Genomic DNA, 111,290 nt, shown 5'->3' with positions numbered 1-111,290 from the left:
AGGCCAGCAGGAACTTGAACGAGAAGATGTTGGCGGCGATCGGCTGGGCGATGATCACCTCCTGGATGCCTCTGACGTCGCCGACCTTCCAGTCTTTCTTCGGGCTCTCGGGGTGGCTGTTGTGGCAGCTTACGCAAGCCGGGCCCATGGTAACAGGCGCGATCAAGCGGACCTTGTCGGAGAACAGCGAGGTCTCGGTGTCGAGGATCTTCTGCTCGGGATCGGCGCGTAGCGCGGCGAGCGCATCCTTCTCGAACTTGTCGAGCTGATGCGGGGCGCGGTTCTGGAACGGGAAGTCGGAGACGAACCGGTAAGTGATGTTCTCCTGTTGCGCGCCGATGACGCGGCCAAGCTCCAGCGACAGCGTCGCCGGGATCGGGATCGCGCCGGGGACGGATTCGTAGTTGTGAACGACCTTGGTCGTGCCGTTGGGGTTGGCCAGGATTCGCCCGACCACATTGGACGCATAATAGCTGCGCACGCTTGTGATGACTGAATTGAGATCGGCGGTCTGCCGGCGGAGCGCGGTCTTGTTCAGTTCGGTCAGGTCCAGCCAGACCGCCAGCGGCAGGGCCAGCAGGAGAAAGGCAATCACGGCCCCGATCAGGATGCCGCTCTTGTGCTGCTCTTCGGCGATCGCTTGTTTCACTCTGTGGCTCCGTGATGTGCGTTTTTGCCGCAAGAACGGGATTTGCGGCACAACATGCCGGCTTGCACAGAGCCAACAAACGCAGCGCAGCGCAACCCCATTTTATGGTGGGTCGCAGCAGGCGCCTTTTCGTTTCATGACGAATGTTTAAGATCAGGATCAACCTGCATTGATCAATCCGGAACCACCGCCCATGACCGAGACAATCCGCATCATCAGCTTCAATGCGCGCCCCGTGATCGTGCCGATGAACCTGCCGCTGCAGACCTCGACCGGTGCGGTTGCCAGGGCGCCCCTGGTGCTGATCGACTGCGAGACCGACCAGGGCGTAACAGGGCATGCCTATCTGTTTGCGATCACGCCCTCGGCCCTCAAGCCGCTGACCGCGATGGTCGCGGAGATGTCGGAGCTGCTCAAAGGCGACGAGCTGCTGCCGTTCGAGATCGAGCGCAAGCTGACCCAGCGTTTCACGCTGCTCGGCCTCGCCGGCCTGCAACGGCTGGCGCAATCCGGCATCGACATGGCGGCATGGGATGCGCTGGCGCGCAGCAGAGGCCTGCCGCTGGCGCGCCTGCTCGGCGGCGCGCCGAAGCCGGTGAGGGCCTATAACTCGAAGGGCCTCGGCATCATGTCTGCTGGCGCCGCGGTGGAAGAAGCCCACAAGCTGCTGGCCGAGGGTTTTCGCGCCGCCAAGATCCGGGTCGGCCGGCCCGAGGCACGGGACGATCTCGCCGTGGTACGCGCGGTGCGCAAGGCCGTCGGCGACGAGGTGACGCTGATGTGCGACTACAACCAGGCGCTGACGGTCACCGAGGCGATCCGCCGTGGCGAGATGCTCGACGACGAAGGCTTGAGCTGGATCGAGGAGCCGATCCGCCACGATAATTATGACGGCTGCGCCCGCATCGCCGACGCGCTGCGCACGCCGGTGCAGATCGGCGAGAATTTCGACAGCGCGTTTGCGATGCAGGCGGCGCTGTCGCGAGAGGCCTGTGACTACGTGATGCCCGACGTGCAGCGCATCGGCGGCGTCACCGGCTGGCTCCGCGCCGCGTCACTGGCACACGCCGCCGGCATCGAGATGTCGACGCATCTGTTCCCGGAGGTCAGCGCGCATCTGCTCTGCGTCACGCCGACGGCGCACTGGCTGGAATATGTCGACTGGGCCGATGCGGTGCTGGCGAGCCGGCTCAGGATCAAGGACGGCTTTGCACTGCCGGGCGAGGAGCCGGGTAACGGGATTGAATGGGATGAGGCGGCGGTGAGGAAATATCTGGTGGCGTGAGCAGGCGCGACTGACAGTCGCCGCTACCACGTCTCCGCGCCGGGGACTTTCTTGCGCACCGCCATGCGCTGAATCCAGATGCAGCGACGGACGGATCGGTTGGAGCGGCCGACGGCAGAAATGCCCTCGCCGGCCTGAAGCAGCGGCGCCACGCTCGCGCGCAGCTCGCGGCAGCGCTGGAGCTCGGCCTGCCAGTCGATGATTGCGGCATTCGCGCTCGATGCCGTCAGCGCCGTCACCGCGACGGCAAGACAAATCGTCCGCGTCATTCACCCGCCCTTCCCTTTGATACGTCCGCAATGCGCCGGTAGCGGAAGTCGCAATGATCGGCGCCCTGCATGATGGTCTGTGTGCGCGTCAGCTTGATGTCCGGACCGAAGCCGTCCGCGGTCGCAAAGTCCGCGGTGCAGACCATGAGGAAGCCGAGCTCCGGCTCACCCAGCGCCTTGTAGAACTCGGCATAGGCGCATCGCTTCACGTTGAAGGCGAACGCATCCCGCGTCTGCTCGATCACGTCGTAGCTGAGCGCATCGTCGCGCGCGTACGTCGCAAAGGCGGAGCCGACGGCCTTGCCGAGATCGCTCTCGTTCCTGGCTTTCCAGAACGCCTCGCCGAAGCCGCGATAGAGGTCGCCAAGCGCCTTGCGTACGATGGCGTTGGCACGCGCCTCGCCGAGCTCGGCCTGGAGCGCCTTGACCAGCGGCACCAGCACCTGTGCCTGGATTTTGGCCTGTTCGATGACGGAAACGCTCATGGCATGCTCGCGTCTCGGAGGGAAGGCGCGGCTCGAAAGAAGCCAGCGCGCATTCAAAACAGCAGCCGCGAGACTATATCTCCCTATTGCGCTTCAAGACAGGGCGTGGCGCGAGCCGTCCTCGAGCCCGACGATGCGACTTTCCGAATGGAAGCGTTCATCCGACGCGCCCCTGACGCCCGCGCCGGCGGCCGCTACTTCTGGCCCGACGGCGCCTGGGCATTGGAGTCGTTCGGGTTCTTTTGCTTGTTGGCCTCATGATGCCCGATCACGCATCCTGCGGCCGCGCCGAGCTTGCCGTGTCCTGCCATATGGCCGGCAACACCGCCGACGATGGCGCCCTTGATGCACCCCTTGGCCTCCGCCGGCGAAATCGATGCCAGAGTCAGCAGACACGCGGCGGCAAGGATCGGTTTCATGATCGTCTCCTCTCAGGTTGACCTCTGGGCCATCAATTCCCCCAGACGAGACGCGTTCCGGAAAGCCGCACTCCGGCGACCCATCCCGTCAAGCAGCGTCGCGACCGCGACCGCCGGGATACGGCCCCGCGGCATGGCGCAGGCGACCGATTTCCTCGCTGCCACAGCGCGAGCAGCGGAAGGAAACCTCGGGCTGCGCAACCATGCTTCTCTGAGCGCTCACGGCCATCGGCCAGGCCCCGCACCGGGGACACTTCACCAGCAGATCGTTCGTTTCCAGCATCGCGACGACTCCTCGACCCTGCGTCCATGATCCGACAACGACGCGAAAATGGCGGCGTTCCGTATCTTCACGCAGGCCTGCCTTAGGTGTCCGGAATAGTCTCCGACCAGACGAGGCGAGCCTTCACCCAAGCCGTTCCGCGCTGGGTCGCCGGGCTGAAAGAGTTAAAGGCGCGTCCTGTTCATTTTCAGCATCACGCGCCAGCGTTCCGTCACCACCATCCGCCAGCAAATGGGCCGGGCCGCTCGAAGGCGAGACGTCGGTCGGGTGCCCTTTTCTGTAGTTTTGCCCAGCGCTTCGGATGCGGACGGGGGCCTGAGGAGACGCGGGCGGTCGCCTCTTTCTTGACCTCGACGGCAGGCGCTGCAGGCATTGCGGCCAGGGTTTCTCGCATTTGGGTTTCTCGCACTTGGGCTTCTCGCACTTGGGCTTCTCGCACTTGCTGCTTGGGTTCTTCGGAGAGCGGATCGGCCTGCGCCATTGTCGGCCAATCGGCGCGCGCAGACGTGTCGAACACGATCTTCTCCGGAAGGCTCCTCGCCGAGGCGATCCGGATGATGCTCCGGTCCGGATCGGATGGGCCCGCGCGCTCGGCGGGGGCCGGCAGGTACCGTTCAACAGCGAAAAGCAGCGCCAGCAGCAGCCCGCCGACGAAGACGAAATAACGAATGATCGGCATGAATGGCCGCTCGCAAATGGGACATCAGGTATCGCCGGGGGGCCGGACCGGAGTGGCGGGTCGCTTCGTTCGGCGACCCCGCCACTGGAGGGATTAGTCGATCTCCTGGACGACCGTACGGGTCGACGGATCGACCAGCATCACGCGCTCGCCCGAATAGACATAGCGGTACTTGGTGAGCGAGGGACCCCAGTCGGCGGGCACCGCCTCGAGCTCGACTTCGCGCGGCACTGGCTGGCCGACGACGATCTTTTCGCGGGTCTCCACTGGACGGACCTTGTGCTCGGTGACGTAGGTGCGGATCTTCGTGCGGTATTCGGGCTCGATCTGTACGGCGGCGGCATGTCCCGTGCCGGTGGTGGTGACGACGGTGGACTGCGCCATCGCGCCCGTCGAGATCATCACCGCCATCGCGGCGCTCAGCAGAAGCTTATTCATCTTTCTCTCCTCGCCGCCATATGCGGCATGCGAGAACCCACGAATGATGCCAAGGTTCCCGCTCGTCCGCAGAGGTCCTCGCATGCGACGGAACATTCGGGTCGGACGGCCGTTCGCCCCAAGCTCCCAGGCGCTTGCTCACGGAGAGCCCGCTGATGCCACCGTCCGATGCAGTCAGGAGAGCCCCCGATCGACGCCAGCGAAGGCTCCTGATCCTGTTGGCGTTAGGATTCGTCGTCTTCGGCGCCGCTGCCGCGACGCTCTTCTACGTCCTGCAGCCCGAGACTCTTCGGATCGCCGTCGGTCCCTCGGGCAGCGAAGACCACCAGGTGGTCCAAGCAATGGCGGAGGCCTTCGAAGAGGAAAGCAGGACGGTTAGACTGTTCCCTATCGCCACCGCCGGAGCGGCCGAATCCCTTGCCCTCCTGGGTGCCGGCAAAACCGACCTGGCAATCGGTCGCGGCGACCTTGGCATGCCGGCTGATGCGCAGACACTGGCCGTCCTGCGGAAGAACTATGTCGTCATATGGTCGCAGTCTGGACGCGCAGGCAAGGACTCCAAGAAGAAGGCCGCCGCGAAGATCGGAGAGATCGCCGATCTTGCGGGGCATAAGGTCGGCATCATCGGAAAGACCGACGCCAACGTCGCGGTCCTGCGGACAATTCTAGAGGGTTCAGGCGTGCAGCCCGACAAGGTTGCCACGGCTCAATTCGGGACCGACGAAATCGAAAAGCTCGCGCAGGACGCCACTCTCGACGCCTATCTTGCGGTCGGTCCGCTCGACAGCAAGATCACCGCCGCCGCGATCGCCGCGACTTCCCGGTCGCGCGGAGCTCCGAAGTTTCTTGCCGTCGAAGCCTCCGAGGCGATTGCCCTGCGGCATCCCCGCTACGAGGCCGAGGAGATCCCCGGCAGCGTTTTCAACGCTAACCCGGCCTGGCCCGAGGACAAGATCGACACCATCAGTGTCAACCATCTCATCCTGGCCAGAAAAGAACTGTCGGAAGCCAAGGCGGCGGCCTTCTACCGGCAGCTTTTCGCCTTGCGCGACACGATTACGCAGCGTGTCGCCAGCGGGGCGCACATCACGAAGCCGGATACCGAGAAGGAGACTGAGCCTTCCGTGCACAGGGGCGCCGCGGCGGTCATCAACGGGACCGAGCGGACCTTTCTGGACAAGTACAGCGACTACTTCTGGTTCGCCCTGCTCCTCCTGTCCGGGATCGGTTCGGCCGCCGCATGGCTGCGTCGCTATCTGAACCGGGACGAGCGGGACGACAACACCGGCTATCGCAACCGTATTCTTGCCGTGGTGTCGGAGGTTCGCGGTGCCGAGTCCGAACAGGATCTGCTGGCATCGCAACGGGAGGTCGATGCGATCATCGGCGAGACTCTCAAGTGCTACGACGAGGGAGCCATCGAACAAGAGGACATGGCCGCATTCGGTCTCGTCCTTGAGCTGTTCAATCATGCGGTCGCGGAAAGGCGGGCGGCGCTGCAGGGCGGCGCGATCGAAGCAAAGGCTCCGGGTCCAAGCCTTGCCTCTCGCCGATAGGCGCGCCGGCAGACCAAACCTTCATCGCTTCACGACTAAAGCTTTTCAATTGCGCTGGCGCGGATAAGGATCTCGTCCTGATCGAGCATCTCTTCGAGCTGTTTGCGGCGGTTCGCCCACCATGCGCGATCGAGCTCTTCGGTCATAACCTCTAGGATGATGATCTCATCCCGGACGACCTGTGACCCTTCTTTGTTCTCGCCAGAGGCTGGCGCGCGTTTGAAAGCAGTGACCCCGCCAAAGCGTTCGGTCAGCTCGTGCTCAAGGGACTGATAGAGCTTCGGATCAAACCGCTTGCCGTTGTTGTTGCTGAGAGGCAGGAAGATTTCGATCAAATGCATGAGGATCAGGCCGCGAGCTTGGCGCTCTCCCCCGCCTTGCGGGTCGCCCTCAGCCGCTTCTTCAGGAACGCCAGGACCATCACTTCGTCCGCGCTCAATTTGCTATACTGACGCTTGAACCTCTCTGTGATCTTGTCCTCGATCATTTTTGCCAGGTCGCCAGACATATAGGCGCCCAGAATTTCCGGATGCACGTAGCATTTGCGGCAAATGGCTGGCGTGTTGCCAAGTTGTCTGGCGACTTTATCGATGGCGGCCACGACGTTCCGTTTTGCTTCAGCCTGAGAGTCATACTTCTTGAACCCGGCCAATGCGAGCGCAGCCAGCACGGTACCGGCCCAGGTTCGGAAATCCTTGGCCGTAAAATCCTGCCGGGTGATTTCCTTGATGTAGGCATTCACGTCGCCGGAATCGATCGTACGCGGTTCGCCGTTGTCGTCGAGATATTTGAAGAGCTCATGCCCCGGCAAGTCGGCGCAGTGCTTGACGATCGCCGCAATGCGCCTGTCCTCTACCGAAAGCTTCCATTGCTTGCCGGACTTCCCGGTAAACTCGAACTTCAAGGTCGAACCTTTGACCGCCACATGCCTGCGGCGCATGGTCGTCAGTCCGTAGGAGTTGTTTGTATTGGCATATTCGGCATTGCCGACACGAATGAGGGTCTTCTCGAGAAGGCTGACGACGGTCGCGAGAATCTTTTCCCGAGGCAAGCCTTCGCGCTTCATGTCGGCGGCGACACGGAACCGCAATCCAGGAAGCGCGGCTGCGAACTGCATGATGTGCTCGTATTTGTTTTGATCACGCAATTCACGCCATTTAGCGTGGTAGCGATATTGCTTGCGGCCGCGTGCATCATAGCCCGTGGCCTGGATATGGCCGTTGGCAACAGGACAGATCCACACCCTCTCATAGGCCGGCGGGATGCCGATCGACTTGATACGACGGACGATGTCCTTGTTCGTGATGCGGGCGCCGCTCTGGTCGTAGTAGGAGAAGGTGGTGCCGGTGCGCTTGCGGGTGTAGCCCGGCTTTGCGTCACTGACGTATCGCAAGCCTTCTTCGGCGATGATCGCCGCCACTTCAGCGGTCCTCTCGGGAATTCTCTCATCGGCCTTCGTTTCGCGGAACATGGCGGCGTCATTTTGACAGCGCTTGTGAAAGCACTTCGCCGCTGTCCCAATGCGTCAAGAAGATCTACAGGGTTTTGTTCCCCTTCAACGTTAACAGGGCCGTCGCGGGCGGCATATCACCCAAAGTCGATCGCGGCCTGCTCCCCCGGACCAACCGAGCCTGCGGTCGTTCGCTCCTATCGATGCTCCCGAAGCTGCCGCTCCAGATCGATCGCCTGGTCTGCATTGTAAGCTCGCTTCAGAAACCCATCTCGCTGATCCCCCGGTGGCTTCTGATCAGCCCGCCTACGCATATCCCGCGCGAACTGCGTGAGCCTGGTCTCAAGGGAATCCTTCTGTTAAAGCGCTTGCGTTTCAATCCCATGGTCATTCCTTCCACGACGCCATGGATTGTACAACCGCTTGCCAATGCCCGCATGAACATAGGTTAGTTCTCGGACGTCCTGCCGTTTGCAGGTCTTTGAGTTGCTTACTCAATTCACGCCTGGCGTGACGGCTCGAGGATTCGTGCGCAGGAACTATCATTGCGTGACCCTCGTTTTTTAGGGGTGCAAGAACATCGCGCAGAGCTAGCCGAAATCCCCTCGGCCCCGCGGCGCGCGGAAGGTCGATACTGTAGGTGCAGCACAGGGTGCGTGAGATGACCAAGCTTCTCAAACTGCCGACATGGGCTGACGACGGACAAATTTTCGCGGTTGTCGAGACGCCTCGCGGGAGCTCCTGCAAACTGGATTTCGATCCCGAGCTCGGGGTCTTTACGCTGGCAAAGCCTCTGATGGCAGGGCTGAGCTATCCCTATGACTGGGGCTTTATTCCTTCCACCAAGGCTCCTGATGGCGATCCCCTCGACGTACTGATCATCCATGATGCGAAGACATATCCCGGCGTCGTGCTCAAATGCAGGCCGGTCGGCGTTCTCGAAGTCGAGCAGAAGATCGGGAGCAAGAGAGAACGGAACGATCGTGTGTTCGCGGTGCCGGACCGATCGCCCCTCGAGACTGATCTTAAGGATATACGACACCTCCCCTCGCGCGCGTGCGACGAGCTGGAGGAGTTCTTCCGCGCGACAAACGCGCTTGAGAACAAGGAGCTCAAATTTCTGGGGTGGCGCGGGCCTAACCACGCGGCCAAGACCATCAAGCGGCTTTCCAAGTAGAATATCCTGACATCGTGGCGGGGTTGATCGGCCGGAATTCGCCGAGTTTGGCCTTACGACATCTGTCCTGCGCCAGTCTCCGAGCACGAGCGGCGAGGAACGGATCGTCCTCAGGCGGCTTGGAACGGAAGTCCCTGCCTTCGGCGAGCGCCGCGTTGAACAAGTCGAGCGAAACAGCCTCATTCAATGCAGCATCCGAGCTCGATGGCGTGTCGCCGCGACAGACCGAGGAAATCGAATCTCAGAGCAGGCCTAGCGCCGCGCTGATTCACGAAACGATACGAGCTGAGGGAGAGCAGGAACTCGAGCGGCGCTGGTGGGCCATCCTCCTGTCCGGCCTTGCCGCAGGCTTGTCGATGGGACTGTCTCTCGTGGTCCAGGGCGAGTTTCAGGCTGCGATCTCCGATGAGGGGACCCGGCAGCTCGTCGCGCCGCTCGGCTATACCGTCGGCTTTCTGGTGGTCGTGTTGGGACGGCAGCAGCTCTTCACCGAGAATACCCTCACACCCATCCTTCCCCTGCTGCATCACCGCAATCTCGCGACGCTGGCCAAGGTGCTGAAATTGTGGGGACTCGTACTGGCCTCCAATATCGCCGGCACGTGGGCGGTCAGCTACGTGCTCGCACACACCGACATCTTTGGACCGAAAATCAACGATGCATTTCTCGAGCTTGCTCGGCACACTGTCGAAGGCACCTTCTCGGCCACCGTGGTCCGGGCCGTATTCGCCGGCTGGCTGATCGCGCTGATGATGTGGCTGCTGCCGACGACCAAGGGATCAGGTGCCCATATTGTCCTGATCATGACTTACGTGGTGGCGCTCGGGCAGTTTGCCCACATCATCGCAGGCTCGGTCGAGTGTGCTTACCTGGTGCTGCTTCGGGAAGCTTCGTTTGGACAATACGTTTTTGAATTCTTCTTCCCGACCCTGCTCGGCAATATCCTGGGCGGAACGACGTTGGTCGCCCTGTTGAATTACGGACAAGTCGCCGCCGAGCTCGACAAGGCCAAGGATTAGTCGGAACACCTGCTTCTGACGGCAAGGCCTTGTCGAGAGCTGAAGGGCCCGGCTCTTCGCCGGGCCGTTGTCATCACCAGTAGCCGTATGGCCGATAATATGGCCGGTAATAGCGCGCACGGTAGTAGCGTGGGCCGTAATAGGCGTAGGGCCCGCCATAATAGGCGTATGGACCTGGATAGTATCCTGGTCCGTAATAGTAGGGCGAGGCCGCTGCGGCAGCGCCGAACGCCAAGGCACCGGCAGCAAGGCCGAAGCCTAGTCCAGGCCCGCCCCACCCTCCGTGCCATCCGCCACCGTGCCAGTGCGCCTCGGCAGGCGCCGCAGTTGCAGCCGAAATCGCTCCGACCGCCAAAGCTACAAGAGCAAGCCTTCGCATCGCTGTTCTCCTCCTGGGTTGTGCGTGCCGATAATGCAAAAGTTGACGGCCACGTTCCAAAAGGGGCGCTGCTACCTGGGCGATTTCAACACCGATGCCTGATCGATGCACGGTCATCCTCACAAAGCCGCGTCGGACCTTACGCTAGGAACTAACGTCAGCGTCCGCCGGTTCGTGGAGCGTCTTACCTCTCATCTCAAGGGCAATCCATGTACCACCACGTCAAGAAACTGATGTTCACCGTCCGCGTCGACGAGCCGGATCCCAGGTTCGGCAACATGCTTCTCGAGCAGTTCGGCGGCGCCAACGGCGAGCTTGCCGCCGCCATGCAATATTCGATACAGGGGCTCAACTGCGAGGATCCGGATCGCAAGGATCTTCTCATGGATATCGGCACCGAGGAACTCAGCCATCTCGAGGTGGTCGGCACCCTCGCCCGCATGCATCTGAAGCCGTCGAAATTCGATCGCCAGGCCGCCGAGGCGGACCCCCTGATTGCGATTGCAGGCGGCGGCGGCGTGAACCTGTTCAACTCCCAAGGCAACGCTTGGACCGCGGATTACCTCAAGATCACCGGCGAGCTCGACGTCGACCTGCGCAGCAACATCGCCGCCGAGGCGAGAGCCAAGATCGTCTACGAACGGCTGATCAATTTCTGCGACGACGCGGGCACGAAGGACGCGCTTCAATTCCTGATGACCCGCGAGATCACGCATATGAAGGCGTTCGCGATGGCTCTTGAGAGCATGGCCAAACCGGCCTTCAGCATCGGCCGGATTGCGCCCACGCCCGGTCTGGTCGACCAGTTCTTCAACGATTCGACCGGAACCGGCGACCACGGCGAGATCGACACCCGCGGGCCCTGGAACGAGGGCGGCGAGTGGGTCTTTACGGAATCCCCGGCTATCCAGGCCGGCGACCCTGGTCCGGCGACGGCGCTTGTCACCGAGAGTTCCCCGCCGGTCGACGAGGCCGGTCTTGGCGATCTCCTGACCGACGAGCTACGCGACATCCTGCATGCGGAAAAGCAGCTGACAAAAGCCCTGCCGAAAATGGCGCAGGCGGCGCGTTTCGATCAGCTGCGCGAGCTGTTCGAGCAGCACCTGAACGAAACCGAGGCCCAGATCGAGCGCATCAATGAGTGCTTCGAGATGCTCGGCAAGACCCCGCGGGCCAAGCCCTGCAAGGGAATGATGGGCCTGGTCGAAGAAGGGCAGGAAATCATCGCCGAAGGCGAAGAGAAGGAGGATGCCGCGGCCGATCTGGCGCTGATCGGCGCAGCCCAGCGGGTCGAGCATTACGAGATCGCCGGGTACACCACCGCACGTAATCTCGCCCAGCAACTGCGCCATAGCGCCATCGTCAGTCTGCTCTCGAAATCGCTTGCTGAAGAAGAGAATGCCGATCAGCTGCTCAACCAGGTAGCCCGCTCGCTGATGTCGGTGGCAAAGATGCCTGCAGCGGTCGAACAGACTGAATGAACCGGCGGCCTCATTTCGTGGCTGAAGGGTTTGTCAAAGACAAATCCTTCAGCTGGCCTTTTCTAGAGCGCGATGAGACTGGGTTGAATCGTCATCGCGCTTTAGCTCCTTGTTTGAGCATGATCTCCGCGCAAACGCGTTCCGCTGATGTCGCGAGGGAAACCGCTTCAAACGCGGCAGGCGAACAGGAACGGCCCTTCCCGGGGTGTCGTTTTCGCGGGCGTCGCTTGGGCTACGAGCAAATCAGGTCCCTCCGACATCCGATCGTCCCAGGATCCGATACAACGCTTAGCGTATCCCATAGCCGTCTCTAACATTTGTTGACGCGGGGCTGGTCACTCGCTATTCCGCGCGCGACGCAGCGCCGTCGTCAGCTTGGCCTTTTGCCCGGCCCACCGCTCATCCTCCGCAGCCGCCCGCGCGTCCACCGCGGCCCGCTCGGCTTCAATGGCTTCAAGCCTGGCGCCATGCTCCCGCGCGGCGTGGTCGAGCGCGGCCTGCGCTTTTGCGATAGCCCGCTCCTGGCGCTCCCTGACCTTCGCTCGGGCGGCTTCTTCGCGCCGGCTTTGCGCCTCGCGCCGCCGCTGCTCTTTCTCGTAGTTTGCAGCCGCTTGTCGCGCGGCCTTGCTGCTGACTTGGGTCGGTTGCCGCCTGTGCGGCTTCGATCGGCGCGGCGCGGGCTGCTCATGCGCACGATCCGCAGCCGCTTGCGAGGGTATGCTGGAGTGCTCGGAAAATCGTCCCGTCGATCCGACTGCCCGTCTGAGGACCACGCCGGGCTTTGCCATGGTCGCCGCAACGACCTCGGGGTCATCGGTCTCCGTGGCCAAACCCTGGTGAAAGAGGTTGCTTCCGGCGCCCCATGCCTCGAGCGCGGCCTTCATCGACGGCGCCGCGACCGCGAGATCGTGGAAGCCAAGGGACGTCTGATATGTCTTGAGCTTGCGCGCCATTCCCTCTGGATAGCGCCGATCTTCGCCGTCGGCTATCCCGTCTAGCGTCGCCGTGCGATCAGCACGCCGACGACGAACGCCGCCGCGAGCGACCGGAGGGGGGCGGCCGTGACGATCTCCCGAAGCTGGTCGGCAAGCCGCGCTGCCGACGCCTGCGACGACGACAGGGACGGCGATGATTGCGCATCTTCGGTTCCCGATTTGGCTGCGGACGTGCCTGCGGGATCATCTGTCAGACCGGAAGCTTCGGTCATTGCAGAGGCATCTGTCAGGTCCATCGGTCCCTCCCGTGAGTGGTCCGGGGCAACCTTGCGCTCACCATCCGGTTCCAATCGGCATCCGGCGCCCCGCCTTACGCGAGATTGAGCGGGGGCCAAGTCCGTGCGGCTCGCCAAGTCGATGGCGCGCCAATTGTCATGAGCCGAAGCTGGTTGGAACTGGAATGCGGGCGTTCTATTGACTCGGCCGTGTCAGCCATTGCGCGGCCGCATGCAGCCGGAACATTGCAGCGAGATCGGACGTTCTGGCGAGATGCCACGCTACTATTTCAACATTCACAACGGTCATCCCTTCGAGGATCTGGGCGGCGAGGATCTGCCCGACGAGGCCGCAGCTTGGAAAAACGCGCTCCTGCTCACCCGCGACATCGAAGATGTGCTCGCGCCCGGCGGCGTCTGGAAGCTGGAGGTTATGGAGCCAGATAGAAACCCGTTGTTTCGCATCGAGATCAAGACGGAACGTCTCAAATGAACGGCTTTCCGCCGGTGACGGCCAGTGTCGCTCCCGAGGTGTAGCTCGACAACGGATCGGCAAGCATGACGTAGGCTGTCGCGAGTTCGGCCGGCTGCCCTGCGCGCTGCATCGGCACTTGCTTGCCAAAATTCTTGACCGTTTCCTCCGGCATGGTCGATGGGATAAGCGGCGTCCAGATCGGGCCAGGCGCAACCGCATTGACCCGAATGCCCTTGGACGCCAACATCTGCGCGAGCCCGCCGGTAAAATTCTGAATGGCGCCCTTGGTCGTTGCGTAGGCGAGCAGGCTGGGATTCGGCATGTCGGAGTTGACCGAGGCCGTATTCACGATCGCAGCACCGGGCCGCATATGCGGCACGGCCGCCTTGGTCAAATAGAACATCGCATGGATGTTCACCTCGAACGTGAGCTGCCACTCGTCATCGCTGATATCGCCGATGTCCTTGAACGTGGCCTGATGCGCGGCGTTGTTGACCAGGATGTCCAGTCCGCCGAGCTCCTCGACGGCGCGCCGCACGATCGCGCGGCAATGGCCGGGGTCGCGGATGTCTCCTGCAATCAGGATGGCCTTCCGTCCCTCCCGCTCCACCAGCGCTTTGACGTCCGCGGCATCCTCATCCTCATTCAAATAGGCGATGGCGAGGTCTGCGCCTTCGCGGGCATACGCAATCGCGACCGCACGGCCGATGCCGCTGTCTCCGCCGGTGATGATGGCCTTTTTGCCGGCCAGGCGACCGGCGCCCTTATAACTCTCTTCGCCGTGGTCGGGCCGCGGGTTCATCGCGCGGGTCGCGCCAGGCATGGACTGATGCTGAGGGGGATATGGCGGCTTTGGATATTCGGTCATGGAGCGCCTCCGAGATTCGCTGCGCTAACAGAACCCGAGCGAAAGTGTTCCTAAAGCGCGATGAGGTTGGGTTGAACCGTCATCGCGCTTTAGCTCCTTGTTTGAGCATGATCTTTTCGGAAAACCGCTTCACATTTTTCCGGATCATGCTCTAGCTCCCCATCAGACGGCCGAGCTATCGAGAACATTCATCAAGGGTGCGTACGTTCACCCGAACTTCGCCATGCTCGTCGATGTCGATCGTTGCCAGCGTGATCGGCAGATTGAAGCGCCGGGGCCCGGCGCTTCCCGGGTTCAGATAGATGATACCATCCGTGGTCCTGAGGCTTGCCCGATGCGAATGGCCAGAGATCACGGCGTCGACATCTGCGGGGGCGGGCCTGCTCTTCAGCTCGTTGATATCATGCAAGACATAGAAGGCCCGCCCGGCGAGATGAACGGTCGTCGTCTCGGGATAGAAGCGGGCCCAATCGCCGACATCGACATTGCCCCGGATGGCAGTGACAGGGGCAATCCGGCGTAGCCCTTCCATGACATGCCCGGCACCGATATCGCCGGCGTGAATGATGTGCGCGGTCCCGCGGAAGCATTGTTCCACTTCCGGCCGCAGCAGACCGTGTGTGTCTGAGATGATGCCGATCCTGAACATTGCCTCACATCTCCCCATGACAGCCGCCTTGACCCGCGTTTAGGAACGACAATGCCGCGCTCGAATTGCCCGCCTATCTAACGGGAGCACAGACATGGGCGACACCGGCGTAGGAATGCTTCTTGGAGACCTCTCTGTCAAAACGGTTTGGTTGCTGTGTCTTGGCGTTTTGGTCCTTGGCGGAGCGATCTGGTACGGTGTCTGGCGGTCAGGGCATCTGCGCCGCAGCGAGCGCGCCCAGCTCGATCGGAACACCAAAGCAGCGCAACGCCGGGACGATCCGCAGAAGCCTGTCACACGATAGCTCACGCAATCGATTGATGGATCCGTCATATGCTCGAGGATTTGCGCGCAATTCTTCAGCCTGGGGCGCTGCTTGCCGTGGTCATCATCCTGCTGCTGATGGCCGCCGCCGACGCGGCCATCTTTATCGCGACCAAGGGATGGCCGCTCTAGGTCGGGACTCCCAACAACTTGCGCAGTTCGACCTGGATGCGTTTGACGGCGTTCTCGCCTTTGGCGAGGTCCTCCGTCAAATCTACATGAAACTGGGTTGGGGCAACCGCGCCTATACCTGGCACGAGGCGGCGGATGTCGCCCTGTATCATCCCATTCCCAATGTTGACCGCGTCGAAGATTTGGTCTGGATCGGGAATTGGGGCGATGGAGAACGCAGCGCCGAACTCAACGAATTTCTGGTCGATCCCGTCGCCGAGCTGAGCCTGCAGGCAAGCGTCTATGGCGTGCGCTATTCGGACGGCGCCATCCACACGATCCGGACCGCCGGCATCCGGTATGGCGGCTGGCTCCCCGCCCACCGGGCTCCCGTCGCCTTCGCCGGCGCACGCGCCACCATCCACGTGCCGCGCGGCCCGTATGTCCGATTGCTTCCGGGCATCCCAACCATCCGTGTGTTCGAGGCGCTGGCCTGCGGCATCCCACTGGTTTCGGCACCCTGGTCTGACGCAGAGGAGCTGTTTCCCGACGGCGCATATCTCACAGCGGCGCATGACGCTGACATGGGCCGCAAGCTTCGTGCCGTCCTCGATGATCGCGAGCTGTCTTCGGCGTTGGTAGCGACAGGCCTCCGCGCCATCCTGGAGCGGCATACTTGCCGGCATCGCGCGCAACAACTCGTCGGCATCGTTGAGGCGATCCGTGCTTCCGATACCTCGTCACAGCCATTGCGATTTATCGGAGCCTCCGCATGAAGATCAGCTTCTTCGGATCAAGCCTTGTCTCCTCGTACTGGAACGGCGCCGCCACCTATTACCGTGGCATGCTGAAGGAGATTGCAGCGCTCGGGCACGAGATCACTTTCTTCGAGCCTGACGCCTTCGAGCGGCAGGCTCATCGCGACATCGACGATCCACACTGGGCCCAGGTCGTCGTCTATCCGGCGACGACCGACGGCTGGCGCACGTCGCTCGATAAGGCCGCCCGATCGGCCGACATGGTTATCAAGGCGAGCGGCGTCGGTGTGTTCGATCAAGAGCTGGAAACCGCGGTCGCCGGCCTGCCCTCCCGGATCATGCGTGTCTATTGGGATGTCGATGCGCCGGCCACGTTGGAAGCGATCGCAAGCGATCCGCATCATCATCTGCGCCGCGCTATTCCATCCTACGACATCGTCCTGACCTACGGCGGCGGCGATGGTGTCGTGGCTGCCTATCGCGCCATGGGCGCGCAGGACTGCGTGCCAATCTACAACGCGCTTGACCCCCGCACCCATTTTCCGTCGCCAGCGGAGCCGGGCTTCACCTGCGATCTCAGCCTTTTGGCCAATCGCCTGCCCGATCGCGAACAGAGGGTCGAGCATTTCTTTCTCGATGTCGCGCGTGACCTGCCAAGCAAGACGTTCGTGCTTGGCGGCTCCGGCTGGGAGACCAAGAACACCTCCAGCAACCTTCGCAAGGTGGGCCACGTCGGCACCGGTGCGCACAATGCCTTTTTCGGCTCCGCTCTCGCCACCCTGAACGTCAATCGCGACAGCATGGCACGCTTCGGCTTCTCGCCGCCGACCCGGGTGTTCGAGGCGATCGGCGCAGGCGCCTGCCTGATCACAGACTGCTGGAACGGCATCGATCACTTCCTAGAGCCAGGTTTGGAAGTCCTGGTCGCGGCGACCGGCGCCGAAGTTGCGAGCCACCTCGCGGCGCTCAGCCCCAACCGCGCCCGCGCCATTGCCGATCGCGCCCGCGCCCGCATCCTCAGTCTACACACCTATCGCCATCGCGCGCGCCAGTTCAACGAACTCTTCACAGGAAGCAGCTCGCAAATCGAGGCAGCAGAATGAACCTCAACATCGTCGTCATCGGTCTCTCGGTCACTTCGTCATGGGGCAATGGTCACGCCACGACCTATCGCGCCCTGATCGAGGCCTTGGCGCGACGCGGTCATCACGTCACGTTCCTCGAGCGCGACGCTCCCTGGTATCGCGATCACCGCGATGTGACGAACCCTGCGTCGTGGCGGGTCGAGCTCTATCAATCCCTGAAGGACATTCCACGGCGCTTTGGCGGCCTGGTCCGGAACGCCGATCTGGTCGTCATCGGCTCCTATGTCCCTGATGGCATTGCCATCAGCGAATGGGTCACGACCCATGCGCGCGGGATCACCGCCTTCTACGACATCGACACTCCGGTCACGCTGGCACGCCTCGAGCACGGCCTGGAATATCTCTCGGCTGCGATGATTCCTCGCTTCCACCTCTATCTTTCCTTCGCTGGCGGACCGGTGCCGCAAACGATCGAGAAACGCTATGGCAGCCCGCTCGCCCGGGCCCTCTATTGCAGCGCAGATACCGATATCTACATGCCGCAAGTCGCCAGGCATCGCTGGACGCTTGGCTATCTCGGCACCTATAGCGACGACCGACAGCCGGTACTCGAGCAATTGCTGATCACCCCGGCTCGCAAGCTTAGCTCGGAACAATTCGTCGTTGCCGGCGCGCAATACCCCGAGGGGACCGTGTGGCCCGATAATGTCAGCCGCATCGAGCACCTTTCGCCAGATCGGCATCCCGCGTTCTATGCCGAGCAGCGGTTTACCCTGAACGCCACCCGCGCTGATATGAAGGCGCTGGGCTTCTCGCCGAGCGTTCGGTTGTTCGAAGCAGCGGCCTGCGGCACCCCGGTCATTTCGGACCGATGGCCGGGACTCGAGACCATCTTTGAGCCGTCGCGCGAAATCTTGCTGGCATCAGGCCCGCGCGAGGTCCTCGAAATCCTCCGCGAGATGCCCGAGGACCGACGGCGGAGCATCGCGGAACAGGCGCGCCGTCGCGTGCTTCGCGATCACACGTCCGATCACCGCGCTCGGCAGCTGGAAGGCTATTACGCCGAGGCTTTGGCGCACCGGCGTCGAAAGACCACCCAATTTCCCGCCTCCCGTCCGATGCAGGTTGCAGAGATTTGAAAGGCCCGTCATGACATTCAATGCCATCATTCCCTCCGGCGAGCGCGCGACGACCGTCCTGGTCGCGGGCGGAGCCGGCTTCATCGGGTCGCATCTTTGCGATGCTCTCCTGCAACGTGGCAAGACCGTCATCTGCCTCGACAACCTCGTCACCGGCAGCATCGACAATATCAGGCCGTTGCTGAACCACCCGAACTTTCGCTTCATCGAGCATGACGTGCGTGATCCCATCGCGATCGAAGACAGGGTTGACCGGATCTACAGTCTTGCCTGCCCGGCCTCGCCGCGGCACTATCAGAAGGATCCGATCGGCACGATGAAAACGTGCGTGCTCGGAGCAATCAACCTGCTCGAGCTTGCGCGCCTGAAGGACGCCCGGATTCTCCAGGCTTCGACCAGTGAGGTGTATGGCGACCCGGAAATTCATCCGCAACCCGAATCCTATCTCGGCAACGTCAACCCGATCGGGCCACGCGCGTGTTACGACGAGGGCAAGCGGGCAGCGGAGACGCTGATGTTCGACTACCAGCGCGCTCACGGCCTCGAAATCAAGGTCGCGCGAATCTTCAACACCTATGGCCCGCGCATGCTGGAGAACGACGGACGCGTCGTTTCCAACTTCATCGTGCAGGCGCTCCGTGGCGAGCCGATCACGATTTACGGAAGCGGCAGTCAGACCAGGAGCTTCTGTTTCATCGACGACCTCGTTCGTGGCCTTCAGCTCCTGATGGAGAGCCCGTCGTCCATCACCGGGCCGTGCAATCTGGGCAATCCCCATGAAATCAGCATCGAGACCATAGCGCGCGAGGTGCTCGCCTACACCGCATCCAACTCGCCACTCCGCTTCGAGGCGCTTCCAAAGGACGATCCGAAGCGCCGCAAGCCGGTGATCGATACCGCGACGCGGATCCTCGGATGGCGACCGCGCGTCGCGCTCCAGGACGGCCTCAAGGCAACGATTGCCTATTTCGCACTTCGGATCGCGGGAGACTCGCCCACGCTCGTTCCCGTTGTCGCAACGCGCCGGCCAGGACGTGGAGCACGCACTCGCATGACCATCGCCGAATAGCGGCGAAGGCTCGCCGCTATTCGAGGTATTGTCCCGGCGCTCGCAACAACATTGGAACTCGATCGCGATTGTTCCATCGCAACATATGTTAATCCGAAATGCGTTCACATGTGTGGTCGCGCAGCTACAGCCACCGCGCTGATTGCCCGGTACGGTCCTCGCAGGGTGGGGATTGCTCAAGACCTGATGGAACAAATGAAAATGAACAAGCTTTTGGCTTCGGCCGCATTCGGCGCTTTGATCATCGCAGCGTCGTCGGCTTCCGCCGCGGACCTCGCTGCGCGACCCTACACCAAGGCGCCACCCGCGGCCGTTGCCGCGGTCTACGACTGGAGTGGTTTCTACATCGGCATCAACGGCGGTTGGGGACAAAGCCATGACCGCCGCGTGTTCGACCCGACGGCAACGCTGCTCGGCAGCTACAACGCGAACGGCGGCACGGTCGGCGGCCAAGTGGGCTATCGCTGGCAATCCGCGGGCTGGGTGTTCGGACTTGAGGCCCAGGGCAATTGGGCCGACATCTCCGGCAGCACCGGCAACCTCGTCGTCCCCGGCGGCACGGTCCGCTCGAAGATGGACGCATTCGGCCTGTTCACCGGCCAGGTCGGCTACGCCTGGAACAACGTGCTGCTCTACGTGAAGGGCGGCGCTTCGATCACCGACCGGAACTATCAGTTCCTTGCGGCTGGCGGCGCACTCGCTTCGGAAACCGGCTACGGCACCCGTCTCGGCGGCACGGTCGGCGCCGGCCTCGAGTTCTCGTTCGCGCAGAACTGGTCGCTGGGCGTCGAGTACGACCACATCTTCGAGAACCGTCATGGTGCGACGTTCACCATCCCGGGCGGCGGCAGCGTGACCGGCTTCTCGACCGGCGGTGACACCGATCTGATCCTGGGTCGTCTGAACTACCGCTTCGGGGGTCCGGTCCTCGCCAGATACTGAGCGAAGACGTCCCATTCCAATCAACTCAAAGCCCCGCTCACGCGGGGCTTTTTCTGTCAAACACCTGCTGCTGAAGAACATCAAGGCCATCAACCCGCAGCCGATCACCAGCGAAAAGAACGAGCCGAGACCGAGTGCGATCCAGCCGTTCTCGTCCATGGCGACGTCGCTGGTCGCATCCCACGCCCAAGCGATGCCAAGCGCAGCAAGGCCGAGCATGTGCTGCGCTCGATTAGGCACTTTTGGCGTTCGCAACCGTTGCAGTTCCAAGATCAGCCGCACCGGCTCGTGCTTCAGCGACGAAGGCCTGCGCGCGGCTTCCATCCTGTCCTTTCACCGGAGTAACGAGATGAGAATCCCAGCAATCGCCGCGCTCGTCGCGGTCCTGATCACGACATCTTCAGCCGGCGCGCAAAGTGGATCGGGAGCATCGCGCACCGGATCGAGCATCAATTCGTCCGGTACTGGCGGTGCGACCGGCGCCGGTGCCTCGAGCCTGAACACACCGGCGGACAACAACGGCGGCGGATCGAGCGCTCCGGTGAGGTCCGCGCCAGCGTCACCCAACACGGCAGGCAGCGGCACGACGCAGGGAAGCGCGGCTCCCCCCGCCGGCGCCTCGGGGCCTGGTCAGAAGTAGCAAGGCCTCGGATGATTGCGCAAATCCATCCCACTGCGGCAGAAGAGGCACGGCCTGATCATAGCGTATCCGGCGTCCGCAGCGTGTTGGATCGATCCTCATTACGCAGCTCCTGCTCGGCCGCGTGCCAGAACTCGTCGTCGCGGCCTTCAGGCTTGCCGGCATGCTCCCACAATTGGTGGGCGCGCTCTCTGATCTCTTGCTCGCTCGGCTCGGACAATTGCATCTCCTGTCGTGAAGCGCGGCCCCACCCTTGGGGGTTTCGGGGACTTTGAGGCGGGGCCGCGCAGGCCAGCCATCGGCGGCGACGCTGACCCGCGGATTCAAGCTTCCATCATGAGCCAGAGTTCCTGGGACTGCGATGATGCCAAGCCGATTCCATTCTGCAGTCGCTCGAAAGAGTGGGATACGATCCCCAGCTTACACATAGGCTTGCCGCCGCGCGGGTTGCGGGGATCGTCATCAGCGCGGGGGTGTTCAAATACGGCTCCCGGGGTGAAGAATGGTGTTGAGATCGACTACATTGTCGTCGGAGGCGGTCGTCAGCCGCATGGGGGCCTCTGAAATCGGGACGGGGTGAGGACGGCCGCGCGGATGCCCGCGCGGCCTTGATCTTCCCGAAACGCCCGATAGGTCCACGTAGCCTCGATACGCTCACGCGGCCTTGGCTTCGAGCTGGGTCACGTTGCCCGGCGAGGCACCATTGATGGCGATGCGGCGCGGCTTCATTGCTTCTGGGATCTCCCGCTGCAAGTCGATAAGCAGCAGACCGTTCTCGAAGCGAGCGCTCTTGACCTCGACATAGTCGGCCAGGGTGAATTGGCGCTTGAAGTTGCGGGTCGAGATGCCACGGTGCAGGAAGGTCTTGCCCTCCTTGTCCGCCTTGCGGCCTTCCAGCGTCAGGACGTTCTGTTCGCTGGTCAGCAATACCTCGTCCGGCGAGAAGCCGGCGAGCGCCACCGTGATCTGGAAGTGGTTTTCGTCGAGACGTTCGATGTTGTAGGGGGGATAGGTCTCCTCGGCGGTCCGCTGGACCTCGTCGAGAGCGTCAAAAAGGCGGTCGAACCCGATGGTCGACCTCCAGAGAGGAGTCCAATCATACCTCATATCCAAGTCCTCCTAAGAGCAAGATGGGTACGAGCAGGCTCCGGACACCGCCGGCGCCCGTCTCAATTCGCGGGACCCAGAAGGCATCCCGGCCGCCAGAATGACGACGACCAAGGAATTTAGGAGCGCGAAAAAAGTTTCAAGGGCAGCTTCAAATTTATTTTCACAGCAACCGAGTTGGTTAAGATAAACCCTGAGCCGCAGAGCGTGTCGCCCGGCGGGCTGTTCAGGAGGCGTTCTGTCAGGTCGCCGGATCAGGCTAACCGAGACGTCGTCAACGGCAGCATCTGTGGCGCCAGCAAAGATCCGGCTTATATGTGGCCAGCTTCTCCGCAGCACCACGTGAAAAAAATCTTGCTTGTCTTCCTTGTTCTCATCTTCGTGCCGCTCGCCGCATCGGCTGCGCGGTATCTTTGGCTTGGCGATGGCCGGGGCAACTGGCAAACCGCCGATCGCTCCAGCGCCGGCTTGTTGCCGGCCGCAGCGACCCATCCGGATGCGGTGGTCCGCGTCTTCGCTGCGCGAACCGTTCGCTGGCGCAGCATATTCGCGGTACATACCTGGATCGTGGTGAAGGAAAAGGGCGCGGCAACGTACAGCCGATACGACTATACCGCGTGGGGCGAGCCGATCCGCGCGAACGGTTTCGCCCCCGACGGGCGATGGTTCGGCGCCATGCCCGAGACCATCGTCGCGCTCGATGGGGACCGGGCTGCGGCACTCATTCCCAAGATCCGGTACGTGATCGAGAACTACAGGTTTCGAGCCTATGGCGACTACAGCGCTTGGCCCGGCCCCAACTCGAATACCTTCGTGCAGGCCGCGCTCGATGCCGTACCGGAGCTTCGGGCCGTCCTGCCGCCGACTGCTATCGGCAAGGACTTCCCTTATGACGGCCATTGGATCGGCATGACGCCATCGGGCACCGGCGTCTTCGCTTCGCTTGGCGGATACGCGGGGCTCACGGTCGGATGGGTCGAAGGCCTGGAGATAAACGTCTTCGGCGCCGTTCTCGGATTTGACATCCGGCGTCCCGCGCTCAAGCTGCCGGGCCTCGGACGCCTCGGCGTGCCTGTCGGGCTCTGACCAATCGGCTCCACTGATGTGCACGACCTCGGCCGCTACGTTATCGATCGGCTAGATCTTCCGAACGACCAGATAGTCGCGATGCGGCTGTCGTAGGATCAGGAGTGGAGACAGCGGCGCAGATCGTCAATCCATCTCCACGATCTCCGCCAGTTCAGCCACAGCCCGCCTTGCTGCCTCCGTCATTCCCCCGAACGTCTGTGTATGCCGAGCGGCACATTCGACGATCTTTTCGGCGACATATCTCCGCGCTGGATGTCCTTCGAACGTCAACGGCATCAGCCTGCAAGCCCGCTCCAATGCGACGTCCATGTTGGAGACGGTTCGCTCACTAAATCTTTCGGAAAGCAACATGACCTGCCCCACGAACAAGCCGGCAATAAAGAATGTCCATGGAAGCAGCCGCCTCGCGTCAGCAGCATCCCCCCAAGCAATTCAAGCACCCAAGTCATCGGCTAAGCTAGCAGAGTGTTTGCCTGATCCACATTCACAAACGTTAGGCGCAGCACAATCCAGTTGCCGCCGGCACCCAGGCTGCAGGAACTATTGCATCGGGACGAGATTGGCTCCGCAGATGTGCAAGAGTCTAACAGCATTGGCTTGTTGATGCCCCAAGCAGAGCGCGCCGAGGAGCCATCAGAGCCAACCACGGGAAGTTCAGGTCACCGCCGCTTTGCACGTGCAGTTGGTCTGGGGGTGGTGACCGGCGCAGCAGACGACGACTGTTCTGCGATTGGGACTTACGCGAGCGCAGGCGCTCAATTCGGCACGGCGCTTCTATGGACCGCGCCGGTGACCTTCCCCATGATGTTCGCGGTCGTGTATCTCTCGTCCAAGCTGGGGCAGGTCAGCGGGAAAGGTCTGTTTCATGTCATCCGGGAGATCTATCCGCGCTGGATCCTGTGGCCCACGTTGATCGGAGTCCTGATCGGAAACACCATCGAGGCTGCGGCAGACCTCGGCGGAATGGCAGCGGCCCTCCAGCTGTTCATTCCAATTGCAACACCCGTTATCGTTGTCATCGTTGCCGCGATGATCGTAGCGCTCCAGCTATGTGGCTCCTACGAACTCATCCGGAACATATTCCGATGGCTTGCGCTCGCTCTCTTTGCTTACGTGGCCTCGGCGTTGCTTGCGAGGCCGGATCCCTGGGAAGTTCTGCGTGGAACGCTTGTACCGATGATCCACTTCTCACGTGATTTCCTATCCATTCTCGTCGCGATCATCGGCACGAGCCTCTCGGCTTATCTTTACACCTGGCAGTCCAACGTTGAAGTCGAGGAGAAGATTGCCCAGGGGCGCGTCAAAGTGAGGGAGCGCCAAGGCTCCAGCGAGTCCGACCTGCACAAATCCCGGATGGATATCCTGACGGGGATGCTGTTCTCCAACGTCATCATGTACTTCATCATCCTTGCGACCGGAGCCACGTTGTTCAAGGCCGGCCAGACCAACATAGATTCCGCAACGCAAGCCGCCGAGGCCTTGCGTCCACTCGCGGGTGACGCTGCAGGCATCCTGTTTGCCGTCGGCATCATCGCGGTCGGCTTTCTCGCTATTCCGGTCATGACAACGGGGGCAGCCTATGACCTGTGTCAAGTGTTGGGCTGGAAGAGCAGCCTTCATGACAAGCCCAGCGAAGCGCCGGCATTTTACCTCGTCATCACCGGCTTTACGGCCGCGGCCGCCTGTTTGAACTTCCTGGGCCTCAACCCGATGCGAGCCTTGATCTATTCCGGCATCGTGCAGGGGTTTTCGACGCCACCACTCCTTCTGTTCATCCTGCTGATAACGAACAACCGCCGTATCATGGGCGACAAGGTCAATAGCCTGCCGCTCAATATCCTGTCTTGTGCGACAGTGATTGTGATCTTTGCCGCCAGCACCGGATTGGTCGTGACGTGGTTCATATGAGGATGCGATGTCCCTCGATTGCGTGATCGTCGGCGGCGGGCCCGCAGGATTGATGACCGCCATCTACCTGGCCCGCTTCCGCCGCAGCGTATGCGTGATTGATGCCGGAGCAAGTCGGGCCGCCCTCATCCCCCGCAGCCACAATCTACCGGGTTTTGCCGGCGGGTTACCCGGAACGGAGCTTCTGGCGCGCATGACCGCGCAACTCGCGGAGCTAAAGGTGCCGCTGTTCCGTGCCGAGGTCACGTCGCTCGAAAAGGCACAGGATGGATTTCAGGCAACCTGGACCGGTGGGGTCGCCGATGCCGCGACGGTCGTGCTCGCTTGCGGGATAGTTGACATCCATCCGACATGTGAGCAATGGCGCCTTGCGGTCGCTGAGGGACTGTTGCGGTATTGCCCCGTATGTGACGCCTATGAAGCGACGGGCCGTCGTGTCGCGGTGGTGGGACCGCTGGACCAAGCGACGCCCAAGGCACTATTTCTGCGCGGCTTCTCTACAGACGTGACCGTGCTCGCGACCCGCATGAACGGAGACGATATGGCATCCGCGCTTGCCGAAACCGATATTTCCCTCATCCATGCGCCAGACGTGAGCTTGAGACGCTCCGGTGACAAGCTAGAGGCCGCGCTTGCCGACAAGGCAGTCGAGTTCGATGTCATATACCCGGCCATGGGCGCCGAGGTTCGCTCGCAACTCGCACTATCGCTTGGCGCAGCGCATACCGATGGAGGCTATCTCACGGTCGACGATCGCCAGCGGACATCAATCGCCGGTCTCTACGGTGTTGGAGATCTTGTCGTCGATCTGCACCAAATCTCTGTCGCCTTTGGTCACGCCGCAGTAGCGGCCTGCACCATTCACAACAGTCTACCTCGACGACTTGCCTAGCCAGCAAAATCAAGAGCGTCCGAGAACTTGTCTTTAGGAACTGATCTCCGGAGCGGGCATTCATTCGACGGGCAGACCACGCATCTCCTCATAGCAGGGAAAGCCCGCTTCGCCTCCGTCGCGGGGTTTTCTCCGAGGAACTAGAACATGAGGGATGACCGCACAGGCAACGAGCCGTCGCCCATCGTATTGTTCGGCGTGGCGCTTATCCCGATATTTGCCGTGCTGGCATGGTTCGCGTTCGGATGAGTCTCGCCAGACGAGTGATTGATCCCCGGCCCCGCCACGGAAAGCCAGGTTATGCTTCGGCATCCTTCTCCAGGGGTCTGGAAATCAAGCGACCGCGTTGGGGCGGCCAGCTTCATCTGGGCGGGGCGGCTCGCGGTAAAATGGGCCTTCTTGGAAATTTCGCGGAAACCACCCCTTCAGGCCTCGGGCGCCGAACGCCTAAGTCATTGAGAGGATGGTGGGCACGACAGGGATCGAACCTGTGACCCCTACCATGTCAAGGTAGTGCTCTCCCGCTGAGCTACGTGCCCTAATAGTCCGGATAGGTCGGGTGGGGGTCCCTATAACGGCTCAGGGGAGCCGGCGCAAGGACGGAACGCGGCCGATTTAGGCCGCCAGCATCTTGTTCACTTCGCTCACCAATTCTCTGAGGTGAACGGGCTTCGACAGCACCTTGGCGTTCTTGGGGGCGTCCGAATCCGAGTTCAGGGCCACTGCGGCAAAGCCGGTGATGAACATGATCTTGATGTCGGGGTCGAGTTCCGAGGCCCGGCGGGCGAGCTCGATACCGTCCATCTCCGGCATCACGATGTCGGTCAGCAGCATCTCGAACGGCTCTTCCCGCAAGCGCTGATAGGCGGCCATGCCGTTGTCATGGGACGAGACCTGAAAACCGGCGTTTTCCAGCGCCTTGACCAGGAAACGGCGCATGTCGTTGTCGTCTTCGGCGAGCAGGATTTTTGGCATGGGCGGAACGTCGATCCCCAGAGGATATGCAGAGGTCACTAAGCCCGACAGAGGGTAAATTTGGGGTGAAAATCTTAACCCTCTGGGCTCGCGCTGCGAGGGGTGTTGTGAACCGGAACGGGCGACGAATCAATTCCGGTGCGCCCACGCATCCACGCCTGCCTGCCCACACAGTTAAGACATGTTCCAGCGCGGATCACGCTTTTTCGCTTGGCAGAATGGTTGCGATTCCGGACAATGACGACACATAAGAGCCGCTCGATCGGCCGAATCACCCGATCTGGACCCATGCTGGATCGTGCGGCGTGAAGGGACGAAGCCTGAGAAGATGACCCGGTTTGACGGCGAGGTGTCGCCAGCCTTCGAGATCGTGGAGCCCGCCGAGTGGCGCGCGCCTGTTATCTTCAACTCGCCCCATTCCGGCTCGACATACCCGGACGAATTCCTGAACGCATCCCGGATCGACTTGCCGACGCTGCGGCGCTCGGAAGACTCCTTCATGGACGAGCTGATCGGCCATTTGAGCGCACGCGGCTTTCCGACCGTGCGGGTCAACTTTCCCCGCTCCTATGTCGACGTCAACAGAGAGCCCTATGAGCTCGACCCCCGCATGTTCACCGGCCGCCTGCCGAGCTTCGCCAACACCCGCTCGATGCGGGTCGCCGGCGGATTAGGCACGATTCCGCGCGTGGTCGGCGACGGCCAGGAGATCTATCGCGACCGCATCGCTGTCGACGACGCGCTGGCGCGGATCGAGACGCTGTACAAGCCCTACCACCGCGCGCTGCGCCGGCTGATCAACAAGGTGCACCAGATGTTCGGCACCGTGGTGCTGGTCGACTGCCACTCGATGCCCTCGGTCGGCGTCAGCAGGGACGAGCCGCGCCGGCCGGACGTCGTGATCGGCGACCGCTACGGCACGAGCTGCACGCCGCTGCTGCCCGACCGCGTCGAGGAGACCATGACGGGGCTCGGCTATTCGATCGGCCGCAACAAGCCCTATGCCGGCGGGTTCATCACCGAGCACTACGGCAACCCCGCGAGCGGCCTGCATGCCGTGCAGCTCGAGTTCAACCGCGCGATCTACATGGATGAGCGCCGCCGCGAGCGCAGCCCGCGCTTTGCGCAAGTGGCGAGTGATTTCGGCGTTCTCGCCGACGTGCTGGCGACCACGATCCCGTTCGGCGATCTCGGCCCGTTCCAGGCCGCGGCGGAATAGACGCGCCGGCTCGAACGATCATCTTTCCTGCGATTGGCGCGAAGGCGTTTGCGTTTGGCCCGGGATCGCGCGCCAAACTGAAAACAGACAGACAAGAAAAAAGGGCCGCTCGCGAATGACGCAAGCGGCCCAAGTCTAGGGAGGAAACGCCCAAGGAGGGCAGCGGTAACGCGAGAAGCGCTACCGCACCGCAACAATATGCGGCCGCGTCGCACAAAGTGCAAGGGCTTTTGAGCCGTTTCCCATGCAAAAACACATGGCTCAGTTGCTCCCAGAGAAACCCAGATTCAGTTTCTTTGATAAGGAAATTCAATGGGTTGATAGTCATTTGCATACGAACAAGGCATGTTCGGAACTAAGTTTTCAACTCAATGATCGATATTTGGCCAGCAGATGGCTCGCCAATCGTCTGACTATTTAGCTTGCTGGAGCAACCGGTCGCCGGGCCCAAAATACCAGGGTGCAAATCAAGACAGCGCTGCACGCACGCGGCGAATTGAGCTAGGCAGATGCGAGCTTCAGCCAACTTTCGTTTTGAGGATGTGCCGTGACGGTGATCGATTTCTCAGCCTTCATCGGACGGCTCGCCACCGCCTCCGGCGAGACCATCCTGCCGTTCTTCCGCACCTCGCTGTCGATCGACGACAAGAGCAAAACCAAGGATTTCGATCCGGTGACCGAGGCCGATCGCGCCGCCGAGGCGGTGATGCGACGGCTGATCAAGGCGAGCTTCCCCCAGCACGGCATTGTCGGCGAGGAATTCGGCAATGAGCGCGAGGACGCCGACTATGTCTGGGTGCTCGACCCTATCGACGGCACCAAATCCTTCATCGGCGGCTTTCCGATCTGGGGCACGCTGATCGCGCTTCTGCACAAGGGCACGCCGGTTTACGGCATGATGCACCAGCCCTTCATCGGCGAGCGCTTTTCCGGCGACAACGGCTCGGCCAACTATAAAGGGCCCACCAGTGAACGCCGGCTGCAGGTCCGCCGCTGCGCCTCGCTGTCGGAGGCGACGACCTACACCACCTCTCCCTTGCTGATGAACGAGCGCGACCGCGCCATTTTCGGCCGCATTGAGCAGGGTGCGCGGCTGTCACGCTATGGCGGCGATTGCTATTCCTATTGCATGCTCGCGGCCGGCCATGTCGATCTCGTGGTCGAGACCGAGCTGAAGCCTTATGACATCGCCGCGCTGATCCCGATCGTGACCGGCGCCGGCGGCGTGGTCACCACCTGGGAAGGCAAGCCGGCCCAGGGCGGCGGCCGCATCGTCGCGGCGGGTGATCCACGCGTCCACGAAGAGGCACTGAAGCTGCTCAATGCCTAGGCGGCTTATTGTTTAGCGCATGATCCTTTCGGAAAACCGCAGCACACTTTTCCGGATCATGCGCGGGGAGCTTGCATGAAAAAACGCCGCACGCTCCTTCTCGCCATCCTGCTGCTGCTTCCCGCGCTCGCCTCCGCCCAGAATTTTCCGGCGAGACCAATCAAGCTGATCGTGCCGTTCCCGGCCGGCGGTCCCAACGACATCATCGCCCGCGTGATCGGCCAGCGCATGTCGGAGCTGTCGGGCCAGCCGGTGCTGATCGACAATCGCGGCGGCCAGGGCGGCGTGCTCGGGACCGATACGGTGGCCAAAGCCGCGCCCGACGGCTACACCATCGCGATCACCAGCGCCGGCGCGCTCGCGATCAGCCCGAGCATGGAAAGGGTCGCCTACGACACGCTCAATGATCTGACGCCGGTGACCCTGGTTGCGACCGTGCCGGAAATGCTTGTCGTAGCCACCAATGTGCCTGCCAACGACATCGGCGAATTGATAGCGCTCGCGAAAGCGCAGCCGGGAAAACTCAACTTCGCCTCGACCGGACCCGGCAGCCTGCCGCACCTCGCCGGCGAATTGTTCAAGCTGACGGCCAGGATCGACATCGTGCACGTGCCCTATCGCGGCGCCGCGCCGGCGGTGAACGATCTCTTGGGCCAACAGGTGCAGATGACATTCCTCGATCTCCCGGCGCTGCTGCCGCAGGTCAAGGCCGGCGCGCTGCGGCCGATGGCGGTCGGCTCCGCCGAGCGCACACCCACGGCGCCGGAGGTGCCGACCACGGCGGAGGCCGGCTTTCCCGATCTGCGCATCGAGAATTGGTACGGCATGGTCGCGCCCAAGGGCACGCCGAAAGAGATCGTCACCGCGCTGCATGACCTCGCGACCAAGGCGATGGCGGATCCCGCAGTGAAGGAGAAGCTCGCCCAGCAGGGCGCAGCGCTTGTTGGCGACGAGCCGGAGCATTTTCGCGCCTTCATCGCGGTTGAGACCAAGAAGTGGGCGAAGGTGATCAAGGACGCAGGCGTGGAGACGGCGAAGTAGGAGGCCCTCACAACGCGACAGGTGCGTTCCCTCCCCCCTTGTGGGGGAGGGAGCGCAGCGGGACCCGCGGCGACGGCGGAAGCTCACATTGGCGCGCATTCGTCCTCACACCGCCTCTGCCCGCAAATGCTCCACCAGCATCTTGGCCGGGCGCGGCAGCGCCTTGAAGCTGCGCGCGCAGATCACGAGCTTGCGGTTGGCGAAGCCGTCGCGCAGGCGGACCATGGCGAGCGGCATCAGCCTGGCGCAACGGCGGGCGGCGGCTTCGGGCACAAGGGCGACGCCGACATCGGCTGAGACCAGCTGGCAGATCGCATCGAAGTCGCGCAGGCGCGCGCGGAAATGCAGGCGCATGCCGAGCCGCGCGGCGTGCTTTGAGATGTGCATCTGAAGCGCGGTGGCACTGGTAAGGCCGACGAACTCGCAAGAGCCCGCCTCCTGGAAATCGATCTGGCGGCGGCCGGCGAACGGGCCGCGCTTCGACGTCACCAGCGTCAGGCGATCCTCGCTGAACACGAAGCGCTCGATATGATCCGGCAGCGCGTGCTCGGCGGCGAAACCGAGATCGGCAGCGCCGGCGGTGATCGCGGCCGCGATGTCGGTGCTCTCGCGCTCCTCGATGTCGATCGCGACGTCACGATGCTCGCGCAGGAAGCCGGCGAGCGCCTTCGGCAGATGCTCTGACAGGCCCGACGTGTTGGCGAGGAAGTGCACGCTGGCACGCACGCCGCTGGCAAAGCCGGCGAGATCGCCGCGCATGGCCTCGACCTGGTGGATCACGAGCCGGGCATGATCGAGCAGGCTCTCGCCGGCCGCGGTCAGCTCGACGCCGCGCCGACCGCGCTTGAGCAGAGCGACGCCGAGGGCGTCCTCGAGACCCTTGATGCGCGCGCTGGCCGAAGCCAAGGCCAGATGCGATCGCTCGGCGCCGCGAGTGATGCTGCGCTGGTCGGCGACGGCGATGAAGAGCTGGAGATCCACGAGGTCGAAACGCACGGATGATTTTCTCCAAGTCCAGCCTTCGTTGGCGACGAAGGCTATCTCCGTAACCTCCAGATTGTGCCCGCGCGCCGCTTCGGTCAATGTGGCCCTATGATTGACCCACTCCTCATTCTCATCGCCGCCGTCTTCCTGGTTGCCGGATTCGTCAAGGGCGTCGTCGGGCTCGGCCTGCCGACGGTGTCGATGGGCCTGCTTGCGGTGAACATGGCGCCGAGCCGCGCGATCGCACTCGTGATTGTGCCCGCCATCGTCACCAACATCTGGCAGACCTTTGTCGGCCCCTATTTGCGCGACATCCTCAGGCGCCTGTGGCCGCTGATGATCGGCACCGTGATCGGATGCTGGCTCAACGCCGGTGCGCTGACCGGCCCCCATGCGCGCTACGGCACCGTGGTGCTCGGCGTCCTGCTGGTGATCTATGCCCTTATTGGCCTCAGCAAACTCAAGTTCCACGTCGCCCCGCGGAACGAGAAATGGGTCGGCGGCGTGGTCGGTGTCGTCACCGGCGTGATCTCGGCCTCGACGGGTGTGCAGGTGATCCCCTCGATGCCGTTCATGCAGGCGATCGGGATGGAGAAGGACGAGCTGGTGCAGGCGCTCGGCGTGTTCTTCACCACGGCGACGTTGGCGCTCGCCTTCAACCTCACCGCGGGCGGATTGCTGACGCCAGCCAATGCCGTGCCGGGCACTGTGGCCATGGCGATGGCCTTTGCCGGCATGTATGTCGGCCAGTCAGTGCGGCAGCGGATGCCGGCGGAGGCATTTCGCCGCTGGTTCATGATCGCGATGATCCTGCTCGGCGTTTACCTCGCCGGCAGCGCGCTGCTGAAGGAGTTGGCGTAAGACGCAAATCTGTAGGGTGGGCAAAGCTTTCGCCGCAGCTCGAAGAGCGAAGGCGGAAGCGTGCCCACGCATTTTTCGCGATCGAGAGCGATGGTGGGCACGGCGCTGGCACGCCTTTGCCCACCCTACATGGTCCGTGCTGGTCGTTGGCAGCGAAAGCTACCGCGTCTCCAGCATGGCGACGCGGATGCCGAGATAGATGAAGAGGCCGCCGAGTGCACGGTTGACCCAGGCGATCACACCCTCGGACTGCCGCAGCCGGTGAGCGGCCTTCGCCGCGAACGCCGCCAGCACCAGGCACCATAATGTGCCCGTGAAGATGAAGATCAGGCCGAGCGTCAGGAAAGCGAGCGGCTTGTGCGGCGCGTCGGCTGCGACGAATTGAGGCAGGAAGGCCAGGAAGAACAGCGCGACCTTGGGATTGAGCGCGTTGGTGAAGACGCCCTGGAGGAAGACCCGCCGCAGCGAGCTGCGCTCCGCCTCGTCCTTGACCGCCAAAAGCCGCGGCCGCGACCACAGCATCTGAAGACCGGTCAGAACCAGATAGGCCGCGCCGACCAGCTTCAGCACCCCGAACGCGGTCGATGAGGCCATCAAAAGCGCGGAAAGGCCGATCGCCGCGCCCGCAACATGGAAAAAGCAGCCACAACTGATGCCGAAGGCGGCGGCCGCGCCGCCGCGCCAGCCCATCTGCATGCTGCGGCCGATCACATAGACCGTATCGGGCCCCGGCGTGATGTTGAGCAGCACGCCCGACAGGACAAAGAGCCAGATTTCGTGAATGCCCAGCATCAAAAGGTCCTCGCCGCCCGGCAGGGCCGTCCCAAGGGACTGGCCTTAGTCGGTTCGCACCCCGCCGTCCACCATCGGAAATGGTCAGGATTTGCATCAATTTGCAATGCGGATCATACTTTCGCTGGGCATCATCTGCTCTATAAAGGCCCAGTTCTTGAAATGCGGGATTCGCGGGCTGCCGCCACGCAAGTGGGCTGCGCCCTTTGCCTTGGAGCTCCGAGGATATGGAAAGACGTCTGGCTGCCATCGTCTGCGCCGATGTCGCCGGCTATTCCCGGATGATGGGCAGTGACGAGGCCGGCACCCATGCCGCCTTCAAGGCCCATCGCAACGCGATTCATCCCATCATCCTCAACCACGGCGGCCGCGTCGTGAAAAACACCGGCGACGGCTTCCTGCTGGAATTCCCCTCCATCGTCGGCGCCACCGAGGCTGCGATCGCGATGCAGGTGCTGATGGCGGAGCGCAACCGTCATCTGCCTGCCGACCGCGCCATGCAGTTCCGTCTCGGCATCCACATGGGTGATGTCATCGCCGACGAGGACGAGGTGTTCGGCGACGACGTCAACATCGCCGTCCGCCTCGAATCGGTGGCGAGCCCCGGCGGGTTCGCGATCTCGGCCAAGGCCTACAGCGAGGCGAGCAAGCATCTCACCGTGCCGCTGGTCGATGGCGGCAGCCACCGCTTCAAGAACATCAAGGATCCGGTCGGGGTCTGGACCTGGACGCCTGACGGCGCCGCCGCGCTCGCGCCGGAGCTGAAGGAAGGCTCGGCGCTGTCGCAAGCCTACCGCACCGCGATCGTCGGCGTGCTGCCGTTTGCCAATCTCAGCGACTCCCAGGACGAATATTTCTCCGACGGCTTGACCGAGGACTTGATCCACGCGCTGTCGCTGCAGTCCTTCTACCGCGTGCTGAGCCGCAACTCGACGTTTGCCTTCAAAGGCAAGAACGCGAGCACCCGCGTGATCGCGCGCGAGATCGATGCCACCTATCTGATCCAGGGCTCGGTGCGGCGCGCCGGCGCCAAGATCCGCGTCACCGCCGAGCTGATCGCGCCCGAGACCGGCGAGCAGCTCTGGACCGGCCGCTACGACCGCGACATCGGCGACCTCTTCGCCATGCAGGACGAGATCACGACCAATCTGTCCGCGGCCATCGCCACCGAGATCGTCCGCGCCGAGGCCTCGGCACCGGCGCGCCCGACCAACGACGTCACGGCCTGGGACCGCTTCCTGAAAGGGCTGTCGCATTACTACCGGCAGACCAAGGAAGACCTGGCCACCGCGGTCGCGCTATTCCGGGAGGCGATCGCGCTCGATCCCAAGCTGTCGATCGCGCATGCCTATCTCGCCACGATCCAGATCCAGAGCATCCAGTTCGGCTGGGTCAAGGGTACGCGCGAGATGTGGGCCGAGGCGATGAGCCTCGCCGAGACCAGCGTGCGGCTCGACCCGCGCTCCTCCTTTGCATTCTCGATCCTGACCTGGGCGCACGCGTTGGAGGGTCATCACGAAGCGGCAATGGACGCCGCCAGGCGCGCGGTCGCGCTCAACCCTTATGACATGGGCGCGCGCGGCGTGCTCGGCATCTGCCATTTCATGATCGGCGAGCACCGCCAGGCGATCGAGCTGTTCTCGATGGCCGCCCAGCGCGACAACAGCGATCCGCGTTATCAATGGGCGGCGCTGAACGCCTTCAGCCATTATCTCCTCCGCCAATATGACGCGACGCTGTCCTGGGCCCGCGAGCAGCTCTACATCAACCCGAACCATATGCAGGCTCTGGCGATCAGCGCCGCGGCGCTGGCGCAGATGGGCCGGACCGCTGATGCGAGCGAGGCGACAGGCGTGCTGATGCGCAACTATCCGTCTCTCAATGTCGATCGCCATTTGCGGAATTTTCACTGGAAGCGGCCCGAGGACATCGCGCATTACCGCGACGGGCTGCTGAAGGCGGGCGTCCCCGCCACCAAGCTGACGCTGGTCCAGAGCGACGTCAGACGCGCCGCCGAATCCTGAGGCCGAGCTGCGACCGCGCCTCCGGCTTTTTTGACATGACAGTGAATTCGGCCACACTTCCCCACACGTTGAGGTAGTATAGGTTGCTGTCGGTTTGTTAGGACTTTTCCGCGCTGTATCGGCACGTCCCCATTTCGCGATTCGCTGTTTTCAGGATCTTGGGCCATGAACGACCCCGTCTCGAAGCCCCCCTTCGACCCCTCGATTCAGGTCTCGCCAAACAATCCCTGCCCTTTCCTGCGCGGCCTCGTCGGCGAGGGCTTTGTCGACGGCGGCACCGTACCTCTGCGGACGCTGTCGCAGACCATCGCAAATGCAAGCGGCGAGACCGGGCTGAAGAAGAGTTCGGCCCGCGTCCAGGTCCGCGGCGTCGCGCTGATCGCCAACGGCGCCTGTCACATCCTGCAAAGCATCTTCTGGGGCGTGCAGCTCAACCGCTTGCGCGGCGGTCCGCTCGACAAGCTCGGCGCCGGCTCGCGCATCCTCGGCGTCGACGGGACGGTCAACGAGGACCAGATCGCGCGGCTCGCCGGGTTCGGCAGCACGTATGCCGATCCCGCTGGCGGCAGCGAGACCGGCCTCAACGCCTCGCAGATCCAGACCTTCATGAACGACAATCTCAAGCGCGCCGGCAATCAGGCGCGCTGGTATTACCCGCTCCTGATGAAGTTCGAATGGCCGATCCTGCTCAGGATCATGGGCAAGGGTCAGGGCGACGACCGCTATCTCAGCGTGGCCGAGGTAAGGACATTGTTCAACGAGCGCAAATTCCCTGAGAGGGTCACCCAGCGGATGGTCAGCCAGCCGGTCCGCCCGCCTTCACTGATCTTGCGTGCCGTCGGCGGCCTCGTCGCCGCGCTCCTGGTCTTTGGCATCGTGGCGCTGCGCTTTCCCGATCAATTCCAGCCGATGCTGCCCGGCATCCTCGGCAATCTGGTGGCGCCGCCATTACCCCGGCACGTCGAACCCCGCGCCGCATACTGGCTCGAGCAAAACTGGGCGCTGGAGGACCGGCACTGGTTTCATCATGCCAGCCAGGGCACCGCGACCTTCCCGGTGCCCTATAGCTGGTTCATGGCACTGGAGCAGCCGCGGCTGCATTTCTTCGCAAAGCCCGGCATGCTGCACGACAGCGACCATCTGCAGCGCTTCGGCTTCATCCCGAGCCCGCAGACCATCAACACCGATGAGGCGACGCTGCGCCGCTTCGGCTATGCCAATGTCTATGACAAGACCAAGCCGGTGCCGGCGCGGCTGTGGGATCCGCCGGTCAATTGGGGCAAGCAGGCTGAAAACGTCGACGGCCTGCCCGTCGGCTTTGCGCGCATGACCGGCGTGCCTGATCCTGCGACCGGCAAGATCGGCGAGGACCGGATCGGCCTCACCTGCGCCGCCTGCCACACCGGACAGATTCACTACAAGGGCATCGACATCCGCTTCGACGGCGGCCCGGCGATGACCGACCTCAGGAAGCTCGAGGTCACGACCGGCCTGTCGATCGCCTACACGCTCTATGTCCCGGGTCGCTTCAAGCGCTTTGCCGACCGCGTGCTCGGCCCCTCCGCCAGCGATGCCGACCGCGATGCGCTGAAGCAGAAGCTGAGCGCGATCGGCACCTTCCTGGTCGACTGGGAGAAGACCTACGCCAAAACCATCGAAGGCAAGACGAGGTTCAACGAGAAGACGAAGCGGGACGAGCCACAGCAGGACACCGAGGAAGGCTATGGCCGCCTCGATGCGCTCAATCGCATCGGCAATCAGGTCTTCTCCCAGGACATGACGCTCAGCGGCCTCAGCGGCTTCGAGAAGAATCTGCACGCCAGGGACGCACCGGTGAGCTTCCCGCCGATCTGGACCGTGCCCTGGCTCAAATATGCCCAGTATGACGCCTCCATCGAGCAGCCGCTGATCCGCAACGCCGGCGAAGCACTGGGCGTGACCGCGCTGTTGAATCTTTCCGACGCCACGCCCAAGGAGGCGCTGTTCCGCTCGTCGATCGACATCAAGAATCTGAACTGGATCGAGGATCTGCTGAAAGGATCGGCGCCCTATCCCAAGAAGCAGCTCTCCGGACTGACATCGCCGAAATGGCCCTCGGACATCTTCGGCGACGAGACCTGGAAGATCGATGGCGAACGCGTCAAACGCGGCCGCAAGCTCTATGCGGACATCTGCGTCGAATGCCATCTCGGTCCGGTCAACGATCCCGTGTTCGACACCGAATTTCCGCAGCAGAGCATCTGGTCGTCGGACCGCTGGCAGAGCATCGGCGACGACAAATTCCTGAACGAGGTGCAGAAGAGCGCCAAAGGCATGGGAACCGATCCGTCTCAGGCCAGTGTGTTGGCTACCCGCACGGTTCAGGTGCCAGGCTTTCTCAAGCTCGATCCCACGCAGAATCTCAATGGCTGGTGGAGCTGCAATCTGCCGGACGTCTCCTCGACCGACATGCCGTACGCGCTTGGCCTGATGGTGCTCGTCGACATTGTCGGCCGCAAGGCAATGGACGACGCCAAGATCGACCCGAAGGTCCAGAATATCTGGTGGGGTGCGCGAAAGAACTGCCCCAATCCCGGTCCGCAGCCTGCCGAGAAGAATGAGCCGGGGCCGTGGTATCGCGCGCGACCGCTCAACGGCGTGTGGGCCACCGCGCCTTACCTGCACAACGGATCGGTGCCGTCGCTCTACTGGATGCTGAGCCCTGCGGCCGAACGTCCCAAGTCGTTCTGCATGGGCGGTGGCCGCGACTACGATCCGAAGCAGGTCGGCTTCGCGGTCACCGACGGCGAGAGCTGCAAGACCGGGCAGTCGCGCTTCTCGACGCGAGCTGCCGACGGCACCGACCTGGTCGGCAACAGCAATGCCGGTCACTCGTTCGATGGCACGCCGGGTCCCGGCAAGGATGGCACCATCGGCCGCATGCTCAAGGAACAAGAGCGCTACGATCTGATCGAGTATCTGAAGACGCTGTGAGTGTCTCACCTCTCCCCGCTCTTGTCCGCCGAAGCTTCAGCGAAGGCGGCTGCGGGAGAGGCAAAATGCCTCCACACCGTCATTGCGAGCGCAGCGAAGCAATCCAGAGTCTCTCCGAGGAGGCAGTCTGGATTGCTTCGTCGCAAGGGCTCCTCGCAATGACGGAGAATACGGCTACTTGAACAGCGGCGTGCCCGGCACGAAGGCATCGAACGCGGCCCAGAACTGGGAGCGGTAGCGGTCCTGCTCCTGGAGGATCTCGTGCTTGGATCCGGCGATCACCAGATGCGAGCCGGCGCGCAAATGGTAGGCGAACTCCTCGATCGCGGCGGTCGAGACCACGGCGTCATTGGAGGCCGCCAACATCAGGATCGGCTGGCGGATCTCGGAGGGGTAGTTGATGCCCTTGAAGGTGTGCATGGCGCGGAAGGCGGTATCGGCCCAGGCGACCGTCGGTGACGCCAGGCCCAGCGTCGGATCCTCCTCGAGGATCGCGGCATTGCGCGCATAGCGCACGGGATCGCTGGTCAGCGGATTGTTGATGAAAGGCGACAGCCCGGTGAGCTGATCGCTGCCGCCGGGAACGTAGGCGCCGCCGCGGCCCATCATCCGCATCGCCTTCAAAAGCATCCGCACCGGCAGTGAGGTAGCGCGACCGGGCAGGTCTATCATGGGCGCCGAAAGCACCATACGATCGAACCAGCGCTTGCCCGCATGCGCCAGCCGCAGCAGCACCGCGCCGCCCATGGAATGGGCCAGCGCGAAGAAGGGCGGCGGACAGTCCGGCAGCACCACCTGCTGCACGAAGGCTTCGACGTCGATCTCGTAGTCGGAGAAGTTGCGCACATAGCCCTTGCGCGGATCGCGCAGGCGCCGCGCGGAATGCCCCTGCCCGCGCCAGTCGATCATCGCCACCGCAAAGCCGCGGTCGCGCAGATCGCGCACGGTCTCGAAATATTTCTCGATCTGCTCGCTGCGCCCGGTGAAGACGCAGACCGTGCCCTTGCGGTTGGCCGGCGGCGCCCAGCGCGCAAAGCGCAGCTCGACGCCATCCGAGGTCTTGATGGTGCCGCTGACGACGTCTTCGGGAACGGGGTTGGACGGAATCGAAATCAGCGTCATGATCGGGAGTGCGTAGGCGCCAAGTGCTGTACTCAAGTGCTTGAGATCAAGGGGCGGGAGCGCCGAAAAGGCGCTGATTCCGCCCTCTTGAACGCCGTCTAGGACCCACCCATATCATCTCAGTGCAGGCCGCTACCAGTGTTTCGGAACCGGAACATCAGGCTGCACACAGACTAAGCCCGGCCCGATTGGCGGGCGGGTTACCAACAGTCGCTCAATGGAGGACTTGACCATGCGTACCTACGATCTCACCCCGTTCTATCGTTCCACTGTCGGCTTCGACCGCCTCTTCAACCTGCTCGACCAGGCAGGCACTGACGGCAGCCCCGGTTATCCTCCCTACAACATCGAGCGCACCGGCGAGAACGCCTACCGCATCAGCGTTGCGGTCTCCGGCTTTGCCAAGGATGAGCTCTCCATCGTCGCGAAGGAAAACACGCTGACGATCAAGGGCGAGAAAGTCGCCAACGAGAACTCGAAGTCCGAAGTGCTCTATCGCGGCATCGCCGCCCGCGCCTTCGAGCGCGCCTTCCAGCTTGCCGACTTCGTGCAGGTGAAGGACGCCTCGCTCGAGAACGGCCTGCTTCACGTCGACCTCGTGCGCGAGATCCCCGAAGCCAAGAAGCCGCGCCAGATCGCGATCAACACCGGCGCTGCCAAGGCGCAGGTGATCGAGAGCTCGGTCGCCGCGTAAGCACCCCTCACTTCCAGGTTGCGGAACGCCCCGGTGCCCCCGGGGCGTTTTTTTGCATCGCATCACAGACTGGTGAGCAGCGTAACGCCATCGTCCTTCGCTCCGTCCTTTGGACATCGCAACCAAAACAAGACGGAGAACGAACATGACTTTCTGGCGCAGCCTTTTCGTCGCTGCGAGCCTGCTGGCGGCCCCCATCAGCCTCGCTCATGCGCAGACGCCACAGACCGTGAAAGCCAACAACGTCGTGCTGGTGCACGGCGCCTGGGCCGATGGTTCGAGCTGGTCGGAGGTGATCCCGATCCTGCAGGCAGCCGGCCTTCACGTGACGGCCGTGCAGAATCCGCTGTCGTCGCTTGCGGACTCCGTCGAGGCGACCAAGCGGGTGCTGGCCGAGCAGGACGGCCCGACCGTTCTGGTTGCGCATTCCTGGGGCGGCACCGTGATCAGCCAGGTCGGCACCGATCCGAAAGTCACCGGCCTCGTCTACATCGCCGCGCGCGCCCCCGATGCGAACGAAGATTTCGTCGCCCTGTCGAAGCAATTCCCGACGGGACCTGCACGCGCCGGCATCGTCGAGCGCGATGGCTTCACAAAACTCTCGGAAGACGCCTTCCTGAAATATTTCGCCAATGGCGTGAAGCCGGAGCAAGCGAGGGAGCTCTACGCCGTGCAGTGGCCGACCGCCGCCTCGATCTTCGCCGGCCGCACCACGGAAGCCGCCTGGCACACGAAGCCGAGCTGGTACGCGGTCTCGAAGAACGACGGCACCATCAATCCCGATTTCGAACGCTTCCTCGCCAAGCGCATGAATGCCACCACGATCGAGCTCGATGCGGGCCACCTCTCGCTGGTGTCGCATCCGAAGGAGGTGGCGAACTTGATCCTGGAGGCGGCGGGGTACCCGCGGAGTTGAGCGGCGAGTTGCCTCTCCAATCCAAAGGCGCCTGAATGCTCAGGCGCCTCTTGTTTTGCTCGGACGTCGTCCTGGCGAAAGCCAGGACGACACTGAGGGTGTTGCCCTCGCTCGCGTCTCACTACCCGCAGCAAATCAATCCAGGCCCTGCGCGGCCGGCATCTCCTGGGTCGGCAGGATCGTCGGAGCCGGTGTGACCTGGCCGACGGTCGGCGCCGCCTCCGCGGGTTTTGCTTGCACGGCCGCGGTCTGCTGTGCGGATTGGACCAGCGTCGCCTGCTCTGCCGGTTTGGCTGCCGCAACCGGCGTCTCGGCACGCCGCGGAGCCGCCTTCGGCAGCGGCACGGCGCGGCTGGCGACATGCGGGATCGAGGCAGGCGGGCGCGGCGGGCCGCCGCGGACCATGGTCGGCGGCGGCAGTGCGCTTTGCGGCCGGTAAGGTGCCACCTGCGGCCCCTCATCGGCCGGCGCCATGCCATAGGCGTCAGCGGCCGGCATGAAGTGGATGATCCGGCCATCGCGCGCGTCGATCACGAGCCGGCCGTCGTCGCCGCGACGGTCGATCACCGCGATGGTGTAGACCGCGCCGCGCAGGTGGGGGATGCCTGTTGGCGAGAAGCCGTTGTCGCGCAGCACGGCATAGACCTCGGTGGCCGGCAGCAGCGCCGGGCCCTCGCCGCGCTGCTCATAGCCATAGCCATAACCGTAACGCGGTGGCGGCGCGGCCACCGGCGGCCCGTAGGGTCCGTCGAAATCCGAGACTGCGATATAGGCCCCGCTCGCGGCTCCATTCGCCGAAACCTGGGCCTCCGCGGCATTTGCCACCAGCCCCAGCGCGGCGGCGGCCACGCATCCTGTGAAAAACTTCATGGTCGGCACGCTCCTGTCAGGCCCCCGAATGGCCAGCGCTCTTTCGCTTCTTGCGGCGTGGCGCGCCTCTCGAAGGGCTGAGGTGAAGCTTCATTGGGGATTTCGGCGCCGCTTGGGCCGGATCGGGGCGGGTTTGCTTCAAATCCGGGGCAGCGCAACTTTTGGAAAGCGATCGATTGACTTATGAGGAATCGGGACTTCCGCGCGCTTGTGTGATAGACAAAAATTTGGCAAGGTGACGTTTAGGACAGGAAGACTGTCTCAATTTTGCTTGCACTCCCGGCACAGGGATTGCAACGAAAGTCGGTGCTTCCGAGCACCATAAGGCAACAGGAAAAGCCGTTCTCGGGGACGAAGAACGCCTTGGCCTGAATTTAAGAAAATGCGGCTCGCAGCGGACGAGCGGTGACCCAGGCGGGTGCCGCGGAACGCCGAAGGTGCGCCGAAGATGGCGGTGAGGCAGCTTGCCGCATGGAGAGGATTGGAACAATGAACGGGTCGCAATTCGAGCGCGGAAACATCGTGGCAGAAGAGCTGTCGGCGACGGTCGCCTCGAAAACGACCGATCCGATTCAGGAGCACAATTCACGGCCCAAAGCCGAAGGCCTGTACGATCCAAGCCTGGAGAAGGACTCCTGCGGCGTCGGATTCATCGCCAATATCAAGGGCAAGAAGTCGCACGAGATCGTCTCGGACGCGCTGAGCATCCTCTGCAACCTCGAGCATCGCGGCGCGGTCGGCGCCGACCCGCGCGCCGGTGACGGCGCCGGCATCCTGGTGCAGATCCCGCATGCCTTCTTCAGCCGCAAGGCCAAGGAGAACAAGTTCGAGCTGCCTGCGCCCGGTGAATACGCCATCGGTGCGCTGTTCATGCCGCGCGACACGGCCTGGCGCAATGTCATCAAGAGCATCATCGCCGACCAGATCAAGGCGGAAGGCCTGACCCTGCTCGGCTGGCGCGACGTGCCGACCGACAATTCCTCGCTCGGCGTCACCGTGAAGCCGACCGAGCCCGCCTGCATGCAGGTGTTCATCGGCCGCAACGGCGTCGCCAAGACCGAGGACGAGTTCGAGCGCCGGCTCTACATCCTGCGCAAGTCGATCTCGCAGGCGATCTACCAGCGCCGCGACCGCGGCCTCGCCGGCTATTACCCCTGCTCCATGTCCTGCCGCACCGTGATCTACAAGGGCATGTTCCTCGCCGACCAGCTCGGCAAGTACTATCCCGATTTGCACGAGAAGGATTTCGAGAGCGCGCTCGCGCTGGTTCACCAGCGTTTCTCGACCAACACCTTCCCGGCATGGTCGCTGGCGCATCCCTATCGCATGATCGCGCATAACGGCGAGATCAACACGCTGCGCGGCAACACCAACTGGATGGCGGCGCGCCAGGCCTCGGTGAGCTCGGAGCTGTACGGCAAGGACATCAACCGGCTCTGGCCCATCTCTTACGAAGGCCAGTCGGACACTGCCTGCTTCGACAACGCGCTCGAATTCCTGGTGCAGGGCGGCTACTCGCTGCCGCATGCCGTCATGATGATGATTCCGGAGGCGTGGGCCGGCAATCCGCTGATGGATGAGAAGCGCCGCGCCTTCTACGAATATCACGCTGCCCTGATGGAGCCGTGGGACGGCCCCGCCGCGATCGCCTTCACCGACGGCCGCCAGATCGGCGCCACGCTCGACCGCAACGGCCTGCGGCCGGCGCGCTATCTCGTCACCAAGGACGACCGCATCGTGATGGCGTCCGAAATGGGCGTGCTGACGATCCCCGAGGACCAGATCATCACCAAGTGGCGCCTGCAGCCCGGCAAGATGCTGCTGGTCGACCTCGAGCAGGGTCGTCTCATTCCTGACGACGAGATCAAGGCCGAGCTCGCCAAGAGCCATCCCTACAAGGAGTGGCTGGAGCGGACCCAGATCGTGCTGGAAGACCTGCCGAAGGTGCCGACCACGGGCGTGCGCTCGAACCTGTCGCTGCTCGATCGCCAGCAGGCGTTCGGCTACAGCCAGGAAGACATTTCCATCCTGATGACGCCGATGGCGGCCACGGGTGAGGAAGCCGCGGGCTCGATGGGCAACGACACGCCGATCTCGGCGCTGTCGGACAAGGCCAAGCCGCTGTTCACCTACTTCAAGCAGAATTTTGCGCAGGTCACCAACCCGCCGATCGACCCGATCCGCGAGGAGCTGGTGATGAGCCTCGTCTCCATCATCGGACCGCGGCCGAACCTGTTCGATCTGCAGGGCCTTGCCACCACCAAGCGCCTGGAAGCGCGCCAGCCGATCCTGACCGACGCGGATCTCGAAAAGATCCGCTCGATCTCCGACGTGGCCGACACGCACTTCAAGTCGCGCACGCTGGATACTACCTTCCATGCCGGTCTCGGCGCGGCCGGGATGGACCAGGTGCTCGACGAGCTCTGCGCGCGCGCGGAAGCCGCCGTACGCGAGGGCGTCAACATCATCATCCTGTCCGACCGCATGGTCGGCACGGACCGGGTTCCGATCCCGTCGCTGCTGGCCTGCGCCTCCGTGCATCATCATTTGATCCGCACGGGCCTGCGCACCTCGGTCGGTCTGGTCGTCGAATCCGGCGAGCCGCGCGAGGTGCATCACTTCGCGTGCCTTGCCGGCTACGGCGCCGAAGCCATCAATCCTTACCTCGCGTTCGAAACGATCATCGCGATGAAGGACCGCCTGCCCGGCTCGCTCGACGACTACGAGATCGTCAAGCGCTACATCAAGTCGATCGGCAAGGGCCTCTTGAAGGTGATGTCCAAGATGGGCATCTCGACCTACCAGTCCTATTGCGGCGCGCAGATTTTTGACGCGGTCGGCCTCAAGGCCGATTTCGTCGCAAAATTCTTCGCGGGCACGCATACCCGCGTCGAAGGCGTTGGCCTTGCCGAGATCGCCGAAGAAGCCGTGCGCCGTCATGCCGACGCCTTCGGCGAGGCGCTGGTCTACAAGAACGCGCTCGATGTCGGCGGCGAATATGCCTACCGCAGCCGCGGCGAGGACCATGCCTGGACCGCCGAGTCGGTGTCGCTGCTCCAGCACGCCGCGCGCGGCAATTCGCAGGAGCGCTATCGCGCCTTCGCCAAGATCCTGAACGAGCAGTCGGAGCGCCTGCTCACGCTGCGCGGCCTGTTCCGGATCAAGAACGCGGAGGAAGAGAAGCGCAAGCCGATCCCGATCGAGCAGGTCGAGCCGGCCAAGGACATCGTCAGGCGGTTTGCCACGGGCGCGATGAGCTTCGGCTCGATCTCGCGCGAGGCGCACACGACGCTCGCGATCGCCATGAACCGGATCGGCGGCAAGTCGAACACCGGTGAAGGCGGCGAGGAAGCCGACCGCTTCAAGCCGATGCCGAACGGCGATTCCATGCGTTCGGCGATCAAGCAGGTCGCCTCGGGCCGCTTCGGCGTCACCACGGAGTATCTCGTCAACTCCGACATGATGCAGATCAAGATGGCGCAGGGCGCCAAGCCCGGCGAAGGCGGCCAGCTGCCCGGCCACAAGGTCGACGCGACCATCGCCAAAGTGCGTCACTCGACCCCGGGCGTCGGCCTGATCTCGCCGCCGCCGCACCACGACATCTACTCGATCGAGGATCTGGCGCAGCTGATCTATGACCTCAAGAACGTCAATCCGACGGGTGACGTTTCGGTCAAGCTGGTCTCCGAGATCGGCGTCGGCACGGTGGCCGCAGGCGTTGCCAAGGCGCGCGCCGACCATGTCACCATCGCGGGCTTCGAGGGCGGCACCGGCGCATCGCCGCTGACCTCGATCAAGCACGCCGGCTCGCCTTGGGAAATCGGCCTTGCCGAAACCCACCAGACGCTGGTGCGCGAACGGCTGCGCAGCCGCATCGTGGTCCAGGTCGACGGCGGCTTCCGCACCGGGCGTGACGTCGTGATCGGCGCGCTGTTAGGCGCCGACGAGTTCGGCTTCGCCACCGCACCCTTGATCGCGGCCGGCTGCATCATGATGCGCAAGTGCCATCTCAACACCTGCCCGGTCGGCGTCGCGACGCAGGATCCCGTCCTGCGCAAACGCTTCACCGGCCAGCCCGAGCACGTGATCAACTACTTCTTCTTCGTCGCGGAGGAAGTCCGCGAGATCATGGCCTCGCTCGGCTTCCGCACCTTCAACGAGATGGTCGGCCAGGTTCAGCTGCTCGACCAGACCAGGCTGGTGGCGCACTGGAAGGCCAAGGGCCTCGACTTCTCCAAGCTGTTCGTCAAGCAGAAGGAAGAGAAGGGCCAGAAGATCTATCACTCCGAGCGCCAGAACCATCATCTGGAGGCGGTGCTCGACCGCTCGCTGATCGCGCAGGCGCAGCCTTCGCTCGACCGCGGCGCGCCGGTCAGAATCGAGGCTGCGATCAACAGCACCAACCGCTCCGCGGGTGCGATGCTGTCGGGCGCGGTCGCCAAGATCTACGGCCATGCCGGCCTGCCGCATGACACCATCCATGTCAGCCTCAAGGGCACCGCCGGCCAGGCGTTCGGCGCCTGGCTCGCCCATGGCGTCACCTTCGAGCTCGAAGGCGAGGCCAACGACTATGTCGGCAAGGGCCTCTCGGGCGGCAAGATCATCGTCAAGCCGCCGAAGAACTCCGCCATCGTGCCGGAGGAGAGCATCATCGTCGGCAACACCGTGATGTACGGCGCGATCGAAGGCGAGTGCTACTTCCGCGGCGTCGCCGGCGAACGCTTTGCCGTGCGCAACTCGGGTGCGGTCGCCGTGGTCGAAGGCGCGGGCGATCATTGCTGCGAATACATGACCGGCGGCATCGTGGTCGTGCTCGGCAAGACCGGGCGCAACTTTGCGGCGGGTATGTCCGGCGGCATCGCCTACGTGCTCGACGAGACCGGCGAGTTCGACAAGCTGTGCAATCTCAGCATGGTCGAGCTCGAGCCGGTGCTGTCGGAAGAGCTGATCAACGCCGGCACCTATCACCACGCCGGGGACCTCGAAGCACACGGCCGGGTCGACGTGTTCCAGAACCTGCTCGCCTCCGACGTCGAGAGGCTGCACGTCCTGATCACGCGCCATGCCAAGGCGACCGGCTCCGAGCGCGCGGCCGACATCCTTGCCAATTGGAAGGAATGGCTGCCGAAATTCCGCAAGGTGATGCCGGTCGAGTACCGGCGCGCGCTGCGCGAAATGGCGGCCAACGCGGACGCCGAGCCGAAAATCGCGATCGGGGCGTAGGCATCACACCCCGTCATTGCGAGCGCAGCGAAGCAATCCAGAAACTCTCCGCGGAAACAGACTGGATTGCTTTGTCGCAACAGCTCCTCGCAATGACGACGAGCAAGAAACAAAACGAATTTAAGCGGCAGGGACTTCGGGTTTAATGGGCAAGATCACGGGTTTTCTCGAAATCGAACGGCACGATCGCAAGTACACCCCGGTCGTCGAGCGCGTGAAGCATTACAAAGAATTCGTCGTTCCCTTGACCGAAAAGGAAACGCGCGACCAGGCCGCGCGCTGCATGAATTGCGGCATTCCCTATTGCCACGGCACCGGCTCGGTCGCGCCGGGCACGCCCGGCTGTCCGGTCAACAACCAGATCCCTGACTTCAACGACCTCGTCTATCAGGGCAGCTGGGAAGAAGCCTCGCGCAACCTGCACTCGACCAACAATTTTCCGGAGTTCACCGGCCGCATTTGTCCTGCGCCGTGCGAGGCGTCCTGCACACTCAACATCGACGACAACCCTGTCACCATCAAGACCATCGAATGCGCGATCGTCGACCGCGCCTGGGACAATGGTTGGCTCAAGCCGGAGGTCGCCGCTCACAAGACCGGCAAGAAGGTCGCGGTGATCGGCTCCGGCCCGGCCGGCATGGCCTGCGCCCAGCAGCTCGCGCGCGCCGGCCACGACGTGCATGTCTACGAGAAGTACGCCAAGGCCGGCGGGCTGCTTCGCTATGGCATCCCCGACTTCAAGATGGAGAAGGGCATCATCGACCGTCGCGTCAAGCAGATGGAAGCCGAAGGCGTCACCTTCCACTACAACAGCCATGTCGGCGCGGCCGGCAATGTCGATCCACGCGAGATGCTCAACGAGTATGACGCGGTGGCGCTGACCGGCGGCGCCGAAGCGCCGCGCGATCTGCCGATTCCGGGCCGCGAGCTCGACGGCATCCACTACGCGATGGACTTCCTGCCGCAGCAGAACCGCCGCGTCTCCGAGGAGCCGCTGAACGGCGTCAAGGAGATCTTGGCCGGCGGCAGGCATGTCGTCGTCATCGGCGGCGGCGACACCGGCAGCGACTGCATCGGCACCTCGCTGCGCCAGGGCGCGCTGTCGGTGACCCAGCTCGAGATCATGCCCGCCCCGCCCGAGCGCGAGAACAAGGCCCTGACCTGGCCGAACTGGCCGCTGAAGATGCGCACGTCCTCGAGCCAGGCCGAAGGCGCGATCCGCGAATACGCCGTGCTGACGCAGAAGTTTTCCGGCGAGAACGGCAAGGTCAAGAAGCTGCACTGCGTCCGCGTCGACGACAAGTTCAAGCCGATCGAAGGCACCGAGTTCGAACTCGACGCCGAGCTGGTGCTGCTCGCGATGGGCTTCGTCCATCCCGTGCACGAGGGCCTCTTGAAGCAGCTCGCAGTCGATCTCGACCCGCGCGGCAACGTCAAGGCCAACACGCTCGACTACCAGACCTCGCGCCCGAACGTGTTCTCCGCCGGCGACATGAGGCGTGGGCAATCGCTGGTGGTGTGGGCGATCCGTGAGGGTCGACTTTGTGCCAGGTCGATCGATACGTTCCTGATGGGGAAGACGGATCTGCCGCGGTAGGTTTCGTCATTCCGGGGCGCGCGAAGCGCGAGCCCGGAATCCATTTATCCGCGAACACTGAGGCCTGATGGATTCCGGGTTCGCGCCAAGTGGCGCGCCCCGGAATGACGAGCGGAGCTAATTCTGCAGCCTCACCCCCAGCATCACCACCGTCCCCTGCGAGCTCGACCCCGGCTGGTTTGAATCCAGGATGTCGTGGCGCAGCGTGCCCTTGATCCAGATGTTGCGGTTGAGCTTGTAGATCAAATTGCCTTCGAGCGAGTAGGTCTTGTCGTTGCGATTCTGGCCCTGGTAGTCGTAGGTGCCGTAGGTGAACTTGCCGATCGCGGTGAGCCAGCGGCGGAAATCGTGGTCGACTTCGGCGGCATAGGTGTGCACCAGCACGCCGGAGGAGCCGGGGATGGTGGTCTCCGCGATCTGCGTGTCGGTGTTGAACTTCACCGTCGTCAGCCCGCTGGCGTTCCAGATCAGCGATCCCGAGGTGAGGAAGCCCGAGAGCTGGCTCAGGCGCGGGTCGACATAGTTGCGCGCGGAATAGCCGACCGAGACTTCGCCGGTGAGGATGCGCGAGAATTCGAAGGACGAGCCGACCTTGGCATAACCGCCGTTTGAATTGCGCAAGTAACCGTTGCGGTCAGCCGCCTGGTCGTGGACGCGGTTGTCCCCCTCGATCTCGACGAACGGCTTCAGGCCCGGCTTGAGCTCGTAGGAGAAGCGCCCGACGCCGCCATACTGGTTGAAGTCGCGGTCGTCATTGCTGAAGGTCGAGCCGTCGGTGAGCTTTGAATCGGTGTAGGCGGTGCGATCGATCGTGGCGCCGGCGGCGACCTGGAAACGATTGAAGGTCTGGTCGAAGCCGAAGGTGCCGCCATAGGTGGCGTAGACAGGATATTTCTGCAAGCCGGCCTGCACGTTCGGGCTGCCGGGATTGTCGGTGGCGAGCCGCAGCCGCAGCTGCGAGGTCAGCTTGAGATCGCGGTCGACGTCGTAGCGGCCGTCGACATGGCCGGTGAAATCGGGGCGGTTGATCTCGACCGGCGAGGGCGAAGGAAGCCCGTCGATCGTCGCCGGCATGTTGTTGGTGTAGCCGGAGAACGAGCCGCGCAAATCGGCGACCAGCGCATGGCGCTCCCAGTCGGACATGACAAGAAGATCCGGCGCGACGACATAAACAGGCGAGCCGACCGGCTTGCTGAGACGCGCGGGATTGGTGTCGTAGCCGGTGGAGAGCTCGAGCCCGCCCTTGATCAGAAAACTGCCGGCGTAGTCGCCGACCGCGCCGAACGCATCGTCGTCGACCTTGAGGCGGCGGCGCAGCGGCTGGCCGGGCACGACGCCGGCCATCGCCGGCGGCAGCGGCGTCTTGTGCGCGGTCTCCGACGGCGGCGGCGCAATGCGCGGCGGTCCCAGCGTCGAGACCGCCGGCGTTGCAGCTGACACCGGCGAGCCGGGGCCGGCGGGCTTCTTCGGCTTCAGCTGGCCCGGATAGAGTTTTGGCTGCTGGCGCTTGCGATTGAGCGAGTCGTAGCCCGAGCTGCTCGCGCCGTTCGCGGCGGGCAGGCCGTAGCTGGGCACCTGACCGACGCGCGACGTCGCCGGCGCATCGCTTTTCTTGCGCGGACCGTCGTTGGGATCCGGCGGTTGCGGAACCGCGTCCGACGGTGCCTGCAGGACGCCCGCCGTGCGGCGCATCGGCAGCGTGTCAGGCGAGACGAAGCCGCCGCGGCTGGGATTGAACAGGTCGGGCGTGAGGCTCTGGGCGGCCACTGGTGAGCTCTCCAGCGCTGATAGCAGCAGGCACGGCAAGGCAGCGCGGAAAGCGCACGCGCTGCGGCTCCGGCCCCTGCCTGGAGGCGACCCCACGATAAAATTAACCCCAACAAAATCAAATACTTCAACGACGGCTTTCCGCCGGTGCGGGGGAACCATCGTTAATGGAGTTAAAACAATTATGGTTAATGACCCGTTGAGGGCTTTGGCGCCCGCGTCGCCTGATCGGCCGGGGCGTGCTAAGGAGGCGACCACCGGGCCGACGCCCCTCCGTGGACCTTGTCTATGCCGAGTTCGAAACCGCTGATGACCTCCTCATCCGGCCTCACCCCTACATCAGTTGAATCCGCGCTCCGCACGCTGGAGACCGAGAGCGGCGGCATCAACGCGCTTGCGGCCGCGCTGCGCGGCCCGCTCGGCGAGCCGTTCGCCAAAGCGGTCGACCTGATCCGCAATGCCAAGGGCCGCGTCATCGTCACCGGCCTTGGCAAGTCAGGCCACATGGCGCGCAAGATCGCGGCGACGCTGGCCTCGACAGGCACGCCGGCCTTCTTCGTCCACACTGCGGAAGCCGCCCATGGCGACCTCGGCATGATCACCGCCGACGACGTCATCATGGCGATGTCCTGGTCCGGCGAGCAGCCGGAGATGAAGACGCTGGTGAACTACTCGGCGCGCTTTGCGATCCCGATGATCGCGGTGACGTCGAACGCAGCGTCCTCGCTCGGCCAGGCCGCCGACATCGTCATCGAGCTGCCGAAGGCGCGCGAGGCCTGCCCGCATAATCTGGCGCCGACCACCTCGACCATGATGCAGGTCGCGATCGGCGATGCCATCGCAATTGCGCTGCTCGAGGGCCGCGGCTTCACCGCGCTGGAATTCGCGCATTTCCATCCCGGCGGCAAGCTGGGCGCGATGCTGAAATTCGTCCGCGACTACATGCGCACCGGCGCGGAAATCCCGGTCAAGCCGCTCGGCACCAAAATGTCGGACGCGGTGATGGAGATGTCGGCCAAGGGCTTGGGCTGTGTCTGCATCGTCAACGACGCCAACGAGGCTATCGGCATCATCACCGACGGCGATCTGCGCCGCCACATGCGGCCGGATCTTTTGACTATGACGGTCGATGAGATCATGACCAGGCAGCCCAAGACCGTGCCGCCCTCGATGCTGGCGACGGAGATGATCGAGGTGCTGAACACGCGCAAGATCACGACGCTTGTGGTGACCGAGGCAGACAAGGTCGTCGGCATCGTGCATCTGCACGATCTGCTGCGCGCGGGCGTGGCGTAAGGCACCGCTCTATCCACTCGTCATTCCGGTGCGCGCCCCCTTGGGCGCGAGCCCGGAATCCATCATGCCGCGCAGTTTGTCGCTCTATGGATTCCGGGCTCGCGCTTCGCGCGCCCCGGAATGACAACTACCCCGGAAACCGCGCCGCCTTTTCCTCGAGCGGCAGCTTCAGCCCATTGGCCAGATACGAGACGGTACGATAGAAACCGCACAGCAGCATGATCTCCAGCATCTGCGCCTCGTCGTAATGCGCCGACAGTGCCGCGAATTCGGCGTCGGTGAACGTCGCGCTTGTGTGCAGCGCATCCACGGCAGCGATCAGGGCCCGCTCGGCGGGTGACCAGCAGGATGAGCTCGCATCGCCCTCGACCGTCGCACGGACCTCATCCTCGGTGAGTTTTGCCGGCGCGGCGAAGACCGCGACATGGACGCCCCATTCATATTCGCATCTGTTCAGCGCGCAGGTGCGGTCGATGACGATCTCGCGCTCTCGCAACGATAACGGGCCGGGATCGAGCAGGCCGCCGGCGCGAAACTTGTCCCAGGCGCGACCATGGCCCGCCATCACCCGAAACAACATCAGCGGCGGCGCGCCGCGCATGATGCGATCGAACTGCGCCTGGATCTCCGGTGGATAAGGCGGCGTGAGCGGGGCGATCCGCGGAGCCGGAGATGACATGGGCGTCATCTTTGCTACAATTAATGTAGCAATACGCTACATTATCTGTAGCAAGTGGCAAGAGGGTTTGATGGCGAAACAGACGGGCTCGGGGGACCGCCGCGTGCGCGGCTCGCGCACCGGGCGGCCGATCATGGTGCTGCTCGATCTGCTGGGGCGGCGCTGGGCTTTGCGGATCTTGTGGGAGTTGCGCGAAAAACCCCTCACCTCGCGTGCGTTGCGCACGGCCTGCAACGAGGCTTCGCCGACAGTGCTGCAGGCGCGGCTGACGGAACTGCGCGAGGCGGGGTTCGTCGAGCTCGGTGACGGCGGCGGTTATGGATTGACGGCGCTCGGACGCGAGCTGGGCGACATGGTCATGCCGCTGCACCGGTTTGCGGAGCGGTGGCGAAGCAAGAGCGGTGTCTGAGTCCGGCTGCGCTCCATCCGCAAGCTCGTCATTGCGAGCGCAGCGAAGCAATCCAGAGTCTTTCCGCGGGGCGATCCTGGATTGCTTCGCTACGCTCGCAATGACGGCAACTCACGCCGCCGCCACCGTCAGGTTGGCACCATCCACCTGCACCACCTTCACCCGCGTGCCTGCCGGCGTATCCGGGCCTGCGACGCGCCACACCGTGTCGCCGATGCGGACGGTGCCGTTTCCGTCGATGATCGGCTTCTCCAGCGTGAACTCACGGCCGAGCAGCGCCTCGGTTCGCTTGTTGAGGAAGGGACTGGCACTTTCATCCGGCTTCGGCCGCGCGAGCCGGCGCCATACCGGCACGGCGGCGGCTGCGAACACCGCGAACATCACCAGCTGGATCTGCCAGGAGATGACTGTAACGAACGAGATCAGGCCGACCAAAAGCGCGGCAAGCCCGAGCCAGAACAGAAACACGCCCGGCGCGACCACCTCCAGCGCCATCAGGATGAAGCCGAAGATCAGCCAGTTCCAGGTGCCGAGCGATACGAACATGTCGGTCATGACACGACCTCTCTCAATGGTGCCTTCACGGCACCGCCGGTGGAGTCGGCGGCGTCGGACCTGACGGCGGCACCGAACCGCCGCGACGGGCCGCAGCGACCGCCGACGCAGCACTTTCTCCGAACGTTGCCTTGGCGATCTCGCCGATGCCGGCGAGCGAGCCAAGCATGCTGGTCGCCTCCATCGGCAGCATGATGATCTTCTGGTTCGGGGCGTCCGCGAACTGGCCGAACGCCTTGATGTATTTATCGGCGATAAAGTAGTTCAGCGCCGCGACGTCACCCTTGGCGATGGCCTCACTGACCATTTGCGTCGCCTTGGCCTCGGCCTCGGCGGACCGCTCACGCGCCTCGGCGTCGCGAAACGCCGCTTCCTTGCGGCCTTCGGCCTGGAGAATCTGGCCCTGCTTGGCGCCCTCGGCGCGCAGGATCTCGGACTGGCGCTGGCCTTCGGCGGCGAGAATGTCGGCGCGCTTGACGCGCTCGGCCTTCATCTGCCGGCCCATGGCCTCGACGAGGTCGGCGGGCGGCACGATGTCCTTGATCTCGATGCGGTTGACCTTGACGCCCCAGGGCGAGACCGCGGCGTCGACGACGCGCAAGAGGCGCTCGTTGATCTCGTCGCGATGCGACAGCACCTGGTCGAGATCCATCGAGCCCATCACCGAGCGGATGTTGGTCATGGTGAGCACCGTGATGGCCTGGTTGAGGTTGGCGACCTCGTAGCTGGCCTTCGCCGCGTCGAACACCTGATAGAAGGCGACGCCGTCCACCGTCACGGTGGCGTTGTCCTTGGTGATGACCTCCTGCTCGGGAATGTCTATCACCTGCTCCATCATGTTGATCTTGCGCCCGACACGATCGAAATAGGGCACGATCAAATTGAGCCCGGGGCTCAGCGTCTGCGTGTATTTGCCGAACCGCTCGATGGTCCAGTCATAGCCCTGTGGCACCGTCTTCACGCCGGCAATCAGCGTGATGATGACGAGCAACACCAGAACAATCGCAAAAATATCGAAACCGCTCATATCTCCTCCAAGGTGGGAAAGAAGCCGGAAAACAGGCCCTTCCCGCGCTGTCATTGGTCGGGATCAGCACCCTACCGGTTCAGCGGCCGCCTTTCACGTCAGCATCCGTGCCTTTCCGCACAAGACGCGGCGAGCACGAACCGTCACGATTATGTATTTTCGAAGGACCCTTGAAAGCGCCACGGCGCAGACCTACCGGCAAAGGTTAAGAAATGCGGTCCTACTCGATGACCTCGTTCGCGATTGCGAGCAGGCCCGGGGAAAGCGTGACCCCGATTGCCTTGGCTGTCTTCAGATTGATCGCCAGCTCGAACTTGGTGGGGTTCTGGACCGGAAGGTCGGCAGGTCGCGCGCCCTTCAGGATGCGATCGATGTAGCTCGCTGCGCGGCGGAGCTGCTCAGCGCCGTCGGTGCTGTAGGACATCAGCCCGCCTTCGTCGACGAAGGCGCGGATACAGAACACAGCGGGCAGACGCGCCTGCTCAATTGCCGTCAGCAACTGCGAGCGATTGGCCATGGCGAAGAAGTCGGGCAGGACCAGAAAGCCACCGTCCTTGCGCGAGGTCAGCGCGGCGATCGAAGCAACATCATGCACCGGCGCGGGCTCGATCGTCACATGCAGCATCCTCGCGGCGTCCTCGAGCGTGCGCAGCATCAGCGCCGCGAACGGCGCGGTGGCGGGATTGTAGATCACGAAGACGCGGGAGACTTTTGGCGTGACCTGCGTCAGCATCTCCAGCCATTTGCTCGCCAACGGACCGTCGTAATCGGTGAATCCGGTGATATTGCCGCCGGGATGGGCGAGGTTCTGGACAAGGCCCTGGCCGACCGGATCGGTGACCACCGCAAACACGATGGGAATCGTCGTGGTGCGCCGGTGCAGTTCCTCCACCGAGGGCGTGCCGAGCGCAAGCAGGACGTCGGGCTTGAGCCCGATCAGCTCGTCGGCAAGTTGGGCAAGGCGGGCGCGATCGCCGGCGCCGCTCCGCCAGTCGATGCCAAGATTGTCCTGCTCCTTCCAGCCATGGGTCGCGAGCGCTTCGGCGAGGCGGGGCTGGCCGATCACGTCATCGGCTGATGTGACCGAGAGCACCCCGAGCCGGCGTTGCGCGGTCGGCTGCTGGGCCGGCGCGGAAGCCGGCCATGCCGCGATCGTTCCCAGAAGCGCCAGACAGTCGCGGCGGTTCATGAAACGCTCCCTAGACCCAGGCATATTAGATCCAGCCCTGCAGCTCGCGCAGCACCAGCGTTCGGATCACGTCCATTCCAGGATCGCTGTCGTTCAGGCAAGGGATCGCGGAAAACTGCTCGCCGCCATTGTGCTTGAAGATCTCGGCATTCTCCTGCGCGATCTCCTCCAGTGTCTCCAGGCAGTCGGCGGAGAAACCCGGCGTCACGACCGCGATGCGGCGCACGCCTTCTTTCGCCAACCGCTCCATCGTCTTGTCGGTGTAGGGCTGCAGCCACTCGTCATTGCCGAAGCGCGACTGGAAGGTCAGCAGCAGCCTTGTCTCATCCATGCCGAGCCGGCGGCGCAGCGCCTGCGTCGTCGCGATGCAGTGGCTTTGATAGGGATCGCCCTTGTCGACATAGGCCTTCGGCATGCCGTGAAAGGACGCGACGATCAGCTCGGGCCTGAAGGATAAATTCGCCAGATGCGTCTCGATCGAGACGGCGAGCGCCTCGATATAGGCCTCGTCCTCGTAGTAAGGCGGCGTCACCCGCAATGTCGGCTGGTTGCGCAGGCTCGCGAGCACACGGAACACTTCGTCGCAGACGGTCGCCGAGGTCGAAGCGGAATATTGCGGATAGAGCGGCACGGCGAGAATGCGCTCACATCCCTTTGCGATCAGCGCATCGATCCCCGCCTTGATCGAGGGATTGCCGTAGCGCATCGCCCAATCCACCACGACATGCGCGCGATCCGACAGCGCGGCGGCGAGCTTGTCGGCTTGCGACCGCGTGATCGTCTTCAGCGGCGACTCGTTCTTCTCGACGTTCCAGATCTTCTGGTAGTCGAGCGCCTTGGTGCGGGGGCGGCTGCGCAGGATGATGCCGTTCAGCACGGCTTTCCAGATCAGGCCCTGGTCCTCGATGACGCGGGCGTCCGACAGGAATTCCTTCAGATACACCCTCACGCCGGCGGCGTCGGCCGTATCGGGCGTGCCGAGATTGATCAGCAGCACACCGACGCGCGGGTGGCTGGGCTGAACGGTCGGCTTCGCGGTTGAGATAGGGGCCAGGGTCGTCATGTCAGCTGCGTCGCGCGTTGCTCCGAACTTGTCAAGATGAGCTCGTTTTCGCTAGGGTCCGCCACAAGCGGGGGAGGGAAGATGACGCTCGCGGAATGGTGCGTTCTCGGAGCGCTGCTGCTCTATCTCTTAACGATCGTCTCGATCAAATGGATCAGGTTTCGCGGCTTCGACAATTCACGGCCGCGCGACCCCGCCTTTTACCAAGACGCCATCTCGCAGCGGGCGCTCGGCGCGCACCAGAACGGCATCGAGACCTTCCCGTTCTTCGCCTTCGCGGTCCTGCTCGCGGAATTTCGCGATTCGCCGCAGCGCCTGATCGACGAGCTCGCAGCGCTGTTCCTGATCGTGCGGGTCGCCTATGTGCTGACCTATCTCGGCAACCGGCCGACCCTCCGCTCCATCCTCTGGAGCATCGGTTTTGCACTCAATCTGGCGATCTTCCTCATGCCGATGTTGAAGCGGTTTTTGCCGGGGTGAGGTGCACGGCCCGGCGCAACGGGGAAGCCGTTGTCGCTGGAGGCGCGAGCCCCGCGGTGCAACGCACCGTGGGGTGAGCCTCGAAGGATGAACGGCCCCGATGCAGCCGGGCCGTCGCCCTTCGAGGGCCGCTGAAGATGCGGCCACCTCAGGGTGACGGGATTAAGTGATCGCGGCTTGGCTCAAAAACACGTCGTGCGTTCGGCCGCGATGTAGCCGAACAGCAGCCCCGCCCCGAACAGCAGCACCAAGGCCGCGGCGCCGAATTCGATGCCGCGCATGAACAGCGCGCCTCCACCGTCGCGGCCCGCGCTGAGGCGGCCGGCGATGTCCTTGGCCGAGACGGCGACCACGGCGATGGCCGCGACCGTGATCGCGGTGCCCAGCCCCATCAGCAAGGTCGCGGCGATGCCGGCCCAGAACAGACCCTGGGCGAGTGCGAACACCAGCACAAGGATCGCGCCCGAGCAGGGGCGGATGCCGACGGTCAGGATCGCGGCGAACCCGCGCCGCCAGCCGCCGGGGCCGGCGAGCTCGCTCGGGGTCGGGCCATGGGAATGGCCGCAATGCTCGTCGTGAACGTGGTCATGCCCGTGATGGTGATGGCGGTGCGTATGATCGTGGTGATGGTGATCATGGTCATGCGGCACGCCCGCGATCGCCGGCACGGGCTGCGTCGCCTGCAGCGCGCGGATGAAGGTGCGGCCCTTGGTCCAGACCAGGCGCAGGCCGAACAGCGCGATCAAGGCGTAGCTTGCAATCTCGATCGCGCCTTCCGCCTTGCACATGGTCCTGGCGGTGGCATTCAGGATCCAGGCCGAGATGCCGACGATCAGGATCGCCACCAGCGACTGCATCAGCGCCGAGGCGAACGACAGCGCTATGCCGCGCCGCGCGGTCTCGCGGTTGGCGACGAGATAGGAGGCGATCACCGCCTTGCCGTGGCCAGGGCCGGCAGCATGGAAGATGCCGTAGGCAAAGGAGATGAAGAGCAGCGTCCACACCGCCGAGCCGTCGGATTTGGCAGCGCGGATGGTCGACGACATCTGGCGATAGAATTCCGACTGCTTGGCCAGCAGCCAGCCGATCAGGCCACTGGCCTCGGGCTCGGCCGCTGCTGCCTGCCTCGGTGCGCCGAACGGATCTTGCGCCAGGACATGGTGAAGCGCGGCATCCGCCACGCCAACGGCGAGGAGAACGGCGGCGCAAGCGATGAGCCCGCGCGCAACGGACGAAAGTTTCGGCTTCAAGGGCAATCCACCGTGATCTTGTTGGCGAACATCATGCCGAAATTGGCATTCGGGCCGTCCATGAAGGTCTGCTCGTTGAGCTTCTGCGCGGTCGCGGTGCCGTCGCTCGGACGATCGAGCTTTATCTGGCAGCCTGATGGCGCGCCGACCAGCTTGACCGGATTATCCTTGGCCATCTGGAAATCGATGAAGAAGGAGCGGTCGAACACTTCCAGCACGAGCTGTTTGGGCTTGAGCGGCGTCTTCAGCGGCAGCGTGAAGTGCAGGGTCAGCACGGTGTCCTTGTAGTCGAGAAAATAGTCGACCGGCTCGCCAAAGCGCTCCTTCTTGCCGTCGGCCTTCGCAAAGGTGAAGTAGGCGTATTCCTTCAGCGACTCGACGTTGGTCTGCGCCAGGGGCCCGAGCTCCTCGCGCGTATAGGCGCCCTTCTTCTTGCTCTCGAGCCCTTGCACCGCATAGGCCGAGAACATGTCGTCGAACGTCCAGGCGTGGCGCACACCGGTGATGCTGCCGTCCTCGGCATAGAGCAGCTCGCTTGAAGCGGTGATCCAGACATGCGGATGCGCGCTCGCCGCGCCCGATGCGAGCATCATTGCGACGGCGAGCAGCCATCCCAGCAGCACGCGCATGTCGATCAAGCCGCCTTGTCGTCGAGCAGGCCGCGGCGGCGGAGCAGCGCGTCGGGCTCAGGCGGGCGACCGCGGAACGCCTCGTAGGCCGCTTCCGGATCGACCGATCCGCCGCTCGAATAGATGTTGTCGTGCAGGCGCTTGGCGACATCACGATCGAAGATGTTGCCGGCTTCCTCGAAGGCCCCGAAGGCATCGGCGTCCATCACCTCCGACCACATGTAGCTATAATAGCCGGCGGCGTAGTGGTCGCCGGTGAAGATGTGGCCGAACTGGGTCGGCCGGTGCCGCATCGATATTTCCTCGGGCATGCCGATCTTCTCCAGCTCGCGTTTCTCGAAGGCGCGGACATCCTGCGCGGCGGCGGCTGGCTGGGAGTGGAACTCGAGATCGACCAGCGCCGAGGAGACGAACTCGACCGTGGCAAAGCCCTGGTTGAATTTTCGCGCGGCGAGGAAGCGCTTGAGCAAATCGTCCGGCAGCGGCTCACCGGTCTGGTAGTGCCGGGCGAACTGCTGCAGCACCTCGGGCCGCTCCTGCCAGTGCTCATAGAGCTGCGACGGCAGCTCGACGAAGTCGGTGAAGACCGACGTGCCCGACAGCGAGGGATAGGTCACGTTGGAGAGCATGCCGTGCAGGCCGTGGCCGAACTCGTGGAACAGGGTGCGGGCATCGTCGGGCGACAGCAGGGAGGGCTCGCCGCCGGTGCCCTTGGCAAAATTGCAGACATTGATGACGAGCGGCGCGACCTCGCCGTCGAGCTTCTGCTGGTCGCGCAGCGAAGTCATCCAGGCGCCGGAGCGCTTGGACGGCCGGGCGAAGTAGTCGCCGTAGAACAGCGCCTTGTGCTTGCCGTCGGGACCCCTGACCTCCCAGACCCGGACGTCGGGGTGCCAGACCGGCACATCCTTGCGCTCCTCGAAGGTGACGCCGAACAGGCGCGTGGCGCAGTCGAAGGCGGCGGCGATCATGTGGTCGAGCGTCAGATAGGGCTTGATCGCGGCGTCGTCGAAATTGGCGCGCTGGAGGCGGAGCTTCTCGGCATAGAAACGCCAATCCCAGGGCGCGAGCTTGAAATTGCCGCCCTCCTCCGTGATCAGCGCCTGCATCTCGTCGCGGTCGGCGAGTGCCCGGGCACGGGCCGGCTTCCAGACCCGCTCCAGGAGGCCGCGCACCGCGTCCGGGGTCTTGGCCATGGAATCCTCGAGCCGGTAGGCGGCGTAGGTCGGGTAGCCCAGGAGCCTGGCGGTCTCCTCCCGCAGCTTCAGGATCTCGCCGATGATCGCGTTGTTGTCGTTGGAATTGCCGTTGTCGCCGCGCGCGATAAAGGCCTTGTAGACCTTCTCGCGCAGGTCACGCCGGCCTGAGCTCTTCAGGAACGATTCGACCGAGGAGCGCGACAGCGTGACGATGGCCTTGCCTGCCATGCCGCGATCTTCCGCCGCCGCCTTGGCGCCGGCGATAAAGCTCTCGGGCAGGCCCTCGCGGTCGGCCTCACCCAGCTCCATGAACCAGTCCTGCTCGTCGCCGAGCAGGTGATGGCTGAAGCCGGTCGCGAGCTGGGCCAGCTTCTCGTTGATCTCGGCCATGCGCGTCTTGGCCTCGTCGGACAGGCCGGCGCCGGACCGGTGGAAGCGGGTATAGGTGCGCTCCAAGAGGCGGAGCTGCTCCGGTGTCAGACCGAGACTGGCGCGGTTCTCGTGCAGCTGGGCGATGCGGCCAAACAGCACGGCGTTCATCATGATCGGATTCCAGTGTCGCGCCATCCGCAAGGAGACCTCCTTGTCGATCTCGAGGATGGCTGGGTTGGAATGCGCCGAGACCAGGTCGTAGAAGACGGAGGCGACCTTGTTGAGCAGCTTGCCGGAGCGTTCCAGCGCGGTGATGGTGTTGGCGAAGTCGGGCGCAGCCGGATCATTGGTGATGGCGCCGATCTCGGCAGCGTGATCGGCGAAGGCCTGCTCGAAGGCCGGCAGGAAGTGTTCCGGCACGATCTCATTGAAGGGCGGGGTCGCAAACGGCGTCACCCAGGCCTTCAGTAGCGGATTGGTCTCGGCGTTCGTAGTTTGGCGGGGGTCTGACATCGCAAGTCCGTTTTTTGAGGCGATTTGTTGGGGCCAGCTATAGCACGCGATGGGGCTTTTTTGGGCTATTTGGCCTTGCTCCCGCCCGGCTTTTCGGGGAGATTGCGGCCCTCGAAACCACGGACCTCAACGCCCATGAACGCGCCCTCCTCGTCGTCCCGTCAGATCGTCTGGCCGAGCGTCATCACCGTCATCAGCGCCGCCATCCTGATCGGCGCCGAGGTGTTCGGCGCGGCGTTTGCCGGCGGCTGGGCGCTCGCCATTCTGATCGGGCTCGGTGACCAGGGCGCCCACATCCTTCAGGCGGTGCTGTTCGCACTCGGCGTGCTGGTCATGACCGCCTTCATCCGCGCAGCTCAGCGCGTCGAGCCGTTCTTCAAGCGCCGCTGAGTCGTCTTGCGCGACGCAGTCACGCGCGCGACACCAAAAACTTAACGCACGTTCATCTTCCGCGTCGCTCGCGCAACACCGCGCAAGCGGATGTTAGGCAATTCTGTTCTCAGCCTAAAAAAATTCTTGCGAAGCTGAGTCAAAACCCTTATGTGCGTTTTTGCCCAATTTCGCACGTGCCTGTGGTCGTGTGTCAGTCGGTAGGTATCCGGACAAGAGGCCGGACAGCCGCCAAGGGGTGAAGAAGCCGAGGGGCTCTTCGGAAGTGCAGAAGTCGAGGACTGAAAAGTCGAACGACTGACGGCAAACCCGGAGCGCCCAGCATCTCTCTCAAAGAGATGCCTTGTCGAAGGTGACTTCGCTCTTTGCAACCGTGACTGGCAGCCGGAGGCGAACCGGCGCACCCCGCTCTCAACGGGGGACGCGACTTAAAGCAACGACGGATCGGGCTTTTTTGGTCTCTACCGGCATTCCACCGCCGGCGCGGGCTACTGAAAAGGCTTGTCCTTCATTGCCAGGTGAGCGGGCGGGAGACTCTCCCAACCAATCCACGGCAGCACAGTCTGGTTTGAGTCTTTTGGCTTCAGCGCGCCTCCATCGCGCGATGTGGCCGAAGCACTCTTATCCGACGTCACGTTGATGCGGATCCTGTCGCTGGGACCGTTGGAGAGTGCCATGACCGAACGAATCCAGGAATTCCTGCGTAACCGCCGCAAGGAAGGTCTCGACACCGAGCCGTGCCTCGTCGTCGACCTCGAGGTCGTGCGCGACAACTACCAGAGCTTCGCCAAGGCGCTGCCCGACAGCCGCGTGTTCTACGCCGTCAAGGCGAACCCGGCGCCGGAAGTGCTGTCGCTGCTGGCCTCCATGGGCTCCTGCTTCGACACCGCGACCGTCGCCGAGATCGAGATGGCGCTGGCCGCCGGCGCGACGCCCGACCGCATCTCCTTCGGCAACACGATCAAGAAGGAGCGCGACATCGCCCGCGCCTTCGCGCTCGGCATTCGCCTGTTCGCGGTGGACTGCGTTCCCGAGGTCGAGAAGATTGCCCGCGCCGCTCCCGGCGCCAAGGTGTTCTGCCGCATCCTCTATGACTGCGCCGGCGCCGAATGGCCGCTGTCGCGCAAGTTCGGCTGCGACCCGGAGATGGCGGTCGAGGTGCTCGACGCCGCCAAGCGTCTGGGCCTCGAGCCGTGCGGCATCTCGTTCCATGTCGGATCGCAGCAGCGCAAGGTGAAGGCGTGGGACCGTGCGCTGGCGATGGCCTCGCAGGTGTTCCGCGACTGCGCCGAGCGCGGCATCAACCTCTCCATGGTCAACATGGGGGGCGGCTTTCCGACCAAGTACCTGAAGGACGTGCCGCCGGTCGTCACCTACGGCCGCTCGATCTTCCGCGCGCTGCGCAAGCACTTCGGCAACCAGATTCCGGAGACCATCATCGAGCCGGGCCGCGGCATGGTGGGCAACGCCGGCATCATCGAATCCGAAGTCGTGCTCATCTCGAAGAAGAGCGACGAGGACGAGGTGCGCTGGGTGTACCTGGACATCGGCAAGTTCGGCGGTCTCGCCGAGACCATGGACGAGTCGATCCGCTACGCCATCCGCACCCCGCATGACGGCGCGGACATGACCCCGTGCGTGCTCGCGGGCCCTACCTGCGACAGCGCCGACGTGCTGTACGAGAAGACCCCGTATCCGCTTCCCGTCACGCTCGAGATCGGCGACAAGCTGCTGATCGAAGGCACCGGGGCCTATACGTCGACCTACTCGGCGGTGGCGTTCAACGGCATCCCGCCGCTGAAGACGTACCACATCTGAGCGCCTCGCTTCTCCGAGGCACCACGAACCCGGGAGCCGGCTTGCCGGCTCCTCCCAGACATCTCGATTTCTGACGACGCCTTGAGCCGGCGTGCTGCACGCACGTCTGTTCAAGCGGGGACTGACGCGCCATGACTGCTTTTCGGAAGCCACAAGTCGCCCTCACCTCGAAAGCCGCTCCGCTCGCGATCCGCAGCGAGCGTGCCGTCGACGTCGCCGCCCGTGAAGCGCTGCTGGATGCCTGCTTTGGCGAAGATCGCCATGACCGCACCTGCCAGCGCCTGCGTGACGGACGCGCACCTGCCGCCGGCCTCGCGCTGGCCGCCGTGCGTGAGGGAAAGCTCGTGGGAACCGTGCGGTTGTGGCACGTCAGCGCCGGAGGCAGGCCCGCTCTGGTCCTCGGACCGCTGGCGGTGGACCCTGCCTGCCGCGAGCTCGGGATCGGCGCCGCGCTGATGCAACAAGCGCTGGCCGCCGCCCGGGCGCGCGGGCATGACGCCGTGATCCTGCTCGGGGATGCGCCCTACTACGCCCGTTTCGGCTTCTCGGCCGAGAAGACCGGCGCGCTGCTGTTGCCCGGCCCGTTCGAGCGCGACCGTCTGCTGGCGATCGAGTTCACCGACGGTGTGCTTGATGGCGCCGAAGGGATGATCGTCCCGACCGGCGCGGCCCTTCCCAAACGGAGGGTAGTTCGCGCCCTCCAGGCGCGCGCGGCGTAAGGACTTGCCATGATGGCGGCGACCGGAGCCGCACTGGGCGGCTTCGCCCGTCTGCGTCTCCGTTAAGCTCACGTCCTTTGGGGTTGCGCGGGCCCGGAAATTGCCCATAAACCCCACGAAATCCCCTTTCAGTCGAGGCCGAATCCATGTCCCGTCGCCTGATCTCCACCGGCTCCCCCCTCGAAAAGAGCGTCGGCTACAGCCGCGCCGTGATCGACGGCGAGTTCGCCTTCGTCGCGGGAACCACCGGCTATGACTACACGACGATGACGATGCCCGCAGATGTCACGAGCCAGTCACGCAGCTGCTTCAAGACCATCGAAGCGGCCCTGAAGGAGGGCGGTTTCGAGATGGCCGACATCGTCCGTGCGACCTACTACGTCACCGACGCCAGCTACATCGATGCCCACTTCGCCGTCTGCGGCGAGGTTCTCGGCGAGATCATGCCGGCAGCGACCTTGCTGGTCGTCAGCGCCCTCGCCAAGCCCGAGATGAAGGTCGAGATCGAAGTCACCGCCAAGCGCCGCAGCGTCTGACACGCGCCGCCGCGCCTGATCCACCCACCAGATGTCCGCCAGCACGTTCCGGAGAAACTTATGAGCCCTCCCTCGCAGATCTACGCGAAGATCACCGGTCCCATCGTCATGGTCGGGTTCGGCTCGATCGGCAAGGGCACCTTGCCGCTGATCGAGCGGCACCTCGATTACGACAAGTCGCGCGTCACCGTGATCGATCCCAAGGATGAGGGCCGCAGGGCGCATTGCGAGAAGCACAATGTGCGCTTCATCCAGAAGGCCGTGACCAAGGACAATTATCGCGAATTGCTGACCCCGCTGCTGACCGAGGGTGGCGGCCAGGGCTTTTGCGTCAACCTGTCGGTCGACACCGGCTCGACCGACATCATGGAGCTCTGCAACGAGCTCGGCGCGCTCTATATCGACACCGTCAACGAGCCCTGGCTCGGCTTCTATTTCGACGCGTCCAAGGGCCCCGAGGCGCGCTCCAACTACGCGCTGCGCGAGGTGACGCTGGCGGCCAAGCGGGCGCGCCCCGCCGGCTCGACCACGGCGGTCTCCTGCTGCGGCGCCAATCCCGGCATGGTCTCCTTCTTCGTCAAGCAGGCGCTGCTCAACGTCGCCGCCGACCTGAAGCTCAATGCGCCGAAGCCGAGGACCAAGGCCGAATGGGCCGACCTGATGCGGCAGGCCGGCATCAAGGGCATTCACATCGCCGAGCGCGACACCCAGCGCGCCAAGAAGCCGAAAGAGCCCGACGTCTTCGTCAACACCTGGTCGGTGGAAGGTTTCCTGTCGGAGGGCATGCAGCCGTCCGAGCTCGGCTGGGGCACTCATGAGAAGTGGATGCCCGAGAATGCGCATACCCACGAGGCCGGCTGTGGCGCCGCCATCTATCTGATGCAGCCCGGTGCCAACACGCGCGTGCGCACCTGGTGCCCGACGCGCGGCGCGCAATACGGCTTCCTCGTCACCCACAACGAGTCGATCTCGATCGCCGATTACTTCACGGTGCGGGATGCCTCGGGCAAGGCGATCTACCGGCCGACCTGCCACTACGCCTATCATCCGGCCGACGACGCCGTGCTCTCGCTGCATGAGCTGTTCGGCCGCGCCGGCAAGATGCAGGAGAAGCACCACATCCTCGAAGAGGACGAAATCGTCGACGGCATCGACGAACTCGGCGTGCTCCTGTTCGGCCACGACAAGAACGCGTACTGGTACGGCTCCCAGCTCTCGATCGAAGAGACCCGGGAGCTCGCCCCCTACCAGAACGCCACCGCGCTGCAGGTGACCTCCGCCGTGCTCGGCGGCATGGTGTGGGCGCTGGAAAATCCGAACGAAGGCATCGTCGAAGCCGACGAGATGGACTTCGATCGCCTCCTGGAAATCCAGCTGCCATATCTCGGCCCGGTGAAGGGTTTCTACACCGACTGGACGCCGCTGACGGATCGGCCGGGCCTGTTCCCGGAAGATATCGACAGCAGCGATCCCTGGCAGTTCAAGAACATTCTGGTGCGCTGAGGGGGCTCGCCGACACAAACAGCGAAAACAACCCCATGCACAGTAGACAGCGCAATGGCAGGCCATTGCGCGCATGGGGCTGAAAGGCGAGTGCTGTCTACTGCTTGTCCTTGATCGGCGGCGCGATCTTCTCGGCCGGGGCCGGTGGCAGCGCGGGCTTGGCCGCTCCCGCCGCGCCTTGCGTCTGCGGCTCGGGGCGCGCCGGCTCGGGCGCCGGCGTGGTCGGCCGGTCGCCACCGGGTTTTGCCTCTGCGGGCGTCTTGGTCTGGTCGTCGGAAGGCGTGCCCTGCAGCGGCTGGGTGGCCTGCGCCAGCTCCAGCCGGCTCTGCGCCCGGATCTGGGCCAGCGACATCACGGACACCACGACACCCGCCGCGAACAGCGCGCCGGCAATGGTCAGGTCGAGCTTCAGGTTTCGCTTGTTGTTCTGGCCGGTCATGTCGATCACCGCCTTTGTCCGCGGAATCAACGAAGCTGGAGCCGGCGGGTTCCCCGCCTGGAGAGGCGGGAACCGGGCTCAATCCGTGGTGCTGACTTCCCAGGTGGCGTGGCGGACGCCGGGCAGGTGCTGGAGGTCGGTCGCCACCGCGTTCAGCTCGTTCGGATCGACCGCGGTTGCGACCAGCTCGGCGACGATCTCGATGAGATCGTCGCCGGTCTCGACAACCTCGACGTCGGCAACGGGATATTTGGCGTCCTCGAGCTTGTCGACGAGCCGGTCGCGCATGTCGGGCAGGGCATCCATCGCAACCGCGAGCTTGAAGTAATAGGTCGCCTCGAGCGCCTTCGCGTTCAGCGGAATGCGGTTGATGGCATTGACCAGCGGACGCAGCATCGTGTTGCCGGCGATGACGAAGACGGTGAGCGCCGCGGCCTGCGCAACCATGTCGGCGCCGGCGCAGGACCCGACCGCGGCCGAGGACCACAGCGTCGCCGCGGTGTTGAGGCCGCGCACGTCCATGCCCTGCTTCATGATGACGCCGGCGCCGAGGAAGCCGATGCCGGAGACGACGTAAGAGATGACTCGCACCGCGCCCTCGGCACCGTCCAGATGCATGGCGAGATCGACGAAGGCCGCAGCGCCGACAGCGACCAGCACATTGGTGCGCAGGCCAGCGGTGCGCTGGCGATATTGCCGCTCCGCCCCGATCAGCGTGCCGAGCACGAAGGCGGTGAACAGGCTGACGAGCGTGTCGGCGAAATCAGCGAGCTGGAAGGTCGTGAGAAAGCGCATGATTGTAGGCTGCCGTAGGGTGGGCAAAGCGAAGCGTGCCCACGGCCTCCCTCAAACCAAAAAAGATCGTGGGCGCGGCGCAAGAGCGCCTTTTCCCACCCTACGGCTTTAACCGTGACAGATTAAAGCGCCAGCAACCCGCCGTCCCCATTTTCGTCGGCGAACGCCAGCAACGTGCCCTTGGCGTTCCAGGCGAGCGCGGCCACCGGCGGCGTGCCGTTGCGGCGGACCAGGATCTCGGCGCCGTCTTCCATCCGCACCATGAGTATGGTGCCGTCGCTGTAGCCGGCCGCCAGGATGTCGTTCCTGGGATGGCAGGCCACCACCGCGACGCGCGCTTGCAATGGCGCGAGCATCGCGGGCTCCTTGCCCATCGGGCCGTCCTTGCTGGCGAATGGCCAGATGATGACGGTATCGGCGCCCGAGGTCGCGAGACCCTTGCCGCCGGCGCTCCAGGACATCGAGCGGACGCGGCCGGGATAGCCGGTCATGCGCATGTGCCTGTTGTCGGCGAGCCGCCAGCCATGCAGCGCCGCCTCATGCATCGAGGTGACGAGGAACTTGTTGTCGGGGCTGAAGGTGACGCCGAGATGCGAGCCGGCCCAGGGCAGGAATTCGGCCGAACCTTCCATGTTCGGGAACCACAGCGTGGCGCCATTGTAGTGGGCGATCGCGAGCCGCAGGCCCTTCGGGGCGAACGCAAGCCCACCGACGGTCGAGGGCACGTCGAGCGATTTTTCCTCGGCCTTGCCGCTTCTAACGGTCGCCGTCTTGCCGGCCGACCAGGCAAAGGCACCATCAGGATGCAGCGCCACCGCATCGATCCAGCGCCGCTTCGGATCGGTGGCGAGCAGCGTCACCTCGCCCTTGGCGTCGAGCGCGACGACCTTGCCGTCGTCGCCGCCCATGACGAGGCGCTTGCCGTCGGAGGCGGCCGAGAGAATACCGCCGCTGTGCACGGCGACGGTGGTGATCTCACCCTTGTCGTCGACGAACGCGACGTTCTCCTCGCCGCCGACGAAGGCGGCGCGATCCCTGAGAAAATGCACCGAGGTCACGCCCATGCCGAGGGTCACAGGCTTGACGCGGTCGGTGACGGAGACGATCGAGGCGGAATCGGGGGCCGGCGTAAACTCTTTCATCACGAAACGATGCAGCTCTCGAAGCCTTCGCGAATGGCCTTCTCCGGCAATTCGCGGCCGATGAAGACGAGGCGGCTCTCGCGCTTCTCGCCGTCCTTCCACTTCCGCTGGTGGTCGCCCTCCAGCATCATGTGGACGCCCTGGAAGACGTAGCGGTCGTCGTCATCGTGGAAGGCGAGGATGCCCTTGGAGCGCAGGATCTTGCCGCCCTCGACCTGAACCAGGTTCTGCAGCCAGGGCATGAACACGTTCGGATCGAGCGGCTTGTCGGTCTTGAGCGACAGCGACTGCATGTCCTCGTCGTGATAGTGCTTGAGGCCGTGGCCGTGATCATGGTGGTGATGGTTGTGGCCGTGATGATGGTGATGATCATGGTCGTGGTCATGATCATCGGCCTCGAGGAAATCAGGCTCGATGTCGAGGATGCGGTCGAGGTCGAACGCGCCGCGATCGAGCACGTCCGCCAGCGCGACCGAGCAGCGCTCGGTACGGTGGAGCTTCGCATAGGGGTTGATGCCGCGGATGCGGGCCTCGACTTCGGCGAGCTCGCCCTTGGTGACGAGATCGGTCTTGTTCAGCACAATGACGTCGGCGAAGGCGATCTGGTTCTTGGCCTCGGGCGCGTCCTTGAGCCGATCGGACAGCCATTTGGCGTCGGCGACCGTGACGACCGCGTCGAGGCGCGCGTTCTTCTGCACGTCCTCGTCGACGAAGAAGGTCTGGGCGACCGGCGCCGGATCGGCAAGGCCCGTGGTCTCGACGATGATGGCGTCGAACTTGCCCTTGCGCTTCATCAACCCATCCATGATGCGGACGAGGTCGCCGCGCACGGTGCAGCAGATGCAGCCATTATTCATCTCGAACACTTCCTCATCGGCGCCGATGATAAGGTCGTTGTCGATGCCGATCTCGCCGAATTCGTTGACGATGACGGCGTATTTCTTGCCGTGGTTTTCCGACAGGATGCGGTTCAAAAGCGTGGTCTTGCCGGCGCCGAGATAGCCGGTCAGCACGGTCACGGGAATTTTGGAGGCGGTCGCTTCAGACATAAGAACTCCGGACTTAGGCTTGTCGCGCGACGCGAGGCGGGGTGGCCCCTGCCCTAGTGGTCAAGCGCGCTGGTCAGGGCCTTTATATTGTGCCTGACCATGTCAATGTAAGTGGGTGCAGGGCCCTTTTCGCCGGTCAAACCGTCGGAAACCAGGGTCCCACCGACCTTGGCGCCGGTCTCGGCCGCGATCCGGCGGATCAGGCGGTCATCGCTGATATTTTCCAGGAAAACGGCCGGGATTTTTTGGGCCTTGATCTGCCCGATAATGGTGGCGATATCCCGTGCGCTGGGCTCGGTTTCGGTGGAGACGCCCAGGGGCGCGATGAACTGCACGCCGTATTCGGCGGCGAAATAGCCGAAGGCATCGTGGGTCGAGATCACCTTGCGCCGTTCCGGCGGGATTTTTGCGACGGCCTCGCGGACCTCGCGGTCGAGCGCTTCGAGCTTTTCCAGATAGGCTTTTGCCTGGGCACGGAAGAGATCCGCATCGTCAGGGTCGGCGGCAGCCAGCGTGGCTGTGATGTTGGCGACGTAAATCCTGGCATTGGGGACGGACTGCCAGGCATGCGGATCGGCGGCCGAGCCGAGCTTCAATGGCGCGATGCCAGCGCTCGCGGTGACCACCTGCGCCTTGGCCCCTGAGGACTGCACAAGACGCGGCAGCCAGCCCTCCAGCCCAAGGCCATTGACGATGACGAGCCTGGCCTCGGCGATGCGCTTCGCATCGCCGGGCGCCGGCGTGTAGACATGCACGTCGCTATCAGGACCCACCAGCGTCGTCAGGTTGATCTTGTCTCCCCCGATCGTGCGGACGAAATCCGCCAGGATCGAGAAGCTCGCGACGACGTTGAGCCGTTCAGCCGCCTGCAGTGGCGAGGCCATCAGCAGCGATGCCAGAAGCAACAGGACGCGCATCGTCACGCCTCCAGATGCCGGCCGGGAAACATCTGCCTGACGACGCCGCCGACGCGGCCGAACAGGACCGAGGCGATGTAGATCGCCGTGGCCACCAGGATGATCGCCGGGCCCGAGGGCACGCGGGTCTGGAACGACAGCACGAGGCCGGCATAGCCGGAAACCGCGGCAGCAACGACCGCGATACAGATCATCACGGTGAGATCGCGCGACCAGAAACGCGCGATTCCGGCCGGCAGGATCATCAGGCCCACCGCCAGCAGCGTGCCGAGCGCCTGAAAGCCGTTGACGAGGTTGACGACGACGAGCGCGAGGAAAGCGAGATGCGCAGGGCCGCCAGCCCGGCTGACGGTGCGCAAAAATAATGGATCGACGCTCTCGATCACCAGCGGGCGATAGATCACCGCGAGCACCAGCAGCGTCACCGTGGCGTTGAAGGCGACCACCAGCAGCGTCTGGTCGTCCATCGCGAGGATGTTGCCGAACAAGACATGGAGCAGGTCGATATTGGTGCCCTTGATCGAGACGATGGTGACGCCGAGCGCCAGCGAGGCCAGATAGAAGGTCGCAAGCGATGCATCCTCCTTCAGCCCGGTCGAGCGGGCCACCACGCCGGCGAGGATCGCGACTGCAAAACCTGCGATCAGGCCGCCGGCCGTCATCGCGAACAGATTGAGGCCGGAGAGCAGGAAGCCGATTGCGGCGCCGGGCAGGATCGCATGCGCCATGGCATCGCCGACGAGGCTCATCCGCCGCAGCATCAGGAACACGCCGATCGGCGCGCCTGCCAGCGACAGCGCGATCACGGCGGCAAGCGCGCGCCGCATGAACTCGAATTCGGCGAACGGACCGATCAGCGCGTCATAGATCATCTGGAATCACGCCGCCCGCGAGCTGATATCGTCAGCCGCACAGGCCGCGGCGGTATCGTCGAAGGCCTCGCACATCCGCATCGCGACCATCAGGTTCTCCGGCGTCAGCACCTCCGCGGTCGGTCCCCAGGCCACGGGGCCGCGCGCCAGCACCAGGGTCTCGCTGAAATGGGTGCGCACCATCTCCATATCGTGGAGTGCGGCGATCACGGTGCGGCCTTCGTGATGCCAATGCTTCACCAGCGCGAGCAGGTCGGTAGTGGTTTTGCTGTCGATGGCGTTGAAGGGCTCGTCGAGCACGATCAGGCGCGCATCCTGGAGCAGCACGCGCGCGAACAGCACGCGCTGCATCTGCCCGCCCGAGAGCGTGCCGATGGGCCGGTTCTCGAAGCCGTTGAGGCCCACCGACGCGATGGCGCGAAGGATCTTTTCGCGCGCAACCCTGCCGATGCCGCCGAACAGGCCGGCCGCGCGCCACAGCCCGGTGCTGACGAAATCGAACACCGAGATCGGGAAGCTGCGGTCGATGTCCGCGCTCTGCGGCAGATAGGCGATGTCGCGGGCGTCCAGCCCACCGAGATGGATGCTGCCGTCGAGCGGCCTCAGGATGCCGACGATGCCGCGCAGCAGCGTCGATTTGCCGGCGCCGTTGGGGCCGATCACGGCGACCAGTGCGCCCGATGCGACCTCGCCGCTCAGATGGTGGACGGCCGGATGGCGGTCATAGCCGAGCGTGACGTTGCGGAAGGTAAGCTGGGCCATGGTCACCTCATCGCCAGGAAGACGATGCCCCAGAGCGCGGCGCAGACGACGACGGCGGCCGCAAGGCGCCCGGCCATGGTCATGCGCAGGATCGACCAGCGCGCATCCTGGGCCGGATGCGGCGAGGCGGCGTCGTGCACATGGGCGTGGGTGTGGTCGTGCCCGTGGTCATGCGAATGGCCGTGGGAGTGGCCAGAATGACCATGGGCGTGGCCGTGATGGTGGGAGTGGGACGCGGCGGGGACCATCTGAAGATGTTATATTATAACATTACAAATGTCCACGGCCGGCTTGGGGCTTGCCGATCAACATGGCGAGGCGCCATGAGCGGCAACCGCACATCAAAAAGGCGGCCGCGCGAGCGACCGCCTTTTTGGTCATTCCGGGGCGCGCGAAGCGCGAGCCCGGAATCTCGAGATTCCGGGTTCGATGCTTCGCATCGCCCCGGAATGACGAGGTGAGATCTCAGGCCTTCTCGAACAGGGACTCGACGTATTCCCAGTTCACGAGGTTCTCGACGAACGCCTTGAGATAGTCCGGACGGCGGTTGCGATAGTCGATGTAGTAGGAGTGCTCCCAGACGTCGCAGCCGAGGATCGGGGTGGCGCCGTGCACCAGCGGGTTTTCGCCGTTCGGAGTCTTGGAGATCTCGAGCTTGCCGTTCTTGACCTGGAGCCAGCACCAGCCCGAGCCGAACTGGCCGACGCCGGCCGCCTGGAAATCGGTCTTGAACTTCTCGAAGCCGCCGAGATCCTCGTTGATCTTCTTCTCGAGCTTGCCCGGCAGCTTGGTGCCGCCGCCATTGGGCTTCATCCAGCTCCAGAAGTGGATGTGGTTGTAGTGCTGGCCGGCATTGTTGAACACCGCAGGGTTCTTGCCGAATGAGCCCTTGACGATCTCCTCAAGGGACTTGCCTTCCCATTCGGTGCCCTTGAGCGCGTTGTTGCCGTTGGTGACGTAAGCCTGATGATGCTTGTCGTGGTGGAATTCCAGCGTCTCCTTCGACATGAACTGGCCGAGGGCGTCATAGGCGTAAGGGAGTGGGGGCAGCGTGAATGTCATGGGTTCTTGTCCGCAACTGGTGGGGAACGTGTTCTAACGGTCACCCCTTATAGAAGGTTCCGCCGCCGTTAAATACCGCCAATTTGCGAAATTGGGTGATGCGACGGCTTGGCCGGATTGCATAAAATCGACGCAAGCGACCGCAGCAGCGTGACAAGCCGTAAAATATCATTGCCTTTGAGACGCTTATGGGAGAACGAACCAACCACGACGCGAAGCTGCGCGAGAGAAGGCGATGAGCATCGAGATCGACATCCTCAACGGCGATGCCTCGTGGAAGACTGCCGAGCCGCTGCATCAGGCAGTCTGGGGCCCGCAACAGATCGCAGACAAGCCTTGGAGGCACGTCAAATGGGCCAATGCCGATTTACGCGTGCTGATCGAGACGCCCGAGGACGGGCTCGTCTGCCATGTCGGCATCTATTTCCGCACCGTCACCTGGAATGGACAGAAGGTGCATGTCGGCGGTATCGGCGGCGTCTGCACGCGTGAGGATCGCCGTAACAGGGGTTATGCGACCATGGCGATCGAGGCGGCGGTGCATACGATGCGCGCCAACGAGGCCGTGAAGTTCGCGATCCTGTTCTGCGAGCCGCACAATGCCGCGTTCTACCAGGCCCGCAGCTGGCTGCCCTTCAAGGGCGAGGTCTATTGCGAGCAGCCGGAGGGACGAATCCGCTTCGATGTCATGGCGCCCTATGTCTTCAACGTCGTCCGCGCGCCGACGCTCGGCACCATCGACCTGTGCGGCCTGCCCTGGTGACAGATTCGCCGGGGCAAATGCGCGCGGGAATTTGATTCCATCAGGCGTTGCACGATTCGAATTTGCTGCTATGGAGACGCCTCCATTCCGAGGTCCCTCCCCCCATGTCCTGCCGATTTGCCGTTCTCACCGTCCTTCTGGCTGCCCTGTCGGGCGCGACAACCGCAATGGCGCAGAGCGCCGAGGCGAGCGGGACCTGGCTCACCCAGGCGGGCGATGCCCGCGTCAAGGTCAGCAAATGCGGCAGCGGCATCTGTGGCCACATCGTCTGGCTGCGGGAGCCCATGGACACCGCGACCGGCCAGCCCGCGACCGACAGCAAAAATCCCAATCCCGCGCTCGCCAAGCGTTCGATGATCGGACTGCCGCTGTTTTCCGGCATGCAGCCCGCAGGACCGAACAAATGGTCGGGCCAGATCTACAATGCCGACGACGGCAATACCTATGCCAGCAGCGTCACCGTGACGGGAGCAGAGACCTTGCGGGTCGAAGGCTGCGTCGGCGCGCTCTGCGGCGGCGAGACCTGGAGCCGCGTGGCGCGCTGAAGCGCGATGAGATTGGGATGAATCAAGCCGCTGCGGACTCGGTGCACCTCTCCCGCTTGCGGAAGAGGTCGGCGCAACGCGCCGGGTGAGGGTTCTCTCCCCTGGGGGAGTGTCCCGTTGCGGAGAAGCCCTCTCCCCAACCCTCCCCCGCAAGCGGGGGGAGGGAGCGCACCTCCCACGTCGCGGCAAATGAACCCTAATCTCATTATGCTCTAGCGCGCAGCCGCCACCATCGCCTTTAGCGCCGTCGCCGCCGAGGCGTAGCCGCCGCGCGCGCCATCGATGAAGTGGACGTGATCGCTGCGCAGCGCCGAGGGCGTGAAGCAGGTCATCATCGCCGCATCCTGCGGATAGAGGCCATAGCGAACGACGCCGTCGCGCGCAGCGGCCGCGAGGCGATCGCTCAAGGCGCGCTCGAGCTCCGGTGTGCAGTCGAGGATCATGCGCAGGCCGTCGTCATATTTGCGGAAGTCGGAATTCTCGACCACCTGGCGCTTGTAGACCTTGGGCAGGAAGCTGCCGGCCTTGATATCGAAGCGCATCAGGACATAGGCGAAAAACGTAAAGGCGAGCAGGCTGGCGCGGCGCTTAAACAAGGAGCCGCCACGCATCGCCCGTGCCTCGTAGTCCAGCCCCTGCGGCGGCCATTTCAGCGGCGGCCCCTGCGGCGGCACGGGACGGCCCGCGTCCGGACTGCGCTCGACCAGATGGATGATGTCCTCGATCACCTTGCGGAACGCAAGCGGATCGGCCCCGGCAGCCGGCATCACCAGCACCGACAGGATCAACCCGCGCGAGGCCGGCATCTCCTCGAAGCGGCAGGACAGGCCGGTGAGATCTGGCTGCGTGCCTGACGGCGCCTCGGTCACCGCGAACTCGCCGCGCTTCATCGCCGCATCGGCAAAGGCGAGCCCGCCGCCGGAGAACATCGCATAGGACAAATTGGCCGACGGACCGAAGCGCGCAACGCGTACATCAAGGCCCCGGGCTCTTATTGCGCTCACCGGCACCAGCGCGACGCGCATCTTCAGATCAAGGTCTTCCCGCACCCATGTCGCGGTCGCGGCCAGCGCTTCGCGCGCCAGCCCGAGATCATCAGGCGCAACCGCAAAGCTCGCGCCGTCGCCGCCGAACACGAAGGGGAATTCGCGTCCCTCCAGCGCGTTCGTCACCGCCGCGATCACGGCAGCGCCCGCCATATTGACGGCCTTGTAGCGCTGCGCCGCGATCGCCTTGGTGGAATCAACGATGTCGGCGACGCCGATGCTCCAATCCTCCGGCAGCGGCGAATAGAGTTTCGGGTCCATCAGGCTGGTGAAGCCACGGAAGACAGGAATGCTGCCGTAGAAGGATGCGGCGCTCATTGCAGAAGCCAGTCTGGTTTCAGGTCAGACAAGATACGTGGCGGAATCGATCGGGGTTCACCCCTCGGCGTCCCATTCGAGGTCTCGATCTTTGGCTGAAATGGCGCCGGACGACAAGGTCGCGCCGCGCCGCAATGCCGCATCTCGTCATTGATCGGCATCAAACAGCCGGCCGGGGATCACGCTTACGGTTGGATTGTTTATGGGTCACACGGGACATCAGGGGTGTCTGACTTCGACAACGAGGATTCCGCCCATCCGGTACGTCGACGTACCGGCCTGGACATCATCAGCGCCGTCAAGATGCCGGAGGCGCTGACCGCGGCCGTGGACGCCTGGGCCGAGACGCAGCAATTGTCGCGCGCCGACGCAATCTGCAAACTGGTCGAGCTGGGTCTCAAGATCGCTCCGGCAGCGCCGACGTCACCACACATCGCGGTCGGATCCGACGCCGCCAGGATCGAAGAGTTCGCCGTGCACGAGATCGAGGGACTGCTCGATCCCGCGCTGCCCGCAGACGAACGCGAACGCCGCATTCGCCGTCTGACAGAGGGGCCGCCGGAATTCTCGCACGCACGGATTGATCTTCCGAAACCGCAGACGTAGGCGCGGGCGCGCGCTAATGCAGTTTTTCGCTCTCGCGCTTGCGCAAGGCGCCGAGGGCAGGATCATGACAGCCGATCAGCCGCACGAATTGCTGCGGATACATTTCGTGGCCGTGGCTGCCGGAATTCTGATGCGACATCGGCGGGCAGCGCACATCGTCCGGTTTCGCAGACGATGGCTCCGCGCCCCGCCCCTTGATCGCAGTGTTGACGCTTGACGTTGCCATGGACTGCTCCCTTTTCTTTAGGGCAGTTCGATTGACGTAACCCAATCGATGAGGCGGCATCTTACGACCAAATCCGGCTCGTTGTCATTGCGCCGGATCAACGTCATTTTGTCGGGTTGGATTCCGTCTCAGGCCGTGTTCCCGGCGTCGATCGTGAACACGGCGCCTGTCACGTTGCGACCGCCCTCGCCGAGCAAATATTCAACCATGCGCGCGACGTCGTCGGTTTCGGGCAGGCGGCGCAGCGCGCTACGGCCGGCGATGCGCTTGCGACCCTCGTCGGAGAGATTGTGCGTGAGCTCGGTATCGATGAAGCCGGGGGCAACCGCGTTGACCGTGATGCCGAGCTTGCCGACCTCTCGCGCCAGCGAGCGGGTGAAGCCGGTCGCCGCCGCCTTGGTCGCACCATAGACCGAAAGGCCGTTATATCCTGTCGTCGCGATGATCGAGGAGATATTGACGATGCGGCCTGCGCCATCGGCCATCATCTGGCGCGCGACATATTTGGTGAGGATGATCGGCGACAGCACGTTGAGCTGCACCAGCGCTTCGATCGCCGAATTGTGCATGGTGGCGAGCAGGCCTTCGGTGCCGAGGCCGGCATTGTTGACGAGCCCGTAAATCGGGCCGAATTCGTCGCGCACGAGCTTTGCGAACGCGGGGATCGCATCGATCACCGAGAGATCGCAGGCACGGAAATGCAGACGCCCCTGGGAGGCAGCGATCGCCGACCTGAGTTCGTCGCTCTCGCGCCGCGCAGCCGCGATCACGTTGTAGCCGGCGGCGGCGAGGCGCCTGCCGATCGCAAGACCAATGCCGCGGCTGCCGCCGGTGACGAGGACATTATGCATCGGTGCGCGCCAATTTGCCGGCCGGGGTGACGTCGAGCGCCTCGACAAAGCGGATCACTGCCGGCACCTTGTGCGCGGCGAGCTGGGCGCGGCACTGATCCAGAATCTGGTCGCGGATCTCCTTCGCGCGTGCAGGATCGGTGCCCTCGGTGAGGATCACGTCGGCGACGACGATGCCGCCGGTAATCGGGCTGCGGCGCGACTTGGCCCGCGACATCCTGACATCGGGATGCCGGTTGATCGCCGCCTCGATCTCCTCGGGGTGGACCTTCAGCCCGCCGATATTGATGATGCCGCCGCGGCGGCCGACGAAATAATAGCGGTCGCCGCGCAGCTCGACGATGTCGCCGCTGTCGACGAATCCGTCCGCGTCGGTGAGCGCGGCGGCGTTGCGACCGATATAGGCGTGCGCGGTGCGCGTCGAGCGAATGCGCAGCGAGCCATCGACGACCTTCATCTCGACGCCGTTGCGATTGCCGAGATAGTCGGCCGGGAAACCTTCGAGCCCGTCATTGACGGCGAAGCCGACGCCGGCCTCGGTCGAGGCATAGGCATGGCCGACGGAAGAGTTCGGGAAAGCTGCCTTCAGACCATCGAGCACGGCCTGGTCGGCGATCTCACCGGAGAGCCGAACGTAGCCGGGTGCAAACTCTGCGGCCGAGCCGCTCATCAGGAGCTTGCGCCAATGCGATGGCGTGCCGGAGATGTGGGAGACCCCGCGCGCGTTCAGCCGGGCAACGTGATCGGCGAGCGCTTCATGCGGGTCCGACAGCACCATCGAGCCGCCGGAGAGGATGGCGCGGAGGAAGATCTGCAAGCCCCCATAGCGGCGGATGTCGTAGAACGTGGCCCAGACCGGCGCGGGTCCTTTGGCAGGGCCTTCGGCAACGATCGCGCCGGTGAGCGCTTCCAGCGTGTGACCGGCGATCTTCGGCACGCCCGATGTGCCCGAGGTCAGCATCAGCCATTCGGTTACGCGTTCGGTCTTCGCGGGCGTGGTGGCCTGAAGCGGCACTTGTGCGGTCACGACCAGCGACACGCCCGCGCCGGCCAAGCGATCGGGCTCGTCGGTGACGACGGCATCGATCCCGGCATCGGCGATCAATGCGTCAAGATGCGCCGGATTGAGGTCGGGCGGGCACAGCAGCATGCGACGGGCGATGCCGTCGAGCTCGATCATGGCAACGCCCGAGCGGAGCTGGTCCGACAGTTTCAACAGGACGGCGCGGCCGGACAGTTCGCGCAAGCGGCCGCCAAGGACCGTCTGCCACAGGATATCCGTCAGCGACACGCAATGATGCGCGTCCGACAGCGTGCGCCCGGTCAGCTCCGGACTCAGATAGTCGCGAAGAGCAAAGATCTCACGCGGGGACATTTTCGTAGGCCCGCACGAAATCACCCACGGTGGCGGGGAACGCGGCGTCCTCGGAAATGGTGAAGGGGTCGACGCCGGTCTCGTCCTCGAGACGGGCGACCAGGATCGCGAAGGCCAGCGAATCAAAGCCTGTCTCATGCAGGGACAGATCGTCGGTGAGCGCGGGAAGCGCGACGTTCTGTTCCTTGGCGATCTGTTTGATCGCCTCGATGACCTTGGACCTTACCGACATGGCTGGCTCGCCTCTTCCTGAGTTAATCGATCGTATGTCTTGCGGCGGCTCTTGATGACCGCCTCCCATGCCGGCCTGTTTACCCGACAGAAGTAAATGGGCTCTTGGACAATTCAGATAAAATTGGACCTATCTGCCGATTTTGCCGCGCCTACAGCCTGATCGTACCATCAAGGATTTGCGCATATGCAGCTGAATCGAGCGCAACGTAGGCGCTGGATTTCGGCTCGAGCATGAACAGCGGTTCGGCGATGCCGGCGGGGTCAAAGCTCTCGCGGGCGAGATCGCCCTTCTTCTGCTTGAAGGTCTCGGTTGCATCGAGCTCACGCGAGATACGGATGAAAACCGGGCGGGCATAGGCCGGCAGGCGCCGGGCGAGATGAGCCGGCAGGGCTTCGATGTCAAAACCCTCGTTAACCACGATCGCGCTCATGCCGGCGCGGCCATCAGTGCCGGGAATGCTGACGCCATAGGTCGTGGCATCGACCACGCCGGTGAAATCGCGCACGGCGTCATTGACCTCCGAGGTCGCAACATTCTCGCCCTTCCAGCGGAAGGTGTCGCCAATGCGATCGACGAAATGGAAGAAGCCCTTATCGTCGAGCCGCATCAGATCGCCGGTGCGGAACCAGGCATCGCCCTTGGTAAAGACGTCGCGCAAGATCTTCTTCTCGGTCTCCTCAGCATCGGTATAGCCCTCGAAGCGGCCGCCTCCCTGCTCGGCCTTGCCGATGCGGCCGATCGCCTCACCGGCGTCGCCGCGGGCGCAGGCGATGCAGAATCCCTCGTCATTGCGCAGTGGCGTGCCGCTGTCGGGGTCGAGCTTGACGAGACTTGCCGGAAAGCGATGCGCCAGCAGCGGCGGAATGCGGCCGATCGCGCCCGGTTGGCCCTCGACATTGAACAGCGAGAAATTGCCTTCGGTCGCCGCATAGAATTCGAGAATGCGGGGAATGGCGAAGCGCGACTGGAAATCCTCCCAGATGTCGCCGCGCAGGCCGTTGCCGCAGACGAGCCGCAATCGGTGACGGTTCTCGTATTCCGACGGCGGCGCCTTGAGCAGATAGCGGCAGAGCTCGCCGATATATTGAAACAGCGTGCAATCGTACCTGACGATGTCGGGCCAGAAATTCGACGCCGAAAACTTCTCCGCGATCACCACCGAGCCTCCGGCGGCCAGCATGCTGCACGGCGCGACGATGCCGCCGACCGAATGGAACAGCGGCAGGCAGTCATACAGCCGGTCCTGCGGCGTCGCTCCGGCAAGGCCAGCAAACCAAAAGCCCCAATTGAGGATGCGGCGATGGCTGATGCTGGCAGCCTTCGGCAGGCCCGTCGTGCCCGACGTATAGATCAGCAGCGCGCGGTCATCGATGGTGACGTCGTCGCGCTCGTCAGGCGACAGCGCCCCGTCATCGAGCGCGGCCAGGGCGACATCGATCGCGCGCTCGCTGCTGATATCGCCATGGGTCCAGATCTTCACCTCGGTCTTCAGATGCGGAATTGCGCTCCCCAGCGTCTGCGTCAACGTGTGCGCGACGATGAGATGCGAGGGCTTTGCCACATCGATGCAATGTGCGAGCGACTGACCGACAAGTTTGGTGTTCAGCAGCGCCACCACGCCGCCGACACGGCTGATGCCAAGCCAGGCCGCGACGTAGTCGATGCCATTCGGCATGATCAGGCCGATCGTGTCGCCCTTGACGACGCCAACCGAGCGCGCCCAGCGGGCATAGCGATTGATGCGTCTCGATAGGCTGTCATAGTCGAGCGTGGCATCGTCCATGACCAGTGCGATGCGGTCGGGCTGGCGCCGCGCCCAATCCTCGACGACGTCGGCGAACAGGCGGCCGGGCAGCGTCTCGATCCGCGCGGTCAGCTCGATCGCCTTCAGCCAGATCTTTGAGGCCGAAGGCGCGCGTGCGGCCTTGGCTTGCTCTAGGACGCCAGTGGTCATGCCGTTCATTCTTTCGGGCGGTATCAGCTTGTTCCCGGCAGCTTATCTCGCGCGGCCTGCCCAGGTGTTAAGAGACAAGGTAAAACCCGGTTAGCTCTCGATTAATCGCGATCATCCTTTACCAAGCCGGCGGGATCGGCGTGCGGCCGCGCGCGATTCTTGCGATAGCAAGTCCAGTCATTCGGATGCGCGGCGCGCGCGATGAGCTGGAGGCCACGATGATCACCAGGCGACGTTTCCTTCAGACCACGACCTGCGCTGCAGCTGGGCTCGCAGCGCCGCGCGCCTTTGCGATCGGCAACCCCTCCTATCCCTCCCGCAGCGTGAAATGGGTGGTGCCTTACGCACCGGGCGGGGCCACAGACGTGCTGTCACGGTTGATCTGCCAGCGGCTGTCCGACCGGCTCGGCCAGACATTCATCGTCGAGAACAAGCCCGGCGCCGGCAGCAATATCGGAACGCAGGCCGTGATCAGCTCCGCGCCGGATGGATACACGCTCTTGCTGACCTCGACCGCGAACGCGATCAACGCCTCATTCGATCCGGCCCTGCCTTATGACTTCGCCAAGGGCATCGCGCCGGTCGCCGGCGTCGCACGCATTCCGCTGCTGCTGGTCGTCAACAACGATCTCCCGGTCAGAAGCGTCGCCGACTTCATCGCCTATGCCAAGGCCAACCCCGGCAAGATGTCGATCGCCTCATCGGGCATCGGCACCTCGCTGCATCTCTCCGGCGAGCTGTTCAAGTCGATGGCCGGCGTGCAATTCACACATGTGCCGTATCGCGGCTCCGCGCCTGCTCTGACCGACGTGATGAGCGGCCAGATCCAGGGCATGTTTGACAACGTCACCTCGTCCTTCGAGCTGGTGCGCGCCGGCAAGCTGCGCGCGCTCGGCGTCTCTACGCGCGAGCGTTCGGACGTCCTGCCTGACGTGCCGCCGATCGCGGACACGCTGCCCTTCTATGAAACATCCTCGTTTTACGGAGTCGGTGCGCCCTATGAGACACCGCGCGAGATCGTCGACCTGCTCAATCGCGAGATCGATACGGCGCTCTCCGATGCCGAGATCAAGGCGCGCATTGCCGAACTCGGCGCGATCCCGCTGCATGGCAATGCCGGCGAGTTTGGCGGCATGCTCGCCGCCGAGTCCGAGCGATGGCGCAAGGTGGTGTCGCTGTCGGGGATCAAGAAGGAATAGCTTGGAGCGTCTCCGCGCAAGGGCGGATCGATCACGCGGACGACTGATCGATCCGATTCTAACCGTTCCGCCTGTAGTATCGGCGCGGGGGTGGCGCGGCGTTGGTATAATACGGATTGACATCGCAGGTCGCGGCAAGACCTGACGCGGTCGCTCGGCACTGCTCCAGCGATGTGAACGAGCAGTCGAACCAGTCAGAGCCGCCGCCGGTCGGGCCTCCCATGTAGACGTGCATACACACCGGATAGCGGGGGTCGTAGCGCTGGGCGCTGGCGGGGGTCGCAACGAACACCGTTGCAACCGCGGTGAGGGTCAGAAAGGGGAGACGCATCGGACATTTCCTCAAATGGGCGGCGTCGACGGATCTGACGCCGACGCCTCCTATGGCACAACACCAGGCCAGTGGCGACTGTTCCTGGGGACAATGGCGGCAAGGTGAGTGCAGCGCGCGCTAAGCACTCAGCCCCTGCAGCACCAGGCGGTTCAACCTCGCCGCAAACGCTGCCGGATCTTCCGGCAGCTCGCCATCCAGGATCTGCGCTTGTTCGAGCAGGAGCAGGCTGAGATCGTCGACCGTCGTCGAGCCGGCCTGGGCCCTGGTGATCGCCGTCACCATGGGGTGACGCAGATTGATCTCCAGGATCGGCTTGGTGCGCAGGCCGCGGTTCTGCTGCGCCAGGATACGCTCGAGCTCGCGGCTAGGCCCCTGGCTGTCGGCGACGAGGCAGGAGGCGGAGCTGGTGAGGCGGGTCGAGGCCTTGACGTCGCTGACACGCTCGCCGAGCGCCGCCTTGATCACCGCAATGGTGGCGGCCTCGTCCGCGGCATGCTCGTCCTTCTTCGCCTCGTCCTTGTCGTCGACGCGCGGGATCAGGTCGAGATTGAGATCGCCCTGGCTCAGCGACTTCAGCGGCTTGCCCTCGAACTCCGATGGCATCGAGGTCCAGAACGCATCGACCGGATCGGACAGCAGCAGCACCTCGATGCCGCGTGCGGTCGCAGCTTCCAGCCGCGGGCTGGACTTCAGCCGCTCGATGCTGTCGCCGACGAGATAATAGATCTCGGTCTGGTTCGGCTTGAAATCGGCGACGACGTCCTTCAGCGCGCGCTTCTCGCCTGACGTCGTGGTGAAGCGCGACAGCGCCAGCAGCTTCTCGCGGCGCTCGAAATCCTCATAGATTCCCTCTTTCAGCACTGCGCCGAAGGCGTCCCAGATCTTTGCGAAATTCTCCGCATCCTTCTCGGCGAGGCTTTCGAGCTCGTTGACGACACGGGTCGCCACCGCTTTGCGGATCTGGACCAACTGCGGATTGTTCTGCAGCATCTCGCGCGAAATGTTGAGCGGGAGGTCCTCGCTGTCGATGACGCCGCGGATGAAGCGGAGATAGCCGGGCAAAAGGTCCGCATCATCGGTGATGAAGACACGGCGAACATAGAGCTTGACCCGACCCTTGCGGTTCGGCTCGAACAGGTCGAACGGCTTGGTCGAGGGCGCAAACAACAGCACGGCGTAGGAGTAGCGCCCCTCCGCGCGGTAGTGCAGCGTCATCGCGGGATCGTCGAAGGCGGAGGCGATCTGCTGATAGGCCTTCTTGTAGTCTTCCGCCGTCAGCTCGGACTTCGGGCGCTGCCACAGCGCGCTCGCCGAATTGATCTGGCGCGGCTCACCCTCTTCCGGCACCAGCTCGATGGGGAAGAGGATGTTGTCGGAATAGGCACTGACGATGCGCTCGATCTCGTAGGTTTCGAGATATTTCTTGGCGTCGTCCTTGAGGTGCAGGACGATCTCGGTGCCACGTGCGACGCGCGCCGCTTCCTCGTCACTGGCGCGCGCGATCTCGAAGCCGGAGCCGCCTGACGACGTCCAGCTCCACACGTCGCTTTCGCCGGCGCGGCGGCTGATCACGACGATCTTCTCGGCGACCATGAAGGCCGAATAGAAGCCGACGCCGAACTGGCCGATCAGGCCAAGCCCGTCCTTGGCCTCCTTCAGCTTCGACACGAAGGCCTTTGTGCCGGAGCGGGCGATTGTGCCGAGATGGTCGATCAGCTCCTGCCGCTCCATGCCGATGCCGTTATCGGCAATGGTCAGCGTCGTGGCTGCCTTGTTCGGGGTGATACGGATCTTGAGCGCATCGCCCTCGCCCAGCAGGGCCGGATTTGCGATCGCCTCATAACGCAGCTTGTCGCAGGCATCCGAGGCGTTGGAGACCAGCTCGCGCAGGAAAATGTCGGTCTCCGAATAGACGGAATGCACCATCAGGTGCAGCAGCTCGGAAACCTCGGCCTGGAAAGGCTGCGTATGCGTGGCAGTATCGGACGTCGTCATGCGTTTACCCGGTCAATCCAAAATGGAGAAAGCCGGGATATAACGCGATGGGAGAGCGGATCAAGTGGATGCGCAAAGCCGCCCCCCGGCAGGAGGACGTTTTTTGCACGGGGGCCAAGTCGATCAGGTCGATCAGGTCACGCAGCGACCGGGCTGCAGCAGCTTGGCGACTTCGGTCAGGGAGCTGACCATCGGCTCGCAGGCGATCGTCGGCTTGCGACCCGGCGTCAGAAGCAACGACGCCGGCTTGGCGCTGCCGGTCTCGGTAGTCGCGGGGACCCGCAGCAGCACGGACGTATCGGCCAGGTCGTTCAACCGCATCGAGACCGTGCGAGTCGGAACTGCGGCTGGCTTCAGATCGGCGAGGCGGTCGGACTTGCTGGTGCGGTTGACGTTATGACTGGCGAGGTTGCGGCCCGACGTCTGGCCCGGCTGATCGGCGACCGCTTCCCAGCGGTCGGCCAGATCCTGGCCGGAAGCCAGTTGCACGGCGCCGACCTGGACGGCGCCAAGCGTCGCGGCGAGCGCGACGGCACCTAAAAATACCTTTTGAATCTGTGACATGATTATTGGTCCCTCGCCCCATGGCGATCGCGGGAACAACGCGAGGGAAGGACCGGAGTTTCCCAGAAGTTAAGATCACTTAACCGTGTGCCAAATTCACGCCAGAGCGCACAAAAGCCGCATAAAAATTTTGCCCCGGCTGGAACGACTCTCGTGCCCGGGAGTCGTCTCAACAGCCGGCTATTCCCCCCTGCCCCATAAGCCGGCGACGTAGGGCGCGACTGTGGTGATGCCAGTCGCGCCTTACTTTTGTCTGGGGCTCACTTTGCCTGCAGACTATTTGGCCTGCAGACTATTTGGCTTGCAGACTATTGGCCTTCCCCGCCAGCCAGTCCCGTCCCTCACCATAGAGCTTCTCGACCTCGGGACCGATCAGGCCCGGCATGTCGCGCTTGACCTTGTAGCCGATCAGCTCCTGCATGTAGGCGAGATGCCGATAGCCTTCGGGCAGTGCGGCGAGCGCCTGTTGGTCGAGGCGCAGGGTCGCGGCGGGGTCGACCGGGTCGATCCGGTCCTTCTCATAGATCGGCTGGCGGCGGACGATGCCCCACTGGCCCTTTCGCTTCTCCAGGAAATCGTAGAACCGCCCAGTGCAGACGACGTCGCAAAGCACGTCGTGTACCAGCGCCCGCTGCGAGATCGTCATCTTGGTTTGTGCAATGGCACGCACGCCCGAAAGGTCGATGCTGGTGCCGCCGAGGAAATGCAGGATACGGACGCCCCTGGCAAAGCCCTCCTGGCTGACCCGCATGAACTCCCGCGCCGGCCCCTGAAACCAGGTCGCGGACATCCAGCCCTCTTCGTGCCAGACGGTGGCAAAGCGCTCCCAGTCGCCAGCATCGCGCCAGACCGCCCAGTTCTCGACGAGGTCGCGGATGGCGAGGCGGTCGAGGAGTTGCTGGTCCATGGTACGTCTCTCCCGGCGGCTTGAGGCTGCGATGGGTGTCATCGGCCCGAAATATCAACGAGGCAATGAGGTTGCCGTCAAGCACGCGCTGACTGCCCGTTTGTTCGAATTGCCCACAACGATGCAAACGCAATGCGAGCAGTAAGCCTTGCAATCAACCGCACCGCGATTAGTATCGGCATTGATGCAGATGAAATTTCCCCTACTGGTCGCGCTCCTTGGATTGCTGGCGACTTTTCCCGCACATGCACAGACTGACGCGACCTCCGAGAGCGCCAAAGCCTGGCGCGCAAGCATCGCGACACATATCGCCAGTAACAAGTATTTTCCAGCCAGCGGACTGGGGCAGACCGGCAACGCCAAGGTCGCATTTACCATCGACCGGTCCGGCAAATTGATCTCGCGGGTGCTGGCTGAAAGCACCGGCTCGCAGGCGCTCGACGACGCTGCGCTCACGATCATCGCTCGCGCTGAACCTTTTCCGGCACCCCCTTCGGAATTGAGGGGCGAGTCGTTCTTGTTCACCGTGCCGATCAACTTTACCGGCCGCCAATTTCAGGTGTCGCCCATCGCGATCCTGCTGAGCGAGCCGGCCTCCACTCCTACGGAGTCTGGTTTGATGGCCGCCTGGCGCAAGACTGTTACCGAGCATGTCTGGCGTCACAGGGCGTTTCCCCCAGAGGCTATTGGCCAACGGGCCGGTGCCGGCGTCACATTCGTAGTTGACCGTTCTGGCAAACTGATCTCGAACGCTTTGGTTGAAAGCACTGGCTCCGCACCGCTGGACGCGGCAGCCCTCGCCATGGTCGAGCGATCCGTGCCGTTCCCGAAGCCACCCACCGAGGCAAAGGACGATCTGCAGAGAGTGACCGTCCTCATGGATTTCGACGGGACACGGCTCAACCTGGGGCCGTCGCAGGAGCAGGAAAAATTTCTCCAATCCTGGATCGAGGATCAGGCCAAGCTGAACGCGAAATCGCCTGGGCTGAGCGATTCCAAGATGAATTCCATGCTTCGCAGCATTTGCCGCGGCTGCTGACGCAGGGCACCGGCAAACAAACGGCGCGCCTTGTGACGCGCCGTCTTCTTGTTCGACAAAGGCTTCCTTACGCCGCCGGCGCCTTCGGCGCGCGGTTGCGCGAGTTGCGCTGGAAGAATAGCGCCTGGCTCGCCACCGCCGATACCATCGCGGGCTGGAACGGCTTTGAGATCAGGAACGCCGGCTCCGGCCGCTCGCCGGTGAGGAAGCGCTCGGGATAGGCGGTGATGAACACGACCGGCACCTCGAAGGTGCGCAGCAATTCGTTGACGGCATCGAGGCCCGACGAACCGTCGGCGAGCTGGATGTCGGCGAGGATGAGGCCCGGCCGTTTGTTCTTGGCCAGCGCCACCGCATCGGCATGGGTGCGCGCGACGCCGACGACATTGTGACCGAGATTCTTCACCAGGCTCTCGAGGTCCATGGCAATGAAGGTCTCGTCCTCGATGATCAGCACGTCGGTTGCGATCTCCGCCGCCATCTCGCGGCCGGCGGCATCAGCCAGCCGGCGCGTCTCGGCAACATCGGTGCCGAGAATGAAGGCGACTTCCTCTTCCGAAAAGCCCTCGAGCGAGAGCAGCAGGAAAGCCTGTCGCGGCAGCGGCGTGATATTGGACAGCCGGCGTTCTGGCGGCATCGGCAATGTCGCCACCTCGGAATCGTCATTGACCGAGACCGAATTCCAGATCTGGGTGAACAGCCGGAACAGGCCGGCCCGCGGGCCATGGCTCTCGTCGAGCACCGACGGATCTCCCAGCATGGCTTCCAACATGGCTGCGACGTAGGCGTCGCCTGAGGCCTGGCTGCCCGTCAGGGCGCGCGCATACCTGCGCAGCAACGGCAAGTGTTCAGCAACGAGCTGTGAACGGGACATCCCCACTCCATTCATCATCGGACCAACCTTGAGAGACCAGGCAATATGAGGGGAGGCCCGGGTTCCCCTGCTGGGGCTGATTACGCCTCAGCATAAGAAAAGTTCCCATTGGCTGGGAACTTTTTGTCGAACGTCGAATTGAACTCGTCCAGGGAACGGCTCCCGGTTGAGAAAACTTCTCTATTTTGCAGTCACTTAACTCGGGGAAACGTGGAACAGGTCATGAAAGATCTCAAGTCTCAAGCCAGCAAAAGCACGACCCCCGGCAAGGGAGGCCTCACTCCGGAGATTCAATCCCGGATCGGCCATCAACTGCGCGCGATGTATGATGACGTCGTGCGGCAGGGGGTTCCGGACCGGTTCGCGGAGCTCATCAAAAAGCTTGATGCGCCGGGAGGTGGGTCTCCAAACGAGAATGGGGCTGGGGGCTCCAACGACAACACTGGGAGGGACTAATGCCTCTCACAAACTCCCTGCGTGACGACATTCTGGCGGCCGTGCCGAGCCTGCGCGCATTCGCCATATCGCTCAGCGGCAATGCCGACCGCGCCGATGATCTGGTGCAGGAGACGCTGCTCCGCGCGCTCGCCAACATCGACTCGTTCCAGCCCGGCTCCAATCTGCCGGCGTGGTTGTTCACGATCCTGCGCAACCTGTTCCGCTCCGACTATCGCAAGCGGCGGCGCGAGGTCGAGGATGCCGAGGGCAACTATGCCAAGACGCTGAAGACGCAGCCCTCGCAGAACGCCCATCTCGAGTTCGAGGAGTTTCGCAGCGCGCTCGACAAGCTTCCGCAGGACCAGCGCGAAGCCTTGATCCTGGTCGGCGCCTCCGGCTTCTCCTATGAGGATGCGGCCTCGATCTGCGGCTGTGCCGTCGGCACCATCAAGAGCCGCGTCAACCGCGCGCGCTCGAAGCTCGCCGCGCTGCTCTATGTCGACGGTGCCGAGGATTTCGGGCCCGACGAGACCGTGCGCGCCGTGATCGGCGGCAGCGGCGGGTAGCCGCACGCGTCACCAGGCTCAAGGCGACAGCTCGCGAAGGCGGCCGTTTGCGCGGCCGCCTTGCATGTGTCTGGCTCACGTCTCGACGAAGGTCACGGTGTCGGCCACGCTCGCGCGCGAGGTGCGGTAGCTGTTGACCTTGTGCGCATGATCCGCATAACCGAACGAGATGCCGCAGACGACGCGACGATCGTCAGGCAGATTGAAGTGGCGGCGGATCAGGCCGGAATGGCGCGCCAGCGCGGCCTGCGGGATGGTCCCGAGCCCGAGCGCTTGCGCCGCGAGCATGAAATTCGAGACATAGGCACCGCAGTCGATGGCACCGTAGATGCCGAGCGGTTCATGGGTGTGAATGATGGCAACATGCGGGGCGCCGAAAAAGTTGTAATTCTCCAGCGCCTGTTTTGCATACGCCGTCTTGTCGCCGCGGGCGATCCCGAGCGTGTTGTAGAGCTGAAAGCCGCTCTCGCGGCGGCGCTCGAGATAGACGCCGACATATTCGCGCGGCGGGGTGAAATCATAGTCGTCGCCAAGGCCGCTTGAGGCCTCCTTGTAGATCGCTTGCCGGAAGCGCTCCTTGGCCTCGCCGCTGGCGATGACCACCTGCCAGGGCTGGCTGTTGCACCAGGACGCGGTGCGCTGCGCCGTGGTCAGCACATGCTCGATGGTGGCGCGGTCGACTTCCTTGGGCAGAAAGGCGCGGACGGAGTAGCGCTCGTTGAGGAGCTCTTCGAGCACGCCGATGCGGTCTTCGCTCGAGTAACGGGCGTTGGGTACTTTGGCATCCATCAATTTGCTCGCTCTCGTAGGGTGGGCAAAGGCGCATCGCGCCGTGCCCACCGACAGACTTTCCCCGGCACATCTGCATATGGTGGGCACGCTTCGCCTTGCCCACCCTACGATTCCATGGCCAGATCACCGCCCCTTGGTCGGGATCTTGTTATACGGCACGTCCTTGTCGACGCGGATATCGCCCGGCAACCCCAGCACGCGCTCGGCGATGATGTTGCGCAGGATCTCGTCGGTGCCGCCGGCGATGCGCATCGAGGGCGAGGACAGCAGCATCTGCTGGAATTGGCCGTGCACCGTCTCCTCGTCGCTGCCTGTGAGCACGCCGGCCGCGCCTTGCAGATCCATGGCGTAGGTCGCGATGTCCTGAAGCATCATGCCCGAAACAAGCTTGCCGATCGAATTCTCCGGTCCCGGCCGCTCGCCTTTCGACAGCGCCGAGATGGCGCGGTAGCTGGTGTATTTCAGCCCACTCGACTTCACGGCCCAGCTGGCGAGCTTCGAGCGCACCGCGGGATCGTCGATGGCAAGACCATCCTCCAGCATCAGGCTGCAGCAGAACTCGAACATCTCAGGCACGCCGGTCGCAAGCCGTGCACCGATCGACATGCGCTCGTTCATCAGCGTGGTCAGCGACACGCTCCAGCCTTCGCCGACCGCCCCTAACCGCTGGCTGTCTGATATCACTACATCAGTGAAATAGACCTCGTTGAACTCCTGCATGCCGTTGGCCTGCTTGATCGGCCGCACCTCGACGCCGGGGCTCTTCATGTCCAGGAAGAACATGGTGAGGCCCTTGTGCTTGGGCACGTTCGGATCGTTGCGTGCGATCAACAGGCCATAATCGGAATAATGCGCACCCGACGTCCAGATCTTCTGGCCGTTGACGACCCAGACGTCACCCTGCTTCTCCGCGCGAGTGCGCAAGCCGGCGACGTCGGAGCCGGCCGACGGTTCGGAGAACAACTGGCACCAGATCTCCTCGCCCGATGCGAGCTTCGGCAGGTACCGGCGCTTGGCATCCTCGCTGCCCCAGGCCATCACGGTCGGGCCGCACATGCCTTCGCCGATCTGGAACGGCTGCGTCAGCTTGCCATAGACGCCCTCTTCCTGCTGCCAGATCACGCGCTCGATCGGGCTCGCGCCACGGCCGCCATATTCCTTCGGCCAGTGCAGGCAGGCCCAGCCGCCCTCCGCCTTCTTCTTTTGCCAGGCCTTGCCGACCTCGACCATATCGTGTCTGGCGAGCCTGATGCGGCCGAGCGAGGATTTGGACAGCTCCTGTTCGAACTCCTTTGGCGCATTGGCGGCGATCCATTGGCGCGCCGTCTCGCGGAATGCGGCTTCCTGCGGGGTATCGTCGAAATTCATGGCGAACCTCTCTATCCTTGCGTGGTGCGTAGGGTGGGCAAAGCGAAGCGTGCCCACCACTTTCCCTCGATGGAATTCGTGGGCACGGCGCGTACCGCGCCTTTGCCCACCCTACGATTCTAACCTCTTCCCCTCGTCGGGATCTTGTTGAACGGCACGTCCTTGTCGACCCTGATGTCGCCGGGCAGGCCCAGCACCCGCTCGGCGATGATGTTGCGCATGATCTCGTCGGTGCCGCCTTCGACGCGCGTGCCCGGCGCGCGCAGCAACATCGCCTGGAAACGGCCGGCGAGCTCGGCATCCTCGCCGCTGACCACGCCGCTCGCGCCTTGCAGATCGAGCGCGTAGGTCGCGACGTCCTGGATCATCGAGCCCGCGACCAGCTTGCCGATGGAGTTTTCCGGCCCCGGTCGCTCACCCCGCGACAACGCGGAGATGGCGCGCATGCTGGTGTATTTCAGCCCGCTCGCCTTCACCGCCCAGTTCGCCAGCTTCGAGCGTACCGCGCGGTCCTCGATCGCCGGACCGTCGTCCAGCATCAGGCTGGAGCAATATTCGAACAATTCAGGGAAACCGGTCGAGACGGCCGCGCCGATCGCGCTGCGCTCGTTCATCAGCGTGGTCAGCGACACGTTCCAGCCGTCGCCGACCTCGCCGAGGCGCTGGTGATCGGGGATGCGGACGTTGGTGAAATAGACCTCGTTGAAGTCGGAGGCGCCGCTCGCCTGCTTGATCGGCCGCACCTCGACCCCCTCGCTCTTCATGTCCAGGAAGAACATGGTGAGGCCCTTGTGCTTGGGCACGGTGGGATCGGTGCGGGTGAGCAGAATGCCATAGTCGGAATAATGCGCGCCCGAGGTCCAGATCTTCTGGCCGTTGATGATCCAGTCGTCACCGTCCTTCTCGGCACGCGTGCGCAGGCCCGCGACATCTGAGCCGCCGGCCGGTTCCGAAAACAGCTGGCACCACACTTTCTCCCCGGAGGCGAGGGGCGGCAGATAGGTGCGCTTATGTTCCTCACGCGCGAACGCCATCATGGTCGGCCCACACATGCCATGCCCGATGATGAACATGCGCGACAGCTGGCCGAACGGCCCCTCTTCCTGCTGCCAGATCACGCGCTCGATCGGCGATGAGCCGCGGCCGCCATATTCCTTTGGCCAATGCAGGCAGGCCCAACCCGCGTCGGCCTTCTTCTTCTGCCAGGCCTTTGCGACCTCGAGAATGTCGGCGTTCTTGAGCACGGTGCGGCCGAGCGAGGATTTGCGCAGCTCCTCCTCGTATTGCTTCGGCGCGTTGGCGGCGATCCAGGCGCGGGCGGTGGCGCGAAATTCGGCCTCCTGCGGGGTGTCGTCGAAGTTCATGGCGCTTCTCTTGTCTTCGGGAGGGTGGGTTAGCCGAAGGCGTAACCCACCGCTTCTCTAGAGTGTCGTTCGGAGCTCGATGGTGGGTTACGCCTAGCGGATTGCGCTTCGCGCATCCGCGAGGCTAACCCACCCTACGCATTCGTCATCAAGCGGCGTTCTTCTTGCGCATGCGGTCGATCAGCTGGTCTTCCCAATAGGACAGGCTGCCGAGCCCGAGCGCCATCGCGTTGGCGCGGCGGTAGTACATGTGGCAATCAAACTCCCAGGTGAAACCCATGCCGCCGTGAACCTGGATGTTGTTCTTCGCGCAATGCTGGAACGCCTGCGTCGCGCTGATGCGCGCGGCGGCGGCCGCCTCCGGCAATTCAGCCGCGTTGGTCGAGAGCGCCCAGGCGCCGTAATAGCTGTTGGAGCGCGCCAGCGTCGCCGAGACATACATGTCCGCGAGCATATGCTTGATCGCCTGGAACGAGCCGATCTGGCGGCCGAAGGCGATGCGGTCGAGCGCGTAGTCGCGGCCCATCTCGAGCGCGCGGTCTGCGCCGCCGACCTGCTCGAAAGCACACAGCACCGCGGCGCGATCGAGCATCCGGGTGAGAATGCTCCAGCCCTCACCGGCCGCGCCGAGCGGCTCGGCTTTTGCATCCTTGAAGGTGATCTCCGCCTGCCCGCGGGTCGGATCGAGATTGGTGAGGCTCTTCACCTCGGCGCCGCCGTCCCTAAGATCGATGAGGAACAGCGAGATGTCGCTCTCCCGCCCGCTCGATCCCGTGCGCGCGGCCACCACCGCGAAATCGGCGATCGCGCCGTCCGCAACCGGCTTCTTCACGCCATTGAGCACGCCGTTCGCAGCCGTCAGCTTGACGTTTTTGGGCGCGGGATTGCCCTTGCCCTCGAACAGCGCCAGCGTGCCGATCGCATCGCCCGACGCGATCGCGGGCAGCCACTTCTTCTTTTGCGCGTCGCTGCCGGCAATCAGCAGCGCTTCGGCGGCAAGATAGACGGTCGAGGAGAACGGCACCGGCGCATTGGCGCGGCCCATCTCCTCCGCGATCACGCAAAGCTCGAGATGGCCGGCGCCGGCGCCGCCGAATTCCTCGGGGATGGCGACGCCGAGAAAGCCCATCTCGGCGAGCCCCTTCCAGAGTTCCTTGTCGTACGGTGCCTTGCCATCGAGCACGACGCGCACGGCTTTGGGCGAGCATTTTTCGGCGAGGAATTTGCGCGCCTGGTCGCGGAGCTGCTTCTGGTCGTCGGAGAAATCGAAGTTCATGGCGGGCTTACCCTCGGTTATTCGTTGTCATTGAGACCGTCATTCCGGGGCGTGCCACCTGGCGCGAGCCCGGAATCCATTCTGCCGCGCGTATTGGGCCCGATGGATTCTCAGGTGCGCAATTGCGCACCATAGTTCGCGCTGCGCGCGCCCCGGAATGACGAATGGAGAGGAAACACTCATCGCAGCACGATCACATCTTCGTCGGGCTCGTCCGCATAAAGCCGCTCCACCAGCGCCGCGCGGCGCTCGAGGCCGGCGCGCTGGTTGATGTAGCCCTTGTCGGTAAGCTCGTTGCCGTCGATCGAAGGCGGCTCGGCCATCAGCATCGCGCGCGCAATGATGCGACTGCTGGCGCCTTCGCATTCCTTGTTATGGGCCTGCAGCCCGCGCTTGAAGCATGCAATCACCTCGGGGTGCTTGACCGCATCCTCGAAGCTGAGACCGGGATTGCCGACGAGCTGGCGGCAGGCATGCAGATTCGGCCAGGCAAGGAGCCCGATGAAGGCGCGATCCTGCCCCGCGACCAGCGCGTCATGCACGACAGGCGTCGTGGCAGCGATCGCGTCGGTGCGGAGCGAACCGACATGCACGAATGTGCCGGTTGTGAGCTTGAAGTCCTCGACAACGCGACCGGCAAAGATGATGCCCTTCACCGGATCGTTGTCGTCGACGAAGATGCCGGCATCGCCGATGCAGTAAAAGCCCTCTTCGTCGAACATCTTCTTCGTCAGATCGGGTTGGCCGAAATAGCCTGATGTGACGTTGACGCCACGCAGCCGCAGCTCGTATTTCGAGCCGCACGGCACCATCTTCAATTCGACGCCGGGGAACGGCAGGCCGATCAGTCCGACGCGTTCGGTGTCCCAATAGGTGCCGGTCGAGGTCGGCGAGGTCTCGGTCGAGCCCCAGCCGGTGTAGAACACGATGCGCTCGCCGGTGGTCTTCACCGCGAGCGCCTGCATGCGGTCGTACAGATCATCAGGCAGCCGCGCGCCGCCATAGGCCATGATCGACAGGTTCTTGAAGAACGAGCGGCACAGCGCGTCGTCCTTCTCCATCGCAGCGGCGAGTGCGGCGTAGCCGGCCGGCACGTTGGCGTAATAGGTCGGCGAGATCTCGCGCAGGTTCCTGATGGTCTCTTCCAGCTGACCCGGCACTGGCCGGCCGTCGTCGATATAGAGCGTGCCACCGTCGATCAGCACTGGATGGAAGGCGGCGTTGCCGCCCATCGTGTGATTCCACGGCATCCAGTCGAGCACGACCGGTAGCGGACCGCCAGGCGTGCGCGGCCGCACCTGCATCATCATCGCCGCATTGGCGCACATCATGCGTTGCGTGTTGATGACGGCCTTGGGCATGCCGGTCGAGCCCGACGTGAACAGCAGCTTGCCGATGGTGTCGGGCGTGATCTCGGCGATCGATACCTCAACGTCGCTCGTCACCGGCGTCGCGGCAAGTTCGGCAAAACTGACGCTCTTGACGCCCTCGCAGGGCCGCACGACGTGAACGACGGTGACGCCGGTTAGGTCGATCGCCCTGAGCGCCTTCTCGAAGGTCGGGCCGTCCTGCACCATCACGACGGCCGGCTTGATCAGGTCGAACAAATATTTCAGCTTGACGTGATCGTGGCTCATCAACGAGTAGGCCGGCGACACCGGCGCTGCGGGAACGCGCGCCTGCATCGCGGCTTGCGTCATCAGCGCATGCGCGATCGAATTGCCTGACAGGATCGCGACCGGGCGCCCATCGAGTTTGAGATTCAGCAGTGCCTGCGTCAGCGCATCGACGGTCCGCTTGGCTTCGCCATAAGAGACTTTTCGCCAGTCGCGGTTTGGGCCGCCGCGCTGCGCAAGCCAGATCCGCTCGGGCGCTTCTCTTGCCCATTTTGCCAGCGAGGCCGGAAGATGCTTCTCATAGGCCTGCAAAGGAATGCGCGACTTCAGCACCACCGTGCCGTCGGCGCGGCGCTCGACATCGATGTCGCGTGCCAGCCACTCGACCTTGCGAAAGGCGGGCTTCGTCATCACCGCTGCCGCGCTTCCACTCATTTTGCGTCTCCCGGAATTACTGTCCTTTACGGATCGTTCGCGTCTCAGCGCTTGATATAGACAGGCTTTCGCTTCTCAAGGAAGGCCCTGATGCCTTCCGAAAATTCCTCGGAGCGGCTGCACAGGACCTGGTTGCGGTCCTCCATCGCGATCGCCGCTTCCAGCGATCCCGCATCGACGCTCATGTTGAGACATTCCTTTGATAGCCGCAGCCCCACGGGTGACGCGGTCATCATCGCATCGATGTAGGGCTCAGCCGCGGCATCAAGCTTGTCCTCGTCGGCGACCTCCGAGACGAGTCCCACCGCAAGCGCGCGCTCGGCGCCGATGAAACGTCCGGTCAGAATCAGCTCCGATGCCACGGACACGCCGACGAGCCGCGGCAGGAAATAGCTGGTACCGATATCGCAGCCGCCGAGGCCAAGCTTGATGAAGGCGCAGTTCATCCGCGCTGATCTCGTCGCGATGCGGATGTCGGAAGCAAGCGCCAGTGCAAAGCCACCGCCGGCCGCCGCGCCCTGCACCAGCGAGAGGATCGGCTGCGGACAGCGCCGCATCAGCATCACGATGTCCGCGATGCGCCGCTGCGAATCCAGCGACTCCGTGACACCAGGCGGCTCGTGCTGCCCGGCGCGGCGCGCCATCGCAGCCTTGAGATCGAGGCCTGCGCAGAAATTCTTGCCGGCGCCCTTCAACACGACCACGCGCGTGTCGCGGTTGCGCTGCAGTCCCTGGAAGTAAACATTGAGCGCATCGATCAGTGCAGGATCGAGCGCATTGAGACTATCAGGACGATTGAGCGTCACCCGGTCGACGCCGTCATCATGCTCGATCAGCAGCGGTTGGGACATCGACAACTCCCCATCGTCGTCCTGGACAAGCGAGCAAAGCGAGCGCAGATCCAGGACCCATAACCACAGGCTTTGTTGTTGGCCACCGGCGCCGATTGAGCGCGCTCAACCACGAGCGCCGGTGGTCATCGGTCCTGGCTTCTGCGCGCAATGGCGCACAGGGCTAGGACGACAGCGGAGTTAGCGCGGAGCCATACGGATCGCGCCGTCGAGGCGGATGGTCTCGCCGTTGAGCATCGCGTTCTCGACAATGTGCACGGCGAGCGCGCCGTATTCCTTGGCATCGCCGAGGCGCGAGGGATGTGGCACCTGGGCGCCCAGGCTCTTGCGGGCTTCCTCGTTCAGCCCCATCAGCAGCGGCGTGAAGAACAGGCCGGGCGCAATGGTGTTGACGCGGATCTTCTGGCTGGCGAGGTCGCGCGCGGCAGGTAAAGTCAAACCGACAACCCCGCCTTTCGAGGCCGAATAGGCGATCTGGCCGATCTGGCCTTCATAGGCGGCCACCGACGCCGTATTGATGATAACCCCGCGCTCTTCACCGATGGGTTCGATCGTGACAAGGCGCTCGGCGAACAGACGCAGGCAGTTGAATGTGCCGATCAGGTTGACGTTGATGATACGCGCGAACTTTTCGAGCGGATAGACGCCGTCGCGGCCGACGATGCGCTGCGAACCGCCGATGCCGGCGCAGTTCATCAGCACGCGGGCGACACCATGCGCGGCTTCCGCCTTCGCGATCGCCGCCTTGATCTGCTCCTCGCTGGTGACGTCGGCATGAAGCGCGACGCCCTTCACTTCCGCAGCGACCTTCTCGGCGTTCTCCTTGTTCTGGTCGATCACGCCGATCTTGGCGCCCTTGGCCGCCATGGCGCGGGCCGTGGCTTCACCGAGTCCCGAACCACCCCCGGTGATGAGAACGGCTACGTCTTTCAACTCCATCGCAATCTACCTTTCGCTTGGCGTTTCTTCTCTAGACTTGAAAGTTTCAGCCGGATTATCCGGCCGCAGCAGCTTCCCCGGCTTGCGTGAGGATGCCGCCGCAGATGAGCGTTTCCATGTGCCTGATGTATTGCCGGCAGACTTCGTCGGTGACCGGGCCGACGCCGGTCGCGCGAGACATCGCGTGCCGGCCGAAGAACAGATGATCGCAGGCGCCGATCAGGCTGGTGTAGAACAGCACCGGATCGGTCTGACGAAACTCGCCGCGGCTGACGCCTTCAGCGAGCAGCCGGCGGTGAAAGTCGAGCAGTGGCGCGACGAAAAACTTCGACACTTCGTCGGCAGAGCCCGCTTCGCTCTCATGCAGGAGGTAGTGAATCAGCCGGTTCATGTAGGGGAACCGGTGATAGGCGCGGATGATGCCGGCGATGTGCAGCTTCAGCTTCGCCGTCGCCGTGATCGGCTGCGCCAGAAGGTATTCGAGGTTGGACATTTCGGTCGCGGCATCGCGCGCGAGCAGCGCCAGCAGCAGGCCGTCCTTGTTGCCGAAATGATATTTGACCAGCGCGGCGTTGGCGCCGGATTTCTGGGCTATGTCGGACAGCGAGATCTCGATCGACGAACGTTCGATCATCAGCTCGCTCGCGGCCACGAGCAATTTCTCTGCCGTGGAATTCTTACCGCTCGGAAGCCTGTTCGGTACGCTGGTATTCACGGAGATCCTTGCTCTCGCCACTTGAGGCGGGCGGCAGATAAGCCCAAGCAGCGCCTCCCCACAAGAGTTAATTGATCGATTGACTAAATCATAGCCCACCCCTTAAAACCCCCACAACCCAATTCAGAACAATCCTGGGAGAGACCGAAATGGCCGAGGCATACATCGTCGCCGCTGCGCGGACCGCCGGCGGGCGCAAGGGGGGCCGCCTCGCCGGCTGGCATCCGGCCGATCTGGCCGCGAAGGTGCTGGACGAGCTGGTCGATCGCACCAAGGTTGATCCGGCCCTGGTCGAGGACGTGATCATGGGCTGCGTGATGCAGGTCGGCGAGCAGTCCAACAACGTCGCGCGCAACGCGATCATGGCCTCGAAGCTGCCGGAAAGCGTGCCCGGCACCTCGATCGACCGCCAATGCGGCTCCTCGCAGCAGGCACTGCACTTCGCCGCGCAAGCCGTGATGTCCGGCGCGATGGACGTGGTAATCGCGGCCGGCGTGGAATCGATGACGCGCGTGCCGATGGGCCTGTCGTCACAGCTGCCGGCCAAGAACGGCTTTGGCAATTACAAGAGCCCGGGCATCGAGAAGAGATATCCGAACATCGTGTTCAGCCAGTTCACGGGCGCCGAGATGATGGCCGAGAAGTACGGCCTGTCGAAGGATGATCTCGACGAATATTCGTTCCAGAGCCATCAACGTGCGATCGCAGCGACGCAAGCCGGCCACTTCAAGAAGGAGATTGTGCCGCTCGAGATCGTCAGAGCCGACGGCTCCAAGGATACCCACCACATCGACGAGGGCATCCGCTTCGATGCCACGCTCGAGGGCATCAAGGGCGTCAAGTTGATCGCCGAGAACGGTAAGCTCACCGCAGCCAGCGCCAGCCAGATCTGCGACGGCGCCTCCGGCGTCATGGTGGTGAACGAGCGCGGCCTCAAGCAGCTCGGCGTTAAGCCGCTCGCACGCATCCACCACATGACCATGACCGGCGGCGATCCCGTCATCATGCTCGATGCGCCCCTGCACGCCACCAAGAAGGCGCTGGATAAGGCCGGCATGACGATCGACGACATCGACCTGTTCGAGGTCAACGAGGCCTTCGCCTCGGTGCCGACCGCGTGGCTGAAGACCACCGGCGCCGATCCGGAGCGTCTCAACGTCAACGGCGGCGCCATCGCGCTCGGCCATCCGCTCGGCGGCTCCGGCACCAAGCTGATGACGACGCTGGTTCACGCCCTGCACCAGCGCGGCAAGCGCTATGGTCTGCAGACCATGTGCGAAGGCGGCGGCATGGCGAATGTGACGATCGTGGAGCGGCTGTAGGCTGCGGCATTGACAGTGACGTCCCGGTCTGGTGCGCAATTGCGCACTAGGCCGGGATGACACCGTTATTGTATTTGGCGTGAGAACTCGACCGTGACCCATCCGTCCATGTACGCAAAGACCACGCCCGACAAGATCGCCTACCAGATGGCCGGGACCGGCAAGGCGATCACCTATCGCGAACTCGACGAGCTCTCGAACCAGGGTGCGCAGCTGTTCCGCTCGCTGGGACTGAAGGCCGGCGATCACATCGCGTTGCTGATGGAAAACCGCCTCGCCTTCATGGAGATCTGCTGGGCGGCGCAACGCAGCGGGCTCTATTACACCGCGATCAGCCGCTATCTGAAGCAGGACGAGATCGACTACATCATCGGCGATTGCGGCGCCAAGGTCGTGATCACCACGCCGAAATGCGCCGAGCAGATCAAGGACCTGGTCAAGGGCAAGCCGGGCGAGCCCATCTTCTACATGGTCGACGAACCGCTGCCCGGCTTCCGCTCCTACGACAAGGAAGCCGCGGCGCAGCCGACCACGCCGATCGCGGACGAGGTCGCCGGCTACGACATGCTGTATTCGTCGGGTACGACGGGTCGGCCCAAGGGAATCAAGAAGGCCTTCGAGGGCAACAAGATCGACGTGCCGAACGCGTTCCTGCGGGTGCTCTGCGCCGACATGTGCGGCATGAACGCCGAGAGCACCTATCTGTCGCCGGCGCCGCTCTATCACGCAGCTCCGCTGCGCTTCAACATGATGGCGATCGTGCTCGGCGGCACCTCGATCATCATGGAGCATTTCGACGCCGAGGAATTCCTCAAGCTCGTCGAGAAGTACAAGGTCACGCAAACGCAGCTGGTACCGACCATGTTCGTACGCATGCTGAAGCTGCCGGACGAAGTGCGCGCCAAGTACGACGTTTCGACGCTGAAGGGCGCGATCCACGCCGCCGCGCCCTGCCCGGTCGACGTGAAAGCAAAAATGATCGAATGGTGGGGGCCGATCCTGATCGAGTATTACGCGGGCTCGGAAGGCAACGGCGTCACCGTCTGCAATTCGCAGCAATGGCTGGAGCATCGCGGCAGCGTCGGCCGCGCCGTGGTCGGCAAGATCAAGATCCTGGACGAGAACGACGAGGAGGAACCGGTCGGCGAGATCGGTACGGTCTATTTTGCCGACGCGCCCGCCTTCACGTATCACAACGATCCGGAGAAGACGAAGAAAGCCTACAATGCCAAAGGTTGGTCAACGCTCGGCGATGTCGGTTATCTCGACGAGGACGGCTTCCTCTACCTCACCGATCGCAAGTCCTATATGATCATCTCGGGCGGCGTGAACATCTACCCGCAGGAGACCGAGGATGTACTCATCACCCATCCCGAGATTGCCGACGTCGCCGTGTTCGGCGTGCCGAACGAGGAGATGGGCGAAGAGGTCAAGGCCGTGGCGCAGCCGCACGACATGAAGCGCGCCGGCAAGGCGCTCGAAGCGGAGCTGATCGCCTATTGCAAGACGCGTCTCTCCGCCATCAAGTGCCCGCGCTCGATCGACTTCGAAGCCGAGCTGCCGCGCACGCCGACGGGCAAGCTGGTGAAACGGCATCTGCGCGATCGGTATTGGCCGAAGGCAGCGGTGAAGATTTAGCGGGATTGGTAGGGTGGGTTAGCCGAAGGCGTAACCCACCTCTTTTGTTTCCGCGGAAACAGAAGTGGTGGGTTACGCCGAACAGATGTGCTTCGCACATCCGCAGGGCTAACCCACCCTACGATGTCGGTGCCCGCAGCCTCAATCAAACAGGCTCGGCGTGTGGTTCACCAGCGCGCCTTCGATCTCGAGCATCTTCAGCTTCGTCACCACGCCGCCATTTGCCGAGAATCCGCCGGGCTTGTTGCCGGCCGCGAGCACGCGATGGCAGGGCACGACGATCGGGCATGGGTTGCGGCCGAGCGCCTGGCCGACGTCGCGCGAGAGCTGCACGCCGCCCAATTGCTTGGCGATGTCGCCATAGGTGATGGTCTTGCCGGGCGGGATGGCGCGGGCGATCTCGTAGACGCCGCGGTTGAATTCGGGCACGCCGTCGAGATCGAGCTCGATATCGGTGAGGTCGTCGTGCTCGCCCGCGAGCAGTTTTGTCATGCGGTCGATGGCGTGCTGCACCTCAGGCGTCGGCTCGACTTCGGTGGCGTCGGCATGGCGCTGGCTGATGCGGGTGCGGATCTTCTGCTCGCCGCCCATCGGCAGCTGCGTGCCGTTGATGCCGCGCGGGCCCCAGGCGATGGCGCAGAGGCCGATCCTGGTGTCGAACAGGGCGAAATGCTGGTCGGTCATGACTTGGTTCCTGAGCTTGCGTCCTTCTCGCATGCCCCCATTGTGTTCTCCGCCTAAATCTAGGCTTGGAAATAGTTGCGATCCACCCGGTTTCCGGGAATCTTGCACAGGAGTTCCGCCCTCTTTCGCGAGCCCCCAATGCAAAGCCTGCACGTCAACGGTTACGACATGCCCTATCTCGACGTGGGCGAAGACAAGGGCAAGCCGCCGCTGGTCTGCGTGCATGGCTCGCTCTCCGACTTCCGCGTCTGGGGCTGCGTGCTCGGCCCGCTGACGCAGCGGCATCGGATGATCGTCCCCAGCCTGAGGCACTTCTTCCCGGCAAAGTGGGATGGCGTCGGCGACACCTATTCGATTGCCCAGCATGTCAGTGATGTCGTCGCCTTCATCGAGAAGCTGGACCTCGGTCCGGTCGATCTGATGGGCCATTCCCGCGGCGGCCACATCTGCTTCCGCGTCGCGCAGCAGCGACCCGATCTGCTGCGGCGGCTGGTGCTGGCCGAGCCCGGCGGCGAGCTCGATGCTAGCCTCGATCCCGACTATGCCGGCGGGCCTTCGCCGCTGCTGGCGCGGTTCACGGCTTCGGCGGAGAAGATCGCGGCTGGCGATGTCGATGGCGGGCTTGCGGTGTTCGTCGACACGCTGGAAGGGCCCGGCACCTGGCCGCGATTGCCCGCGATGGTGAAGCAGAATCTGCGCGACAATGCGTATACGCTGATCGGCCAGGTCCGCGACAACCGGCCTCCGTTCTCGAAGGCGGATGCTGAATCCATCAAAATGCAGACGCTGTTCATCCTGGGCGCGCGGACCAAGGGCCTGCTGCCGAAGGTGCTGCACGCGCTCGCGGCGCACGTGCCCTACTCCAGGACGGCGATCATCCCGAACGCGACGCATCCGATGTTCGAGCAGGCGCCGCAGAAATATTCCGAAGTCGTCCTGGACTTTCTGGCGAGCTGATCATGCAGAGCTTTCGCGTCAACGGTTACGACATGGCCTATCTCGAAGTCGGCGAGGGCCATCCGCTGGTCTGCGTGCACGGCACACTCGGGGATTTCCGTACCTGGTATTCGGTGCTCGGCCCGCTGTCGAAAAATCATCGTGTGATCGCAGTCAGCCTGCGGCATTTCTTCCCTGAACATTGGGATGCCGTCGGTGACGACTACAAGATGGCGCAGCACGTCTCTGACGTGATGGCCTTCATCGAGCAGGTCAAGCCGGGCCCGGTCGACCTGATGGGCCATTCGCGCGGCGGGCACATCGCGTTTCGCCTCGCACAGGCGCGGCCCGATCTGTTGCGCAAACTGGTGCTGGCCGAGCCGGGCGGCGATATCGACGCCAGCCTGCCGCTGCCGGAAGGCACGCCGGCGTATCCACCGCTCGCGGCCAAGACGACACGCTCGGTCGAGATGATCCATGCCGGCGACATCGAAGGCGCGCTGCAAAACTTCTATGAGGGTATCGAAGGCGACGGCTCGTGGCGGCGGGTACCGGCGGCGGCAAAGCAGCAATTGCGCGACAACACGCTGACCTTCCTCGGCCAGATCAACGAGCAGCGCCGGCCCTACACGCGCAGCGATGCGCAGGCGATCAAGACGCCGACGCTGTTGATCGGCGGCGGCGCAACGACGGGAAGTCTGTCGGTGATGTGGCGCGTGCTGGCGGAGCACATCGCGGGCGCCAAGACGGCGGTGATCCCGAATGCCGGACACTGGATGTTCGAGCAGGCACCGCTGGAGTTCTGCGAAGTGGTGGATCGGTTTTTGGCGGAGTAGGCGGCCGGCTCTGTTTCACAACTTCAAAAACAACCCCATGCACAGGAGACGGCATCAATAAAATCAAAGGCTTACGTAAACCAAAACCGCCAATGATTGACTGCCTTCCCTCCAGCGATATCGTTGAATACGAATTCCATATTCCCTTCGGAGCCGCTGGTGATCCCTCTCGAAGCCAAGCCCGCCGTCATTCCGCGGCACGCGAAGCGTGAGCCCGGAATCCATCGGGCGACAGGGATGTAGATCAATGGATTCCGGGCTCGCGATTTCGTCGCGCCCCGGAATGACAACAATAAACAGAACGACAAAAACAGGAGGACGACCCATGAAACTGTCCCAGGAGCAATTGGAGTTCTTCCACCGCGAGGGCTGGCTGTTTCTGCCCGAACTGTTTACCCAGGAAGAGGTCGATCTCCTGGCGCGCGAGGCGGTCGGCATTTACGGCGCCAACCGGCCCGAGGTCTGGCGCGAAAAGAGCGGCGCGCCGCGCACGGCGTTTGCCGCGCATCTCTACAACGAGGCGTTCCGCATCCTGGCCAAGCATCCGCGCATGATCGAGCCGGTCGAGCAGGTGTTCGGCGAGCCTGTCTACATGCACCAGTTCAAGATCAACGCGAAATCGGCCTTCACCGGCGACGTCTGGCAGTGGCACCAGGATTACGGCACCTGGAAGCGCGACGACGGCATGCCGGAGCCGCGCGCGATGAACATTGCGATCTTCCTCGACGAGGTGATGCCGATCAACGGCCCCTTGATGCTGGTGCCACGCAGCCAGAATGCCGGCGATCTCGAGGCTTCGCACGACCTCGCCACGACGTCGTACCCGCTGTGGACGCTGGACGAGGACACGGTGACGCGCCTCGTCAAGCAGGGCGGCATTGTCGCGCCCACCGGCAAGCCCGGCGGCATGCTGATGTTCCACGGCAATCTGGTGCACGGCTCGAGCGGCAACATCACGCCCTACCCGCGCAAGATCGTGTACCTGACCCTGAACGCGGTCTCGAACTACATCCGTAACCCGACGCGACCCGAGTATATCGCCCATCGCGATTTCACGCCGATCAAGACGGTGGATGATGATGCACTGGTGCGGCTGGCGCGGGCACCGCGACAGGCGGCGGAGTGAATTAACTCGTGTAACATCCCTGGTCGTCATGCCCGGGCTTGTCCCGGGCATCCACGTTCTTCCTGCCGCGACCAAAGACGTGGATGGCCGGGTCAAGCCCGGCCATGACGAGCGGATAAAGGCGCGCAGTTCACGAACTTCTGCATCTCCGGAAAAATCCCCATGAACCTCTTCCGCCTCCTGCAAGCCCGCGCATCCGCCGGCAAGCCTGTCCGTGTCGCGCTGATCGGCGCCGGCAAATTCGGCTCGATGTTTCTGGCGCAGGTGCCGCACACGCCGGGACTGGAGGTGCCTGTTATCGTCGACATCGACCGCGAGCACGCGCGCGAGGCCTGCCGCACTGTCGGCTGGAGCGCCGAGCGGATCGCCGCAACCGTTTTCACCGATGACGGCGCGCGTGCGATCGCCGGCGGCGCGATGGATGTGGTGGTGGAGGCGACCGGCAATCCAGCCGTCGGCATCCGCCATGCGCGCGCCGCGATCGCGGCGGGCAAGCACATCGTGATGGTGAATGTCGAGGCGGACGTGCTCGCCGGCCCGTTGCTTGCCGAGGAGGCGCGCAAGGCGGGCGTGGTCTATTCGCTCGCCTATGGTGACCAGCCGGCGCTGACGGCGGAGATGGTCGACTGGGCGCGCGCCACGGGTTTTCGCGTCGTCGCCGCCGGCAAGGGCACGAAATATCTGCCCGCGTATCACGACGTGACACCTGACGGCGTCTGGCAGCATTATGGTCTCACCGCCGGCGAAGCACAGTCGGCCGGCATGAACCCGCAGATGTTCAACTCCTTCCTCGACGGCACCAAATCGGCGATCGAGATGGCCGCGATTGCCAATGCCTGCGCCCTCGACGTGCCCTCGGAGGGACTTCTGTTTCCGCCCTGCGGCGTCGACGATTTGCCGCACATCATGCGACCGCGGTCGCGCGGTGGCGTGCTGGAGCGCTCAGGCGTCGTCGAAGTGGTCTCCTCGCTGGAGCGCGACGGCCGGCCGGTGTTTCGCGATTTGCGCTGGGGCGTCTATGTCGTTCTGGAGGCGCCGAACGATTACGCCGCCGACTGTTTCAGGCAATATGGCCTGAAGACCGATGCCAGCGGCCGCTTTGCAGCGATGTACAAGCCCTATCATCTGATCGGGCTCGAGCTGAACATTTCGGTGCTGTCGGCGGCGCTGCGCGGCGAGCCGACCGGGCAGCCTTTCGGCTTCCGCGGCGATGTCGCCTGCGTGACCAAGCGCAATTTGCGCGCCGGCGAGATGCTCGACGGCGAAGGCGGCTACACCGTGTGGGGCAAGCTGGTGCCGGCGGCCGCGAGCCTCAAGGCAGGCGCCCTGCCGATTGGCCTCGCCCATCGTCTCAAGCTGAAGCACGACGTCGCCCATGGCGAGATCGTGCGCTGGAGCGACGTCGAGTTCGACGCCAATAGCGAGGCGATCAAGACACGGAAGGCGATGGAGGCGGCGTTCGCGACATAGCCAGGAGTCGTCGGGAGGATGCGGATCCGCTGGCGCTCGGCTGAAGCTCACAAACGGGTTCTCCCGAGCGATCCGACCAGCCGGATCGTTGGTTGCGCGGGAACCTCTCATGCGGTTGGGAATTAACCCCGTTCCGCCTTCTGAGTTCTCGTTGAATGAAAACAACCGCCGCCGCGGATCCCCAAAGCCTTGAGTTGCTGATCAACGGGATCATCGACTACGCCATCTTCATGCTGGATACCGATGGCCGCGTCAGGACCTGGAACAAGGGCGCTGAACGCCTCAAGGGCTATGCCGCCCATGAGATCATAGGGAAGCCTTTTTCGACCTTTTACACGCCTGAAGATCGGCAGAAGGGTTTACCGACCAAGGCGCTGGCAACTGCCGCGGAGACGGGACGCTTTGCCACTGAAGGCTGGCGCGTCAGAAAAGATGGCAGCCGCTTCTGGGCGCTCGTCGTTCTTGACGCCATCCGTGACGAGGAAGGCGGTCTGATCGGGTTCGCGAAGGTGACGAGAGACATCACCGAGCGGCAGCAGGCCCATAACGACCTCTTGGAAAGCGAACGACGATATCGCCGGCTCGTCGAAGCCGTCGTCGACTACGCGATTTTTCAACTCGATCCCTCCGGACATGTCGCGACCTGGAATCCCGGAGCCGAGCGCATCAAGGGTTATCGGCCGGAGGAGATCATCGGCCGGCATTTCAGCACCTTCTACACGCCCGAGGATCTTGAAAAGGGAGTGCCGAAACTGGCGCTGAAGGAGGCCGCCGAGAAAGGACGGTTCGAAGCCGAGGGCTGGCGCTTGCGCAAGGACGGCACGCGCTTCTGGGCCTCGGTCGTCATCGACAGGATTACCGACGAGAGCGGCACGATTATCGGCTTTGCGAAAGTCACGCGTGATCTCACCGAGCGGAAGCAAGCCCAGGAGGAGCTGCAGCGGGTCCAGGAGCAACTCGTTGCATCCCAGAAGCTCGAGGCGGTCGGACAGCTCAGCGGAGGCATCGCGCATGACTTCAACAATCTTCTGATGATCGTGCTGGGAAACCTTGAGAATGCGGAGCGCAACAGCCGCAACGTCGGCGGACCAAACCTCCATCGCGCGCTGGCCAACGCGAAGCGTGGCGCTCAGCGGGCCGCCGCGCTGACATCTCGGTTGCTCGCCTTCTCGCGCCGCCAGGCGCTCGACCCCAAGCCGATCAACCTCAACGGCTTCCTGAGTGGCCTGCAGGAGTTCCTTCAGCGCACTTTGGGTGAACGCATCGAGGTGCAGACGGTCGGCGGCGCCGGCCTTTGGCAGATCGAAGCGGACGTGAACCATCTGGAATCGACGATCGTCAACCTTGCGATCAATGCCCGCGATGCGATGCCTGACGGCGGGAAGCTGACCATCGAGGCCGCCAATGTCTCCGCTGACGAGGACTATTCGCGCGCCAACCCGGAGCTCGCGGCCGGCCAATATGTCGTCATCAGCGTGAGCGATACCGGCTCCGGCATGACGCCGGAGGTCCTCAATCACGCATTCGAGCCGTTCTTCACGACCAAGGAGCCTGGGCAGGGGACCGGGCTCGGACTGAGCCAGGTCTATGGTTTCGTCAAGCAGTCGGGCGGACATGTGAAGATCTACAGCGAGGTCGGGGAAGGCACGAGCATCAAGATGTATTTCCCGCGCTACGCGGGCAGTGCGCAGCCAAGTTCTGAGCAAGCGGATGAGTTGGTATCGGAAGGCGACGCTGTCGAGACCATTCTCATCGTCGAAGATGATGCCGATCTCAGGACCTACGTTTCGGACGTCCTGCGGGATCTCAATTATCGGGTTTTGTCTGCCAGCAGCGCGCAGGCCGCTTTGACCATTTTGTTGCAGGAAGATCAGCAGGTCGATCTGCTGCTGACCGATGTCGTCATGCCCGGCATCAACGGTCGCGATCTGGGACGGCGCGCGCAGCAGCTCAGGCCCAAACTCAGGATTCTCTACATGACGGGTTACTCGCGCAACGCCGTCGTTCACCAGGGGCGGCTCGACGAGGGCGTCGAACTGCTGGAAAAGCCCGTCACTCAGGCGAGGCTGGCGCTGAAGATTCGCGAGCTTTTGGATCGAAGCTGAACGAGCGCCAAACGCTATCACATGTGAGGTTTGAGCGACCTGAGCGCGCGCCTCGTCCTCGGCATCAGATCGATCAGGCCCAGATCCACGAGCGTGCGATGGAAACGGCGTTTCCGTTCGGAGCTTGAGGCGAAGTAGGCTTCCCGGCAATCATCCATCAAGCTCGCACGGGTGGCGAATATCGGATCAAGCGCAAGGCCCGCCCGTTGCAACGCGACAGTACCAAGGAAGGCGATATCGAGGTCGGCGCCTGGTCCGGGGCTGAAGTGAGGGATATTGAGGGCTTCTATCGCGTAGAAGGTACGAAAAGGGCTCCGCCCGTCTGCCGGCCGTTTCAGCTGTCGATCGATCTGTTTCGTCAGCACGGGTTGATGATCGCCGTAATGCACGATGAGAACAGGCCGGTCAGGGAAGCTGCTGGCCAGCCTGGCTCTGGCGGTTTGCCAGGCTGACGCGGTCTCTGCCAGTCGCGTGTAGTACTCGGCATATCCGGCATTAGGGAGGCTGGCCATGGCAAAGGCGCGTTCCCTCTCGAAATGGCCTGAGGGCACAAGCTGTCTGCTGTGCGGACCGTGATTGAAGTTGGTCAGCGCATAGAGAAATCTCGGCGTCGGGTCGTGAGCGACCCTCTTGGCATACGCAGCGATGACCGCATCCAGAAACACCGCGTCGGAATTTGTTGCCTCGAAACGCCTGAGATCGAACGGCGGGGGAAGTTCATCGACGAAGATGCGGTCGTCGATGCCGATCGAACTGTAGAATTTATCGTAGCTGAGAAATCCGCGGCGACAGCTGGATATCAATGTCGAGTGGTAGCCGAGCGAGGCCAACGAACGCGGCAGGCTGCTATGAAAGCGGCCGGCGCCCTTCTTGAAGAGATAGTAGGCGCTTGAACCGAAGCTGGCACTTGAGAGGCCGGTCAGCAGGCTGAATTCGGATTGCCACGATCCTCCGCCGAAGATGTCGACGTTCAGGCCGCCAAATTCCGCATCTGGCGGGGACAGGAAGGCTTCGACTGCTGGATCGACCGGAAGGCCGAAAATGCGCGGGTCGAAGACGGACTCGTGCTGGATGACGATGATGTCGGGAGAACAGGCGGAGCGCGCCGGCATGGCCTCCCGCAAGGGCAGTGGTTCGTTGGCGATATCGCTCAGCGCCAACGCACCGAACTGTCGCCAGCAAGCGGGGTCGACCAGCGAGGCCATGAAGGTTGAGTAGAAGCACCGCCCTTGGGTCAGAGTGAGCCGCAAAGACGTAACGCCCTTTGACGCGGAAGCCTTGGCAAAGCCGATGAGCGCAAGCAGGAGCAAGAGAACGCGAGGCGTGACGGGAATGGGAGAACCCGCGCCATAGAGCAGAACCGCGCTAGAGGCGAAGGCGAACAGCGCGCCTGCTGCCAGAACACCCAGCATCATGCGTGGGTATTGCAGGACAAAAAACGGGACCGTGCCCGCAAACGCCAGCGGCAAATCGGAAACAGTCAGCTTGAGCGCGCTGTGGTCGAATTTCACTGAGGAGATGCCTGATATCGCCACGGCCAGCAGGCCGGACAGTAGGATCGCTCGCTCGACATCGGCAACAAATACCAGCAGCAGGGCTGCATTGAAAAGAAGAGCTGCGACCGCAAACGGCAGATGTTCAACGCTCCGTTCGGTCAGCGCTACGGCGGCAATGATGGCTCCGAGAATGAAAATCAAAATCATGGATTGAGGATGCCCCGAGCTCTTGAATTTTGCAATTTGGGAGCTCGGATTCATCCGGGCATCATCTGCCGTTCTTCAAGGCAGCCGCCTCTCTTCCCTGGCCCTGGCAGTGAAGACCCGCAAAATCACGGAAGCGGCGTTCGCAGCGCAGCATCGACGGGCGCCGGCAAAACGGGGCGATCGCCGGGGCGACCAAAGTGCGCTTGATTTGCTGGTTTGCTTTGGTCATCCTGACCGCGATCCGGAATTCTGAATTTCGGACACACGTCGGGCGCCGGCGAAGACCAAAGCGACGACAAGATCGCGATCCCTCGTCGAGCTCTCGACACCACAGAGAGGGGAAATGCATGGAACGTCGTAAATTCCTGACGGCAGGCGGATTGGGCCTGGCCGCAAGTGCAGTCGCTGCGCCGGCGATCGCGCAATCGATGCCGGAGGTGCGATGGCGGCTCGCCGCGAGCTGGCCGAAGGCACTCGATACGCTTTATGGCGGCTGCGAATATTTCTGCAAGCGCGTCGCCGAGATCACCGACAACCGTTTCCAGATCCAGCCGTTCGCGGCCGGTGAGATCGTCCCGGGCCTGCAGGTGCTCGACGCGGTCTCGAACGGCACAGTCGAGATCGGCAACACCGCGCTGTACTATTACTGGGGCAAGAACCCCGCCTTCACCTTCGGCACGGCGCTGCCGTTCGGGCTGAACACGCGCCAGCATATTTCCTGGCTGCAATGGGGCGGCGGCCAGGACCTGATCAACGATCTGCTCAAGGAGCACAACATCATCGGCATCCCGACCGGATCGACCGGCGCCCAGATGGGCGGCTGGTTCCGGAAAGAGATCAAGTCGATGGCGGACCTGCAGGGCCTGAAATTCCGGGTCGGCGGCTTTGCCGGCACCATCATCGCCAAGGTCGGCGGCGTGCCGCAGCAGATTGCCGGCGGCGACATCTATCCGGCGCTGGAAAAGGGCACGATCGACGCAGCCGAATGGGTCGGCCCCTATGACGACGAGAAGCTCGGCTTCGTGAAGGTCGCCAAGTTCTACTATTATCCCGGCTGGTGGGAGGGCACGGGCCAGGGCCACAACATCATGAATCTCGACAAGTGGAACGCGCTGCCGAAGCACTATCGGGCCGCGGTCGAGAGCGCCTCGCGTGACGCCTTCACCTGGGTGACCGGCAAGTACGATGCCGTCAATCCGCCGGCGCTCAAGCGGCTGCTGGTGGCCGGCGCGATCCTGAAGCCGTTCCCGCAGGATGTGCTGGAGGGATGCTACAGCGCGGCCAGCGAGATCTACGCCGATCTCGCCAAGAGCAATCCGCATTTCGGCAAGATGTATGCGAGCCTGTCAGCCTATCGCAACGAATCGCTGGCCTGGATGCAGGTGGCAGAG

Annotated in this window: 109 protein-coding genes and 1 tRNA gene (2 of these 110 running past the window's edge); 49 read left to right on the top strand and 61 right to left on the bottom strand. The window is 63.6% G+C overall.

Annotated elements, in window-relative coordinates; all coding sequences use genetic code 11:
- Positions 1-649: the beginning of an adenylate/guanylate cyclase domain-containing protein gene (locus HYH07_RS10335; protein WP_220002389.1), read on the bottom strand. 914 nt of this gene lie to the left of the window's left edge; 649 of the gene's 1,563 nt are visible here — the first part of the coding sequence; it begins with the start codon at positions 647-649; its stop codon lies beyond the left edge, outside the window.
- A gap of 193 nt (positions 650-842) precedes the next feature.
- On the opposite strand from HYH07_RS10335, the gene HYH07_RS10330 reads away from it, so the two are divergent.
- Positions 843-1,934, top strand: a complete 1,092-nt coding sequence (locus HYH07_RS10330) for an enolase C-terminal domain-like protein (RefSeq protein ID WP_220002388.1) — start codon at positions 843-845, stop codon at positions 1,932-1,934.
- Positions 1,935-1,957: 23 nt separating this feature from the next.
- On the opposite strand, the gene HYH07_RS10325 is transcribed toward HYH07_RS10330, so the two are convergent.
- From HYH07_RS10325 to HYH07_RS10305, 5 genes are all read right to left on the bottom strand, one after another.
- Positions 1,958-2,203 (bottom strand): hypothetical protein, encoded by a 246-nt coding sequence (locus tag HYH07_RS10325; RefSeq protein ID WP_220002387.1) that lies wholly within the window; start codon positions 2,201-2,203, stop codon positions 1,958-1,960.
- A complete protein-coding gene (locus HYH07_RS10320; RefSeq protein WP_220002386.1) occupies positions 2,200-2,688 on the bottom strand; it encodes an L-2-amino-thiazoline-4-carboxylic acid hydrolase in 489 nt (162 codons plus the stop codon). The genes HYH07_RS10325 and HYH07_RS10320 overlap by 4 nt, the downstream gene beginning before the upstream one ends.
- 194 nt (positions 2,689-2,882) lie before the next feature.
- A complete protein-coding gene (locus tag HYH07_RS10315; RefSeq protein WP_220002385.1) occupies positions 2,883-3,107 on the bottom strand; it encodes a hypothetical protein in 225 nt (74 codons plus the stop codon).
- 494 nt (positions 3,108-3,601) lie between these two features.
- Entirely contained in the window at positions 3,602-4,069 is a 468-nt protein-coding gene (locus HYH07_RS10310; RefSeq protein WP_220002384.1) for a hypothetical protein, read from the bottom strand.
- Between the two features lie 93 nt (positions 4,070-4,162).
- Complete coding sequence (locus HYH07_RS10305; RefSeq protein ID WP_220002383.1) at positions 4,163-4,507, bottom strand: DUF1236 domain-containing protein; 345 nt, start codon at positions 4,505-4,507, stop codon at positions 4,163-4,165.
- A gap of 155 nt (positions 4,508-4,662) precedes the next feature.
- Between HYH07_RS10305 and HYH07_RS10300 the strand changes: the two genes are divergently transcribed.
- A complete protein-coding gene (locus tag HYH07_RS10300) occupies positions 4,663-6,063 on the top strand; it encodes a TAXI family TRAP transporter solute-binding subunit (RefSeq protein ID WP_220002382.1) in 1,401 nt (466 codons plus the stop codon).
- Positions 6,064-6,098: 35 nt separating this feature from the next.
- Here the strand turns inward: HYH07_RS10300 and HYH07_RS10295 are convergent, their stop codons facing one another.
- On the bottom strand, positions 6,099-6,404 hold the full coding sequence (locus HYH07_RS10295; RefSeq protein ID WP_228749363.1) for a hypothetical protein: 306 nt from the start codon (positions 6,402-6,404) through the stop codon (positions 6,099-6,101).
- Positions 6,405-6,409: 5 nt separating this feature from the next.
- Positions 6,410-7,534: a DNA topoisomerase IB gene (locus HYH07_RS10290; RefSeq protein WP_220002381.1), complete on the bottom strand. Its 1,125-nt coding sequence runs from the start codon at positions 7,532-7,534 to the stop codon at positions 6,410-6,412.
- A 640-nt stretch (positions 7,535-8,174) separates the two neighbouring features.
- On the opposite strand from HYH07_RS10290, the gene HYH07_RS10285 reads away from it, so the two are divergent.
- Both HYH07_RS10285 and HYH07_RS10280 read left to right on the top strand, forming a co-directional pair.
- Complete coding sequence (locus tag HYH07_RS10285) at positions 8,175-8,690, top strand: inorganic diphosphatase (protein WP_220002380.1); 516 nt, start codon at positions 8,175-8,177, stop codon at positions 8,688-8,690.
- A gap of 155 nt (positions 8,691-8,845) precedes the next feature.
- Positions 8,846-9,709 (top strand): formate/nitrite transporter family protein, encoded by an 864-nt coding sequence (locus HYH07_RS10280; protein WP_220002379.1) that lies wholly within the window; start codon positions 8,846-8,848, stop codon positions 9,707-9,709.
- A gap of 73 nt (positions 9,710-9,782) precedes the next feature.
- Here the strand turns inward: HYH07_RS10280 and HYH07_RS10275 are convergent, their stop codons facing one another.
- Entirely contained in the window at positions 9,783-10,088 is a 306-nt protein-coding gene (locus tag HYH07_RS10275; protein ID WP_220002378.1) for a hypothetical protein, read from the bottom strand.
- Between the two features lie 209 nt (positions 10,089-10,297).
- Between HYH07_RS10275 and HYH07_RS10270 the strand changes: the two genes are divergently transcribed.
- A complete protein-coding gene (locus HYH07_RS10270) occupies positions 10,298-11,569 on the top strand; it encodes a DUF892 family protein (protein WP_220002377.1) in 1,272 nt (423 codons plus the stop codon).
- A gap of 335 nt (positions 11,570-11,904) precedes the next feature.
- On the opposite strand, the gene HYH07_RS10265 is transcribed toward HYH07_RS10270, so the two are convergent.
- Positions 11,905-12,522, bottom strand: a complete 618-nt coding sequence (locus HYH07_RS10265) for a cell envelope biogenesis protein TolA (RefSeq protein ID WP_220002376.1) — start codon at positions 12,520-12,522, stop codon at positions 11,905-11,907.
- 41 nt (positions 12,523-12,563) lie between these two features.
- Positions 12,564-12,800 (bottom strand): hypothetical protein, encoded by a 237-nt coding sequence (locus tag HYH07_RS10260; RefSeq protein WP_220002375.1) that lies wholly within the window; start codon positions 12,798-12,800, stop codon positions 12,564-12,566.
- Positions 12,801-13,011: 211 nt separating this feature from the next.
- Here HYH07_RS10260 and HYH07_RS10255 point away from each other — a divergent pair, with 211 nt between their 5' ends.
- Complete coding sequence (locus HYH07_RS10255) at positions 13,012-13,272, top strand: DUF6894 family protein (RefSeq protein ID WP_220002374.1); 261 nt, start codon at positions 13,012-13,014, stop codon at positions 13,270-13,272.
- On the opposite strand, the gene HYH07_RS10250 is transcribed toward HYH07_RS10255, so the two are convergent.
- A complete protein-coding gene (locus HYH07_RS10250) occupies positions 13,265-14,122 on the bottom strand; it encodes an SDR family oxidoreductase (protein WP_220002373.1) in 858 nt (285 codons plus the stop codon). The two genes, HYH07_RS10255 and HYH07_RS10250, sit on opposite strands and share 8 nt — an antisense overlap.
- A gap of 175 nt (positions 14,123-14,297) precedes the next feature.
- Entirely contained in the window at positions 14,298-14,771 is a 474-nt protein-coding gene (locus HYH07_RS10245; RefSeq protein WP_220002372.1) for a metallophosphoesterase family protein, read from the bottom strand.
- 333 nt (positions 14,772-15,104) lie between these two features.
- Between HYH07_RS10245 and HYH07_RS36565 the strand changes: the two genes are divergently transcribed.
- The 7 genes from HYH07_RS36565 to HYH07_RS10215 all read left to right on the top strand — a co-directional run bounded on the left by HYH07_RS36565 (position 15,105) and on the right by HYH07_RS10215 (position 20,839).
- Entirely contained in the window at positions 15,105-15,227 is a 123-nt protein-coding gene (locus HYH07_RS36565; protein ID WP_283842805.1) for a hypothetical protein, read from the top strand.
- A complete protein-coding gene (locus HYH07_RS10240; protein WP_228749360.1) occupies positions 15,215-15,982 on the top strand; it encodes a glycosyltransferase in 768 nt (255 codons plus the stop codon). Before HYH07_RS36565 ends, HYH07_RS10240 begins: the two co-directional genes overlap by 13 nt.
- Positions 15,979-17,067: a glycosyltransferase gene (locus HYH07_RS10235; protein ID WP_220002371.1), complete on the top strand. Its 1,089-nt coding sequence runs from the start codon at positions 15,979-15,981 to the stop codon at positions 17,065-17,067. The genes HYH07_RS10240 and HYH07_RS10235 overlap by 4 nt, the downstream gene beginning before the upstream one ends.
- Complete coding sequence (locus tag HYH07_RS10230; RefSeq protein ID WP_220002370.1) at positions 17,064-18,188, top strand: glycosyltransferase; 1,125 nt, start codon at positions 17,064-17,066, stop codon at positions 18,186-18,188. Before HYH07_RS10235 ends, HYH07_RS10230 begins: the two co-directional genes overlap by 4 nt.
- Before the next feature lie 10 nt (positions 18,189-18,198).
- Positions 18,199-19,257: a UDP-glucuronic acid decarboxylase family protein gene (locus HYH07_RS10225; protein ID WP_220002369.1), complete on the top strand. Its 1,059-nt coding sequence runs from the start codon at positions 18,199-18,201 to the stop codon at positions 19,255-19,257.
- Between the two features lie 201 nt (positions 19,258-19,458).
- Positions 19,459-20,199 carry an outer membrane protein gene (locus HYH07_RS10220; protein ID WP_220002368.1) on the top strand — a complete coding sequence of 247 codons (741 nt, stop codon included), beginning with the start codon at positions 19,459-19,461 and terminating at the stop codon, positions 20,197-20,199.
- Between the two features lie 349 nt (positions 20,200-20,548).
- Positions 20,549-20,839, top strand: a complete 291-nt coding sequence (locus tag HYH07_RS10215) for a hypothetical protein (protein ID WP_220002367.1) — start codon at positions 20,549-20,551, stop codon at positions 20,837-20,839.
- Between the two features lie 58 nt (positions 20,840-20,897).
- On the opposite strand, the gene HYH07_RS10210 is transcribed toward HYH07_RS10215, so the two are convergent.
- Both HYH07_RS10210 and HYH07_RS10205 read right to left on the bottom strand, forming a co-directional pair.
- A complete protein-coding gene (locus tag HYH07_RS10210) occupies positions 20,898-21,065 on the bottom strand; it encodes a DUF2934 domain-containing protein (protein ID WP_409363889.1) in 168 nt (55 codons plus the stop codon).
- 428 nt (positions 21,066-21,493) lie between these two features.
- Positions 21,494-21,946, bottom strand: coding sequence for an Hsp20 family protein (locus HYH07_RS10205; protein ID WP_220002365.1), 453 nt, complete (start codon positions 21,944-21,946; stop codon positions 21,494-21,496).
- Positions 21,947-22,300: 354 nt separating this feature from the next.
- Here HYH07_RS10205 and HYH07_RS10200 point away from each other — a divergent pair, with 354 nt between their 5' ends.
- The 3 genes from HYH07_RS10200 to HYH07_RS10190 all read left to right on the top strand — a co-directional run bounded on the left by HYH07_RS10200 (position 22,301) and on the right by HYH07_RS10190 (position 25,835).
- Positions 22,301-23,032, top strand: a complete 732-nt coding sequence (locus HYH07_RS10200; RefSeq protein WP_220002496.1) for a DUF3750 domain-containing protein — start codon at positions 22,301-22,303, stop codon at positions 23,030-23,032.
- 606 nt (positions 23,033-23,638) lie between these two features.
- Positions 23,639-24,943, top strand: coding sequence for an Nramp family divalent metal transporter (locus tag HYH07_RS10195; RefSeq protein WP_220002364.1), 1,305 nt, complete (start codon positions 23,639-23,641; stop codon positions 24,941-24,943).
- Between the two features lie 7 nt (positions 24,944-24,950).
- A complete protein-coding gene (locus tag HYH07_RS10190) occupies positions 24,951-25,835 on the top strand; it encodes an NAD(P)/FAD-dependent oxidoreductase (protein ID WP_220002363.1) in 885 nt (294 codons plus the stop codon).
- A gap of 464 nt (positions 25,836-26,299) precedes the next feature.
- Here HYH07_RS10190 and HYH07_RS10185 read toward each other — a convergent pair.
- Together HYH07_RS10185 and cpdR are read right to left on the bottom strand one after the other, a co-directional pair.
- Positions 26,300-26,374, bottom strand: a tRNA-Val gene (locus HYH07_RS10185).
- Positions 26,375-26,450: 76 nt separating this feature from the next.
- Complete coding sequence (gene cpdR, locus HYH07_RS10180; RefSeq protein WP_007597092.1) at positions 26,451-26,810, bottom strand: cell cycle two-component system response regulator CpdR; 360 nt, start codon at positions 26,808-26,810, stop codon at positions 26,451-26,453.
- A gap of 328 nt (positions 26,811-27,138) precedes the next feature.
- Here cpdR and HYH07_RS10175 point away from each other — a divergent pair, with 328 nt between their 5' ends.
- The 3 genes from HYH07_RS10175 (at position 27,139) to HYH07_RS10165 (ending at position 30,400) form a co-directional block, all read left to right on the top strand.
- Positions 27,139-28,029, top strand: a complete 891-nt coding sequence (locus HYH07_RS10175; RefSeq protein ID WP_220002362.1) for an N-formylglutamate amidohydrolase — start codon at positions 27,139-27,141, stop codon at positions 28,027-28,029.
- Between the two features lie 547 nt (positions 28,030-28,576).
- Positions 28,577-29,359 carry a histidinol-phosphatase gene (hisN, locus tag HYH07_RS10170; protein WP_220002361.1) on the top strand — a complete coding sequence of 261 codons (783 nt, stop codon included), beginning with the start codon at positions 28,577-28,579 and terminating at the stop codon, positions 29,357-29,359.
- Positions 29,360-29,434: 75 nt separating this feature from the next.
- Positions 29,435-30,400 (top strand): tripartite tricarboxylate transporter substrate binding protein, encoded by a 966-nt coding sequence (locus HYH07_RS10165; protein WP_220002360.1) that lies wholly within the window; start codon positions 29,435-29,437, stop codon positions 30,398-30,400.
- 105 nt (positions 30,401-30,505) lie between these two features.
- Here HYH07_RS10165 and HYH07_RS10160 read toward each other — a convergent pair whose 3' ends face one another.
- Positions 30,506-31,396: a LysR substrate-binding domain-containing protein gene (locus HYH07_RS10160; RefSeq protein ID WP_220002359.1), complete on the bottom strand. Its 891-nt coding sequence runs from the start codon at positions 31,394-31,396 to the stop codon at positions 30,506-30,508.
- 96 nt (positions 31,397-31,492) lie between these two features.
- On the opposite strand from HYH07_RS10160, the gene HYH07_RS10155 reads away from it, so the two are divergent.
- Entirely contained in the window at positions 31,493-32,245 is a 753-nt protein-coding gene (locus tag HYH07_RS10155) for a sulfite exporter TauE/SafE family protein (RefSeq protein WP_220002358.1), read from the top strand.
- Between the two features lie 159 nt (positions 32,246-32,404).
- On the opposite strand, the gene HYH07_RS10150 is transcribed toward HYH07_RS10155, so the two are convergent.
- Positions 32,405-33,037, bottom strand: a complete 633-nt coding sequence (locus HYH07_RS10150) for a LysE family translocator (RefSeq protein ID WP_057752783.1) — start codon at positions 33,035-33,037, stop codon at positions 32,405-32,407.
- Positions 33,038-33,264: 227 nt separating this feature from the next.
- On the opposite strand from HYH07_RS10150, the gene HYH07_RS10145 reads away from it, so the two are divergent.
- Positions 33,265-35,061 (top strand): adenylate/guanylate cyclase domain-containing protein, encoded by a 1,797-nt coding sequence (locus HYH07_RS10145; protein ID WP_220002357.1) that lies wholly within the window; start codon positions 33,265-33,267, stop codon positions 35,059-35,061.
- Positions 35,062-35,226: 165 nt separating this feature from the next.
- Positions 35,227-38,034: a di-heme-cytochrome C peroxidase gene (locus HYH07_RS10140; RefSeq protein WP_220002356.1), complete on the top strand. Its 2,808-nt coding sequence runs from the start codon at positions 35,227-35,229 to the stop codon at positions 38,032-38,034.
- A gap of 174 nt (positions 38,035-38,208) precedes the next feature.
- Here the strand turns inward: HYH07_RS10140 and HYH07_RS10135 are convergent, their stop codons facing one another.
- Positions 38,209-39,156 carry an alpha/beta fold hydrolase gene (locus HYH07_RS10135; RefSeq protein ID WP_220002495.1) on the bottom strand — a complete coding sequence of 316 codons (948 nt, stop codon included), beginning with the start codon at positions 39,154-39,156 and terminating at the stop codon, positions 38,209-38,211.
- A 232-nt stretch (positions 39,157-39,388) separates the two neighbouring features.
- On the opposite strand from HYH07_RS10135, the gene HYH07_RS10130 reads away from it, so the two are divergent.
- Complete coding sequence (locus tag HYH07_RS10130) at positions 39,389-39,850, top strand: Hsp20 family protein (protein ID WP_220002355.1); 462 nt, start codon at positions 39,389-39,391, stop codon at positions 39,848-39,850.
- 145 nt (positions 39,851-39,995) lie between these two features.
- Complete coding sequence (locus HYH07_RS10125; RefSeq protein WP_220002354.1) at positions 39,996-40,766, top strand: alpha/beta fold hydrolase; 771 nt, start codon at positions 39,996-39,998, stop codon at positions 40,764-40,766.
- A 135-nt stretch (positions 40,767-40,901) separates the two neighbouring features.
- Here the strand turns inward: HYH07_RS10125 and HYH07_RS10120 are convergent, their stop codons facing one another.
- Positions 40,902-41,636, bottom strand: coding sequence for a hypothetical protein (locus HYH07_RS10120; RefSeq protein WP_220002353.1), 735 nt, complete (start codon positions 41,634-41,636; stop codon positions 40,902-40,904).
- Positions 41,637-42,125: 489 nt separating this feature from the next.
- Here HYH07_RS10120 and gltB point away from each other — a divergent pair, with 489 nt between their 5' ends.
- Positions 42,126-46,859: a glutamate synthase large subunit gene (gene gltB, locus HYH07_RS10115; RefSeq protein WP_220002352.1), complete on the top strand. Its 4,734-nt coding sequence runs from the start codon at positions 42,126-42,128 to the stop codon at positions 46,857-46,859.
- Between the two features lie 145 nt (positions 46,860-47,004).
- A complete protein-coding gene (locus HYH07_RS10110; protein ID WP_220002351.1) occupies positions 47,005-48,456 on the top strand; it encodes a glutamate synthase subunit beta in 1,452 nt (483 codons plus the stop codon).
- Positions 48,457-48,573: 117 nt separating this feature from the next.
- On the opposite strand, the gene HYH07_RS10105 is transcribed toward HYH07_RS10110, so the two are convergent.
- On the bottom strand, positions 48,574-50,319 hold the full coding sequence (locus HYH07_RS10105; protein ID WP_220002350.1) for an outer membrane beta-barrel protein: 1,746 nt from the start codon (positions 50,317-50,319) through the stop codon (positions 48,574-48,576).
- 192 nt (positions 50,320-50,511) lie between these two features.
- Here HYH07_RS10105 and HYH07_RS10100 point away from each other — a divergent pair, with 192 nt between their 5' ends.
- Positions 50,512-51,519 carry an SIS domain-containing protein gene (locus HYH07_RS10100; protein WP_220002349.1) on the top strand — a complete coding sequence of 336 codons (1,008 nt, stop codon included), beginning with the start codon at positions 50,512-50,514 and terminating at the stop codon, positions 51,517-51,519.
- A gap of 127 nt (positions 51,520-51,646) precedes the next feature.
- Here HYH07_RS10100 and HYH07_RS10095 read toward each other — a convergent pair whose 3' ends face one another.
- The gene (locus HYH07_RS10095) at positions 51,647-52,198 is read right to left on the bottom strand and encodes a carboxymuconolactone decarboxylase family protein (RefSeq protein WP_220002348.1); all 552 of its coding nucleotides are present in this window, start codon (positions 52,196-52,198) and stop codon (positions 51,647-51,649) included.
- A gap of 70 nt (positions 52,199-52,268) precedes the next feature.
- On the opposite strand from HYH07_RS10095, the gene HYH07_RS10090 reads away from it, so the two are divergent.
- Positions 52,269-52,607, top strand: coding sequence for a helix-turn-helix domain-containing protein (locus HYH07_RS10090; RefSeq protein ID WP_220002347.1), 339 nt, complete (start codon positions 52,269-52,271; stop codon positions 52,605-52,607).
- A gap of 111 nt (positions 52,608-52,718) precedes the next feature.
- Here the strand turns inward: HYH07_RS10090 and HYH07_RS10085 are convergent, their stop codons facing one another.
- The 4 genes from HYH07_RS10085 to hemH all read right to left on the bottom strand — a co-directional run bounded on the left by HYH07_RS10085 (position 52,719) and on the right by hemH (position 56,441).
- Entirely contained in the window at positions 52,719-53,162 is a 444-nt protein-coding gene (locus HYH07_RS10085) for an NfeD family protein (protein ID WP_220002346.1), read from the bottom strand.
- 25 nt (positions 53,163-53,187) lie between these two features.
- Positions 53,188-54,189: an SPFH domain-containing protein gene (locus tag HYH07_RS10080; RefSeq protein WP_220002345.1), complete on the bottom strand. Its 1,002-nt coding sequence runs from the start codon at positions 54,187-54,189 to the stop codon at positions 53,188-53,190.
- 220 nt (positions 54,190-54,409) lie between these two features.
- Positions 54,410-55,378, bottom strand: coding sequence for an ABC transporter substrate-binding protein (locus tag HYH07_RS10075; RefSeq protein WP_220002344.1), 969 nt, complete (start codon positions 55,376-55,378; stop codon positions 54,410-54,412).
- Between the two features lie 25 nt (positions 55,379-55,403).
- Entirely contained in the window at positions 55,404-56,441 is a 1,038-nt protein-coding gene (hemH, locus tag HYH07_RS10070; protein WP_220002343.1) for a ferrochelatase, read from the bottom strand.
- An 81-nt stretch (positions 56,442-56,522) separates the two neighbouring features.
- Here hemH and HYH07_RS10065 point away from each other — a divergent pair, with 81 nt between their 5' ends.
- A complete protein-coding gene (locus HYH07_RS10065; RefSeq protein ID WP_220002342.1) occupies positions 56,523-56,921 on the top strand; it encodes an MAPEG family protein in 399 nt (132 codons plus the stop codon).
- A 182-nt stretch (positions 56,922-57,103) separates the two neighbouring features.
- Here the strand turns inward: HYH07_RS10065 and HYH07_RS10060 are convergent, their stop codons facing one another.
- From HYH07_RS10060 to HYH07_RS10050, 3 genes are read right to left on the bottom strand one after another with little or no spacing between them, the layout of a single operon-like run.
- Positions 57,104-58,171 carry a nickel/cobalt transporter gene (locus HYH07_RS10060; RefSeq protein ID WP_220002341.1) on the bottom strand — a complete coding sequence of 356 codons (1,068 nt, stop codon included), beginning with the start codon at positions 58,169-58,171 and terminating at the stop codon, positions 57,104-57,106.
- On the bottom strand, positions 58,168-58,806 hold the full coding sequence (locus HYH07_RS10055) for a DUF1007 family protein (protein ID WP_220002494.1): 639 nt from the start codon (positions 58,804-58,806) through the stop codon (positions 58,168-58,170). The genes HYH07_RS10060 and HYH07_RS10055 overlap by 4 nt, the downstream gene beginning before the upstream one ends.
- Positions 58,806-60,884, bottom strand: a complete 2,079-nt coding sequence (locus HYH07_RS10050) for a M3 family metallopeptidase (RefSeq protein WP_220002340.1) — start codon at positions 60,882-60,884, stop codon at positions 58,806-58,808. Before HYH07_RS10050 ends, HYH07_RS10055 begins: the two co-directional genes overlap by 1 nt.
- Positions 60,885-61,019: 135 nt before the next feature.
- On the opposite strand from HYH07_RS10050, the gene HYH07_RS10045 reads away from it, so the two are divergent.
- The 5 genes from HYH07_RS10045 (at position 61,020) to HYH07_RS10025 (ending at position 65,850) form a co-directional block, all read left to right on the top strand.
- Positions 61,020-61,274 (top strand): hypothetical protein, encoded by a 255-nt coding sequence (locus HYH07_RS10045; RefSeq protein ID WP_057752820.1) that lies wholly within the window; start codon positions 61,020-61,022, stop codon positions 61,272-61,274.
- Between the two features lie 675 nt (positions 61,275-61,949).
- Positions 61,950-63,092: a type III PLP-dependent enzyme gene (locus tag HYH07_RS10040; RefSeq protein WP_057752824.1), complete on the top strand. Its 1,143-nt coding sequence runs from the start codon at positions 61,950-61,952 to the stop codon at positions 63,090-63,092.
- A 131-nt stretch (positions 63,093-63,223) separates the two neighbouring features.
- Positions 63,224-63,811, top strand: coding sequence for a GNAT family N-acetyltransferase (locus HYH07_RS10035; RefSeq protein WP_220002339.1), 588 nt, complete (start codon positions 63,224-63,226; stop codon positions 63,809-63,811).
- Between the two features lie 146 nt (positions 63,812-63,957).
- Positions 63,958-64,347 (top strand): RidA family protein, encoded by a 390-nt coding sequence (locus HYH07_RS10030; RefSeq protein WP_220002338.1) that lies wholly within the window; start codon positions 63,958-63,960, stop codon positions 64,345-64,347.
- 60 nt (positions 64,348-64,407) lie between these two features.
- A complete protein-coding gene (locus HYH07_RS10025) occupies positions 64,408-65,850 on the top strand; it encodes a homospermidine synthase (RefSeq protein ID WP_220002337.1) in 1,443 nt (480 codons plus the stop codon).
- A 97-nt stretch (positions 65,851-65,947) separates the two neighbouring features.
- On the opposite strand, the gene HYH07_RS10020 is transcribed toward HYH07_RS10025, so the two are convergent.
- From HYH07_RS10020 to HYH07_RS09980, 9 genes are all read right to left on the bottom strand, one after another.
- Entirely contained in the window at positions 65,948-66,289 is a 342-nt protein-coding gene (locus HYH07_RS10020) for a hypothetical protein (RefSeq protein ID WP_220002493.1), read from the bottom strand.
- 78 nt (positions 66,290-66,367) lie between these two features.
- Positions 66,368-67,084 carry an MgtC/SapB family protein gene (locus HYH07_RS10015; protein ID WP_220002336.1) on the bottom strand — a complete coding sequence of 239 codons (717 nt, stop codon included), beginning with the start codon at positions 67,082-67,084 and terminating at the stop codon, positions 66,368-66,370.
- 122 nt (positions 67,085-67,206) lie between these two features.
- Positions 67,207-68,226: a WD40 repeat domain-containing protein gene (locus tag HYH07_RS10010; RefSeq protein WP_220002492.1), complete on the bottom strand. Its 1,020-nt coding sequence runs from the start codon at positions 68,224-68,226 to the stop codon at positions 67,207-67,209.
- On the bottom strand, positions 68,226-69,275 hold the full coding sequence (locus HYH07_RS10005; protein WP_220002335.1) for a GTP-binding protein: 1,050 nt from the start codon (positions 69,273-69,275) through the stop codon (positions 68,226-68,228). Before HYH07_RS10005 ends, HYH07_RS10010 begins: the two co-directional genes overlap by 1 nt.
- 53 nt (positions 69,276-69,328) lie before the next feature.
- Positions 69,329-70,192, bottom strand: coding sequence for a metal ABC transporter solute-binding protein, Zn/Mn family (locus HYH07_RS10000; RefSeq protein WP_220002334.1), 864 nt, complete (start codon positions 70,190-70,192; stop codon positions 69,329-69,331).
- 2 nt (positions 70,193-70,194) lie between these two features.
- The gene (locus tag HYH07_RS09995; RefSeq protein WP_220002333.1) at positions 70,195-71,064 is read right to left on the bottom strand and encodes a metal ABC transporter permease; all 870 of its coding nucleotides are present in this window, start codon (positions 71,062-71,064) and stop codon (positions 70,195-70,197) included.
- Between the two features lie 6 nt (positions 71,065-71,070).
- Entirely contained in the window at positions 71,071-71,826 is a 756-nt protein-coding gene (locus tag HYH07_RS09990; RefSeq protein WP_220002332.1) for a metal ABC transporter ATP-binding protein, read from the bottom strand.
- Between the two features lie 2 nt (positions 71,827-71,828).
- Positions 71,829-72,074 (bottom strand): hypothetical protein, encoded by a 246-nt coding sequence (locus tag HYH07_RS09985; RefSeq protein ID WP_220002331.1) that lies wholly within the window; start codon positions 72,072-72,074, stop codon positions 71,829-71,831.
- A 217-nt stretch (positions 72,075-72,291) separates the two neighbouring features.
- Positions 72,292-72,888 carry a superoxide dismutase gene (locus HYH07_RS09980; protein WP_084808431.1) on the bottom strand — a complete coding sequence of 199 codons (597 nt, stop codon included), beginning with the start codon at positions 72,886-72,888 and terminating at the stop codon, positions 72,292-72,294.
- 235 nt (positions 72,889-73,123) lie between these two features.
- On the opposite strand from HYH07_RS09980, the gene HYH07_RS09975 reads away from it, so the two are divergent.
- Entirely contained in the window at positions 73,124-73,651 is a 528-nt protein-coding gene (locus HYH07_RS09975) for a GNAT family N-acetyltransferase (RefSeq protein ID WP_220002330.1), read from the top strand.
- 104 nt (positions 73,652-73,755) lie between these two features.
- Positions 73,756-74,196: a DUF2147 domain-containing protein gene (locus HYH07_RS09970; RefSeq protein WP_220002329.1), complete on the top strand. Its 441-nt coding sequence runs from the start codon at positions 73,756-73,758 to the stop codon at positions 74,194-74,196.
- 212 nt (positions 74,197-74,408) lie between these two features.
- Here HYH07_RS09970 and HYH07_RS09965 read toward each other — a convergent pair whose 3' ends face one another.
- A complete protein-coding gene (locus tag HYH07_RS09965; RefSeq protein WP_220002328.1) occupies positions 74,409-75,560 on the bottom strand; it encodes a DUF3095 domain-containing protein in 1,152 nt (383 codons plus the stop codon).
- A gap of 195 nt (positions 75,561-75,755) precedes the next feature.
- On the opposite strand from HYH07_RS09965, the gene HYH07_RS09960 reads away from it, so the two are divergent.
- A complete protein-coding gene (locus tag HYH07_RS09960; protein WP_409363890.1) occupies positions 75,756-76,166 on the top strand; it encodes a hypothetical protein in 411 nt (136 codons plus the stop codon).
- A 13-nt stretch (positions 76,167-76,179) separates the two neighbouring features.
- On the opposite strand, the gene HYH07_RS09955 is transcribed toward HYH07_RS09960, so the two are convergent.
- The 5 genes from HYH07_RS09955 to HYH07_RS09935 form a co-directional block, all read right to left on the bottom strand.
- Positions 76,180-76,392, bottom strand: coding sequence for a hypothetical protein (locus HYH07_RS09955; RefSeq protein ID WP_220002327.1), 213 nt, complete (start codon positions 76,390-76,392; stop codon positions 76,180-76,182).
- A gap of 128 nt (positions 76,393-76,520) precedes the next feature.
- Positions 76,521-77,243 (bottom strand): SDR family NAD(P)-dependent oxidoreductase, encoded by a 723-nt coding sequence (locus HYH07_RS09950; protein WP_220002326.1) that lies wholly within the window; start codon positions 77,241-77,243, stop codon positions 76,521-76,523.
- A complete protein-coding gene (locus tag HYH07_RS09945) occupies positions 77,236-78,618 on the bottom strand; it encodes a class I adenylate-forming enzyme family protein (RefSeq protein ID WP_220002325.1) in 1,383 nt (460 codons plus the stop codon). Before HYH07_RS09945 ends, HYH07_RS09950 begins: the two co-directional genes overlap by 8 nt.
- A complete protein-coding gene (locus HYH07_RS09940) occupies positions 78,605-78,850 on the bottom strand; it encodes an acyl carrier protein (RefSeq protein ID WP_220002324.1) in 246 nt (81 codons plus the stop codon). Before HYH07_RS09940 ends, HYH07_RS09945 begins: the two co-directional genes overlap by 14 nt.
- A 151-nt stretch (positions 78,851-79,001) precedes the next feature.
- Complete coding sequence (locus tag HYH07_RS09935) at positions 79,002-80,816, bottom strand: long-chain-acyl-CoA synthetase (RefSeq protein WP_220002323.1); 1,815 nt, start codon at positions 80,814-80,816, stop codon at positions 79,002-79,004.
- Between the two features lie 209 nt (positions 80,817-81,025).
- Between HYH07_RS09935 and HYH07_RS09930 the strand changes: the two genes are divergently transcribed.
- A complete protein-coding gene (locus HYH07_RS09930) occupies positions 81,026-82,006 on the top strand; it encodes a tripartite tricarboxylate transporter substrate binding protein (protein ID WP_220002322.1) in 981 nt (326 codons plus the stop codon).
- Between the two features lie 58 nt (positions 82,007-82,064).
- Here HYH07_RS09930 and HYH07_RS09925 read toward each other — a convergent pair whose 3' ends face one another.
- From HYH07_RS09925 to HYH07_RS09910, 4 genes are all read right to left on the bottom strand, one after another.
- Complete coding sequence (locus HYH07_RS09925) at positions 82,065-82,337, bottom strand: DUF3551 domain-containing protein (protein WP_220002321.1); 273 nt, start codon at positions 82,335-82,337, stop codon at positions 82,065-82,067.
- 120 nt (positions 82,338-82,457) lie between these two features.
- Positions 82,458-84,335 carry a molecular chaperone HtpG gene (gene htpG / locus HYH07_RS09920; protein WP_220002320.1) on the bottom strand — a complete coding sequence of 626 codons (1,878 nt, stop codon included), beginning with the start codon at positions 84,333-84,335 and terminating at the stop codon, positions 82,458-82,460.
- 132 nt (positions 84,336-84,467) lie between these two features.
- Positions 84,468-84,899: a hypothetical protein gene (locus HYH07_RS09915; protein WP_220002319.1), complete on the bottom strand. Its 432-nt coding sequence runs from the start codon at positions 84,897-84,899 to the stop codon at positions 84,468-84,470.
- Positions 84,900-85,191: 292 nt separating this feature from the next.
- Positions 85,192-85,806: a nuclear transport factor 2 family protein gene (locus HYH07_RS09910; protein ID WP_220002318.1), complete on the bottom strand. Its 615-nt coding sequence runs from the start codon at positions 85,804-85,806 to the stop codon at positions 85,192-85,194.
- Positions 85,807-85,990: 184 nt separating this feature from the next.
- Here HYH07_RS09910 and HYH07_RS09905 point away from each other — a divergent pair, with 184 nt between their 5' ends.
- The gene (locus HYH07_RS09905) at positions 85,991-86,845 is read left to right on the top strand and encodes an energy transducer TonB (protein ID WP_220002317.1); all 855 of its coding nucleotides are present in this window, start codon (positions 85,991-85,993) and stop codon (positions 86,843-86,845) included.
- 67 nt (positions 86,846-86,912) lie between these two features.
- On the opposite strand, the gene HYH07_RS09900 is transcribed toward HYH07_RS09905, so the two are convergent.
- A complete protein-coding gene (locus tag HYH07_RS09900) occupies positions 86,913-87,719 on the bottom strand; it encodes a response regulator (protein WP_057742550.1) in 807 nt (268 codons plus the stop codon).
- Between the two features lie 222 nt (positions 87,720-87,941).
- Here HYH07_RS09900 and HYH07_RS09895 point away from each other — a divergent pair, with 222 nt between their 5' ends.
- Positions 87,942-88,175, top strand: coding sequence for a NepR family anti-sigma factor (locus tag HYH07_RS09895; protein WP_220002316.1), 234 nt, complete (start codon positions 87,942-87,944; stop codon positions 88,173-88,175).
- Positions 88,175-88,723 carry a sigma-70 family RNA polymerase sigma factor gene (locus HYH07_RS09890; protein WP_083513939.1) on the top strand — a complete coding sequence of 183 codons (549 nt, stop codon included), beginning with the start codon at positions 88,175-88,177 and terminating at the stop codon, positions 88,721-88,723. Before HYH07_RS09895 ends, HYH07_RS09890 begins: the two co-directional genes overlap by 1 nt.
- Positions 88,724-88,798: 75 nt before the next feature.
- On the opposite strand, the gene HYH07_RS09885 is transcribed toward HYH07_RS09890, so the two are convergent.
- From HYH07_RS09885 to HYH07_RS09850, 8 genes are all read right to left on the bottom strand, one after another.
- Positions 88,799-89,512: a nitroreductase gene (locus HYH07_RS09885; protein WP_220002315.1), complete on the bottom strand. Its 714-nt coding sequence runs from the start codon at positions 89,510-89,512 to the stop codon at positions 88,799-88,801.
- A gap of 126 nt (positions 89,513-89,638) precedes the next feature.
- Positions 89,639-90,883 carry an acyl-CoA dehydrogenase gene (locus HYH07_RS09880; RefSeq protein ID WP_220002314.1) on the bottom strand — a complete coding sequence of 415 codons (1,245 nt, stop codon included), beginning with the start codon at positions 90,881-90,883 and terminating at the stop codon, positions 89,639-89,641.
- A 119-nt stretch (positions 90,884-91,002) separates the two neighbouring features.
- Positions 91,003-92,247, bottom strand: a complete 1,245-nt coding sequence (locus tag HYH07_RS09875; protein WP_220002313.1) for an acyl-CoA dehydrogenase — start codon at positions 92,245-92,247, stop codon at positions 91,003-91,005.
- 148 nt (positions 92,248-92,395) lie between these two features.
- Complete coding sequence (locus HYH07_RS09870) at positions 92,396-93,523, bottom strand: acyl-CoA dehydrogenase family protein (RefSeq protein ID WP_220002312.1); 1,128 nt, start codon at positions 93,521-93,523, stop codon at positions 92,396-92,398.
- A gap of 179 nt (positions 93,524-93,702) precedes the next feature.
- On the bottom strand, positions 93,703-95,574 hold the full coding sequence (locus HYH07_RS09865) for an AMP-binding protein (protein ID WP_220002311.1): 1,872 nt from the start codon (positions 95,572-95,574) through the stop codon (positions 93,703-93,705).
- A 44-nt stretch (positions 95,575-95,618) separates the two neighbouring features.
- The gene (locus HYH07_RS09860) at positions 95,619-96,425 is read right to left on the bottom strand and encodes an enoyl-CoA hydratase/isomerase family protein (protein ID WP_220002310.1); all 807 of its coding nucleotides are present in this window, start codon (positions 96,423-96,425) and stop codon (positions 95,619-95,621) included.
- 180 nt (positions 96,426-96,605) lie between these two features.
- Complete coding sequence (locus tag HYH07_RS09855) at positions 96,606-97,364, bottom strand: SDR family NAD(P)-dependent oxidoreductase (protein ID WP_220002309.1); 759 nt, start codon at positions 97,362-97,364, stop codon at positions 96,606-96,608.
- A 55-nt stretch (positions 97,365-97,419) separates the two neighbouring features.
- Positions 97,420-97,998, bottom strand: a complete 579-nt coding sequence (locus HYH07_RS09850) for a TetR family transcriptional regulator (RefSeq protein WP_249781124.1) — start codon at positions 97,996-97,998, stop codon at positions 97,420-97,422.
- Between the two features lie 230 nt (positions 97,999-98,228).
- Here HYH07_RS09850 and HYH07_RS09845 point away from each other — a divergent pair, with 230 nt between their 5' ends.
- Both HYH07_RS09845 and HYH07_RS09840 read left to right on the top strand, forming a co-directional pair.
- Positions 98,229-99,401 (top strand): acetyl-CoA C-acetyltransferase, encoded by a 1,173-nt coding sequence (locus HYH07_RS09845; protein WP_220002307.1) that lies wholly within the window; start codon positions 98,229-98,231, stop codon positions 99,399-99,401.
- A gap of 93 nt (positions 99,402-99,494) precedes the next feature.
- Positions 99,495-101,039, top strand: a complete 1,545-nt coding sequence (locus tag HYH07_RS09840) for an acyl-CoA synthetase (RefSeq protein WP_220002306.1) — start codon at positions 99,495-99,497, stop codon at positions 101,037-101,039.
- 141 nt (positions 101,040-101,180) lie between these two features.
- On the opposite strand, the gene HYH07_RS09835 is transcribed toward HYH07_RS09840, so the two are convergent.
- Positions 101,181-101,723, bottom strand: a complete 543-nt coding sequence (locus tag HYH07_RS09835) for a methylated-DNA--[protein]-cysteine S-methyltransferase (protein ID WP_220002305.1) — start codon at positions 101,721-101,723, stop codon at positions 101,181-101,183.
- Between the two features lie 138 nt (positions 101,724-101,861).
- Between HYH07_RS09835 and HYH07_RS09830 the strand changes: the two genes are divergently transcribed.
- From HYH07_RS09830 to HYH07_RS09810, 5 genes are all read left to right on the top strand, one after another.
- Positions 101,862-102,680 (top strand): alpha/beta fold hydrolase, encoded by an 819-nt coding sequence (locus HYH07_RS09830; protein WP_220002304.1) that lies wholly within the window; start codon positions 101,862-101,864, stop codon positions 102,678-102,680.
- 2 nt (positions 102,681-102,682) lie between these two features.
- Complete coding sequence (locus HYH07_RS09825) at positions 102,683-103,495, top strand: alpha/beta fold hydrolase (RefSeq protein ID WP_220002303.1); 813 nt, start codon at positions 102,683-102,685, stop codon at positions 103,493-103,495.
- A 325-nt stretch (positions 103,496-103,820) separates the two neighbouring features.
- Positions 103,821-104,621 carry a phytanoyl-CoA dioxygenase family protein gene (locus HYH07_RS09820; RefSeq protein WP_220002302.1) on the top strand — a complete coding sequence of 267 codons (801 nt, stop codon included), beginning with the start codon at positions 103,821-103,823 and terminating at the stop codon, positions 104,619-104,621.
- Between the two features lie 162 nt (positions 104,622-104,783).
- Positions 104,784-106,091, top strand: a complete 1,308-nt coding sequence (locus HYH07_RS09815) for an NAD(P)H-dependent oxidoreductase (RefSeq protein ID WP_220002301.1) — start codon at positions 104,784-104,786, stop codon at positions 106,089-106,091.
- A gap of 155 nt (positions 106,092-106,246) precedes the next feature.
- A complete protein-coding gene (locus HYH07_RS09810; protein WP_220002300.1) occupies positions 106,247-108,196 on the top strand; it encodes a PAS domain-containing sensor histidine kinase in 1,950 nt (649 codons plus the stop codon).
- Between the two features lie 17 nt (positions 108,197-108,213).
- Here HYH07_RS09810 and HYH07_RS09805 read toward each other — a convergent pair whose 3' ends face one another.
- Both HYH07_RS09805 and HYH07_RS09800 read right to left on the bottom strand, forming a co-directional pair.
- Positions 108,214-109,953: a sulfatase-like hydrolase/transferase gene (locus HYH07_RS09805; protein ID WP_220002299.1), complete on the bottom strand. Its 1,740-nt coding sequence runs from the start codon at positions 109,951-109,953 to the stop codon at positions 108,214-108,216.
- A 7-nt stretch (positions 109,954-109,960) separates the two neighbouring features.
- A complete protein-coding gene (locus HYH07_RS09800) occupies positions 109,961-110,128 on the bottom strand; it encodes a hypothetical protein (protein ID WP_220002298.1) in 168 nt (55 codons plus the stop codon).
- A gap of 118 nt (positions 110,129-110,246) precedes the next feature.
- Between HYH07_RS09800 and HYH07_RS09795 the strand changes: the two genes are divergently transcribed.
- Positions 110,247-111,290: the 5' portion of a TRAP transporter substrate-binding protein gene (locus HYH07_RS09795; protein WP_220002297.1), read on the top strand. Its footprint extends 45 nt past the window's final position; 1,044 of the gene's 1,089 nt are visible here — the first part of the coding sequence; the start codon lies at positions 110,247-110,249; its stop codon lies off the right edge, out of view.

The organism is Bradyrhizobium sp. BR 10261 (genome assembly GCF_019455395.1).
In the GTDB taxonomy this organism is placed as follows: Bacteria; Pseudomonadota; Alphaproteobacteria; order Rhizobiales; family Xanthobacteraceae; genus Bradyrhizobium; species Bradyrhizobium manausense.
This window is presented reverse-complemented; position numbering and strand designations above follow the sequence as displayed.

Excerpts from the sequence above, each read along its gene's own strand:
- HYH07_RS10330 (WP_220002388.1), top strand. The coding sequence starts at position 843 with ATGACCGAGACAATCCGCATCATCAGCTTCAATGCGCGCCCCGTGATC.
- HYH07_RS10325 (WP_220002387.1), bottom strand. The coding sequence starts at position 2,203 with ATGACGCGGACGATTTGTCTTGCCGTCGCGGTGACGGCGCTGACGGCA.
- HYH07_RS10320 (WP_220002386.1), bottom strand. The coding sequence starts at position 2,688 with ATGAGCGTTTCCGTCATCGAACAGGCCAAAATCCAGGCACAGGTGCTG.
- HYH07_RS10315 (WP_220002385.1), bottom strand. The coding sequence starts at position 3,107 with ATGAAACCGATCCTTGCCGCCGCGTGTCTGCTGACTCTGGCATCGATT.
- HYH07_RS10310 (WP_220002384.1), bottom strand. The coding sequence starts at position 4,069 with ATGCCGATCATTCGTTATTTCGTCTTCGTCGGCGGGCTGCTGCTGGCG.
- HYH07_RS10305 (WP_220002383.1), bottom strand. The coding sequence starts at position 4,507 with ATGAATAAGCTTCTGCTGAGCGCCGCGATGGCGGTGATGATCTCGACG.
- HYH07_RS10300 (WP_220002382.1), top strand. The coding sequence starts at position 4,663 with ATGCCACCGTCCGATGCAGTCAGGAGAGCCCCCGATCGACGCCAGCGA.
- HYH07_RS10295 (WP_228749363.1), bottom strand. The coding sequence starts at position 6,404 with ATGCATTTGATCGAAATCTTCCTGCCTCTCAGCAACAACAACGGCAAG.
- HYH07_RS10290 (WP_220002381.1), bottom strand. The coding sequence starts at position 7,534 with ATGTTCCGCGAAACGAAGGCCGATGAGAGAATTCCCGAGAGGACCGCT.
- HYH07_RS10285 (WP_220002380.1), top strand. The coding sequence starts at position 8,175 with ATGACCAAGCTTCTCAAACTGCCGACATGGGCTGACGACGGACAAATT.
- HYH07_RS10275 (WP_220002378.1), bottom strand. The coding sequence starts at position 10,088 with ATGCGAAGGCTTGCTCTTGTAGCTTTGGCGGTCGGAGCGATTTCGGCT.
- HYH07_RS10270 (WP_220002377.1), top strand. The coding sequence starts at position 10,298 with ATGTACCACCACGTCAAGAAACTGATGTTCACCGTCCGCGTCGACGAG.
- HYH07_RS10265 (WP_220002376.1), bottom strand. The coding sequence starts at position 12,522 with ATGGCGCGCAAGCTCAAGACATATCAGACGTCCCTTGGCTTCCACGAT.
- HYH07_RS10260 (WP_220002375.1), bottom strand. The coding sequence starts at position 12,800 with ATGGACCTGACAGATGCCTCTGCAATGACCGAAGCTTCCGGTCTGACA.
- HYH07_RS10255 (WP_220002374.1), top strand. The coding sequence starts at position 13,012 with ATGCAGCCGGAACATTGCAGCGAGATCGGACGTTCTGGCGAGATGCCA.
- HYH07_RS10250 (WP_220002373.1), bottom strand. The coding sequence starts at position 14,122 with ATGACCGAATATCCAAAGCCGCCATATCCCCCTCAGCATCAGTCCATG.
- HYH07_RS10245 (WP_220002372.1), bottom strand. The coding sequence starts at position 14,771 with ATGTTCAGGATCGGCATCATCTCAGACACACACGGTCTGCTGCGGCCG.
- HYH07_RS36565 (WP_283842805.1), top strand. The coding sequence starts at position 15,105 with ATGCTCGAGGATTTGCGCGCAATTCTTCAGCCTGGGGCGCTGCTTGCC.
- HYH07_RS10240 (WP_228749360.1), top strand. The coding sequence starts at position 15,215 with ATGGCCGCTCTAGGTCGGGACTCCCAACAACTTGCGCAGTTCGACCTG.
- HYH07_RS10235 (WP_220002371.1), top strand. The coding sequence starts at position 15,979 with ATGAAGATCAGCTTCTTCGGATCAAGCCTTGTCTCCTCGTACTGGAAC.
- HYH07_RS10230 (WP_220002370.1), top strand. The coding sequence starts at position 17,064 with ATGAACCTCAACATCGTCGTCATCGGTCTCTCGGTCACTTCGTCATGG.
- HYH07_RS10225 (WP_220002369.1), top strand. The coding sequence starts at position 18,199 with ATGACATTCAATGCCATCATTCCCTCCGGCGAGCGCGCGACGACCGTC.
- HYH07_RS10220 (WP_220002368.1), top strand. The coding sequence starts at position 19,459 with ATGAACAAGCTTTTGGCTTCGGCCGCATTCGGCGCTTTGATCATCGCA.
- HYH07_RS10215 (WP_220002367.1), top strand. The coding sequence starts at position 20,549 with ATGAGAATCCCAGCAATCGCCGCGCTCGTCGCGGTCCTGATCACGACA.
- HYH07_RS10210 (WP_409363889.1), bottom strand. The coding sequence starts at position 21,065 with ATGCAATTGTCCGAGCCGAGCGAGCAAGAGATCAGAGAGCGCGCCCAC.
- HYH07_RS10205 (WP_220002365.1), bottom strand. The coding sequence starts at position 21,946 with ATGAGGTATGATTGGACTCCTCTCTGGAGGTCGACCATCGGGTTCGAC.
- HYH07_RS10195 (WP_220002364.1), top strand. The coding sequence starts at position 23,639 with ATGCCCCAAGCAGAGCGCGCCGAGGAGCCATCAGAGCCAACCACGGGA.
- HYH07_RS10190 (WP_220002363.1), top strand. The coding sequence starts at position 24,951 with ATGTCCCTCGATTGCGTGATCGTCGGCGGCGGGCCCGCAGGATTGATG.
- cpdR (WP_007597092.1), bottom strand. The coding sequence starts at position 26,810 with ATGCCAAAAATCCTGCTCGCCGAAGACGACAACGACATGCGCCGTTTC.
- HYH07_RS10175 (WP_220002362.1), top strand. The coding sequence starts at position 27,139 with ATGACCCGGTTTGACGGCGAGGTGTCGCCAGCCTTCGAGATCGTGGAG.
- HYH07_RS10165 (WP_220002360.1), top strand. The coding sequence starts at position 29,435 with ATGAAAAAACGCCGCACGCTCCTTCTCGCCATCCTGCTGCTGCTTCCC.
- HYH07_RS10155 (WP_220002358.1), top strand. The coding sequence starts at position 31,493 with ATGATTGACCCACTCCTCATTCTCATCGCCGCCGTCTTCCTGGTTGCC.
- HYH07_RS10150 (WP_057752783.1), bottom strand. The coding sequence starts at position 33,037 with ATGCTGGGCATTCACGAAATCTGGCTCTTTGTCCTGTCGGGCGTGCTG.
- HYH07_RS10145 (WP_220002357.1), top strand. The coding sequence starts at position 33,265 with ATGGAAAGACGTCTGGCTGCCATCGTCTGCGCCGATGTCGCCGGCTAT.
- HYH07_RS10140 (WP_220002356.1), top strand. The coding sequence starts at position 35,227 with ATGAACGACCCCGTCTCGAAGCCCCCCTTCGACCCCTCGATTCAGGTC.
- HYH07_RS10135 (WP_220002495.1), bottom strand. The coding sequence starts at position 39,156 with ATGACGCTGATTTCGATTCCGTCCAACCCCGTTCCCGAAGACGTCGTC.
- HYH07_RS10130 (WP_220002355.1), top strand. The coding sequence starts at position 39,389 with ATGCGTACCTACGATCTCACCCCGTTCTATCGTTCCACTGTCGGCTTC.
- HYH07_RS10125 (WP_220002354.1), top strand. The coding sequence starts at position 39,996 with ATGACTTTCTGGCGCAGCCTTTTCGTCGCTGCGAGCCTGCTGGCGGCC.
- HYH07_RS10120 (WP_220002353.1), bottom strand. The coding sequence starts at position 41,636 with ATGAAGTTTTTCACAGGATGCGTGGCCGCCGCCGCGCTGGGGCTGGTG.
- gltB (WP_220002352.1), top strand. The coding sequence starts at position 42,126 with ATGAACGGGTCGCAATTCGAGCGCGGAAACATCGTGGCAGAAGAGCTG.
- HYH07_RS10110 (WP_220002351.1), top strand. The coding sequence starts at position 47,005 with ATGGGCAAGATCACGGGTTTTCTCGAAATCGAACGGCACGATCGCAAG.
- HYH07_RS10100 (WP_220002349.1), top strand. The coding sequence starts at position 50,512 with ATGCCGAGTTCGAAACCGCTGATGACCTCCTCATCCGGCCTCACCCCT.
- HYH07_RS10095 (WP_220002348.1), bottom strand. The coding sequence starts at position 52,198 with ATGTCATCTCCGGCTCCGCGGATCGCCCCGCTCACGCCGCCTTATCCA.
- HYH07_RS10090 (WP_220002347.1), top strand. The coding sequence starts at position 52,269 with ATGGCGAAACAGACGGGCTCGGGGGACCGCCGCGTGCGCGGCTCGCGC.
- HYH07_RS10085 (WP_220002346.1), bottom strand. The coding sequence starts at position 53,162 with ATGACCGACATGTTCGTATCGCTCGGCACCTGGAACTGGCTGATCTTC.
- HYH07_RS10080 (WP_220002345.1), bottom strand. The coding sequence starts at position 54,189 with ATGAGCGGTTTCGATATTTTTGCGATTGTTCTGGTGTTGCTCGTCATC.
- HYH07_RS10075 (WP_220002344.1), bottom strand. The coding sequence starts at position 55,378 with ATGAACCGCCGCGACTGTCTGGCGCTTCTGGGAACGATCGCGGCATGG.
- hemH (WP_220002343.1), bottom strand. The coding sequence starts at position 56,441 with ATGACGACCCTGGCCCCTATCTCAACCGCGAAGCCGACCGTTCAGCCC.
- HYH07_RS10065 (WP_220002342.1), top strand. The coding sequence starts at position 56,523 with ATGACGCTCGCGGAATGGTGCGTTCTCGGAGCGCTGCTGCTCTATCTC.
- HYH07_RS10050 (WP_220002340.1), bottom strand. The coding sequence starts at position 60,884 with ATGTCAGACCCCCGCCAAACTACGAACGCCGAGACCAATCCGCTACTG.
- HYH07_RS10045 (WP_057752820.1), top strand. The coding sequence starts at position 61,020 with ATGAACGCGCCCTCCTCGTCGTCCCGTCAGATCGTCTGGCCGAGCGTC.
- HYH07_RS10040 (WP_057752824.1), top strand. The coding sequence starts at position 61,950 with ATGACCGAACGAATCCAGGAATTCCTGCGTAACCGCCGCAAGGAAGGT.
- HYH07_RS10035 (WP_220002339.1), top strand. The coding sequence starts at position 63,224 with ATGACTGCTTTTCGGAAGCCACAAGTCGCCCTCACCTCGAAAGCCGCT.
- HYH07_RS10030 (WP_220002338.1), top strand. The coding sequence starts at position 63,958 with ATGTCCCGTCGCCTGATCTCCACCGGCTCCCCCCTCGAAAAGAGCGTC.
- HYH07_RS10025 (WP_220002337.1), top strand. The coding sequence starts at position 64,408 with ATGAGCCCTCCCTCGCAGATCTACGCGAAGATCACCGGTCCCATCGTC.
- HYH07_RS10020 (WP_220002493.1), bottom strand. The coding sequence starts at position 66,289 with ATGACCGGCCAGAACAACAAGCGAAACCTGAAGCTCGACCTGACCATT.
- HYH07_RS10015 (WP_220002336.1), bottom strand. The coding sequence starts at position 67,084 with ATGCGCTTTCTCACGACCTTCCAGCTCGCTGATTTCGCCGACACGCTC.
- HYH07_RS10010 (WP_220002492.1), bottom strand. The coding sequence starts at position 68,226 with ATGAAAGAGTTTACGCCGGCCCCCGATTCCGCCTCGATCGTCTCCGTC.
- HYH07_RS10005 (WP_220002335.1), bottom strand. The coding sequence starts at position 69,275 with ATGTCTGAAGCGACCGCCTCCAAAATTCCCGTGACCGTGCTGACCGGC.
- HYH07_RS10000 (WP_220002334.1), bottom strand. The coding sequence starts at position 70,192 with ATGCGCGTCCTGTTGCTTCTGGCATCGCTGCTGATGGCCTCGCCACTG.
- HYH07_RS09995 (WP_220002333.1), bottom strand. The coding sequence starts at position 71,064 with ATGATCTATGACGCGCTGATCGGTCCGTTCGCCGAATTCGAGTTCATG.
- HYH07_RS09990 (WP_220002332.1), bottom strand. The coding sequence starts at position 71,826 with ATGGCCCAGCTTACCTTCCGCAACGTCACGCTCGGCTATGACCGCCAT.
- HYH07_RS09985 (WP_220002331.1), bottom strand. The coding sequence starts at position 72,074 with ATGGTCCCCGCCGCGTCCCACTCCCACCATCACGGCCACGCCCATGGT.
- HYH07_RS09980 (WP_084808431.1), bottom strand. The coding sequence starts at position 72,888 with ATGACATTCACGCTGCCCCCACTCCCTTACGCCTATGACGCCCTCGGC.
- HYH07_RS09975 (WP_220002330.1), top strand. The coding sequence starts at position 73,124 with ATGAGCATCGAGATCGACATCCTCAACGGCGATGCCTCGTGGAAGACT.
- HYH07_RS09970 (WP_220002329.1), top strand. The coding sequence starts at position 73,756 with ATGTCCTGCCGATTTGCCGTTCTCACCGTCCTTCTGGCTGCCCTGTCG.
- HYH07_RS09965 (WP_220002328.1), bottom strand. The coding sequence starts at position 75,560 with ATGAGCGCCGCATCCTTCTACGGCAGCATTCCTGTCTTCCGTGGCTTC.
- HYH07_RS09955 (WP_220002327.1), bottom strand. The coding sequence starts at position 76,392 with ATGGCAACGTCAAGCGTCAACACTGCGATCAAGGGGCGGGGCGCGGAG.
- HYH07_RS09950 (WP_220002326.1), bottom strand. The coding sequence starts at position 77,243 with ATGCATAATGTCCTCGTCACCGGCGGCAGCCGCGGCATTGGTCTTGCG.
- HYH07_RS09945 (WP_220002325.1), bottom strand. The coding sequence starts at position 78,618 with ATGTCCCCGCGTGAGATCTTTGCTCTTCGCGACTATCTGAGTCCGGAG.
- HYH07_RS09940 (WP_220002324.1), bottom strand. The coding sequence starts at position 78,850 with ATGTCGGTAAGGTCCAAGGTCATCGAGGCGATCAAACAGATCGCCAAG.
- HYH07_RS09935 (WP_220002323.1), bottom strand. The coding sequence starts at position 80,816 with ATGAACGGCATGACCACTGGCGTCCTAGAGCAAGCCAAGGCCGCACGC.
- HYH07_RS09930 (WP_220002322.1), top strand. The coding sequence starts at position 81,026 with ATGATCACCAGGCGACGTTTCCTTCAGACCACGACCTGCGCTGCAGCT.
- HYH07_RS09925 (WP_220002321.1), bottom strand. The coding sequence starts at position 82,337 with ATGCGTCTCCCCTTTCTGACCCTCACCGCGGTTGCAACGGTGTTCGTT.
- htpG (WP_220002320.1), bottom strand. The coding sequence starts at position 84,335 with ATGACGACGTCCGATACTGCCACGCATACGCAGCCTTTCCAGGCCGAG.
- HYH07_RS09915 (WP_220002319.1), bottom strand. The coding sequence starts at position 84,899 with ATGTCACAGATTCAAAAGGTATTTTTAGGTGCCGTCGCGCTCGCCGCG.
- HYH07_RS09910 (WP_220002318.1), bottom strand. The coding sequence starts at position 85,806 with ATGGACCAGCAACTCCTCGACCGCCTCGCCATCCGCGACCTCGTCGAG.
- HYH07_RS09905 (WP_220002317.1), top strand. The coding sequence starts at position 85,991 with ATGCAGATGAAATTTCCCCTACTGGTCGCGCTCCTTGGATTGCTGGCG.
- HYH07_RS09900 (WP_057742550.1), bottom strand. The coding sequence starts at position 87,719 with ATGTCCCGTTCACAGCTCGTTGCTGAACACTTGCCGTTGCTGCGCAGG.
- HYH07_RS09895 (WP_220002316.1), top strand. The coding sequence starts at position 87,942 with ATGAAAGATCTCAAGTCTCAAGCCAGCAAAAGCACGACCCCCGGCAAG.
- HYH07_RS09890 (WP_083513939.1), top strand. The coding sequence starts at position 88,175 with ATGCCTCTCACAAACTCCCTGCGTGACGACATTCTGGCGGCCGTGCCG.
- HYH07_RS09885 (WP_220002315.1), bottom strand. The coding sequence starts at position 89,512 with ATGGATGCCAAAGTACCCAACGCCCGTTACTCGAGCGAAGACCGCATC.
- HYH07_RS09880 (WP_220002314.1), bottom strand. The coding sequence starts at position 90,883 with ATGAATTTCGACGATACCCCGCAGGAAGCCGCATTCCGCGAGACGGCG.
- HYH07_RS09875 (WP_220002313.1), bottom strand. The coding sequence starts at position 92,247 with ATGAACTTCGACGACACCCCGCAGGAGGCCGAATTTCGCGCCACCGCC.
- HYH07_RS09870 (WP_220002312.1), bottom strand. The coding sequence starts at position 93,523 with ATGAACTTCGATTTCTCCGACGACCAGAAGCAGCTCCGCGACCAGGCG.
- HYH07_RS09865 (WP_220002311.1), bottom strand. The coding sequence starts at position 95,574 with ATGAGTGGAAGCGCGGCAGCGGTGATGACGAAGCCCGCCTTTCGCAAG.
- HYH07_RS09860 (WP_220002310.1), bottom strand. The coding sequence starts at position 96,425 with ATGTCCCAACCGCTGCTGATCGAGCATGATGACGGCGTCGACCGGGTG.
- HYH07_RS09855 (WP_220002309.1), bottom strand. The coding sequence starts at position 97,364 with ATGGAGTTGAAAGACGTAGCCGTTCTCATCACCGGGGGTGGTTCGGGA.
- HYH07_RS09850 (WP_249781124.1), bottom strand. The coding sequence starts at position 97,998 with ATGATCGAACGTTCGTCGATCGAGATCTCGCTGTCCGACATAGCCCAG.
- HYH07_RS09845 (WP_220002307.1), top strand. The coding sequence starts at position 98,229 with ATGGCCGAGGCATACATCGTCGCCGCTGCGCGGACCGCCGGCGGGCGC.
- HYH07_RS09835 (WP_220002305.1), bottom strand. The coding sequence starts at position 101,723 with ATGACCGACCAGCATTTCGCCCTGTTCGACACCAGGATCGGCCTCTGC.
- HYH07_RS09830 (WP_220002304.1), top strand. The coding sequence starts at position 101,862 with ATGCAAAGCCTGCACGTCAACGGTTACGACATGCCCTATCTCGACGTG.
- HYH07_RS09825 (WP_220002303.1), top strand. The coding sequence starts at position 102,683 with ATGCAGAGCTTTCGCGTCAACGGTTACGACATGGCCTATCTCGAAGTC.
- HYH07_RS09820 (WP_220002302.1), top strand. The coding sequence starts at position 103,821 with ATGAAACTGTCCCAGGAGCAATTGGAGTTCTTCCACCGCGAGGGCTGG.
- HYH07_RS09815 (WP_220002301.1), top strand. The coding sequence starts at position 104,784 with ATGAACCTCTTCCGCCTCCTGCAAGCCCGCGCATCCGCCGGCAAGCCT.
- HYH07_RS09810 (WP_220002300.1), top strand. The coding sequence starts at position 106,247 with ATGAAAACAACCGCCGCCGCGGATCCCCAAAGCCTTGAGTTGCTGATC.
- HYH07_RS09805 (WP_220002299.1), bottom strand. The coding sequence starts at position 109,953 with ATGAATCCGAGCTCCCAAATTGCAAAATTCAAGAGCTCGGGGCATCCT.
- HYH07_RS09800 (WP_220002298.1), bottom strand. The coding sequence starts at position 110,128 with ATGACCAAAGCAAACCAGCAAATCAAGCGCACTTTGGTCGCCCCGGCG.